This is a genomic window from Serratia sp. DFXYC6 (genome assembly GCF_057196085.1).
Genome location: NZ_JBXUNV010000005.1, coordinates 57043 through 172385 on the forward strand (window position 1 = coordinate 57043; position 115343 = coordinate 172385).

The following is a 115343-nucleotide window of genomic DNA, read 5'->3' on the forward strand; positions in this document are numbered from 1 at the left end:
TGCTGAGAAAGCAGCACGCTGCGCTCCAGCGGCGTGACCCGCACCTGAGGGCGCAGTTGCTGATGAGCGGAAACAATGGCATCGAAGAGGGTGTTCATACCGGCTCCAGAAGATTTAATTGGACTTAAAAATCCAGTTTGTACTTTTTTGTATTGATTGTAAACCCTACCCACAACCGTCGGTCAAAACCGGTCATGGCATTGTGTGATCGCGCTTACGGCTAAAAATAATCGTTAAATTATAGTTTAACGGCACGATTTTTTATTTATTTGCGTTAAGGAAGTCGCAGTCTCTCATTTATTTTTAATTAGGGAACGATAATGAAAAAAATATTGCTCGCTTCATTAACCTATGCCGCGCTGACGCCGTTTTGTTTCGCCGCCAAGGATGTGACCACCCAGCCAGAGGTTTATTTTCTGCAAGAATCGCAGTCGATAGATAGCCTGGCGTTATTACCGCCGCCGCCCGCGATGGACAGCATCGATTTTATGAATGACAAGGCACAATATGATGCAGGAAAATTATTGCGTAATACTGAACGAGGCAAACAGGCTTATAACGACGCTCAGGTTACCGGAGATGGCGTTGCCGCCGCTTTTTCCGGCGCATTCGGTACGGAAATTGCGCAGGATAAAACGCCGGAGCTGTTCAAGCTGGTGATGAAAATGCGTGAAGATGCAGGCGATCTGGCTACCCGCAGCGCCAAGAATCACTATATGCGCATTCGGCCATTCGCTTTCTACCAGGAACCTACCTGTCGCCCGGATGATGAAGGCACGTTATCGAAGAACGGCTCCTATCCTTCAGGGCATACCACCATCGGCTGGGCGACCGCTTTGGTGCTGGCGGAGATCAATCCCGCCAATCAGGGGGCGATACTGCAGCGTGGTTATGAGATGGGACAAAGCCGAGTGATCTGCGGCTATCACTGGCAGAGCGACGTGACCGCCGCGCGCTTGGTCGCTTCGGCCATCGTTGCTCGGCTGCATGCGGAGCCCACTTTCGCTGCGCAGTTGCAACGGGCCAAAACGGAGTTCAACGCCCTGAAAAAGTAACCTTGCCTGCAAACGGCGGCGGCGATATGAAACGCTGCCGCCGATCCGGTAAGATGACGGCTCAGTGCCAGCAGGTGCAGGAGAGCCGCCATGAGCCATCGGGAAAAACAACTGACTTTCGACCCTCGTGGGCATCAGTTAACCAATATCAACGTCTGGACGCCGGACAGTCAATGGCTGGCTTATGACGTGCGCCCGCGCGGCGCCTCTTTCACCGGCCTCAGCATCGAGCGTGTCAATGTCGCCAGCGGCGCGGTGGAGGTGATTTATCGCGCCCAGCACGGCGCCCACGTTGGCGTGGTCACGGTCAGCCCCGATGCGCCGGCGCGCTATGCCTTTATTCACGGACCTGAGCACCCGGACAGCGCCTGGCAGTATGATTTTCACCACCGCCGCGGGGTGATCGTCAGCGAACCGGATCGCGAGTTGGCCATCACCCTCGACGCGCTGGATATCACCGCGCCCTATACCCCCGGCGCGCTGCGCGGCGGCAGCCACGTGCACGTTTTCAGTCCGGACGGCAGCCGCCTCAGCTTTACCTACAACGATCACGTGATGCATGAACGCGATCCGGCGCGCGATCTGCGCAACGTCGGCGTGGCCGTGCCGCTGCACGGGGTTAATCCGCCAAAACAGCACCCGCGCGAGTACGACGGCAGCCACTATTGCGTGTTGGTCAGCGAGACGGTGCCGCAGCCACAGCCGGGTAGCGATCAGATCAATCGCGCTTACGAAGAAGGCTGGATCGGCCGCGAAGGCTACCGTAAGGCCGACGGCAGCCGGCAGCGCTGGGCGCTGGCATTTATCGGCGATACGTTGTCCGCCGCCGGAGAGAAGCTGTCTGAGGTGTTTATCGTCGATCTGCCGGAGAACGACGTCGACTACGCCCGGGCGGGCGCTCTGCCGCTGCAGGGGACGGAAAGCGAGCTGCCGGCGCCGCCGCTTGGCGTCAGGCAGCGGCGGGTAACCTTTACCGGGGATCGCCGTTTTCCTAGCGTGGCTGGTGCGCCGCGCCACTGGTTGCGCAGTTCGCCGGACGGCAGCCAGATAGCTTTTCTGATGAAGGACGACGGCGGCGTGGTGCAGCTGTGGACGGTGTCGCCTAACGGTGGCGAGCCGCACCAGGTGAGCCGCAGCGAGCATGACATCCAGTCGGCGTTCAGCTGGCACCCGCAGGGCGGGACGATAGCCTTGGTGTGCGACAACAGCGTGATGCTGTGCGAGGTGGCCAGCGGTCGCCTGCAGCGTTTGACGCCGCGCAGCGTGCAGCCGCCGTCGGGGGATGCCGTGGTGTTCTCGCCGGATGGCAAGAAAGTGGCGTTTATGCGCGAGATAGCGGGGTTCAACCAGATCTTCGTGGTTGAGGCGTAAGGCGGGCCTGATGACCCGCTGCTTGCGCGATTAGTGCGTGGCGGTGCTGTCGTCGCCCTGGCCGGGATTGCCGGTCGCCGCCAAATTCTGCTGCTCGCTGCGCAGGATACGCGCTTTTGGCGAGTCTGCGGTGGCGTCGTTGCCGGAGCGCAGATAGTCGTAAGGCAGCAGCACGGTATCCATCACCGCGGAGAACGGCAGATCCAGCGCCACCAGCGGCATCATCGCCCAGCTGGTGTTGTCGTCCTTCAGCATGTCCACGCTGGCGCGGGTGCCGGGATAGTAACCCTGATTCGGGCCGGTATGGCTCATCACGCTGGAGCAACCGCTGGTCGCCAACAACATGCAGCCCGTCGCTATCGCTTTCATCATCGTCATTAATCCATCCTGCAGGGTTGCTGTGCCCCTAAATTAAGCTGATTTATAACATCCTGTTGCTGCTTTAAAAGAAGCAAAATCCCGCTCTGTGGCGGCTCTCTCACTTTAGTGTAAGTGGTAAAAAAAACTTTTACCTTATTGGTGCAAATTTTTTTGATCCTCGCCTGTTGAATTGATGAAAGCAACCCCCATTTTATCATCAGAGCCGAATTGAGAATTCGCCGTAAGGGAATTCTGGCTTAATTAGCCTGTCCAGAGTGGAAGGCGTATTTATTTCAACCTCGCTGAAGTGCCTTAGGAGGCTGTTTTATGCGTAATTTTGATCTTTCCCCGCTATACCGTTCCGCCATTGGTTTCGATCGCCTGTTCAACGCGCTGGAGGCTGGCCAGAGTCAGGGCAACGGCGGTTATCCCCCTTATAATGTCGAGCTGGTGGATGAAAATCATTATCGGATCGCCATCGCGGTAGCCGGGTTTGCCGAGCAGGAGCTGGAGATCACCACGCAGGACAATCTGCTGATCGTGCGCGGGGCGCACAACAATGAACCGGCAGAAAAAACCTATTTATACCAGGGCATCGCCGAGCGTAATTTCGAGCGTAAATTCCAGCTGGCCGAACATATTCAAATTAAAGGCGCCAAACTGGAGAATGGCCTGTTGTATATCGACATGCAACGCATCGTTCCGGAAACATTAAAACCGCGCCGCATCGAAATTAAATAAATTTCCGTTTCGCCGGCAGGTACGCTGCCGGTAAATATGAAGTCATGATTAGCCTGCCGTCAGGGGGCTGAATAAACACATCTCGCTTAATGAAAGGAGTTGTTCCTATGCGTAATTACGATTTATCCCCGCTTCTGCGTCAGTGGATTGGTTTTGATAAATTGGCCAGTTCAATGGGCGGCCAGGAACCCCAGGGGTTCCCGCCGTATAACATCGAGAAAAGTGACGACAATCACTACCGCATTTCTCTGGCGCTGGCCGGTTTCCGGCAGAGCGAACTGAATATTGAAGTGGAAGGGCCGCGGCTGACCGTCAGCGGTAAACCCACGCCGCCGGAAAAACAGGTCGAGTACCTGCATCAGGGGCTGGTGTGCAAAGAGTTCCAGTTGACCTTCACCCTGGCGGAACACCTGCAGGTGTCCGAGGCCAAATTTGAAAATGGCCTGTTGCACATCGATCTGGTGCGTCAGGTGCCGGAAGCCTTGCAGCCTCAGCGCATCGCCATCGGCGCGACGCCGGAGCTGGAAGCGAAATAACCGGCTGAAAAACGGTCATCATCATGCGGGGGAGATCCAAACGGATCTCCCCCGTTGCGTTATGTGGCGCACGCCACAGTCCCCCCGTCTGCCCGATGCCATAATCCTTGTTAATTGTGTGTCTTTGGCCGCAAATCCCATGTTCAACTTTGGCAAGGATGTGACCTATGAGCGATATCGCCCTGACCGTCAGCATGTTGGCGTTGGCGGCCGTCATTGGGCTGTGGATGGGGAACTGGAAGCTGTATGGCGTCGGGTTGGGCATTGGCGGCGTGCTGTTCGGCGGTATCCTGGTCGGCCACTTTGCCCAGAGCGGGCAAATCAGCCTGAATGGGGACATGCTGCACTTTATCCAGGAGTTTGGCCTGATCCTGTTCGTCTACACCATCGGCATCCAGGTCGGCCCCGGTTTCTTCTCTTCGCTGCGCGTCTCCGGTCTGCGGCTCAACGCCTTCGCGGTGCTGCTGGTGCTGACCGGCGGCATCGTGGCGGCGGCGGTACACAAGCTGTTCGACGTGCCGCTGCCGATCATCCTCGGCGTGTTCTCCGGCGCGGTCACCAACACCCCGGCGCTGGGCGCCGGTCAGCAAATCCTGACCGATCTCGGTTCCGATCCGGCGCTGGTGGACGGCATGGGGATGGGTTACGCCATGGCCTATCCGTTCGGCATATGCGGCATCCTGCTGGTGATGTGGCTGATCCGGCTGATTTTCCGCATCAACATCGAGCGTGAGGCTCAGGCGTTTGAAAGCAGTCTGGGCAATCAGCGCGAGTTGCTGCACGCCATCAACGTGGCGGTGCGCAACCCCAATCTGCAGGGCATGGCGATCAAAAGCGTGCCGCTGCTCAACGGTGAAGCGATCGTCTGTTCGCGCCTCAAGCGCGGGGAGCTGTTGATGGTGCCGGCGCCGCACGAGCGGCTGGAGCTTGGCGACTACCTGCATCTGGTGGGCAAACGCGAAGATCTGGAGAACGCCCGGTTGGTGATCGGCGAAGAGGTGGATGCCTCGCTGTCGACGCGCGGCACTGCGCTGCAGGTGGTGAGGGCGGTGGTGACCAACGAGCAGGTGCTGGGCAAGAAAATCCGCGATCTGAATCTGAAGCAAAAGTATGACGTGGTGATTTCACGCCTCAACCGCGCTGGCGTGGAGCTGGTGGCCGGCAGCAACGTGACGCTGCAGTTTGGCGACATTCTCAACCTGGTCGGCCGGCCGGAGGCCATCGACGCGGTGACGGCGATTGTCGGCAACGCCCAACAAAAACTGCAGCAGGTGCAGATGCTGCCGGTCTTTATCGGTATCGGCCTCGGGGTATTGCTCGGTTCCATTCCGCTGTTCGTGCCCGGCTTCCCGGCGGCATTGCGGCTGGGGCTGGCCGGCGGGCCGCTGGTGGCGGCGCTGATCCTGGGGCGCATCGGCAGCATCGGCAAGCTGTACTGGTTTATGCCGCCGAGCGCCAACCTGGCGCTGCGCGAACTGGGCATCGTGCTGTTTCTGGCGGTGGTTGGTTTGAAATCGGGCGGTAACTTCATCGATACGTTGCTGCACGGCGAGGGGCTGACGTGGGTCGGGTACGGCGCCTTGATCACCGCGATTCCGCTGCTGAGCGTCGGTATTCTGGCGCGCACGGTGGGCAAGATGAACTACCTGACGCTGTCCGGCATGCTGGCGGGATCGATGACCGATCCGCCGGCGCTGGCGTTCGCCAACGGTCTGCATCCCACCAGCGGCGCCGCGGCGCTGTCTTACGCCACCGTTTATCCGCTGGCGATGTTCCTGCGCATCATGTCGCCGCAGCTGCTGGCGGTGCTGTTCTGGACGCTGTAATCCAAAAAAAGGCGCCGTAGCGGCGCCCTGATGGATTGCGCTTAGTTCGCTTCCTGATGCGCACGCTCGATCTCTTCTGCCAGGATCGCCACGCCGCGCTCGATTTTCTCCGGGTCGGGCACGTAGTTCATGCGCATGCACTGGTGGGTGTGCGGCCAGTCGTGCTCCAGCCCCGGGAAGAAGTAGTGGCCCGGCACCATCAGCACGCCGCGCTTTTTCAGGCGCTGATACAGCACCTCGGTGGTGATCGGCAGATCCTTGAACCACAGCCAGAGGAAGATGGCCCCTTCCGGTTTGTGGATCAGGCAGCGCTCCGGCGACAGGTAGCGGCGGATAATCTCGATGGTGTGTTCGACGCGCTGTTTGTAAAACGGGCGAATCACCTCGTTCGACAGGCGCAGCAGATCGCCGCGCGCGATCATTTCCGTCGCCATCGCCGGCCCCATGCTGCCCGGCGACAGGCTGATGATGCCGTTCATGTTGGTCAGCGCGGTGATCACCTTCTCGTCGGCGATCACGATGCCGCAGCGCGAGCCCGGCAGGCCGAGTTTGGACAGGCTCATGCACAGGATGGTGTTCGGGTTCCACAGCGGCGTGGCGTCGCTGAAGATAATGCCGGGGAACGGCACGCCGTAGGCGTTGTCGATCACCAGCGGAATATCGCGCTGCTGCGCCAGCAGGTCGAGCTTTATCAGCTCTTCGTCGGTGATCACGTTGCCGGTCGGGTTGGTCGGCCGTGAAACGCAGATCATGCCGATGTCGTCGCCGATGGTGAGGTGTTCGAAATCAACGTGATATTTGAACTGGCCGTCCGGCAGCAGCTCGATGTTCGGTTTGGCGGAGACGAACAGCCCTTCGTCCAGCCCGGCATCGGCATAGCCGATATATTCCGGCGCCAATGGGAACAGCACGCGGCGGCGCGAACCGTCGGCGTAGCGGCCGGCGAACAGGTTGAACAAGTAGAAAAACGCGCTTTGGCTGCCGTTCGTCAGTGCAATATTCTGTGGCGAAATCTCCCAGCCGAGCTCGTCGCGCAGCAGATTGGCCAGCGCTTTCAGCAGCGCGTCCTTGCCTTGCGGGCCGTCGTAGTTGCACAACGCTTCGGTCAGTTTGCCCTGGTCGAGCATCTCCTGGCACAGCTGTTTGAAGTAGGCTTCCATCTCTGGGATCTGCGCCGGGTTGCCGCCGCCGAGCATGATGGCACCGGGGGTGCGCAGGCCTTCGTTCAGGTCGTCCATCAAACGGGTAATGCCCGCATAACGGGTAAATTTTTCGCCGAAAAGTGAGAAAGTCATAGGTGCAGCAGTACTGTTTTTTAGCAGGTAATCCCCCACCATACCGCCAGACAAATTCCTCTGCAATGCGGCCGACAAATCGACCAATGGGCAAAAGCTTCGCTCATTAGCCGATTGTCAGCATATTACGCTGGATTATTGTGACCGTTCGCCGGCCCATACCACCATCACCTTATCGTCGCCGAGTCGACGGCTGAAGGCATAGTAGGCGGCGCGCGGCTGCGGGGTTTGCACGCCGCCACCGATCGCCGGGTGGCGAGCGCGGAACTGCCCCAACCGTTGCCAGTGGGCCAGCAGCGAGGCTTTTTCCCCCTGCAACTCAGGCCAGTTCATGTCGGAGCGGGTGCCCTGCAGCGGATCGGAACCGGTTGGGCCGAGCGGGCGGCCGCTTTCATCGCCGTAGTAAATCTGCACCGCCCCCGGCGCCAGCAACAGCAGGTTCGCCGCCCGCTGTTGGCGCACCTGCGAGCCTTTGGCGTCGCTGGCGAAGAACAGCCGGGTGTCATGTGAAGAGAGGTAGCTCAACACGTTGAAATCCTGCAGCCGCTCGGCCATCTGCCGGTAGGTGGCATCGATGTCGGCAAAGCAGCCCAGCGCCTGCGACGCCTGGTCCTGGAAATCGAAGTTGATCATCGCGTCGAAGCCGTTTTGGTAATAGTCGCTTTTCATCACCCCGTGGCCCCAGGCCTCGCCGGTCATCCAAAACGGCGCGTCATCCAGCGCCTGCTGTGGATGCTCCGCTTTCCACGCCGCCAATGCCGCCGTGGCGCGCTGCTTCAACAGCGCCAGCGTCGGTTTTTCCACGTGCTTGGCGGTGTCGACGCGAAAACCGTCGATGCCGTAATCGCGCACCCACTGGCTGAGCCAGACGGTCAGGTAATCGCGGGTGGTGGCGCCGGGCATGTCGCGAGCGGCGGTGTCGGGTTTGTGGCGATAGAACAGCGGCAGGCCGCTGGCGCCGGGCGCTTCGGTTTTGATGTCCGGCAGGAAGGCCAGCGACATCGTCAGGTCGTCATAGCCCGGCGCGTCATAGTCGCCGATGTCGGTGCGGATCCAGTTTTTCCCCCACCATGGGCGCCAGCCCGCCTTGTCGCTGAAATTGATGTAATCGTTGAAGCTGTGCCAGTTTTGCCCTGGCCCGGGGCGCCAGTCGTTCCAGTTTTTCCCCAGGGTTTTCTCCACCTCTGCACCCTGCAGATACAGCGAGCCGAAGTGGAACGTTTGCATATCCGCCAGCGTGGCGTAGCCGACATGGTTCACCACCACGTCGAACAGAATGCGAATGCCGCGCTGATGGGCCTGCTCGACCAGCGTGCGCAGCTCCTGTTCGGTGCCCATGTTGGCGTCGAGGCGCGTCCAGTCCAGCGCGTAATAGCCGTGATAGGCGTAATGCGGGAAATCGCCTTGGGTGCCGCCGCCGACCCAGCCGTGGATCTGCTCCAGCGGTGAGCTGATCCACAAGGCGTTGACGCCGAGCTGCTGCAGATAATCCAGCTTCTGCGTCAGGCCGGCCAGATCGCCGCCGTGAAAGGTGCCTATTTCCTGCAGGCCGTCGCTGCGGCGCCCGTAGCTGTGGTCATTGGCCGGATTGCCGTTCTCAAAGCGATCGGTCAGCACGAAGTAGACCGTGGCGTTATGCCAACTGAACGCCGCCGGTTTCGCCGTGGCGGCGGATTCCAGCAGCAACAGGCCGCCGCTGGCGGCGGCGGGCTGCAGCGTGATTTTCCCCTGGCTCACCTGCGCCGTTTGGCCGGAATAGAAATCGCGCAGCGTTTCGCCTTCGGTGAAGGTGGAGGCGACGTCGACCGTGACCGGCTTGCCGTCCCAGCGCGGGCAGCTGCGCACGGCAACGGCGGCGCTTTCCGGCGCGCTGCTCAGGCTGAGCTGCAGCGTCGGCGTGCCGCTGCGGGTGTCGATGCGCACCTGATAATCGCCGGCGCGGAACTGCCGCCAGCTGGCCGGCGGATGGGCGCCGCAGGGCTGCAGCGACAGCGTTTGGTTAAGCTTCACCGCCTCGGCGGGCTGCCAGCAGTGGTTATCCTGATACAGCCGCAGCGGCAGTTGGCCTTTGGGCAGCGCGGCCTGGCTGGCGAACAGCCCGGCGGCAGTTTCGTCGAAGGCCGGGAAACCCGCCAACGTCCAGCCGGCCAGTGCCGAAGGCGACAGCAGTATCAACAAGGGCAGGGGTAACAGTTTCATGGCTCTCCTTACGCGTGGCAGGAAGCGTTTTTTCCGCTGGGTAGCGCCAGTGTGGCAAACGGCGGAAAAATGGCCTCCTCCCTGCGAGGGTTTTTCGGGGAGGAGGAGAAGGGCGGAGCGTTTTCGGATTGATTCGGCTTGGCTTTGCGCGCGCGCTGCGGCAGATTAAACGATGAACATCAAAGGAGGTTAGCGATGACGGACAAAAACTGGCGAGAAGAGATCGTTCGGGCAATTCAGGATGCCGAATTGCAGCACTTCGCCGAAGAACATCAGCTGCAGGCGCTGTTCGCGCCGCAGCAGGAAGAGCAACACGGCCGGTTATCCGCAGACCACCGGCCGCGCTGAGTTATTTCCGCAACAGCTGCGGATTGACGCAGTTTTCTTTCACCGTGCCGGTCAATGCCGCGATCAAGTTATCCACCGCGCAGGCGGCCATGCCGTAGCGGGTTTCATGGGTGGCGGAGCCGATGTGCGGCAACGCCACCACGTTCGGCATGCTGAGCAGCGGCGAATTGGCCGGCAGCGGCTCTTTCTCGAACACGTCCAACCCGGCGGCGTGGATCACGCCGTTTTGCAGCGCTTCGATCAACGCCTGCTCATCCACCACCGGCCCGCGGCCGGCGTTGATCAGAATGCCGCTTTTCTTCATTTTCGCCAGCTGATCGCGGCCGATCAGATGGAAAGTTTGTTCGGTCAGCGGCAACGTGATGCAAACGAAATCCGATTCGGCCAGCAGGGTATCCAGATCGCAGCGACGGGCGTTGAAGCGTTGCTCCGCCTCTTCGTGCGTGCGGCGGGCGTTGTACAGCACCGGCATGCCGAAGCCGAAGTGCGCGCGCTGCGCCAGCGCCAGGCCGATGCGCCCCATGCCGAGGATGCCGATGGTTTTGTGGTGCACGTCGACGCCGAACCAGTCCGGCCCGATGCTGCCGCGCCATTCGCCGGCCTTCACCCGCTCCGCCACTTCCACCACCCGGCGCGCGGTCGCCAGCACCAGGCTCATGATGGTGTCGGCGACGGTTTCGGTCAGCACCGTCGGGGTATGCATCAGCAGCACGTTATGGGCGTTGAGCGCCTCGACGTCGAAGTTGTCGTAGCCGACGGAAACGGTCGAGGCCGCGCGCAGTTTGGGCGCCTGCTGCAGGAAAGCTTCGTCAATTTTACCGCCGGAACCGATGATCCCTTCGGCCTGCTGCAGCGCCTGGCGCAGTTCGTCGCGGTTCTCCGGCTGCAGGCCGTTGAAGGCGTGCACGGTGAAGTGCTGTTCCAGACGTTCACGCAGATCGGCGGGCAGGCTTTTGTACAATACGATAGAAGGCTTCATCACGAACTCCAGCTGGGCCAAAGGGGGCATGGCGCCCCCCCGGTTGGGTTAACAGAGAAAAAGTATAACCGGATCAAGCCAATTGTGGCTGGATCTCGTTGCGGGCGGGCTTGACGATCAGCGTCAGCACCACCGCCACCACCAGTGCGATGGCCATAAACATGTAAGAGGCCGCCGGGCTGCCGGTGGCGCCATTCAGATAGCCGACGAACCACGAACCGAAGAACGAACCCAGCGCGCCCATGCTGTTGATCAGCGCCATGGCGCCCCCGGCGACGTTTTTCGGCAGCATTTCCGGAATGATGGCGAAGAACGGCCCATAAGGGGCGTACATCGCGGCGCCGGCGACCACCAGCAGGCCGTAGGAGATCCAGAAGTGGTTGGTGCCGACGGCGTAAGAGCCGAAGAACGCCAGCGCGCCGATCAGCAGCAGCGGCCAGACGAACAGCTTGCGGTTTTGCATTTTGTCCGACGCCCAGGAGACGACGATCATGGCGATGGTTGCCGCCAGGTAAGGCACCGCCGACAGCCAGCCGGCTTCCACCATGCCCATCTGCATGCCGCTGCGCAGGATGGAAGGCAGCCACAGCACGAAGCCGTACACGCCGATGCTCCAGGCGAAGTACTGCACGCACAACAGGATCACGTTGCGTGAGCGGAAGGCTTCGCCGTAGTTGCGCACGGCCTTGATGCCTTTCTGTTCTTCGTCCAACTGCTGTTGCAGCGCCTGTTTCTCATCGGCGCTCAACCAGCCGGCCTGCGCCGGTTTGTCTTTCGCCAGCACCCACCAGCAGAACGCCCAGATAACCGCCGGAATGCCCTCGATGATGAACATTTCGCGCCAGCCGAAGGCGTGGATCAGGTAGCCTGACACCACAGACATCCACAGCACCGTCACCGGGTTGCCGAGGATCAGGAAGGTATTGGCGCGTGACCGCTCCGATTTGGTGAACCAGTTGCTGATGTAGATCAGCATCGCCGGCATCACCGCCGCTTCCACCACGCCGAGGATAAAGCGGATGGCGGCCAACATCGGGATATTGCTCACCACGCCGGTCAGCGAGGCGCAACCGCCCCACAGGATCAGGCACCAGAAGATCAATTTTTTGACGCTGCGGCGTTCGGCGTAGATGGCGCCGGGAATTTGGAAGAAGAAATAACCGAGGAAAAACAGCGCGCCCAGCAGCGAGGCCATGCCCTTGGTGATGCCGAGATCCTCATTGATGCCGGCGGCGGAGGCGAAGCTGAAGTTGGCGCGATCGAGATAGGCCAGGCTGTAGGTGATAAACACGATGGGCATGATGTACCACCAGCGTTTGGCCGCGACAGTCGCTTTGTTCATGTTCAGTATCCTTCAGTGGTGTTGCATCCCCTTCGCCCGGCATGCCAGAAGAAGGGGCAGATGCTCTCCCGACGCGTCCCGGTTGTAGGGCCAGAGGCTGACGTCATGCGGAGAAGTCGTTTTTTTATTGTTATTCGGCCAGCGCCGCGCGGGTCGGCAGGCCTTCGCTGTCGCCGATGGCCTGGATCGCCAGCGAACCGATTTTGTTGCCGCGCTGCACCGCCTGTACCAGCGTTTTGCCTTCCAGCAGGGCGCTGAGGGTGCCGACGGCAAAGCCATCACCCGCCCCCACGGTATCCACCACGTTGTCGACCTTGACTGCGGCCACCGCCGCCTTATCGCCGGCGGCGGTTTTAAACCAGGCGCCGTCCGGGCCGGTTTTGATGATCACCGCCTGCACGCCGCGTTCCAGATAGAAATCGGCGATGCCTTCCGGCGTCGATTGGCCGGTGAGGATCTGCCCCTCTTTCAGCCCCGGCAGCACCCAGTCGGCGGCGAACGCCAGCTGGTTCAGCTGCTCGATCATCACCTCGCGGCTGGGCCACAGCACCGGGCGCAGATTGGGGTCGAACGAAATGGTTTTGCCCATGGCGCGCATCTCGCGCGCCGCATGGTGGCACAGCGCCAGCGATTCGCCGGACAGCGCCGCCGCCACGCCGCTCAGGTGCAGGTGGCGCGCGGAACCGAAATACTCGCGGTTAAAATCGGCAATCGACAGGTGGCTGGCCGCCGAGCCCTTGCGGAAGTACTCCACGCTGGGATCGGTACCATCGGTGGTTTTGGATTTCACCTGAAAACCGGTCGGATAGTGGCCATCGACCGTCACCTGCCGGTAGTTGATGCCTTCTTTTTTCAGCTGCTGCAGGGCGAAGCGGCCGAACGAGTCATTGCCGACGCGGCTGACCCAGCCGACGTTCATGCCCAGACGCGCCAGGCCGATCGCCACGTTCAGTTCGGCGCCGGCGATGCGTTTGGTGAAGGTTTCCACCTCCGCCAGGTCGCCGGTTTGCGCCGCCACGAACATCGCCATGGCTTCGCCCAGCGTGACCACATCCAGGGGCGTCTGCTGCGCCGTCGTTGCCGTTAACGTTGTCATCATGGGGTTACTCCGCACGCAAAATATTGACGTAATGACGGGTGACGGCCTCCAGGTCATCGCCCTGCAACGGGAATTCGATACCGCGCGGCGCATCGTGCGGCAGGCGGGCCAGCAGATCGCGCCAGCTGCCGTCGGTATCGTCCAGCGCGACGGCGCGCCAGCCGCGCGGGCCTTGGGTGGCGGCTTTGACGTGCACGTAACCGACGTGGCGGGCCAGGCGCTCGGCGGCGGCGAAGGCGTCTTGCCCCACCCACAGCCAGTTGGCCATATCGAAGGTCATGCTGACCGGCAGATGGCTATCTTCCGCGGCGTGGAAAAAGGCGTTCAGCATCGACAAAATGCCGCAGTCCGGCGTTTGGTCGTTCTCGACCACCAGCTTGACCGGGTGTTGCTCCAGCGCCACTTTCAGCTCGGTAAAATCGAAGCCGGGGCGGAAATGACCGAGGGACAGCTTCAGCTGGCGCGCGTTCAGCGCCTGCGCTTCCGCCAGCAGCGCCGGCAGGTTGGGGTTCAGCGTATGTTGCGGGGTGAACAGCGCCTCAGGGGCGGAGTAGACGGCGAACAGCTGCTGGCGATCGATCTCTTGCGCCAGCGCCGGCAGGCTGTCCAGCTCGCCGGCGGCGAACAGTTCGCGGCGGATCTCCACCCCGTCGGCGCCAGCGCCGGCGATGAGGGGCAACAGCGCGCGCTGGCCGCCGTGTTGTTTGACGGTATCGGTGCCGTAGGCGCCGGTGACCACGATGATTTCTGTTTTCATTTTGACTCCTGAGGCGGCATTGTCGCCGCCGCTGCTGTTACCGGTACGTTAAATGGAACCGGTTCCAACGAAAAGCGGCAGAGTGTAAAAATATGATCGCAATCACGAAGCTGAGCAAAAAACAGCCGGTGAGGACGGGACGGTTAACGCCCCGGAAAAGGCGGGTTAGCGGGTGGTGGAGCCGCGGACGATCAGCTCGCCGGAGAACATCTGCTCGCCGCTGGGGGCGGCCAGGCCCTGAATGCGATGCACCAGCCGTTCCAGCGCCGCGTGCCCCATTTGGTAGGTGGGCTGTTTCAGCGTGGTGATGCCGACGCCCGCCAGTTCCGCCCACTCCAGTTCGTCAAAGCCCAGCAGGCCGATGTCGTTGCCCCACTGGATGCCGAGCCGACGCATGGCGCGCGCCACCTGCAGCGTCAGGGCGCCGTTGGCGGAGATCACCGCCTTGCGCATGCCGCGGTGGCGGCCGCTGAAATCGCTCAGCACCTGCTCCAGTTTCTGCCGATCGTTGAGCGGCGTTTCGGCCTGCTCCGCCAACAGCGCGGGGTGCTGCGCCATGGTATGCCTGAAGGCGTGCAGGCGTTCCAGGCGGGTATTGACCGTACCGAGCGGCTCGCTGAGGAACAGGATCGCTTCGAAACCTTGTTGCAACAGGTGTTCGGTGGCGACGGTGGCCGCTTCGCGGTTGTTCAGGCCCACCACGTCGCAGGCGAAATCGGGGATTTTGCGGTCGATCAACACCATCGGCAGCATCGACTGTTGCAGCGTGGATAACGCTTCCTCGCGCATGCCGACCGCGTTGACCACAATGCCTTCCACCCGGTAACTGCTGAGCAGCTGCAGGTAGTGCTGCTCCTGATTGACTTCGTTGTTGGTGTTACACACCAGCAGGGTAAAGCCGTGCTGGCGGCAGGCGGCCTCGATGCCGCGCATCACGTCCACCGAGTAGGGGTTGGTGATATCGGCGAGGATCAGGCCGATCAGACGGGTCTGGCCGCCCTTCAGGCTGCGCGCCATCTGGCTTGGCCGGTAGTCGAGCTGCTGGATCGCCTGTTCGATGCGCTGTTTGAGATCGTCGGAAAGCAGGTGTTGTTCACCATTCAGATAGCGCGACACGCTGGTCTTGCCGGTTTTGGCGATGCTGGCCACATCGCTGATGGTGGCGCGTCCCGATGCGCGCGTTGCCTTGACAGTGCTCACAGCCGATCCCTCCTGCGGTTAATTGCCAAGGAGACTACCATACCCGATGTGCGGGCGGGAATGTTGAAGGGTAAGGAGAAAATCGCAGGGAGGCGGCGGGGCGCAGGTGGCGCCCCGCACGGGATTACTGCAGCGGGCTGAGCGTGATCTCGACGCGGCGGTTTTGCGCCTTGCCTTCCGCGGTGCTGTTGGAGGCGATCGGGTTGTCCGGGCCGGCGCCGGTGGTGCGGATACGGTTCGCCGCCACGCCCTGGGTGATCAGCGCGCTGGCTACGCCGTCGGCGCGCTGCTGCGACAGGTTCATGTTGAGCGAGCGGGAACCGGTGCTGTCGGTGTAGCCGACCACGTTGACCGCGGTTTTCGGATACTCTTTCAGCACCATGGCGACGCCGGTCAGGGTGTTGGCGCCCGCCGGTTTCAGCGTGGCGCTGCTGCTGTCGAAGGTCACGTTGTTCGGCATGTTCAGCACGATGTTGTCGCCCTGACGGGTGACGCTGACGCCGGTGCCTTTCATCTTGTCGCGCAGTTTGGCTTCCTGCACGTCCATGTAATAGCCTACGCCGCCGCCGAGGGCTGCACCGGCCGCTGCGCCGATCAGCGCACCCTTGCCGCGATCTTTCTTGGAAGAGGACAGCACGCCGACGCCGGCGCCCAGTGCGGCGCCGAGGCCTGCGCCGATGCCGGATTTGCCGGCTTCGGATTCACCGGTGTAAGGGTTGGTGGTACAGGCCGACAGCGCGAGCGTAAGGCTCACGGCGCCGGCAATAATTGCAATGCGTTTTTTCATGTTCTTGTCCTTAATGGCATCAGAATCTGTACGCGCCGGCCCAAAACGGGGACGCAAAAAAGTGGGTGACGCAGGGAGCCCGCATCGCCGCGCTACCTATGACGCGCGCTTTCGCCGGCAGTTCCGGAGAAAAACGTGACAAATGATGAGCGCGGGTAAGTGCTGGGGGAGTTATGCGGCAAAACGCCGGGCGGCGCCATGCAGCGGATTCCTAATTGTGCGCATCCGGGGTGCGGATGCGCCTTTTTTAAGCGTAACCGGTTGAGTTTTCGACTGCCGGCCAGTTCATGATCAGCGTATAGGCCTGGGTTTCATCATTGAACAGGCGCTGCGTTATCTGAAAGCCGTGCTTGTGGTAGAACGCGCAGGCGCGCAGGTTCTGTTGGTACACCTCCAGACTGAGTCGGCGGTAGCGCTGCTGCACGTGCGTCATCAGCGCCTGGGCGACGCCGCGGCCGTGAAACGCCCGATCGACAAACAGCGCGCCGATGAACTGCTCGTCCAGCACGCTGATAAAGCCGACGATCTCGCCTTCGTGCCAGCAGGCCCAGCTTTGCGCGCGCGGCAGGTAGTTTTCCCGCACCAGCGCGGCGCTCTCACGCCAGTATTTTTCCGCCACGAACGGATGGGCGGCGATGGTGCTGGGCAGCCACAGCGCCATCAGCCGTTCGATATCCTCCGGGCCACAGGGGCGGATCACCGTGGCTTTGGGTAACACATGCACCCCGTAAGATGATCGTTCACCAGCCCGCTGGCCTGCATGAAGGCGTAACAGATGGTGGAGCCGATAAACTTGAAGCCGCGCTTTTTCAGCGCCTTGGACATGGCGTCGGACTGCTCGGTTTTGGCCGGCACCTGGTTCAGCGCTTGCCAGCGGTTGAGCTGCGGCCGGCCGCCGACGAAGTCCCAAATGAAGGTAACGAAATTCTCTCCGGCCGCCTCCATCGCCAGATAGGCCTTGGCGTTGGTGATGATGGCTTCTATCTTGCCGCGATGGCGGATGATGCCGCTGTCCTGCAGCAGGTTTTCCACGTCTTGTTCGGTCATGGCGGCGACCCGCTGCGGATCGAAACCGTGGAAAGCGCGGCGGTAGTTCTCGCGCTTTTTCAGGACGGTGATCCAGGAAAGGCCGGCTTGCTGCCCCTCGAGGCACAACATTTCAAACAGCTCGCGCGCGTCGGTGGTGGGCGCGCCCCATTCCTTGTCGTGATATTCGAGATACAACGGATCGGCCGTCACCCAACCGCAACGTTCGTCTGCCATCCTGAATGTCCTTATGCTGTGTTTATGAACAGTAATCATCGCTCGAAGCGCCGAACTTGGCAAGTCTCTGATTGTTTTGTCATCAGCCCGCTTGACGTGACGAAAAAGCCGACAATAGTTACTACATGGCCGGTGGAAAACTGACCAACGATAAAAACGACATGGCCTTCATTTGCAGGCTCTCAGGAGTCGATTCATGCCTCTAAAAATAACGTGCATGCCCCGCCCGGCGGCGCTTGCAGTGGCGTTACTTTGCAGTGTGACCCTTCCGGCTCAGGCGTACGATCAACTCTACGTCTTTGGCGACAGTCTGAGCGATACCGGCAACAACGGCCGGTTCACCTATGACGGCAGCCAGCACCTGCTGTACGACGAAGCGTTGGCGCAACGCATCGGGGCGGCGCTGGTGGCTTCGGACAACGGCGGTGAGAACTACGCCGCCGGCGGCGCCGTGGCGGTGCCGGGCCTGAACCCGGCCGACAACACCCAGGAGCAGGTGCAGCGCTATCTGAACCGGGTCAATGGCCAGGCCGACGGCGACGGTTTGTATATTCATTGGATCGGCGGCAACGATCTGGCGGCGGCGGCGCTGAATGCCGCTACCGCGCCCGGCGTGGCCTATAACAGCGCCGCCGCGGCGGCCGCGCAGGTGCATTCGCTGCTGAACGCCGGCGCCGGCACGGTGATCGTGCCGACGGTGCCGAACATCGGCTCCACGCCGCAGCTGATGGAATTGATCATTCAACAGGCGCTGTCTCCGGTGCAGGGGGCGGCGATCCAGGCGGCCTACGCCACGCTTAATTCGGTGGCGACGCCGGACAACGCTTCACGCACGCAGGCGATCCACGCAGCGTTGGCCGCTGCGGCGAAGCAGGGCAGCGCCATTCCTCAGGTGCAGCAGGCGATCGCCGCGCAGCTTATCGCGGCGTATGACGGCCTGAGCGCGCAGGCCGCTCAGCTGACCGATTTCTATAATCAAAGCGAAGACCGTTTGCTGGCGCAGGGGAGCGGCAATATCGTGCGGGTGGACGTCAACAAGCTGTTCGCCGAAGCGATCGCCAATCCGGCGCAGTTCGGCTTCGCCAACACCGCCGGCATGGCTTGCCCGCCGGGCGTTTCCTCGGCGGTATGCCGTTCCGACATGCCCGGCTTCGACGCCGGCCAGTCCTATCTGTTCTCCGACCATTTCCACCCCAGCCCACAGGCGCACCTGCTGATTGCGGATTATATCCAGGCGGTGTTGGATGGCCCGGCGCAGGTGGTGGCGCTGAATCAGGCGACGGCGGCGATGGCGCGTGACAGCCGCGCCACGCTCGACAGCCGCTTCCAGCAGTTGCGCAACGGCGACAACCCGCAGGGTTCGCTGGGCGTGTTCGGCGGTTACGCCGGCCAGCACTACGACTATGCCGATAACCGGGCCGCGGGGGACGGCAACGCTACCACCCACAACCTGACCGTCGGCGTGGACTATCAGCTGACCGACAGCTGGTTGATCGGTGCGTTGATCGCCGGTTCCAACGACGATCAGCATCCTTCCAGCCGCTTTGATTACAAGGCGCGCGGGCTGCTGCTCTCGGCTTTCAGTTCGCTGGCCATATTCGAGCAGGGATGGGTCAATGCCGATCTGCACTATGCGACGATGGATTATGACGACATCCGCCGCAGCATGCGGTTGGGGCCGCTGACGCGCACCGAAACCGGTTCGACCTCCGGCAAGCAGTGGGGGGCGCGCGTGACCGCCGGCTATGACTTCCCGATCGCTTCTTACCTGACCACCGGGCCGGTGGCGCAGTTCGCCTGGGATTACAGCCGCGTTTCCGGTTACAGCGAAGACGGCGATGACAGCACCGCCATGCGCTTCAACGATCAAACCTACCACTCGCAGATCGGTGCGTTGGGTTGGCGGCTGGATACGCAATTCGGCGTGTTTAACCCTTATGCGGAAGTGAGTTATCAGCATCAGTTCGGCGATGACGTCTACCGCGCCGGCGGCGGCCTGAAATCGACGCAAACCTCATTTACTCGCGACAGTGCGGGCCAGGACAAAAACTGGGTGGATGTCACGCTCGGGGCCAACATGCCGTTGACGGACAGGGTGTCGGCCTTCGCCACCGTCTCGCAAACCGGCGGCCTGAGCAGCGGCGAGCAGTTTATGTATAACGTCGGCGTCAGCGCGCGTTTTTGAATGGGGTGCCTGCAGAGCGCGTTTGCCAAAGGCGCGCTAAATGGCATTGCGTAAGCGATACGTTCTTATAAGGGAAGCTAATTAAGAGGAAGCGGACGGGAATTAATTATGCGGGCCGTCATGATGCTGACGGAAATACAAAAAAAAACTGATCCTATGAAAGGATCAGGTAGCCACTTGGCCAACACCAGGGAAAATTTTAATTATTATTGTATAACCAAAGATTAACTGTCAATGGGTTTATGTGGCTCATTGTTGGCGTATTACATATCCGCTTGTTTCTCCTCGAGTCGCTGCCGCGGCCCATCGCGTGATCTCTCCTTATTTTTCACGATATAAGAAATAATTTGGCGGTTAGTCACATTATCTGCCGGTGAGGCGAGTTTTTTAGTTGATAAAATTAACAAAAATAACATTGGCGTAACTTTGCCCTGTGGCAAATATAAGCATGTGTGCATTTCAATCTGCGTAAATAGGGTTGGTGAGAACAGGAGCTGCGGGCGAATAAGTGACGATTTAAGCAACGATTAGTCTCGTTTTTTGTTAAGTTATTCTAATGTTTTTGGCGGGTCGTATTTTCGCCCCGTTCGTCGCCGGTGAAATTAGCCGGCTAACCGGCGCCCTGTCCTGCGCGCGCCGCGCGCGAAAATCCAGCGTTTCTCGCCCCGATTCGCACTTGTTGCCGGATTCTGGCTGTATATCTTACGGTCAACGGGTATACTGGCTCATTCCATCTAAATCCACTTGTATCGCGTGCGAATTCAACATGCAAAAGTTTGATACCAAGACCTTCCAGGGCCTGATCCTGACACTGCAGGATTATTGGGCGCGCCAGGGCTGCACCATCGTTCAACCATTGGACATGGAAGTCGGCGCGGGAACCTCACACCCGATGACGTGCCTGCGCGCACTGGGGCCGGAGCCGATGGCCGCCGCCTATGTGCAGCCATCTCGCCGCCCGACCGACGGCCGCTACGGCGAAAACCCGAACCGTCTGCAGCACTACTACCAGTTCCAGGTGGTGATTAAGCCATCGCCGGACAACATTCAGGAACTCTACCTGGGCTCGTTGAAAGAGCTGGGTCTGGATCCGACCATCCACGACATTCGCTTCGTGGAAGACAACTGGGAAAACCCGACGCTCGGCGCCTGGGGCCTGGGTTGGGAAGTGTGGCTGAACGGCATGGAAGTGACGCAGTTCACTTACTTCCAGCAGGTCGGCGGCCTGGAGTGCAAGCCGGTGACCGGCGAGATCACCTACGGTCTGGAGCGTCTGGCGATGTACATCCAGGGCGTGGACAGCGTGTACGATCTGGTGTGGAGCAACGGCCCGCTGGGCGTCACCACCTACGGCGACGTGTTCCATCAGAATGAAGTGGAGCAGTCCACCTACAACTTCGAATACGCCGACGTCGACTTCCTGTTCTCCTGCTTCGAGCAGTACGAGAAAGAAGCCCAATCGCTGCTGGCGCTGGAAAAACCGCTGCCGCTGCCGGCCTACGAACGCATCCTGAAGGCGGGCCATACCTTCAACCTGCTGGACGCGCGCAAAGCGATTTCGGTGACCGAGCGCCAACGCTACATTCTGCGCATCCGCACGCTGACCAAAGCCGTTGCCGAAGCCTACTACGCTTCCCGCGAAGCGCTGGGCTTCCCGATGTGCAACAAGAAGAACGAGAACTAAGAGGCAGCCATGACTCAACAGACTTTCCTGGTGGAAATCGGCACGGAAGAGCTGCCGCCGAAGGCTCTTCGTTCCCTGGCGGAATCTTTCGCCGCCAACTTCACCGCCGAGCTGGACAACGCCGGCCTGGAACACGGTGAAGTGAGCTGGTTCGCCGCACCGCGCCGCCTGGCGCTGAAAGTGGCTAACCTGAGCGCGGCGCAGGCCGATCGCGAAATTGAAAAACGCGGCCCGGCGATCGCCCAGGCGTTCGACGCCGAAGGCAAACCGAGCAAAGCGGCCGAAGGCTGGGCGCGCGGCTGCGGCATCACCGTCGATCAGGCTGAACGCCTGGTGACTGACAAGGGCGAGTGGTTGATGTACCGTGCCCACGTCAAAGGCCAGTCGGCGCAGCAACTGCTGGCCGGCATGGTCAGCACCGCGCTGGCTAAACTGCCGATCCCGAAACTGATGCGTTGGGGCGACTCCGACGTGCAGTTCGTGCGTCCGGTGCACACCGTTACGATGCTGCTGGGCGCCGATCTGATCCCGGGCACCGTGCTGGGCATCGAATCCGCGCGCACCGTGCGTGGCCACCGCTTCATGGGCGAAGCCGAGTTCACCCTCGATAACGCCGACCAATACCCGCAGATCCTGCTGGAGCGCGGCAAAGTGGTCGCCGACTACGAAGCGCGTAAAGCCCTCATCAAACGCGACGCCGAACTGGCGGCGCAGAAGATTGGCGGCAAAGCCGATCTGAGCGACAGCCTGCTGGAAGAAGTGGCCTCGCTGGTGGAATGGCCGGTGGTGCTGACCGCCAAATTCGAAGAGAAATTCCTGGCGGTGCCGGCGGAAGCGCTGGTGTACACCATGAAGGGCGACCAGAAGTATTTCCCGGTGTACGACGCCGCGGGCAAACTGCTGCCGAACTTTATCTTTGTGGCCAATATCGAGTCGAAAGACCCGCAGCAGATCATTTCCGGTAACGAGAAGGTGGTGCGTCCGCGCCTGGCCGATGCCGAGTTCTTCTTCAACACCGATCGCAAGAAACGTCTGGAAGACAACCTGCCGCGCCTGGAAACCGTGCTGTTCCAACAGCAGCTGGGCACCCTGCGCGACAAGACCGATCGCATTCAGGCGCTGGCGGGCTGGGTTGCCGGCCAGATCGGCGCCGACGTCAACCACGCCACCCGCGCGGGCCTGCTGTCGAAGTGCGACCTGATGACCAACATGGTGTTCGAATTTACCGACACCCAGGGCGTGATGGGCATGCACTACGCGCGCCACGACGGTGAGGCGGAAGACGTCGCCGTTGCGCTGAACGAGCAGTATCAGCCGCGCTACGCCGGCGATGCGCTGCCGCAGTCACTGGTGGCCTGTTCCCTGGCGATCGCCGACAAGATGGACACCCTGGCCGGCATTTTCGGCATCGGGCAGCATCCGAAAGGCGATAAAGACCCGTTCGCGCTGCGCCGCGCCGCGCTGGGCGTGCTGCGCATCATCGTCGAGAAAAACCTGCCGCTGGATCTGCAGACCCTGACCGAAGAGGCCGTGCGCTTGTACGGCAGCAAGCTGACCAACGCCAAAGTGGTCGATGAGGTGGTGGAATTCATGCTGGGCCGCTTCCGCGCCTGGTATCAGGAAGAAGGCCACGCGGTCGATACCATTCAGGCGGTGCTGGCGCGCCGTCCGACCAAGCCGGCCGACTTTGACGCACGCGTCAAGGCGGTATCCCACTTCCGCACGCTGGACGAAGCGGCGGCGTTGGCTGCGGCCAACAAACGCGTCTCCAATATCCTGGCCAAATCTACCGAAACGCTGAACGACAGCGTGCGCGCCTCGGTGCTGAAGGACGCGGCGGAGATCCAGTTGGCGACCCACCTGGTGGTGCTGCGCGACAAGCTGCAGCCGTACTTCGCGGCGGGCAATTACCAGGAAGCGCTGGTGGAACTGGCTGCGCTGCGTGAACCGGTGGATGCGTTCTTCGACAACGTGATGGTAATGGCGGACGATGCGGAAGTGCGCGTGAATCGTCTGACGCTGCTGAGCAAACTGCGTGAACTGTTCCTGCAGGTGGCGGATATCTCCGTACTGCAGTAAAACGGCTCTGTGCTGTGAAAAGGCGCCTGCGGGCGCCTTTTTTATTTCCGTTTCCTGGGTGCGAAGGCAAGGTCGCCTGGCGACTTGGGGGGCGACTTGGGGGGCGACTTGGGGGGCGACTTGGGGGGCGACTTGGGGAAATTGAAGCATCCGGTCGCTGACGGCAATGAACCTCAGTGCGTTTTGCGCACGATGTTCAACCGCCTCCGGCCGAGACAATGTTCACCGCAAACGGAATCGCGTATCGGAACGCCGCCAGTTGATCTATTCTTATAGGCGCACGGAGTGCGGAAAAAGGGGCGGAGTCCAATGAAAAAGCAGGTTTATAACAGGAGTTATGTCACATGGCGGTAGGGATCCAGAGCAGAGGTTTCGCGCGTTGGTTGGCACCGGTATTGGCATTGTTGGTGGTCATGCAATTGACCGCCTGCGGCGATAAAGAGCCGGAACAGCGCAAAGCATTCATTGATTACTTACAGAATACCGTGATGCGCAGCGGGGCGAACATCCCCACGCTGAGCGAAGACCAAAAGCAGAAGTTCGGCAACTATGCCGGCGATTACGCGATTTTGGTCGGCTTTTCACAGCAGCTGTCCAAGTCGGTCGGCGCCAGCCTGACGCCAGCGCTGGATCAGATTAACCAGATCCGCACCGCGCAGGACTATCTGAACAAACGCGATGCGCTGCAGCAATCGGTCGGGGCGTTAAACCTGCTGGGCCAGCAGATCCAGTCCGCCAAGTCGCAGGCGGATACCGCCCGCACGGCGCTGAAACAGCCCGACGATCTGAAGGCGGTGTATAACCAGGCCTATGACAAAATCGTCACCGCGCCGGCCAACGCCCTGATGCCGGCAATCCCGACCACCGCCAGCTTTGTGCAGGATCTGGTGCAGGTTGGCGATTTCCTGCAGAGCCAGGGCAATCAGGTCAGCTTCAACAACAACGGCGTGCAGTTCCGCACCGCGCAGCAGGTGGCGCAGTACAACACCATGATGTCGAATCTGGTGGCCAAACAGCAGAACCTGGTGAATGCGCAGAAAGCCATTCAAAGCGTGACGCAATAACGCGCCTACGACGATCTACAGGCCGGCATTGCCGGCCTGTTTTATTTCCCCTCAGCGTTTCCAATAGCTTGCTGGTTTATTACGCAGGCTTCTGTACTACACTTCAATTAATCCATTCATTCGGCAATGTAGTTTTCTTTCATTCATCACTTCGCTAGTTCCCGGCGGGATGAGTGCTCACAGGGAAGATCAAACAGAGCGTCGCGTTCGGGCGCTGCAGCGAAAAATAAATTGTGATGTTTATCACAATTTAAAAACAAACAACCAAGTTAAAAATGTGACATTAATCACTTTATTGTCGGTTTTTGGGCGGTTTTTTTCTCACTGTGCTTTTTTTACACGCCATAAATGTGATCTTTATCACCATAAATGAGGGGTTGTTGGGGTGTTGTGTGTGACCTGCATCACAAAAAATTCGTGAAGTTCGCGTGACAAAAACAGCGTGATAGAGTCCGTTTCGCATACAGCGGCAACACGGCTGGATCGTCACAACAATAATCACGCGCTCTATTGTCAGCGCGTAACAATAGGGGTGTGTTTTATGTTTTCACCAGACATCAAGGTTAAAGTGCAAAACTTTGGCCGCTTCCTGAGCAACATGGTGATGCCCAACATCGGCGCCTTTATCGCCTGGGGGATTATCACCGCGCTATTCATTCCAACCGGCTGGCTGCCGAATGAGACCTTAGCCAAGCTGGTCGGCCCGATGATCACCTACCTGCTGCCGCTGCTGATCGGTTATACCGGCGGGCGGCTGGTGGGCGGCGATCGCGGCGGCGTGGTCGGCGCCATCACCACCATGGGCGTCATCGTCGGCGCCGACATGCCGATGTTCCTCGGCGCGATGATCGCCGGTCCGCTGGGCGGCTGGGCCATCAAGCACTTCGACCGCTGGGTGGACGGCAAGATCAAAAGCGGCTTTGAAATGCTGGTGAACAACTTCTCCGCCGGCATCATCGGCATGCTGTTGGCGATCCTGGCCTTCCTGGGCATCGGGCCGCTGGTGGAGGTGCTTTCCAAGCTGCTGGCGGCGGGCGTGCACGTGATGGTGACGAACAACCTGCTGCCATTGGCGTCCATCTTCGTTGAACCGGCGAAAATCCTGTTCCTGAACAACGCCATCAACCACGGCATCTTCTCGCCGCTGGGCATCCAGCAGGCGACGGAAGCCGGCAAATCGGTGTTCTTCCTGATCGAAGCCAACCCAGGCCCGGGCATGGGCGTGCTGATGGCCTACATGTTCTTCGGCCGCGGCAGCGCCAAGCAATCCGCCGGCGGTGCGGCGATCATTCACTTCCTGGGCGGCATCCACGAAATCTACTTCCCTTACGTGCTGATGAATCCACGTCTGCTGCTGGCGGTGATCCTGGGCGGCATGACCGGCGTGTTCACCCTGACGATGCTGAACGGCGGCCTGGTGTCTCCGGCTTCCCCGGGGTCGATTTTGGCGGTGCTGGCGATGACCCCGAAAGGCGCCTACTTCGCCAACATTGCGGCGGTGTGCGCAGCCTTTGCCGTCTCCTTCGTGGTGTCCGCTTTCCTGCTGAAAACCTCCAAGGTGAAAGAGGAGGACGATCTGGAGGCCGCGACCCGTCGCGTGCAAGAGATGAAATCGCAGTCCAAGGGCGGCGCGGCCGCGCCGGCGGCGGTCGATGGCGATCTGAGCACCGTGCGCAAAATCATCGTCGCCTGCGATGCGGGCATGGGCTCCAGCGCCATGGGCGCCGGGGTACTGCGCAAGAAAGTGGCCGACGCCGGGCTGAAGAACATCTCGGTGACCAACAGCGCTATCAACAGCCTGCCGGACGATGTGGATCTGGTGATCACGCACCGCGATCTGACCGAGCGCGCGATGCGCCATGCGCCGCAGGCCCAGCACATTTCGCTGACTAACTTCCTCGACAGCAAGCTGTATGGCGATCTGGTCGAGCGTTTGCTGGCGGTGAACACCGCTGCCGCAGCGGCCCCGCAGAGCGGCGCGCACGCGGCTGCAGAGGCCGGCGAACCGGGGCTGTTCAAGCTAAGCGAGAGCAACGTGTTCCTCAACCTGCAGGCCAGCGACAAAGAGCAGGCGATCCGCTTCGCCGGCGAGCAACTGGTGAAGGGCGGCTACGTTGAGCCGGAATACGTGCCGGCGATGCTGGAGCGCGAAAAGCTCACCTCCACCTACCTGGGCGAATCGATCGCCGTGCCGCACGGCACCATCGAGGCCAAAGACCGGGTGCTGCGTACCGGCGTGGTGTTCTGCCAATACCCGCAGGGCGTGCGCTTCGGCGATGAAGAGGATGAAGTGGCCCGTCTGGTGATCGGCATCGCCGCGCGCAACAACGAGCATATCCAGGTGATCACCAGCCTGACCAACGCGCTGGATGACGAGAGCGTGATCGAGCGGCTGGCGAATACCACCAGCGTTCAGGAAGTGCTGGACCTGCTCGGCGGCAAAAAAGCCGGATAACAGAATCATTTTCAAGGGTGCAGCGTGCTGCACCCTTCGACATTAAGAAGGTAGAGTTATGAAAGCATTACATTTTGGCGCAGGGAACATCGGCCGCGGTTTTATCGGCAAGCTGCTGGCGGACGCCGGGGTTGAGCTGACCTTCGCCGACGTCAATCAAACGGTGCTGGATCTGCTGAACAGCCGTAAAAGCTACCAGGTGCACGTGGTGGGCGAGCAAGAGCGCGTAGAGAGCGTCAACAACGTCAGCGCCGTCAACAGCGGCAGCGAAGCCGCGGTGGCGCTGATCGCCGAGGCGGATCTGGTGACCACCGCCGTTGGCCCGCAAATTCTCGCCAAAATCGCCGGCACGATCGCCAAAGGGCTGGTGCTGCGCCATCAGCAGGGCAATGTGCAGCCGCTGAACATCATCGCCTGTGAGAACATGGTGCGCGGCACCAGCCAGCTGAAGCAGCACGTGTTTGCCGCGCTGCCGCAGGACGAGCAGGCATGGGTTGAGCAGCACGTCGGCTTCGTCGATTCGGCGGTCGATCGCATCGTGCCGCCGGCGGACAGCAGCGATCCGCTGGAAGTGACGGTGGAAACCTTCAGCGAATGGATCGTCGATCAGACGCAGTTTAAAGGCCAGCCTCCGGCGATCGCCGGCATGGAGCTGACCGATAACCTGATGGCCTTCGTCGAGCGCAAGCTGTTCACCCTCAACACCGGCCACGCGATCACCGCCTACCTCGGCCAACGGGCCGGGCTGCAAACCATTCGCGACGCCATTCTCGACCCGGCGATCCGCCGCGTGGTGAAAGGGGCGATGGAAGAGAGCGGCGCGGTGCTGATCAAGCGTTACGGCTTCGACGCCGACAAGCACGCCGCCTACATCAACAAAATTCTCGGCCGCTTCGAAAACCCGTATCTGCACGATGACGTCGAGCGCGTAGGGCGCCAGCCGCTGCGCAAGCTGAGCGCCGGCGATCGCCTGATCAAACCGCTGCTGGGCACGCTGGAATACGGCCTGCCGCATGCCAACCTGATCCAGGGCATCGCCGCCGCCATGAGTTACCGCAGCGAACAGGATCCGCAGGCGCTGGAGTTGGCGGAATTGCTGAACACGCTCGGGCCGAAAGCCGCGCTGGCGCAAATTTCCGGCCTGCCGGCGGAAAGCGAGGTTGTAGAAGAGGCCGTTGCTGTGTATAACGCCATGCACAAGTAGAATCGTGATGATGAACACCCGAGCGCAGCTTGCTGCGCTCCTGGAACCCGAGTTCGGCATCGACGGCCCTCCCCACGCCTTTCGAAAAGCGACGATGGAAGAAGCACAGGCATTTGAAAACCAGGTTCTGGAAAAGCTGAACGCGGGCAAAACGGTGCGCAGCTTCCTGATCGCGGCGGTAGAGCTGCTGGCGGAAGCGCTCAACGTGCTGGTGGTGCAGGTATTCCGCAAGGACGACTATGCGGTGAAATATGCCGTCGAACCGCTATTGTCCGGCAGCGGCCCGCTGGGGGAGCTGTCGGTGCGCCTGAAGCTGATGTACGGGCTGGGGGTGATTTCCCGCCACGAATATGAAGACGCCGAGCTGCTGATGGCGATGCGCGAAGAGCTGAACCACGACGGTTCGGAATACCGCTTCGTCGACGACGAAATCCTCGGGCCGTTCGGCGAGCTGCACTGCGTGGCCGCGTTGCCGCCGGTGCCGACCTTCCTGCAGCCGGGCGAGGCGGATGAAGCGCTGATCGCCATGCAGCGTCAGCGCTATCAGCAGATGGTGCGCTCCACCATGGTGCTGTCCATTACCGACCTGATCGCCGGCATCGGTGCCAAACAACCTTCCCGACTCTCTCCTCTCGGCCGCGGCTAAGCGAAGGCCGCGCGCCATTCGTCGAACAGCAACCACAGCGCGGTGGCGGCCATCAGCCCGGACATCACGCCGTTGAAGGCGCGCAGTTTCCAGGTGACCCGCAGCGCGTTGCGCAACCGGTCACCCAACACCGCCCACAGCAGCACGCACGGCAAGTTCAGCAACGCGAAACCGGCGATGATAGACAGCGTATGGACAAAGGTGGCGCCTTCGCGCGGGGTGAACAGGATCGCCACGTTGATCACCATCAGCCAGGCCTTGGGGTTGACCGCCTGAAACAGCGCGCCGCTCAGCAGGCTCATCGGCTGCGCCTGCTCTTTGGCGTCCGGCGAGGCCGCCTGAAACAGTTTCCACGACAGCCACAGCAGGTAGGCGCAGCCGATCACCGCCAGCGGGAAGCGGATGACGCCGGCCCAGCTCAGCGCCAGCGCCAGCAGCGGGATAATGATCGCCAGCTGTACTGCACAACCGACGCAGATGCCGAACAGCATCGGCAGGGTGCGGCGCAGGCCGAAGTTGACGCCCGACGAGGCCAGCAGCAGGTTGTTGGGGCCGGGGGTGATCGACATGACGGTGACGTAGCTGACAAAGGCGGAGTCCAGCATGGCAGGTTCCTTGAAAATGACGGTGATAACGAGAGGATCAGCATAATCGCTGCGATGGGATGGTGACAGAGCCACAAATCGGATATTGTCATGGTTACAGTTGTGTGAAATGTAAACTGTACCCATTGCCTGGAGAGAAACTGTGACCTTGCTCGATGAAACCCCGGATACCCGTTACCTGCAGCTGGCGGATACGCTGGCCGAAGCCATTCGCCGCGGCACGCTGCAGCCCGGCGACCGCTTGCCTTCGGTGCGGCGCTGTGCGCAAACCCATCGCGTCAGCATCAATACCGTGGTGTCGGCTTACCGCACGCTGGAGGATCGCGGGCTGATCGAAGCGCGGCCGCAGTCGGGGTTTTATGTCCGCAGCACGCTGCCGGCGCTGAAGATGGCCTCGGCGCCCAGCGGGCGCATCGAACCGCCGGCGGACGACGTGCTGGCGTTGATCGATACGGTGTTCGCCGCCCAGCAGAACCCGGCCTTCACCAACATTGCGCTGGCCTGCCCGCAGACCAGCGATTTCTATCCCGGCGGCAAACTGGGGCGCATGCTGTCTTCCCAACTGCGCCGCCAGCCGGGTCTGATCGGACAATATCCGTTGCCGCCCGGCAGCCTGCGGCTGCGTCAGCAGATCGCCCGCCGCTCAATGACGCTCGGCATGCTGTTGGAGCCGGGCGACGTGGTGTTGACCCACGGCTGCATGGAGGCGCTGCAGCTGGCGCTGCGCGTTACCACCCAACCGGGCGACTGCGTCGGGCTGGAGTCGCCGACCTACTTTTATCTGCTGCCGCTGCTGGCCAGCCTGGGGCTGAAAGCGCTGGAAATCCCTACCGATCCGCAGCTGGGGCTGTCGTTGGACGCGCTGGAGCTGCTGCTGAACGAGAAGCGGCTGAATGCGGTGATCGCCATGCCGACGGTGCAAAACCCGCTGGGTTGCACTATGCCGCTGGCGGCGAAAAAGCGGCTGGCGCGGCTGATGAACGATCATCAGGTGCCGTTGATTGAAGACGGGCTGTATGCCGAGATCCAGTTCGGCGGGGCGCTGTCGCCGGCGGTGAAGGCGTTCGATCGCGACGGCTGGGTGCTGTTTTGCTCCAGCTTCACCAAAACGCTGGCGCCGGATTTTCGCGTCGGCTGGATCTGCGGCGGCCGTTTTCACGAGGCGTTGCGCAAGCTGAAGGCGGTGTCGTCGATGTCCGAGTCGCAGCTGCTGTCGGAAACGCTGGCGACCTTCCTGGAGAGCGGCGGCTACGATCACCATTTGCGCAACCTGCGCAAGCGCTATGCGGCGCAGGTCGACGAGGCGAGGGCGCTGATCGCCCGGCATTTCCCGCGCGGCACGCTGGCCACGCAGCCGGCGGGCGGCTTCGTGTTCTGGGTCGAATTCCCCCCCGGCGTGGACAGCGTGGCGCTGTTCCATCAGCTGCTTGAGGAGCAGATCTGTTTGACGCCGGGCACCCTGTATTCCCCGAGCGGGCGCTACCGCAACGCGCTGCGGCTCTCCTGCTGCTACCCGTTCAACGCGCGCTACACCCAGGCGCTGGCTCGGCTCGGCGCCAGGGCCTGCGAGATGAGCGGCCTGCCGCCCGGCATTGCGCAGGACGGGTAACGGCGCGCGCCTTTTGCTACAATGCCGGTATCATTGATTAGCGTGCCATTTTGGGCACAATGGGCCAGAGACCATGAAAGAGAAAGAAAAGGCAGAGATCAAGCGTCTGAGCGACCTGCTGGACGCCTTGAACCACAAAGACGCCACCGTGATCCAACAGGGCAACCCTGAGTTGATCGCGCAGCACACCAAAGAGAAAGAGAAGCTGGCGACGGAGATCGAGCGCCTGAAAAACGTGCGCGGCGAGAAGCTGAGCGCCGAAGCGCAGAAGCTGAGCCAGCTGCCGTTCAGCCGCGAGATCACCAAGAAAGAGCAGGCCGATATGGGCGCGCTGAAGAAAAGCGCGCGCGGGCTGATCGTAGTGCACCCGATGACCGCGCTGGGCCGCGAGATGGGCCTGAAAGCGGTCACCGGCTACGCCAAGAAAGCGTTCTGAATCCCGGGCGTCAGACCTTGGTGGTGAAATACGCCTTGGTCTGATAGGGCACGGTGACCGTGTCCTGGCCCCGCAGTTCCTCTTCTTCCGCCACCAGTTGGCGCAACCGATCGATAACCTGCTCCTGTTGCGCCTGCGGCAGCGCGGCGATAAAGCTGGTTGAACGTACCCGGTTGTAGATCACGTCCTCCACCGCCCCCCGGTGGCCGAGCATAAACACCTGCTCCTGCAGCGGTTCAAAGCCTTTGAACGGGAAGAATTTGCGCCATTCGCCGGTATAGAAACGCGGCGCATCGCCTTCATGGCTATCGACGATCTGATTCAGTTTACGCACCCAACCGACGCGCGCATCGCGCATGTTCCACACCAGGCCGAGTTTGCCGCCGGGCTTGAGAATGCGCTGGATTTCCGCCAGCGCCTGCGGCGTGGCGAACCAATGGAAGGACTGGGCGCACACCACGGCATCCACCGACTCGTCCGGTAGCGGGATCGCGTCGGCGGTGCCCGCCAGCGTTTTCACCTGCGGCAGCGCCGCCGACAGTTTTTCCAGCATTTGCGGCACCGGTTCGACGGCGATCACCTGCGCGCCGGTTTCCAGCAGGCGCGGGGTGAACTTGCCGGTACCGGCGCCGAGATCGATGACCGTCATGCCGGCGTGCAGGCCGATGACGTCACGCAGCCAGACGGCGATTTCCGGCGGGTAATCCGGCCGGCCTTTCACATAGCGATCGGCATTGGCCTGATAGCCTTCGGCGGCGGCGTGATGAATCGAATGGGTCGGGGTGGTCATATACCTGGCTCCTGGCTGAAAAAACGTGCGGCTACAGTATAGGCGGAAGAAAAGGGTTAACACGGCATTCGGCGCACGTTTTTCATTTTCCGCTCGCGCTTTCAACGGCCGAGCAGGCGGCGGTTGAAATCCTCAAGGCGCCCTTCGGCGAGCCGCGTGAGCATGGTCTTGCTCCAGCTGGCGGAGAGGCCGGCCACCGCCAACAGACGGCGATACTGTTCCGCATCGAACGGCATGTGCCAGGCGATGGCGATGGCTTCGGCCACCGACACATCGCTGTTGCGCGCCGCCAGCGCCAGCGGACGATCGCCGCTGACCGCGCCCGGCGACACCACCCGATACAGCCAGCCGCAGCGGCCGCTTTGCTGCATCAGCACCGAAATGTCCTCGATGGCGAAGTGATAATTGAGCTTGAAGCACGGCGAGCGCGGCTGGGTGACCTGGATCAGCGCCTCGCCCCAGCGGAAGATGTCGCCCATAAACACATTGTGTTCGGTCAGCCCTTCGGTGGAGATATTCTCGCCGAAGGCCGGGGCGCAAAATTGCTCGGCCTGCGCCGGAAACTGCTCGCGCCAGTGGGCATAATGCTCGCGCGGGTAGTGACACAGCGCGCGGTCCGGCCCGCCGTGGTAGCTTTTTTCGGCCTGTTCGTCGCCTTCCAGCCCGAGCGGCGTGAGCCGGATGGCGCCATCCACCTGGCGTTTGGCGATGGCGCTGGGGCGCCCGCCTTCATAGGGTTGGATGCTGCCGATGTAAACGTCTGGGTGATGCATGTGCGCCTCCGTGTCTCGCGTCGAGGGCTCAGCATAGCCTGAGTTGTTCCCGTACACTACCCGGCGTTTACCTGTACGGAAGGATGTGTTTTTCCTGTCTATATTTAGGCTTTTATCGTCGAGAAAAAACCATGCGTTTCATTGTATTGAGGCATGCGGAGTCAGAATGGAACCGCTCGGGGATTATTCAGGGGCGAAGTGACAGTCCGCTGACAGAAGAGGGGCGACGTCAAATCGCTGGGCTTGGCGCTCGCTTGCAAATGTTATCGGTCACTTTGTTGATCAGTTCACCGGCTGGCCGGGCTTTTACGACAGCGGAGACGTTGGCTGAGAGATGTGGCTGCACTGTGCAAATGGATAAGCGTTTGCAGGAGCAAGATTTTGGCCGACTGGAAGGATTATCTTATGCGCAGGCCATGCGCGATTATCCTGAAGCGACGCAGTGCCTCTTTGCCGGTAAGGCAGAGGCGTCGGCTCCGGGAGGGGAGAATGCTTATGAGGTTGCCTGGCGCCTGATGGCTTGTCTGTCCGATCTGGCTGTCGATGGACAAAATCAAACGCTTGGTGTGGTTACGCACGGCCATGCTCTGCAGGCACTGATTTGGTGGCTTAAAGGGGCTGACCCGCAGGAGGACCTCCGCAGATACGGTCATCGCAATTGCGGCTACGCAATGCTTGATGCGACCGCCTCTGGTTTTAACTTGTTGAATTGGGGAGTTGCGACCCACCTGTTGCCACAAAGATAGGGCGAGGAACGGATATTCCTCGCCTGATGGCGTCAGAAGGTGGTCCAGTTCTCTTCCGCTGCGGCGTTGGCGGCCGCGGGTTTTACGGCCGGCGCTTTCGGCGCGGCGGCTTTCACGGCGGCGGGTTCGGTCTGCTCCGCCAAACGGAACACCGAAACGCTCTGCAACAGCATGTCGGCCTGCTCTTCCAGCGAATCGGCGGCGGCGGCGGACTCTTCCACCAGCGCGGCGTTCTGCTGAGTGGTATGGTCCATTTCGACGATCGCCTGGCCAATCTGGGCGATGCCGCGCGTCTGTTCATCGGAGGCGGCGGCGATCTCGGCCATGATGTCGCGCACGTGGGTGACCGAGCGGACGATCTGCTCCATGGTATTGCCGGTGCTTTCCACCAGTTCGGTGCCGGTTTTCACCCGGCTGACCGATTCGGCGATCAGCCCTTCGATCTCCTTCGCCGCTTGGGCGCTGCGGCTCGCCAGGCTGCGCACTTCGCTGGCGACCACCGAGAAGCCGCGTCCCTGTTCGCCGGCGCGCGCTGCTTCCACCGCGGCGTTGAGCGCCAGGATGTTGGTCTGGAAGGCAATGCCGTTGATCAGGGTAGTAATTTCGGCGATACGCTGCGAACTGCTGGAAATATCGCGCATGGTGCTGACCACGTTCTCCACCAGCTTGCCGCCCTGTTGCGCGGTCTGCGAGGCGTCGGTGGCCAGCTGATTGGCATGATGGGCGTTGTCGGCGTTCTGTTTCACCGTGGCGGTCAGCTGTTCCATGCTGGCGGCGGTTTCCTCGACCGCCGCCGCCTGCTGCTCGGTGCGGGAAGAGAGATCGGTGTTGCCGGCGGCGATTTCCGCGGAGGCGGTGGAGACCTGGCTGACCCCCATCTGGATCTTCTCAATCATGGTGCGCAGATTTTGGCTCATCGCCGCCACCGCGTTCAGCAACTGCCCCAACTCATCGCGGCGGGTGCTGGTCTGCGCCTGGCGCAGATCACCGCCGGCGATGCGTTCCGCCATCGCCAGCGTACTTTGCAGCGGACGGGTGATCTGCAGCGTGATGCGCCAGGCGATAAGCACTCCGGCGATAATCGCGATCAGGGTGGTGATGCTCATCTGCAGCTGCGCCAGGTTGATGTTGCTGCGCGTCTGCGCCAGTTCGTCCTGCATAAAGGCGTTCACCAGCGTGCCGATCTCATGCGCGCGTTCGCCGAGCTGCCGGCTGATTTGCTGCTCGTGCTCATAGGCCGGCAGGTAGGCCGCAATGCGGTTTTTGTAATCGTCCAGGGCGGCCAGCAGCGGTTGCAGCTGCGGGCGCTGCGCGTCGCTGACCCGGCGGCTCAGGGCGTTGGCCGCGTCGCGCGCGTCATCGATGGCCGCCATCAGCGGCGCTTCGGTTTCCTTGTTCAGGCTCAGCAGCAGGCCGCGCGCGCCGTAGCGCACCTGGGTCAGCTTCTGGTTCAGTTGGATGAAGGCCAGTTGCAGATCGCCGTTGGTCAGCTGGCGCTCCACCTGGCTCAGGCTGGCCTGCACTTCCGACATGTTCCAGCTCTGGCGCACGGCGTCTTTCGCCGAGACCGCTTGCTCAAAGACTTTTTGCTGCTGCTGATATTCCCCGATCAGCGTCACCAGACGCTGCAGATCCTTGCGGCTTTGGGCGTCCCAGTCCAGCGCCTGCCCCTGATCTATCAGTTTGACGGCGTTATCGATATTGGCGCGGTTGTTCTGCAGATACTCCGGCTGGTAGGTCTGGCCGTACATGGCGCGGTTGTATTTGGCCTGGTTGATCTCCTCGTTCAGCCGGTTGCTGAAGTCGATGCGATCGGCGCGGGATTCGATGATGTGCAGGTATTGCGCCCCGGTGCCGGCGATGACGACCGCCAACAGTAGCAACAGCGCGAAGCCGAGACCGAGCTTTTTACCTACGGTGAGATGGGTGAACTTTCCTGCCAATGCTTGCAATGCCGCCATAGCGTTTTTCCTTCTCCGGGCGAACGTCAATTGAACAAACCATCGGCAGGAAGTGGTCAAACTTTAGCGGATTTCAGGCAAAAAAATACCCGCCGGCGGCGGGCATCTTCATCAACGGGAGCGAATTACTTCTTCGCGGCGAAGCGCGCGGCGGCTTCATCCCAGTTGACCACGTTCCAGAACGCCTTGATGTAGTCAGGGCGTTTGTTCTGATATTTCAGGTAGTAAGCGTGTTCCCACACGTCCAGGCCGATGATTGGGAAACCGGAAGCGCCGGCGACGGCTTCGCCCATCAGCGGGCTGTCCTGGTTGGCGGTAGACACTACGGCCAGCTTGCCGTCTTTCAGCACCAGCCAGGCCCAACCGGAACCGAAGCGGGTGGCTGCGGCTTTCTCGAACTCTTCCTGGAATTTCTCAACGCTGCCGAAATCGCGCTCGATGGCCGCTTTCAGATCGCCGCCCAGCGTGGTGCCGGTTTTCAGGTTTTTCCAGAAGAAGCTGTGGTTGGCGTGGCCGCCGGCGTTGTTGCGCATGAAGGTGCGTTTGTCGGCAGGCACTTTATCCAGATCCTGGATCAGCTCTTCAACGCTGTATTTGGCCAGCTCAGGGTAGGCTTCCAGCACGGTGTTGGCGTTGTTGACGTAGGTCTGGTGGTGTTTGGTGTGATGGATTTCCATCGTCTGCTTGTCGAAATGCGGTTCCAGTGCGTCGTAAGCGTAAGGCAGGGATGGCAGTGAATAACTCATAATCATCATCTCCAGTGGTGTATGGGCGGCGCAAAGGGCGAGCACCGCGTAAGCAGTCGGATCATTATAGTTAATTAAATGATATTGAAAATGATTATCAATGCCCTGTGAACTGTGTGGTTAATGAACAAATCGTTGCGTTAACATGCTGATAGAAGAGGGCGCTGGGGTGCCGCGTCGAACCGCCGCCCCGGCGCGTTGGTTACTCTCTATACTGTAGGGAGCGCCAACGCCGAAATGTATCGAAATGTGCCAATGCGTTCACTGAATGAGCACGAGTGTGTAACAACCACAAGCACGCTGTGGTAATATGGCCGGCGTTCGTAGCAAGCATAACAACAGTGACATTCGCGTTTGCCGCGCTAGCGGGCAGGCGCATTTGAACAATGTGACAATCGAGAGTAAAGGAGACCCCCATGCAGGTCAGCAGAAGGCAGTTCTTTAAGATCTGCGCTGGCGGTATGGCAGGAACGACGGTGGCCGCGCTGGGCTTTGCCCCCGAAGTGGCGTTGGCGGAAACCCGGCAGTACAAACTGCTGCGCGCCCGCGAGACCCGTAATACCTGTACGTATTGTTCCGTCGGCTGTGGGCTGTTGATGTACAGCCTTGGTGATGGCGCCAAAAACGCCAAAGAAAGCATTTTCCATATCGAAGGGGATCCGGATCACCCGGTAAACCGCGGCGCGCTTTGCCCGAAAGGCGCCGGCCTGGTTGACTTCATCCACAGCGAAAGCCGCCTCAAGTACCCGGAATACCGGGCGCCAGGGTCGGACAAATGGCAGCGCATCAGCTGGGACGACGCCTTTACCCGCATCGCCAAGCTGGTGAAGGAAGACCGTGACGCCAACTTCATCAAAACCAACGACCAGGGCGTTACCGTCAACCGCTGGCTGACCACCGGCATGCTGTGCGCCTCGGCCGCCAGCAACGAAACCGGTTTTCTGTCGCAAAAATTTAGTCGCGCTCTCGGCATGCTTGCCGTAGACAACCAGGCGCGTGTCTGACACGGACCAACGGTAGCAAGTCTTGCTCCAACATTTGGTCGCGGTGCGATGACCAACCACTGGGTTGATATCAAGAACGCGAATTTGATTATCGTCATGGGCGGTAATGCGGCGGAAGCGCATCCGGTGGGGTTCCGCTGGGCGATGGAAGCCAAAATACACAACAATGCCAAGCTGATCGTGATCGATCCGCGCTTTACCCGAACCGCATCGGTGGCGGACTTCTACACGCCGATCCGCTCCGGGACCGACATCGCTTTCCTGTCGGGCGTGTTGCTGTATCTGATGACTAACAACAAATTTAACCGCGAATACGTCGAGGCCTACACCAACGCCAGCCTGCTGGTGCGGGAAGACTTTGCCTTCGAAGACGGCTTGTTCAGCGGCTACGACGCGGAAAACCGCAAGTACGACAAAACCACCTGGAACTACCAGTTCGACGAGAACGGCTTCGCCAAGCGCGACGTCACGCTGCAGGATCCGCGCTGCGTGTGGAACCTGCTGAAGCAGCACGTGAGCCGCTACACGCCTGACGTGGTGAGCAACATCTGCGGCACGCCGAAGGACGATTTCCTCAAGGTGTGCGAATACATCGCCGAAACCTGCGTGGCGGATAAGACCGCGTCGTTCCTGTACGCCCTGGGCTGGACTCAGCACTCGGTCGGCGCACAGAACATCCGCACCATGGCGATGATCCAGCTGCTGCTCGGCAACATGGGCATGGCGGGCGGCGGCGTCAACGCGCTGCGCGGCCACTCCAACATCCAGGGGCTGACCGATCTCGGCCTGCTGTCGCAGAGCTTGCCGGGCTACCTGACGCTGCCGTCGGAGAAACAGACCGATCTCGAGACCTACCTGAAGGCTAACACGCCGAAGGCGCTGCTGCCGGGCCAGGTGAACTACTGGGGCAACTACCCGAAATTCTTCGTCAGCATGATGAAGACCTTCTACGGCGACAAGGCGCAGAAGGACAACAGCTGGGGCTTTGACTGGTTGCCGAAGTGGGACAAAGGCTACGACGTGCTGCAGTACTTCGAGATGATGGCGCAGGGCAAGGTCAACGGCTACTTCTGCCAGGGCTTTAACCCGGTAGCGTCGTTCCCGAACAAAAACAAGGTGGTGGCTTCACTGTCCAAGCTGAAGTTCCTGGTGACCATCGATCCGTTGAACACCGAGACCTCCAACTTCTGGCAGAACCACGGCGAGTTCAACGAAGTGGATCCGTCGCAGATCCAGACCGAAGTGTTCCGCCTGCCGTCTACCTGCTTCGCCGAAGAGAACGGCTCGATCGTCAACTCCGGCCGCTGGCTGCAGTGGCACTGGAAAGGCGCGGACGCCCCGGGTGAAGCGCTGAACGACGGCGAGATCCTGGCGGGCATCTTCAGCCGCCTGCGCGAGATGTATGCGCGCGACGGTGGCGCGGTGCCTGAGCAGGTGCTGAACATGACCTGGGACTACCTGACGCCGGACAACCCGGCGCCGGAAGAGGTGGCGCAGGAGAACAACGGCAAGGCGCTGGCGGATCTGCTGGATGCCGACGGCAAAGTGCTGGTGAAAAAAGGCGAACTGCTCAGCTCGTTCGCGCAATTGCGCGACGACGGCACCACCGCCAGCGGCTGCTGGATCTTCGCCGGCAGCTGGACGCCGGCCGGCAACCAGATGGCGCGGCGCGACAACGCCGATCCGTCCGGCCTCGGCAATACGCTGGGCTGGGCCTGGGCATGGCCGCTCAACCGCCGCATTCTGTACAACCGCGCCTCGGCGGATCCGCAGGGTAAACCGTGGGATCCGAAACGCCAGCTGTTGGAGTGGGACGGCGCCAAGTGGGTCGGGGCCGATATCCCGGACTACAGCACCGCCGCGCCGGGCAGCGACGTCGGGCCGTTCATCATGCAGCCGGAAGGCATGGGCCGCCTGTTCGCCACCGACAAGATGGCGGAAGGGCCGTTCCCTGAACACTACGAGCCGTTCGAAACGCCGCTCGGCACCAACCCGCTGCACCCGAACGTGGTGTCCAACCCGGCGGCGCGCGTGTTCAAGGACGATCTGGCGGCGATGGGCAAATCCGACAAGTTCCCTTACGTCGGCACCACCTATCGTCTGACCGAGCACTTCCACTACTGGACCAAGCACGCGCGACTGAACGCCATCGCCCAGCCGGAACAGTTCGTGGAAATCGGCGAAAAGCTGGCGGAGAAGAAGGGCATCAAGCAGGGCGATACCGTGAAAGTCAGCTCCAACCGTGGCTACATCAAGGCCAAGGCGGTGGTGACCAAGCGTATTCGCACGCTGCAGGTGCACGGCCAGGAAGTCGACACCATCGGCATCCCGATCCACTGGGGTTACGAAGGGGTGGCGAAGAAAGGCTTTATCGCCAACACGCTGACGCCGTTCGTCGGCGACGCCAATACGCAAACGCCGGAGTTCAAGGCGTTCCTGGTCAACGTGGAAAAGGTGTAACGGAGACGAATTATGGCCATGCAATCTCAAGACATCATTCGTAAATCCGCCACCAATGGTTTCACGCCGGCGCCGCGCGCCCGTGACCACCAGGAAGAAGTGGCCAAACTGATCGATGTCACCACCTGTATCGGCTGCAAGGCCTGTCAGGTGGCCTGTTCCGAATGGAACGACATCCGCGACGAAGTGGGACACAACGTCGGGGTGTACGATAACCCCGCCGATCTGACCGCCAAGTCGTGGACGGTGATGCGCTTCTCCGAGGTGGAGGAAAACGGCAAGCTGGAATGGCTGATCCGCAAGGACGGCTGCATGCACTGCGCCGATCCGGGCTGCCTGAAGGCCTGCCCGTCGGAAGGCGCGATCATTCAGTACGCCAACGGCATCGTCGACTTCCAGTCCGAGCACTGCATCGGCTGCGGCTACTGCATCGCCGGCTGCCCGTTCGACGTGCCGCGCATGAACAAGGACGACAACCGGGTGTACAAGTGCACCCTGTGCGTCGACCGCGTGGACGTCGGCCAGGAACCGGCCTGCGTGAAAACCTGCCCGACCGGCGCGATTCACTTCGGCACCAAGGAAGCGATGAAGCAGGTGGCGGCGGATCGCGTCAGCGAGCTGAATACCCGCGGTTACCAGAACGCCGGTCTGTACGATCCGGCGGGGGTGGGCGGCACGCACGTGATGTACGTGTTGCACCACGCCGACAAACCGCAGCTGTACCACGGTTTGCCGGACAACCCGAGCATCAGCCCGGCGGTGACCTTCTGGAAGGGCGTGTGGAAACCCCTGGCGGCCATCGGCTTTGCCGCCACCTTCGCGGCCAGCGTGTTCCACTATGTCGGCGTCGGGCCTAACCGCGTCGAAGATGAGGACGAGCACGACGAGTCGCACGACGAGGAGACGCGCAAATGAGAAAGGAAAAGCCCATTCAGCGTTACAGCGCGCCGGAGCGCATCAACCACTGGATCGTGGCGTTCTGCTTCGTGTTCGCCGCCATCAGCGGGCTGGGGTTCTTCTTCCCCTCCTTCAACTGGCTGATGAACATCTTCGGGACGCCGCAGCTGGCGCGCATTCTGCACCCGTTTGTCGGGGTGATCATGTTCGCCGCGTTCCTGCTGATGTTCCTGCGCTACTGGAAGCACAACCTGATCAACCGGGAAGATATCGTCTGGGCCAAGAACATCCACAAAATCGCCATGAACGAGGAAGTGGGTGATACCGGGCGCTATAATTTCGGCCAGAAGTGCGTGTTCTGGGCGGCGATTATCAGCCTGGTGCTGCTGCTGGCCAGCGGCGTGGTGATCTGGCGGCCGTATTTTGCGCCGTCGTTCTCCATTCCGCTGATCCGCATCGCGCTGCTGGTACATTCGCTGGCCGCGGTCGGCCTTATCATCGTGATTATGGTGCACATTTACGCCGCATTGTGGGTAAAAGGCACCATTACCGCGATGGTGGAAGGCTGGGTGCCGGCGGCCTGGGCCAAGAAACATCATCCGCGCTGGTACCGTGAGGTCCGCGAGAAACGACAGGAAGATAAACCCTGATGAGTATCCGCATCGTTCCTAAAGAGCAGTTAGGGGCACAGCGTGAGAAGTCCACAACGGCGGAGAACATCCCGCCGTTACTTTTCGCCAACCTGAAAAGCCTGTACAGCCGCCGCGCCGAACGTCTGCGTCAGCTGGCGGTCGACAACCCGCTGGGTGACTACCTGAACTTTGCCGCCGAGCTGGCGCAGGCGCAGCAGCATGCGCTGCACGATAACCCGCTGGCGCTCGATCTTAGCGAAGCGTTGGCGCAGGGCGCCGCCAGCGGCAAACCGCCGCTCGATCTGAGCGTGTTCCCGCGCAGCGAGCACTGGCGCAAGCTGTTGACATCGCTGATCGCCGAGCTGCGCCCGCAGGCGCCGGAGCACATTCTGGCGGTGCTGGACAACCTGGAGAAGGCCTCAGCGCACGAGCTGGAGCTGATGGCCGACGCCTTGCTCAACCGCGAGTTTGGCAAGGTGGGCAGCGAGAAGGCGCCGTTCCTCTGGGCCGCGCTGTCGCTCTATTGGGCGCAGATGGCCAGCCTGATCCCCGGCAAGGCGCGCGCCGAATACGGCGAGCAGCGCCAGTTCTGCCCGGTGTGCGGCAGCATCCCGGTCTCCAGCATGGTGCACATCGGCACCGTCAACGGCCTGCGCTACCTGCACTGCAACCTGTGCGAAAGCGAATGGCACGTGGTGCGGGTGAAGTGCAGCAACTGCGAGCAGACTCGCGATCTCAACTACTGGTCGCTGGACAGCGAGCAGGCGGCGGTGAAGGCGGAGAGCTGCGGCGACTGCGGCACTTACCTGAAGATCCTCTATCAGGAAAAAGACCCGCAGGTCGAAGCGGTGGCCGACGATCTGGCTTCGCTGGTGCTGGATGCCCGTATGGAAGAAGAAGGCTTCGGCCGCAGCAGCATCAATCCGTTCCTGTTCCCGGCGGAGTAACCGCCCGGCCCCGTTCGCGCGGGGCCGGATGAGCAATTTCAGAACGGGCTTCTGGCAATCGCCCGGGCGAGTTGCTACGTTTAGGCCATAACGCGCCAAGCGAAAGGAACCACGATGTTAAACACCCTGGCAAAACTGACCGCGGTCGCCGTGTTGGCGGTTGGACTGGCGGCCTGCGACAACAAAGACGACACCAAACCGGCGGTGCCGCCGCCGGACACCAAGCCGACCGTGACGCAGCCCGCGCCACCGCCGCCGCCTGCGCCGGTAGAAACCCCGCCCGCGCCGCCGGGGCTGAACGTGTCGCTGCAGAAGGGCAAGATCACCTTCGAGCTGCCGCCGGGCTTTAGCGATCAAACGCTGAACAGCGGCATCATCAACGACAGCACCTCCACCATTCAGCGCTTCCTTGACGGCAAGTCGCGCCAGAGCGCGGTCTCGTCCGAAGTGATCCCGCCGGACGGCATGAAGCTCAACACCAGCGACAAAATGCTGAAAGAGCTGACGCAGAGCGCCATCACGGTGCTGGCCGAGCGCTATCAGAATATCCAGACCACCAAAGAAGAGAACTTCAGCGTCGGCAAACAGAAGTTTCGCCGGGTGGATACCGAACAGACCGTCAACGGGCAAAAGGTGGTCTCCACCCTGGTGTTGACGGTGTTCAACAAGCGGGTGGTGACGTTGCAAATGCTGTCGCCGGCCAAAACGCCGGAAGTGCATCAGGCGCTGGTGCAGCGGATTATCGATACCCTGGCGGTGAAGTAAGGACGCCGCAGCCAGGACGAAGCGGAGGAGACCGGATGAAGCTTATCGGTAGTTACACCAGCCCCTTTGTGCGCAAGATTTCCGTGATGCTGCTGGAGAAGGGGATTGCGTTCGAGTTCGTCAACGATCCGCCGTATGAGCCCGGCAGCCGGGTGAAGGAGTTGAACCCGCTCGCCAAGGTGCCGGTGCTGATCGCCGATGACGGCGAGGTGTTTTACGACTCGCCGGTGGTGGCCGAATACCTCGAGCTGCTGGCGGTGGAGCCGGCGTTTTTGCCGGCCGAACGCTCCGCCGCGTTGCGCGTCCGGCAGGTGGCGGCGTTGGCGGACGGCGTGACCGAAGCGGCGGCGACGCTGTTCCGTGAAAGCCGGCGCGCGCCGGAAAAACAGGACGAAAGCTGGATGCTGCGTCAGCGCGACAAGCTGACGCAGGGCCTGGACGCCCTGGAGGCGCTGGCGCGGGAAAAAACGTGGCTCAATGCCGAGCGGCTGACGCTGGCGGATATCGCCACCGGCTGCGCGCTGGGCTACCTCAATTTCCGCCGCATCCTGCCCAACTGGTGCGTCGAGCGCCCGGCGCTGGTCAAACTGGCCGAACGCCTGTTCGCCCGCGAAAGCTTCGCCCGCACGGCGCCGCCCTGAGTTTTTTCTCCCCGCCGCGGCGGGGTTTTGCTATGCCGATACGTTTAAACTGAAAACCGAGCGACCATGAGCACTGAATCCCACCTTCTTTACAGCCAACTGCCCGCCATCGACCGCCTGCTGCGTGAACCCGCGATTGAACCGCTGGTGGCGCAGCATGGCCAGACGCTGATCGGCGAACTGCTGCGCCGGCTGCAGGCCCAGGCGCGCGACGCGATCAAACAACGGCAACGCTTGCCGGCCTGGTGCGGCGACTGGCCGCAGGCGCTACGGGACGAGCTGGCCCGGCAGCAACGCCCGGCTTTGTTGCCGGTGTTCAACCTCAGCGGCACCGTGCTGCACACCAACCTCGGGCGCGCCCTGCTGGCGCAGCCGGTGAAGGATGCGGTGAACGCGGTGATGGGGGAGGCGGTGACGCTGGAGTACGATCTGGACGGCGCCGGGCGTGGCCATCGCGATCGGGCGGTGGCGAGTCTGCTGTGTCGGCTGACCGGCGCGGAAGACGCCTGCATCGTCAATAACAACGCGGCGGCGGTGCTGCTGATGCTGGCGGCGATCGCCCCCGGCAAAGAGGTGGTGGTGTCGCGCGGCGAGCTGGTGGAAATCGGCGGCGCGTTCCGCATTCCCGACGTGATGCGCCAGGCCGGCTGTCAATTGGTCGAGGTCGGCACCACCAACCGCACCCATCTGAAGGATTACCGCCAGGCCATCAACGAGCAGACTGGCTTGTTAATGAAAGTGCACACCAGCAACTACAGCATTCAGGGCTTTACCGCGGCGGTCGACGAGGCCGAACTGGCGCAGCTCGGGGCCGAACAGGGCGTGCCGACCGCCACCGATCTGGGCAGCGGCTCGCTGATCGATATGGCGCAGTACGGCCTGCCCGCCGAACCGATGCCGCAGCGGCTGCTGGCCGCCGGCGTCGATCTGGTGACGTTCTCCGGCGATAAGCTGCTGGGCGGCCCGCAGGCTGGCATCATCGTCGGCAAAAAGGCGCTGATCGCGCGTTTGCAGCAGCACCCGCTCAAACGCGCGCTGCGCGTCGGCAAGCTGACGCTGGCGGCTCTGGAGGCCACGCTGCGGCTCTATCTGCAGCCGGAAAAACTGGCTGAGCAGCTGCCGACGCTGCGGCTGCTGACCCGCCCGCAGCAGGAGATGCAACAGACGGCCGAGCGGCTGCTGACGGCGCTGACGCCACGGTTCACCGCCGATTTCGAGCTGCGCGCCGAACCATGCTGGTCACAGATTGGCAGCGGTTCGCTGCCGGTGGATCGCCTGCCCAGCTATGCCCTGACCTTCACGCCGCGCGACGGCCGCGGTGCCACGCTGGAAGCGCTGGCCGAACGCTGGCGCCGTCTGCCGCAGCCGGTGATCGGCCGCCTCGGCGACGGCCGGCTGTGGCTGGATCTGCGCTGTCTGGAACAGGAAGGGGCGCTGATCGCAGCGCTGAGCGCATCATGATCATCGCCACCGCCGGCCATGTCGATCATGGCAAAACCACCCTGCTGCAGGCGATCTCCGGGATCAACGCGGATCGCCTGCCGGAAGAAAAGCGCCGCGGCATGACCATCGATCTGGGTTACGCCTACTGGCCGCAGCCGGACGGCCGGGTGCTGGGCTTTATCGACGTGCCCGGCCACGAGAAATTCCTCGCCAACATGCTGGCGGGCGTCGGCGGCATCGATCATGCGTTGCTGGTGGTGGCCTGCGACGACGGCGTGATGGCGCAAACCCGCGAGCATCTGGCGATCCTGCGCCTGAGCGGGCGCCCGGCGCTGACGGTGGCGCTGACCAAGGCCGACCGGGTGGACGCGGCGCGTATCGATGAGGTGCGCGGTCAGGTGCGCGACGAGCTGGCGGGCCAGGGCTGGCCCGATGCGCCGCTGTTCGTGACCGCGGCGGTGGCGGGTGAGGGCATCGAGGCGCTGCGCGCGCATTTGCTGGCGTTGTCGCCCGCTGAACATGCGCTGACGCGCCGTTTTCGCCTGGCGGTAGACCGCGCGTTCAGCGTCAAAGGGGCGGGGCTGGTGGTGACCGGCACCGCGCTCGGCGGCCGGGTGAAGGTGGGGGATACGCTGTGGCTGACCGGCGCCGACGCGCCGGTGCGGGTGCGCGGCCTGCATGCCCAGAATCAGACCGTGGAGCAGGCGCAGGCCGGGCAGCGCATTGCGCTTAACATCAGCGGCGATGTCGATAAAGAGCGGGTCGCGCGCGGCGATTGGCTGCTGGCGCAGCGTCCGCACGAAGCGGCGGAACGCATTCTGGTGGCGCTGGAGACGGATCGGCCGATCCGCCATTGGCAGCCGCTGCATCTGCACCATGCCGCCAGCCACATCACCGGGCGCATTTCGTTGCTGAACGACGGGCTGGCGGAACTGATCCTCGATCGTCCGCTGTGGTTGGCGCAGAACGATCGGCTGGTGCTGCGCGATATCGGCGCGCGGCAAACGCTGGGCGCGGCTCGGGTGCTCAGGCTGAATGCGCCCAAGCGCGGCAAGCGTCAGCCGGACTATCTGGCATGGCTGCAGGCCCTGGCGCTGGCGCAGGACGATGCGCAGGCGCTGGCGCTTGAATTGCCGCACGGCGCGCTGTCACTGGCAGCGTTCGCCTGGGCGCGTCAATTGACGGACGATGGCCTGGACGAGCTGCTGGCGAACCGCGATCTGCTGATCGTCGGTGACCGGGCGCTGGCGCAGGATCAGGTGCAACAGGCGGAAAGCCGCCTGCTGCAGGTGCTGGCGGAGTACCACCAACAGCACGCCGATCAGCTGGGCTTAGGGCGCGCCCGCCTGCGGCGCATGGCCCTGCCTCAGCAGCCGGAAACGCTGGTGTTTATGATGATCGATCGGCTGCAGCGGGCCGGCGCGCTGCGCAATACGCGCGGCTGGCTGCACCTGCCGGAACATGGCCTGGCGTTCAGCGCCGAAGAGGCGCCGCTGTGGGCGCGCATCGAACCGCTGTTCGGCGACGAGCCGTGGTGGGTGCGCGATCTGGCGAGCGAGCTGGGCGAAGAGGAGAGCCGGGTGCGCGCGCTGCTGCGCAAGGCGGCCCAGCTGGGCCATGTGACGGCGGTGGTGGTGGATCGCTACTACCTCAGCCGACGCATCGATCAGTTCGCGGCGCTGATCCGCGAGCTGGATGCGGAGCGCGGGGGCGCCAACGCCGCCGATTTCCGCGATCGGCTCGGCGTCGGGCGCAAGCTGGCGATCCAGGTGTTGGAGTTCTTCGATCGCAGCGGCTTTACCCGCCGCAAGGGCAACGAGCATCTGCTGCGCGACGGCGGGTTGTTCGGTAGCGAGTCCCCTACCCGATAAACCTGACGGCGGCCCGGCTGACGTCGGGCGTTTGGGCGGTGAGAAACGCCTGTAAACGTTCGATCAGCGGCCGTTTTGCCGATTCTTCCGGCCATACCAGATAGTAACCGTCGCCGGTGCGCACGGCGACGTCACAAGGCAGCACCAATAATCCCTCCTCAATCGTCCGCAGGCTCAGCGCCAGATCGCCGATCGAGACGCCGTGCCCGGCAATGGCCGCCGCGTTGCCCTGTTCCAGCGAATCAAATACCTGGCCGCGCATGAGATCGATCGGGGCCGCGATGCCGCTTTTCTGCAGCCAGCGCCGCCAGTCGCGCCGATCGGGCGACGGGTGGATCAGCGGGCAGGCGGCGAGATCCCGCTGCCCGTCGGCGAGCAGCGCGGGGGCGCAAATCGGGATCAGCCATTCGTCGAACAGCTTGGCGGCGGCGGTATTGGCGCCAAAATGGCCGTTGCCGAGCAGGATGGCGCAGTCGTAGGGTTCGCTGAAAAAATCCACGCTGTCGATGTCCATCCAGACGCTGGCTGCCTGCACCTCGAACGCCTGCGCCGTTTGCCGGAACCGGCTCAGGCAGTCCAGCAGCCAGCGCAGGGTCAGGGTGGAGGGCGCCTTCAGCCGCAGCAGATCGCGGTGGCTTCTGAACAGCTCGCAGGCTTGCTCGATGCGGCCAAACCCTTGCTGCAGCTCGGCGGCGAAGATTTTCCCCTGCGGCGTGACCTCGATACGCGGGCCGTTGCGCTGGAACAGCCGGCAGCCGAAGTGCTGCTCCAGCGTTTTGATGTGCTTGCTGACCGCGCTCGGGGTGAGATGCAGCTCCTCGGCGGCCAGCGTGAACGAGCCGGTGCGGGCGGCGCTTTCGAAGGCGCGCAGGGCGTAAAGCGGCGGAAGGGAACTGGCCATCGCGGCGTCTCTAATAATGAGTCTGATTCACAGTAAACGACAGGATTACTCCTTTTTCAAGGCGGGGGCGGCGGCATGATAATGGCGCGACGCCAACTGACTGAATGTGAGTGAAATAAAGATGAACCTGTCGTTGCTGGCGGCGTATTTCGCCGCCATTTTGTTGCTGATCGCCACGCCGGGGCCGGTGGTGGTGATGGTGGCCAACACCGCGGCGCGCTTTGGCGCCCGGCGTGCGCTGTTGACCGCGCTGGGCAGCAACGGAGCCTCCTTGTTGCTGATCGGCGTCGCCGCGCTGATTATCACCGGGCTGTTCGCCGTGGATATGCGCTTGCTGCAGTGGATAGGCCTGCTGGGTTGCCTGTTTATTGGCCGTATGGCGATCGTCTCGCTGTATGAGGATTTATCCGCGCGAGCCCCCGATGCGCAGCCCGTTGCGCCGCCGCAAAAACGCTCGGCGATCCTGAACGGTTTTCTGGTGGGCATCGCCAACCCCAAAGACATTATCTTCTTCGTCGCCTTTTTCCCGCAGTTCATCGCCGTCACCCCCTCGATCGGCGCCAGCCTGACGCTGCTGACCGCGCTGTGGGTGCTGGCGGACTTCGCCATTTTGCTGACCTATATCACCCTGCTGTCGGGAACGGCGCTGCAGCGCGCGCGGCGGGCGATCTCTGTCCTGTCGGCGTTGCTGTTGTTGGCGGTGGCGGTGGTGGGAACGGGGTATGCACTGTGGGGGTTGCTCGGCTGAAGCCGCATAAAAAACGCCGGTCGGGAAACCGGACCGGCGTTTTATCGTCGCGTTTACGCCGCGCCGTTCGGCTGCGGCGTGGGGTCGCCGTTGCGGCGTTTGCCGAGGAACAGCGCCACCAGCGTCAGCCAGCACAGGCCGCTGATGAGGTTGAACAGGTTGAACAGCCCGCTGCCGCCCCAGACGTAGGCGACCTTGGCCAGCTCGATGCCGACGGTGAATACCATCATGCTCAGCATGCCCATAGTGGCCGACACTGTGCCCTTGCTGACGTTGCTGGAGAACAGCGTCAGGCGGTACAGCCCGGCGTTGGCCAGGCCAATGCCGAAGGCGTACAGACTCAGGCCGGCGGTCATCCACAGGTAGGCGTGGCTGGAGAACTGGGTCGCCAGCGCGGCGATCAGCAGCCCTAGCAGCATCGGGCCCGCGCCCAGCTTGATCAGGCGCTCCACGCTGTTCTTGCCGGTCAGGCGCGCCAGCGTCAGGTTGCCGAGGATCAGCGCGCCGAACACCGGGATCTGCAGCAGGCCGTAGTCCAACGTCGACAGCGACTCGCCGCTGATCAGGATCACCGGCGACTGGGCGATCCAGGCCAGCAGCGGCAGGCTGGCGAAACCGATCGCCAGGGCGCCGCACAGGAAGCGGCGGTTGCCCAGCACCTGGCGGTAGTCGCGCCACAGGTTGGCGGCGGAAAACGCCTCGCCCTGCAGCGTGGCGGTTTCCGGCATCGCTTTCCACAGGCCGTAGAAGGCGATGGCCGCCAGCGCCGCAAACAGCACAAACATGCTCTGCCACGGCGCGACGTGGATCAACGCCGCACCGGCCAGCGGCCCGAGCAGCGGGGCGATCAGCGCCACGTTAGCCATCAGGGCGGTGATTTTGATGCACACCGCCTCCTCGAACGACTCCTGGATGGTGGCGTAGCCGACCGCGCCGATAAAGCACAGGCCGATGCCCTGCAGGAAACGCATGGCGATAAACTGCTCGATGGTGGTGACCAGCAGGATCGCCAGGCAGGAGACGATGAAGAACGCCACCCCGGCCAGCATCACCGGGCGACGGCCGCGACGATCCGACAGCGGCCCGAGCAGCCACTGCAGGAAAATGCCGCCGGCCAGATAGGCGGTCATTGAGGTGGGCACCCACTCTTCGCCGGCGTTGAAATCCGCCACGACGGCCAGCATGCCCGGCTGAATCATATCGTTGCCGATATAGGTGGCGAACTCGAACAGCACCAGACAAAGAGGGAATAAAAGCGCCTGCCGGCCCAAACGTGCCGCAGGTGGTAATGTCGTTTTCATATTATTGTACTGATAGTAAAAGAGAAAAAGGAACTGCCAGGGCGGGAAGCGCAAACTGAGCGAGTTGTGGCGGCTATTTTGCCGCCAATTGTTCACCTTCGCAATCATAAGGTGTTGTTTAAGTGCATTCTGATATTTCGCTTTTGGGTTGTCGCCGAACGCCGTGCCCGATAACCTCTTCTTAACATATCAATATGACATAAGATCGGGCGAGCGTTTGAGCGAGAAAATCGGCTGGATAGACAACCTGCGGGCGATGGCGTGCATGATGGTGGTGATGATCCACGCCACCACCTATTACGTCACCAATGGCGCGGCGATAGGGTTGCACAACTGGGACATCGCCAACGTACTGAACTCACTGTCGCGCGTGTCGGTGCCGCTGTTCTTTATGATTTCCGGCTACCTGTTCTTCGGCGAAAAGAGCGCCGGCCGGCGGCATTTCACCCGCATCATCTGCTGCATTCTGTTCTACAGCGCCATCGCGCTGATCTATATCGCGGCCTTCACCAAGATCGGTTTCTGGCCGTCGCTGCGCGGCATCCTGCAAAAGCCGGTGTTTTACCACCTGTGGTTTTTCTACGCCATCGCGGTGATTTACCTGCTGTCGCCGCTGATCAGCGTTAAACCGGTGTCGCGTCGCTACCTGGCCGCCGCGTTGGTGGTGTTGGCGGCGATCGCCAACCCGAATACCGACAAGCTGGCCTTCGGCAACGCGCACCTGCTGCCGGTTAACCTGTATATCTACGGCGATACCTTCTACTACCTACTGTATGCGTTGGCCGGGCGGGCGATTGGCATGATGGAGGCGCGCGGGCGCGCCGTGGGCTGGTTGGCGGCGTTTGGATTTGCGCTGTGCGTGGCGCTGATAGCGCGCGGCACCAAGCATCAGCTGTTCATCAACGGCAACTTCGCCGATACCTACTACATCTACAGCGGCCCGCTGGTGTTTATGGCGGCGGTGGCGCTGTTGGTGTGGGTGAAACACTGTTTGCCGCAGCCGATCGGCTGGCTGAGCGTATTTTCCCGCCATTCGCTGGCGATTTACGGTTTTCACGCCCTGATCGTTAACGTGATGCGCAGCCGGCACCTGGATTTCACCGGCCACCCGCTGCTGGATATCTTCTGGGTGTTCGGCGTGGCGCTGGGGGGCAGCCTGCTGCTGTCTGTCGGCCTGCAGCGGCTGGATACCCGCCGGCTGGTGTCATAGCGGCGAGCGCTGGCGCTGCTGGGCGCGGCGCAGCTGCCGCCCGGAAGAAAAACCGGCCGCCAGCGCGGCCTTCTCCAACCCATACCCTTGCTGCAGGCGCTGTTGCGCCACCGCCAACCGCAGCTGTTCATGATATTCCCGCACGCTGATGCCGACGTGGCTGCGAAACAGCCGCGCCAGATGGCGGCTGCTGACGTGCGCCTTCTCCGCCACCTGCGGTACCGACCAGTCGGCTTCCGGCTCGGCGGCCATCACGTCCTGCGCGCGGTGCACCGCCGGGTGCAGGTGGTTGCGGTAGCGCAGCCAGGGCGACAGCTGCGGATCGTCGCCGGCGCGGCGGAAATAAACCACCATGTCGCGTGCGACGTCGCGCGCCCGGCCGGAGCCGCAGTGGCGGTGAACCAGATGCAGCGCCAAATCGATGCCGGTGGTGATGCCCGCGCTGGTATAGACGCCGCGGTCTTCGACGAAGATGCGGTTCTCTTTCACCTGCGCCGCCGGCGCCTGCAGGCGGATGCGTTCGATGACGTCGTGGTGGGTGGTGCACTGATAGCCGTCGAGCAGCCCGGCCTGCGCCGCCAGCAGCGCGCCGGAACAGATGCACACCAGGGTGATGCGCTGCTGCTGCAGATCGGGCCGCAGCGTCGCCAGCCAGCGGCGGGCCTGCTCGGCCTCTTCACCGGCGAAATAGCGCTGCGAATCGCCGACGCCCGGCAGCACCAGAATGGCGCCGTCTTCCAGGCGTTCGGGCAACGGCTGCAGGCCGCTCAGCGTCATGCCGATGGAGCAGACGACCTGCGGCGCCGGGCTGAGGTAACGCAGGCTGAACGACCCGGCGAGGCGCAGGGTTTCCGCCGGGCCGCTGACGTCGAGCGACAGCACGTTGGGCAACAGCAGAAAATAGACGGCCTGCGGCATGGTTACTCCTGTGCGAGTTGCGCCAGCGCCTCATCCACGCTGGCGATGCGGGCGAAACGATCGACCAGTACGGTTTCAGTATGCCGCTTCAGCTGCGCGGGGGTAAAGACTTCACCGTCGGGATGGCGCATCGGGAAGGTCAGCGTCGCCTCGGTGACGAAGGTCACCCGATAACCGAGATCGGACGCCACCCGGGTGGTGGTTTCACAGCACTGTTCGGTGCGGATGCCGGAGATGATCAGGTGGTTGATATCCCGCTCGCGCAGCCAGGCGTCGAGGCCGGATTCGGTCAGCGCATTGTGTACATGCTTATGCACGGTGATATCCGCCTGGTGGGTGAGGAACGGCAGGCGCTGCACGTGGCCTGAAGCCAGCGAGAACGGCCCCTGCGGCGAGACGTGCAGCACGTCGACCAGCGCCGCGCCGCGTTGCTGACAGCCCGCGATCAGACGGGTCAGCGCCTGTTGAAACGCCGGCAGATCGTCCTCCTGCCAGAATGGACGGTGCTGGAATGATTGCTGGACATCGATGATCAATAACGCGCTCTGTGACATTTTCGGCCCTCCGCCAGTGTGTGTAGCGACCATATTGCGCCGCTCATTACTCTGGCAGAAGGCCAAAAACGGCCATCATGATGACAACAGCGGACCGACCTTAGGCTTTGCTCACCTGGCCAGCCACCAGGCGCCCCTGATGGAAGGTGGCGCTGCGCGCCGGCAGGCGGGCGACCGCCTCGGCGGAACAGCTGGCGTTGACCAGCACGAACTCGGCGGCATCGCCAGCTTTCGGCCAGGCGCGCTGGCCCTTCTCGTCCAGCGGCAGCACGCCGCCGGTGGCGATGGCCATGGCGCGTGACAGGTGATACTCGTCGGAACCGCGGTACAGCTGGGCGTACAGATTGGCCTTCTCCAGGATGTCGCCGGTGCCGAACGGCGACCAGTGGTCGATCACGCTGTCGGTGCCGGTCATCACGAACACCCCTTTCTCACTGAGCTGCGGCAGAGGCATCATCAGGCCGCCGATCGGCACCGTGGAGGCGATGGTGATCTGCTGCGCCGCCAGCCGGGTGGCGGTTTCCGCCAGTTCGCCCGGCGTCAGCGTGGTCAGGGCGAAAGCGTGGCTGATGGTGACCTTGCCGCGCAGCGCCGGGTTTTTCTCCACGGTGGCGATCATGTAGTTGATGGCGGCGACCCCGGCCGGGCTGGTTTCATGCAGGTGGATATCCACGCCTTTGCCGGTATCGAGGGCGATCTGGAACATGGCGTCCAGCGATTTCTCCATCGCGCCGTCGACGTTGGTCGGATCGAGCCCGCCGACGTACTGCACGCCCATCTGCATCGCTTCGCGCATCAGCGCATCGACTTTGGAGTGCAGCAGGCCGTGCTGCGGGAAGGCGACGATTTCACAGCTGAAGTCCGCCCGGTGGTTTTCCAGCGCGCGCTGCAGGTGCTCCAGGCTTTTCAGGCCGCTGACCGGATCGATATTGCAGTGGCTGCGCGCCACGGTGCTGCCTTTGGACTGCAGCAGGGCGATCAGATTTTCCGCCCGCTGCTGCGAGGTGGGCAGCAGTTTCGGGATCAGCGTCTGCTCCAGCGCGATCATGTCCATGATGGTTTTGCCCTGGCGCGGGCGCGGCGCCTGCCACGGGCCGCTGTAGAAGGTTTTATCCAGGTGGATGTGCATATCGCGAAACGCCGGCAGCAGCAGCCGGCCCTGCGCCTGATAGCGGGGCACGCCGGCGGGCAACGCGGCGTTGGCGGCGTGAATGGCGGCGATCTTGCCGTCTTTGATCTCAAGCGTGTACAGCGCGGTGCGGGTGCCGATCACCGTGTCGCCGTCGTATTCAAAGCCGTTTTCCAGCCGCACCTCGCTCAGGCAGTAGTGGCGATCGGTCAGGGTCATCGGCGTTGGCGCACACTGCTCGCCGCCAGGAGACGCGGCCTGTGCCACGCCACCGGTCAGGCCGATCACCGCGCAGGCGGTGGTGAGTTTGCCGGTTTGGCTGAGGAAGGCTCTGCGGCCCGGTTGTTGAGGGTTTTCCACGTTCGGTTCCTTAATCCAGAGGTGAGGGAGTGAAAACATCCCCCAATTTAGGAGAGGAAGCGGCCGGTTGGCAGCGACATTTGCCACTGGTGACTATTCGATTTGGTAATGGCCGGCGTCCACCGGCGTTTATATCAACCCGCAAAACGCCGTCAGCCGCTGGGCCAGCGCCAGCGTGGCGGCGGGGGCGCCGTCGCGGTAGTAGAGCGCCAGTTCGAAGCTGTCTATCGGCGGCAATCCTTCGGCTTCGCCCAGCACCCGATGCGCGGGCAGACGGCAGCCGGCCGGCAGCAGGGTGACGCCCAGCCCGGCAGCGGAAGCGGCGGTTAACGCCGCCAGGCTGGCGCTGCTGTAGCCGATGCGCCAGCGTTTGCCGAGGTTGTCGAGCGCCTGGCACAGCTCGTCGCGGTACAGGCCGCTGAGCGGAAACACCGCCAGCGGCACCGGCGATTGCTCGATGGCCGGGAAGGCCAGGCTGTCCAGCCACAGCAGCGGTTCCGGCCGCGCGGCGCGCGGCGGTTGCTGACGGCGCTGCTTCACCAGGATCAGATCCAGCTCTTCACGCGCGTAGGCGCTGTGCAGATCGGCGCTCAGGCCGCTGGCGACGTCCAGCCGCAGGTGCGGGTGCTCGCGGCTGAATTCCGCCAGCAGCTCGGTGGTGGGCACGGCGAAATCTTCCGGCATGCCGATCCGCAGCACGCCGTCGCGCCAGATGCCGGTCAGCGCGTCATGGGCTTCTTCATTCAGCGCGATAATGCGGCGCGCGTAGCTCAACAGCTTGACGCCTTCTTCGGTCAGCAGCACCTGATGCGAGGAGCGCTCAAACAGCGGCTTGCCCAGCATCTCCTCCAGCCGGCGCACCTGCTGGCTGACGGTGGACTGCGACAAAAACACCCGCTCTGCGGCGCGGGTGAAGCTGTTGCTGTCGCACACGGCGACGAAGCTGAGCAGCAGCTGCGGATTGAACATCGGGTAGCGATTCATTTTCCCACTGTTGGCTATTTTATTATTTAATTTCCCAATACTAGCGGCGTTGCCTACAGTAACGCAACGCTGCGGCGATCGCACTGTGACGCCACACTCTTCATTTTGCAGTACCAGGAATATACCTTGTTAAATCATTCTGTTAATTCACCTTCTCCACGTCGCTGGTTCAACCCCCTGCTGCTGGCGCTGGTGTTGATCGGCCTGAACATGCGGCCGCTGTTGACCTCGATCGGCCCGTTGCTGCCGACGCTGCGCCAGGCCACCGGGCTGAGCTTTGGCGGCGCGGCGCTGCTGACCACGCTGCCGGTGCTGATGATGGGCCTGATGGCGTTGGCGGGTGGCGCCATCAACCGACTGTTCAGCGAACGCAGCGCCGTGGCGTTAAGTTTGTTGGCGATCGGGCTGGGCGCGCTCTGGCGCGAACTGGCCCCCGGCAGCGTGCAGCTGCTGATGAGTGCGGTGCTGGGCGGGCTCGGCATCGGGGTGATCCAGGCGGTGATGCCCGGCATCATCAAGCATCACTTCCTTAAAAGCATGGCGCTGGTGGCCGGGCTGTGGTCGGCGGCGCTGATGGGCGGCGGCGGGCTGGGTGCGGCGATCACCCCGTGGCTGATGAGTGCGGGGCACGACTGGCACAGCGCGCTGGCCTGGTGGGCGTTGCCGGCCCTGGTGGCGCTGCTGGCCTGGTGGCCGGTCAGCCGCGGGTTGTCTCGCCTGGGCGCGGCGGGTGAAAACCGCGGGCCAAGCCTGCTGCGCAACCGGCGCGCCTGGCTGCTCGGCGCCTATTTCGGCCTGATCAACGGCGGCTATACCAGCCTGATCGCCTGGCTGCCGCCGTATTACATGCAGCTCGGTTGGCAGCCGCAGGCCAGCGGTTCGCTGCTGGCGTTGATGACCTTCGGCCAGGTCGTGGGCGCGCTGCTGCTGCCGGCGCTGGCGCGCAATCATGACCGGCGGCCGCTGCTGCTGCTGGCGTTGATGATGCAACTGATCGGCTTTATCGGCTTGATTTACCTGCCGCAGACGCTGCCGTGGCTGTGGGTGCTGCTCTCCGGGCTGGGGCTGGGCGGCGCGTTCCCGCTGTGCCTGGTGCTGGCGCTCGATCACCTGCATCAGCCGGCGGCGGCCGGGCGACTGGTGGCCTTTATGCAGGGCGTCGGCTTCCTGCTGGCGGGCGTGACGCCCTACCTTTCCGGCCTGCTGCGCGACTACAGCGGCGGCTTCGTGCTGGACTGGCAGATCCACGCGCTGCTGGTGGTGGTGCTGATCGCCATTACCTGGCGCTTCCACCCGCACAGCTACCGGCGGGCGTTCGCCGAATAATATTTCTGTCATTGCCGCTCCCTATAGTGACGTTGCTTTTACTTCTGGGCGATAACAACGAAAAGGGACAATGACATGCACAACACCAAAACCCGGCTGGCGCTGCTGGTCGGCTGCATGGCGCTGAGCGCCAACCTGTGGGCCGACGCGCAGCCGGTGCAAGCGACGTTGGCTGGGCATGCGCTGCTGCCGGTGAAATCCGCCGTTTCCACACCGAAGGACGCGCCGAGCGATCTGCAGCAGAGCGGCAAGTACACCAGCGGCAAACGCGTCACCGAGCTGGGCAGCGTGGCGGGCAAATCCGCCGATCGCCTGACCGGCCTCGGCCTGCCGATCGACGGTCAGCCGCTGCAGGGCCACTCCGGCATCAAACACATGCCCGACGGCACCTACTGGGTGCTGACCGACAACGGCTTCGGCAGTAAGGCCAATTCGCCGGACGCCATGCTGTACCTCAATCACTACAAGATCGATTTTAAAGACGGCACGGTCGCGCCGCTGAAGACGGTGTTCCTGCACGATCCGGATAAAAAGGTGCCGTTCCATATCATCAACGAGAGCACCGAGAAGCGTTATCTGACCGGCAGCGATTTCGATCCGGAAAGCTTCCAGTTTGCCGACGATGCCTTATGGATCGGCGAAGAGTTTGGGCCTTACCTGATCAAGGCCGACCTGAACGGCAAAGTGCTGGCGGTGTTCGACACCCTGGTGGACGGCAAAGTCGTGAAATCGCCGGACAACCCGACGCTGACCCTGCCGGGCGCGCCGGATGGCAAGCAGAACTTCCAGGTGGCGCGCTCCAAAGGCTTTGAAGGTATGGCCGCCTCGCCGGACGGCAGCAAGCTGTACCCGCTGCTGGAAGGGGCGCTGTGGGACGGCGAGCAGTTCGAGAACGTCGGCGGCAAACGCTACCTGCGGGTGCTGGAGTTCGACGTGAAACAGCAGGCCTGGACCGGCCGCAGCTGGCAGTACGTGCTGGAAGACAACCAGAACGCCATCGGCGACTTCAACATGATCGACGCCACCCACGGGCTGGTGATCGAGCGCGACAACGGCGAAGGCACGCCGGATAAAGCCTGCGCCGCCGGCGCGCCGACCGACAACTGCTTCAGCCAGGTGGCCAAGTTTAAGCGGGTATATAAAATCGCCTTCTCGGACGCCAACGTCGGCAAACCGGTCGAGAAACTGGGTTATATCGACCTGATGAACATTCAGGACCCGAACAAGCTGGCGCGCAAGCCGCTGAACGACGGCGTGCTGACCTTCCCGTTCTTCACCATCGAGAACGTGGACGTGGTGGACGCCAACCATATCATCGTCGGCAACGACAACAACTTCCCGTTCTCCTCCAGCCGCCAGCCCAATATGGCGGATGACAACGAGTTCATCCTGCTGGACGTGAAGGATTTCCTGAAGTAGCTCCCCCCGGCCGCCGAATCGCCGGCGGCCGCCATTTCCCGCTTAGCGCAGCGAACAAACTGCGCTATAATCAGCGCCTTGCTTCTTATCTTCTCCAAGGAAGATCCTCGTCCCCGGTGGGGCGGCCGGACTTCAAATCCGGTTGGGGCCGCCAGCGGTCCTGGGCAGGTTCGACTCCTGTGATCTTCCGCCAAAGCTTGTCCGGGTAGTTCCTGTAACGTCCATTAAAATTCATTAAATCAATTGATTATGTTATTTTATTGTCCGCTGGTGTCCGTGCGTTACCGCCTGAATCCGAGAAAAATGTGTATAATGGTGCGTATAATTTTTTTATACACAGAATCCACTTATACACATGCTCCTAACTGACATACAAATTCGACGTTCCAAGCCGCAGGAAAAGCCCTACACCCTCAACGATGGCCAAGGCCTGTCTCTCCTTATCAACACTGACGGGAGTAAAGGTTGGCGTTTTCGCTATCGCTATGCCGGAAAAGCCAAGTTGATGTCCTTTGGCACCTACCCCTTGGTAACGCTGGCTGAGGCGCGAGAAAAGCGCGGTGAGGCTCGCAAGCAGGTTGCGAATGGCATTGACCCAGTAGCTGAGAAAAAGGCGCAAAAGCTTGTTCAGAAGCTTTCCGTTGAGAACTCGTTTGAAGCCATTAGCCGCGAGTGGCACACGAACAAAGCTGACCGGTGGACTCTTGCCTATAGGGAAGAAATCATGCGTACCTTTGAGCAGGATGTGTTTCCGTATATTGGTCAACGCCCCATTACCGAGATTAAGCCTTTGGAGCTGCTGGAAGTGCTGCGGCGGATTGAGAAGCGTGGGGCATTGGAGAAGACCCGTAAGGTTCGCCAGCGTTGTGGGGAGGTCTTCCGTTACGCCATTATCACCGGTAGGGCGGAGTATAACCCAGCCCCAGATCTCGCCAGCGCGCTAGCCGTTCCCAAACAAAAGCACCATCCGTTCCTTTCAGCCGAGGAACTGCCTTACTTCGTGAAGGATTTGGAAGGGTATACCGGTAGCATCATCACTAAGAATGCCGCGAAGATCGTTATGCTGACCGGCGTGCGCACGCAAGAAATGCGCTTTGCCACGTGGGAAGAGATCGATTTTGAGCGTGCAATCTGGGAGATCCCTGCCGAACGTATGAAAATGCGCCGCCCGCACATTGTGCCACTCTCTACTCAGGCGGTTGAATTGCTTAAACAGCTACAACCGATCACCGGCCACTATCCTTACATTTTCATTGGACGAAACAACCGCAGAAAGCCTATAAGTAAGGAAAGTGTGAATCAGGTAATAGAGCTGCTGGGATATAAGGGTCGAGCCACCGGTCACGGTTTCAGGCATACGATGTCTACTATCCTACATGAGCAAGGGTTTGATTCTGCATGGATTGAGATGCAACTTGCGCATGTTGACAAGAATGGTATTCGGGGAACATACAACCATGCTCAGTATTTAGAAAATAGAAGGTCTATGTTGCAATGGTATGCTGAAAATATACAGGGTTTCTAAATGAATAGTACTAAGTTTATTAATAAAGGTAAGGGTTCAAACGACTCTGAAAAGTATTTGGCACATTTATGTGAAAAAACTTTTCTAAGTTTATGGAGCTATCCTAATGTTTATACAGATGAAGGGAAGAAGAGCGAGTTAGGTGATGGCAAAGAACTTTGTGACCTTCTAGTTGTTTTTGGTAATCATGTAATTATATTCTCAGATAAAGATATTTCTTTTAAGGATACTGGTGATATTAATGTTGATTGGGGTCGGTGGGTAAAGAAAGCCGTCATAAAATCTGCAGTACAGTTATATGGTGCTGAGTCATCGCTGAAAGAAAGACCTGAAAGAATTTTTTTAGATGCTAAGTGCCATGTTCCTTTTCCTATGAAAATACCCGAGGGGGAAAATTTAAAAATACATAGAGTTGCGGTGGCAAAAAATGCATCTAAAAGGTTTGTGGAATACTCGGGTGGTTCTGGAAGTCTAATTATATGCCCTAGTATATCGGGCAATGAGCATCTAAAGAATCCATTTATGGTTGGGATGCCAGTTGCTGGAAAACCATTTGTTCATGTTTTTGATGATGTAGCTCTTGATGTAATCCTCTCGGAACTAGACACAATTTCTGACCTAATAGACTACCTAGATAAAAAAGAGCAATTCATAAACTCTGGGGGGTTGTTAACAGCGGCAGGGGAGGAAGATCTACTTGCATGGTACTATTTCAGTAGTAAAGACAATAAGGACCCAGGATTTTATATAGAGGAAGGTGTTTCAGCAACAATTATGGAGGGGGCATATAAATCACTTGTTAGTCTACCTCAGTATAGAAGAGGGAAGGAGTTAAATAGAGTTTCTTACTTCTGGGATTCTTGTATTGAGAACTTTTCGCATCATGTTATCTCCGGGTCACTTATATATGATGAAAAACATTCAATAGATGATATTACGCTTGGTCTAAGGATTATGGCATCTGAAAGGCGGGTGTCCCGAAGAATAATTTCAGAAAGTGTGCTTCAAAAAGTTACCATGACCCCTAAAGATAGGCGAGCTGTTAGAGTATTAATATCGCCAACTAATAGAACTATTGGATATGTTTGGCTGGTTGAGCCGATTCCTAAACTTGCATCGTCTTACGATGACTATAGGAAATACAGGCAGGAATTGCTTTATATATACTGTACTTCAGCAAAGTTACTTTATCCAGATATGAAGTATATAGTCGGAATAGTCACTGAGCCACAAGGGGGAGGTGGTGGTGAGGATATGGTTTATATAGATACTACTGATTGGTCTGATGCTGATTACAAGCGAGCGGAAAGAGACAGAGATGAGTTTAAAATATTATCCCCAGATAATGTGAAAATATTTGAAGGGAGAGATTATCAATTTCCTGTGCTTCCTGGAGATTATCCGGAAAAGATACCTTCTAAAAAATTGGAAATTGAAAACCGGAAGAAAAAAATAAAAAAAGCACAACGATTAGCAAGACGGAAAACGAGATCGCGAAAATGAATAATCTCGCCTGCGTACAATGCTATCTCTACCTCGTCCACCAGTTTGATGTGCCGTTTTCCATGTAGTTGAATTACTGGTGTGGTAGGGCGGGAGGTGCATTTTCTTGCATGTGGTGTCTTGCATTTTATGCATGGGTATTTTTTTGAAAGTGGCTAGGCGATTTTGGCTAACAATCATCACACGGCGCAACCACTTAGCCTTGCCACACTCCCCATTCATGCATCAAAAAGAAACGCATGCAGCAGCCTTTCGCGGGGCTATCGTACAAGCACCCTGCTGAGTTAAATCTCAATAAATAGACGTTTAGCGACGCGCTGACGCATTAAACGTAAAGTCGCTCAAACCTCTGCGCGCGCAATACTTCCCCCGCCTCGCCTGCGCACTTCATGTGTCGCTTTTCATGCAGTTGCATGAACGGCCGCAGGCCGCGCCAGTACTGGTGCGGCAGGGGATGAAAAGTGCATTTTCTTGCATGCAAAATCATGCACCCTATGCATGCACGCGCAATTTGAGGCTGGCTAGCCAGGAAAAAGGCTGTTTTGGGCGAGGTGGGAGAGGGAATGCCCCGCGATGCTGTCGAGAGCGGCGGGGCGGAGTGTGATTAGTGCAGGGTAGGAGTGCTGCTGTAACGGCGATAGCGGTTCAACGTCCGTTTCTCGGGCGGTGGCAGGGCGTTCTCATCGACCGGTTGCGCCTGTATCGGCTGGCACAGGATTTTATCGACGCTTTCCACCGTCTTGAATGTGCAAGAACAGGTCAGGCTCTGACATTGGTAATACGCCTCTTTCGTCCGCTCCGTGATATAGCGACTGGTGCGAGTATAGGACGCATGAGTGCACAGCGGGCAGCGCATCATGATTTGGCCCCCTTCTGCTGCAAGCGTTGACGTTTTTCCTTCAGTTCTGAGATAGCCCGCATGCGCTTGGCAGGACTGCTTTGCAGTTCCGGCAATGCGCCGGTTTCTTGCGGTATCGTCAGGCCAATCTCATCAAGCACCGGGTGGTCGATATTCTGTGTAGCCATGGTAGCGCGAATACGGCCTTGTAGCGTGCCCAGTACCTGTTGCTCAATCATTTTCATCGGATTGTCCGCATAGACGCCGTAAGCCCGTGAAGCCAGTGCACACGCCTTGATAACGTCAGGGCTGATAAGCGCCTTGCTCAGCGCATCCACCGCCTGATGCATCGCGTGAGCTGCAAAGGTCGTGAGGGCGTCTTTGTGCGCGCTCACCACCTTCGGGGCTGTGCCGCCGCAGTTGAGGTGAAGCTGCATTTTGTCCAGCTCCATCTCCTCAATCAGGCCGTCGAACTCTTTCGCCAGCTCCCGCTTGGAAATCCGGCTGTGGTGTTGCGCTTGCAGTTCCGGCGTCATTTCTCCGCGCAGTTTGCGAAACAGGGTGCGCCACTGGCTTTCTGCCTCCTGGCTCTGCACTTCGGTGTCTTTCTTCTGTTGGTGGCAGCGAGCTATGCCGGTTACGACGTCGGTCAATGCCTGATAGTTTTTATCGTGGGCGGCACGAGCGTCACGCAGGGCTTGCAGTTTATCGGTGATGTATTTCGGTAAGGTGGTGGTGCTCATGGTCGTGTCCCCGGTGTCAGTTAATGTGAAGCTATTCTGCTGACCGCCATACAACATCGCCATTCATCCCGGTTGGAGTGTCCCCAGGACAACAGCCTTGAGCACTGATGAGAAAACCATCAAGCCATTTTTAGTTTTACCTAAAACTATTCACTACTGTTCACTCAAATAAAAAATATATATAAATCAGCAAATAAGAGGGTGAATAGTTTTCTATAAACTCTTCACCCGGTGTTCAGCACTATTCACCCGGTCCAAAACGATCTTTTCCCTGGCTAGCCGTGGTTAGTCTGTTTATACCTATTTATTAGTAATGAATTCATTGTTGAAAACTATGGGGTAATGTTGAGGAAGGGTGAGGAGTGGTGAGGATTGCTGAGCTATTATAATTTGTTGTTTTTATGACCATTTCTTAATGGGCCACACAACAACGCCTTGTTGCCACCCCGGTAAATATTCACATAATAGGGCGCTACCGAAGTTCACACAGTCCCGGCCAGCGTTGGCCGGACACAAAGAGGTAGCGTTTTATGTTGACCGTTTCCACCCCCACCCCATCCACCCCGTCGCCGGTTATTCCTGGCAGTTACACCCCGCGCGAACGCTTTATCCGCCTGCCGGAAGTGCTCTACACCACTGGCCTGTCCCGCTCCACTGTGTACGAGATGATGAGCCGTAAGCAGTTTCCGGTTCAGGTCTCCCTCGGCGGTAAAAACGTCGCCTGGCTGGCCTCCGAGGTCGAGCAGTGGATGGACGAACGCATCGCCAATCGCCATCAGGGGAACGCTTCGTGATGCAGTTAACCCTCGGTCGACATAGTTTTACCCTGAGTGACAACGACGCGCTGTTTGTGGCGGAAGCTATCCTGTTGCAGCGTAAAGAGCCTGGCGTCGTCTTGCCGGATCACCGCAGCGAAAAACACGGCGTTATTCGTCTGGCGAGTCGCCAGGCTGAGCCGCGCCTGTTCCGTGCCGGGCCGGTGCCGCTGACCTGCGCGGCTGCCGATACCCGCAACGACCCGCTTACCGACTGTTGATCACTATGCGATCGATTGAACGTCCGGGGGCGTCTTACGGCTTGCCCCCACGTCCGGCCCTGCGCTATAGTCCTCCCGCTGTCGCAAAATCGGCAGCCGGGCGTGGAAACCCGAGTAACTCTAAGGCGACACAACACGCGCCAGGCGTGTTTTTTTATGTCGCAGCCTTTGCTCGCTCATTTTTTGCGCGGTGGATGTTATGCTATCGCAGCAGTCAATCAATGGTGGCTCAGGCGGGGCTGACTTCGGTCAGGCCGGTATTCTTAGAGGCCGGTATTTCCACCCCCGTCTGGGCTACCACCCATAAGCGTGGAAACTTCGGTGGTAGCAATAACCTTTACTCTAAGGAGGCTGCCACCATGGCTACGACCCTCACCCCGACTCACCCGACATTCTGCTTTTTGTTTGCGGCCGTGCGCCGTTCTGCGCTGACGGCTTCACCGCGTATTGTACGCACCGTGGCAGATACCGAACGCAACGCCCGCCGCCTGCTGGCCCGTGATTACGTGTTGTCCTTTGCCGGTCGTCTGCCGGTTAAGGCGGTGGCATGGACACCCTGGCCGACCGCTACTACCGCGACACCCATTACCCTATCCCGCACGCCGATTTTCTGCGTCTCCAGCATGCGCACGCCACCGGCGTGCTGTTCCTCGACCTGCTGGACACCCTTGACCTCAGCGGGCAGCGCCCCGATGCCGTGCAACAGGCATCGTTTGCTTCGGTCATTGCCTTGCTGACCGACCAGCTCGGCCACGTCGTCAACACCTGTGAAACCCAAATTCTTGCCCGCATGGAGGCCTCCGCCGCATGAACACTGCATCCTGTTTACCGATTGAAGTCCGTACCGCCGTTTTCCGCCGCGCCGTGGCGCAAGCCTATCTGGACACCTGCGCCTTTTACCGGGTGAGCCTCGGGTACACGCTGGACGAGCTGCAGATGACGATTGCGTTGCGTTTGGAGGGGCACTTTGTGCGTCAGTACGGTGCGGAGGACGGCATGGATATGGCGTGCACCCTGCTGAGTGACATGGTGCAGCCGGACGTTCTGGTAGCTGCGCCGCGCCTGACCACGCTGGGGCAAAAGATGATGGACGAGCTGTGCTGTGAGCGCCTGTCGGCATCGCAGAATGCCACCGTACACTGAGGAGAGAAAGGATGAGCGCCCAGTTCGTTTCCCAGACCGTACGCACCGCCACCGGCCACTGGCCGGTGATACTCCCGGCGCTCGGCATCGCCTTGCAGCCGAACGGCAAGCCGCAGCCGTGCCCGACCTGTGGCGGTAAAGACCGCTTCCGCTTCGACAACCAGGACGGGCGCGGCACCTGGTTCTGCAATCAGTGCGGGGCCGGTGACGGCCTCAACCTGGTGGAAAAAGCCCTGTCACTGTCTGCCAGGGCTGCCGCCGAACAGGTGGCTGCCGTGATGGGGGATAATGCCAGCACTTTGCCACTGGCCGCTGAGGCCGGTCATTCACCACAAGACAAGGCCGAGGCTCAGCGCAAGGCTGCCAGGCAGGCACTGGCTCTGGTGGCTGCCGCGCAGTCCCAGACCGGCAACGCCTACCTGAGCGCCAAAGGCTGGCCGGAGGCAGAAACCCTGACCTTGCACGGCCAGCCGCTGCGCGTTGGCGGTATCACCTACCAGCCCGGCGACCTGCTGCTGCCGCTGCACAATGCCGGGGGCGAGGTGGTCAACGTGCAGCTGATTAACGCCCACGGTGATAAACGCATGCTGGCGGGCGGGCAGGTGAAAGCCGCTTGTCACACCCTGGGCGGCCCGGACAACGCGGTTATCTGGCTCACCGAAGGCTACGCCACCGGCCTCACCGTGCATCGCCTGACCGGCGAAACGGTGTGCGTGGCGCTGAGCGCCAATAACCTGACGGCCGTGGCGCAGCGGCTGCGCAGCCACTACCCGGATGCACGGTTGCTGCTGGCGGCCGATAATGACCGCAGCGGCACCGGGCAGACCCGCGCCGCCGAGGCGGCCACGCGCACCGGCGGCACTCCGGCACTGCCACCCACGGAAGGCGACTGGAACGACGTCTACTGTCAGCAGCGCGCTGAGGCCACGCGCGCGCAGCTCCGGGCGTTCAGCCAGCCGTCGCAGCCCAGCCCGTTCGACACGCTGAGCGATGCCGATTTAAAAGCCATGAGCGCCAGCGAGAAGGCCGAGCTGCTGGCCGAGCATTACGGCAACACCCTGGCGGTGCCGCCGGTGGGAGAGGAGCTGTGCCGCTACGCGCGCGGCGCCTGGCAGGTGCTGCCGCACCGGCAACTGAGCCGGGAGATTGCCGCGCTGTTCCAGAAGGTACGTGCGCCGTTCTCCGCCGCCGGTATCAACAGCATTTTGGACACCCTCAAACTGATGGTGCCGCAGATGGGCGACCCGGTTCGCCGGTTGATTGGTTTTCGTAACGGCGTCTTTGATACCGTGAGCGGCCAGTTCAGCGCCCACCGGCAAGAACACTGGCTGCGCACCGTCAACAGCGTGGACTACACGCCGCCGCGCGCCGGGGAGAACCTGGCCGACCATGCGCCGCACTTCTGGCGGTGGCTGACGCGAGCCGCCGGGGGCAAGCACGACAAGCAGGAGCGTATTCTCGCGGCACTCTTTATGGTGCTGGCCAACCGCTACGACTGGCAACTGTTCCTCGAAGTGACCGGCCCCGGCGGCAGCGGCAAGAGCGTGATGGCCGCCATCGCCCGGCTGCTGGCCGGAGCCGATAACACCACCTCCGCCACCATCGACAACCTGGAGTCGGCGCGCGAACGGGCTTCGGTGGTCGGCTTCTCGCTGATACTCCTGCCCGACCAGGAGAAGTGGAGCGGTGACGGCGCGGGCATCAAGGCCATCACCGGCGGCGATGCGGTCGCCATCGACCCGAAATACCGCGACGCCTACGCCGCCTACATCCCGGCGGTGATACTGGCGGTCAACAACAACCCGATGCAGTTCAGTGACCGCAGCGGTGGCATCTCGCGCCGCCGCGTTATTCTGCCGTTCCCGGAGGCTATCGCCCCCGAAGAGCGTGATCCGCAGTTGCTGGCGAAGATCACCGAAGAGCTGGCCGTGATTGTGCGTCACCTGATGCAGCGCTTTGCCAACCCGAATGATGCTCGCGCACTGCTCCAGGCACAGCAGAGTTCGGAGGAAGCTCTGGAAATTAAACGGCATGCCGATCCGCTGGTCGATTTTTGTGGCTATCTGACGGTGCTGGGCACCCCGGAAGGGATGATGATCGGCAACGCCAACATCACCCCGCCGAATCCTCGCCGCTACCTCTACCACGCCTACCTGTCGTTTATGGTCGCACGGGGGTATCAGCACGTGATGAACCTGACGGCGTTCGGCCAGGCGGTGCCGCAGACGCTGAAAGAGTATGAGCATACGCTGCTGAAACGCCGCACTAAGCAGGGAATACAAACCAATCTGATATTGAGTGAAGAGTGCGAAGCGGACTGGTTGCCTAAGTGCGGGGCGGTGTGACGATGAGCGGGTCGATCGGCCGGGCCGATCAATAGGCCATTATTGATCTGCCGAACCCATTGGACGCTCAATCGCAGCGCCACCTATAGTGGCAGTGACCCGAATATATGCAGCAACACCAGGGCATCCTATCTGCCGCTGAACGGCCAATATCATAACGACAAGCGTTCCCCAAACCGGCTCAGGCCGGTTTTTTTGTGTCTGCGATTCAGACTGTTCACTCAGTAGGTGGATAGTGGTGCGTACTGAAATGGGAACAGCACACCTATCAATGCATTGAAAGAAAAGGAGAGAACTAAAAGGTGTATAAGGTGAACAATGCTTCTATCCCTTCTCAAACCCAGTAAAATCATAATGTAATTAAGAGAGCTGAAGCTAAAATTGGAGCTAAGCGAATATGAGTGCGTATGAATTTCTTTTCGCTGGGGATTTTATGCACGTATGCGTCAATGATGGATATACGTTGTGCCGAGCCATCGATGCGCGTTTGATATAAAACCAGGGTATAGCCCCTATCATACGCCGTATGGCGAACGATAGAAGAACGTCGTTGATTGTATAATTATGGGGAATTTATTCGTTGAAAAATAAAGGGTGTTGTCTTACTGAGCGGTTTTGGCTAATGAATTAGCTAAAATAACAATAGGCCATTGAATTTCTCATCACAAACATGCGCTGATTAATCACATCCTGTTTGTCTTCATCGCTGACAACATGTTGTAACTTCGTTACGCCCTCAATCTTATTTCCCATTGTTTGTAAATTTTACAAGCACTGTTTTAGCCGATATCCAAACGTCCTCACGTGGCTTATTCATTTTGCGAAACATCGTAGGGGAAACGCCATAGTGGTTTTTAAAGATGCGACAGAAAGCCTGCTGTTCCAGATAACCATATTCAAGTGCAATATCTATGATCTTCCTGTCTGTAGATAAAATCATTTTCGCCGCCTCTGTCATTTTCCTTGATCTGATGTAAGACTTCATCGATATACCGGCCAAAGCGCAGAACTTACGTTGAACATACCATCTAGAATATCCAGTTTTATCAATCAGGTTGATGATGTTTACCGGTTGTTTGAGATGCATTTCCAACAGATTGATAACGCTATTAATAAATATTCTAGACTGTTCAATTTTGCTCATTTCCATTGCATCGACTCCCGATATCTTCACCTGTTGGCGTTATTGAAATCTCGATTATTGCTTAACTTTGTCAAGATGTTATCAATTTCTGTTTTTTTATTTTCAGGTTAATGCTACTCCGTAGGTAACTATTTGAATTTAAATGTTATTGCCTCGCTTTTTTGTCGAGCTGATTTTGAATGAAGTCATGCTGACTTTATTTTTAATCGCCCGATATGTACTATCGTCGTTTTTTGTTTATTCTTTAAATAAAAAAGTGCTAAACTTTATTATATTGTTTTTACTTGGTTAGCGTGACTGAATAGCAGGTTAATATATGGAAGAAAAAAGAATTTTAATCATCGAGGACGATATGCATGCTGCAGAAGTCCTGGAAGCTTATCTAAAAAGAGAGTGCTTTGCCGTTGCTAAGGTAGGGGATGGTGTTAAAGGGCTTGAGATGGTTTTTTCCTGGCAACCTGATTTGGTTTTATTAGACGTCATGCTGCCGGGAATAAATGGCAATGAAATATTGGCACGTGTGCGTAGAAAGAGTGATGTGCCTGTCATCATGGTGACGGCAATCGGCGAGATTCAGGATAAGATCTCCTCGTTGAGGCACGGCGTTGATGATTACATCGTGAAACCTTACAACCCGGGCGAGGTCGTTGCTCGGGTTCATGCCGTGCTGAGAAGAGCGACTGCATTAAATATAAAATCCGAGCTTATTATTTGTGGCCCGGTACAACTTGATGAAGAGGCGATGTTGGTTCACGTTTGCCCCGCCGAAAACATTAAAATTGCAGTTGATCTCACACCGACTGAGTTCTTACTGTTATCTGTGCTAATGCGTGCGCCTAAAAGAGCGTTTTCCCGCCAAACATTGTTAAATATGTGTTTGCCGGAAAGTGATGCATTTGAGCGGGTTGTCGATACGCATATTTATAATTTGCGCAAAAAGCTCAACTCGGTAGGGGTAGATGATGTACTGCTTACCGTTAGAGCGATGGGCTACAGGTATTGGAATAAATGAATAAGAAAAGCAAAAGAGTTTCGCTTTGGAAGTGGATTTGCGTGAGGGTAATTTCTCAATCTGTCGGGGTGATTGTTATTATTGCACTCTGTATGTGGTTGCGCTATGCCATTTATAGCACCTGGGTTTTATATCATGAAATGCCGGCGGATGTCCGAAAGGAATTCCTGCACTTGCTTAATAATCCCAATGAAGATTTGTACAGGTTTTATAGCCTTTTTCACTATTGGTATGGCATTGACTTTGCTAATCCGTCGATCACGTCGGGGGATTGGATTATGCTGGCTATTTTGGTGGTTGTCGCTATACCTCTCATGGTCTTACTGGGGCTCTATATGTCTCGGCCATTGGCGAAGCAATTTTCCTATTTGGTCACTGCCGCGAGAAAAGTCGCCGAGGGGGATTTCTCTGTGCAAGCAAAATTAGAAGAGAAAGCGCCGGAAGAACTTCTTACTCTAACACACGATTTCAATGAGATGACCAAAAAACTGACTTATTATGAAGGGGAGTTGCGTGCTTCTCATATCGCTATGGCGCATGAATTACGCTCGCCGTTAACGGCTTCAATTGCACGCCTTCAGGGCATTATGGATGGGGTTTTTGAGCCGGACAAGAATCAGTTAGATCTGGTTATGCAGCCCTTGAATAGCCTAAATCGCCTTATTGATGATCTTCAAACGTTGTCATTGTCGCAAGCCGGGGCATTATCATTAGAAAAATACCATGTGAATCTGTGCGATTTGATTCAGGAGCGTTTGCAATGGTTAAAGGCTGAAGCTTCTCAGGGAAACTTCACGATTGAATTTGAATGTCCTGCTCCTGTATTCGTCTACGCCGATCCGTTCCGAATTGGGCAAGTTGTTACGATTCTCATAAAAAATGCAATGCGCTACGCGCATTCCGGCAAGAAACTGACAATCACCGTTAATCATTTTAATAATGAGGCTATCGTCGGTTTTCGCGATTATGGGCCGGGTGTCAGTGAAGCCTTTTTGCCCTTGATGTTCGAACGTTTTTCCCGGGAGGAGAGCTCGCGGTCGAGAAATCTGGGGGGAAGTGGGCTAGGTCTTTCTATCGCCATGGCGATAAGCCGCGAACACGACGGCAGTCTCAGTGCTCAGAATCATCCTGACGGTGGGATGCTATTTCAACTAATTCTTCCAATGAAAATAGAGTCTTGATGATTCCTTGAAAAAACATGGACTAAATCTACACATAAAAAAGGTTTAATTCTTCGACAGACTATCAGGAGAATGTCTTATGTCAGTAGGTTTGTTCAGGTTAATAAGTACGGTCAAGAGTGTGTTTCTATTTCAATATTGGAAACTGTTTATTATTCCCCTGTTCGTTTTTTTGGCGGGATGTGATGATAAAGCAAAGACACAGGAGGTGCCTACACGTTCCGTACGAACGCTTGTCGTCGATAATCCGGTTGGCGGAGTTTTGATAAAGCATACCGGAGAAATTCGCCCCCATGAGGAATCTCAGCTCTCGTTTCGCATTGACGGCCGGATCCTCAGCCGGCCGGTCGATGTGGGGGACAAATTAAAGGCGGGGCAAACGATCGCGACTTTGGAGCCCAGAAATAACGAGAATCAGGTGCGCAGTGCGCAGGCTGAACTGGCCGGTGCCGTTTCTTCAGAGCGCTTGGCTGCGCTCAATTTCAGGAGGCTGCAATCATTGATCAAAACCGGTGCTATCGCGCAGGCTCAGGTTGATGAAGCGAGGGTCAATCTTGAAGTCGCAGCGGCAAAACGCGTCTCTGCTCAATCGAATTTGAAAATCGCTCAGGAGCAGTTGGGTTACACCCGTCTGGTTGCGCCTGCAGATGGCGTATTGACTTCGGTTAAGCTGAATCCTGGACAAACTGTCAGCGCAGGGCAGGGGGTCGTTACGCTCTCACTCAATCAGGGAGTAGATGCCGTATTTGACGTTCCAGAAGCAATTTTGTACAGCAATCTTTCCGATAATAAAGTCAAGATTGCGCTGCTTTCCGATCCTTCCGTCGTGACTGAGGGCGTGATCCGAGATGTGAATCCACAGGCGGATAAGCAGACGCGGACCTGGCGAGTCAGAGTCTCGCTGCCGAACCCTCCAGAGAAAATGGCTTTGGGTGCGACGGTGCAGGGAAGTATCGTGATCCCGGGGCAGGCTGCGTTTGTTCTGCCGGCGTCTGCGATGACCCGTGATGGCGCGGATCCTGCTGTTTTAATCGTTCAACCGGATACATTAACCTTGGCATTGCGCAAAGTTAACGTTATTCGCTATAGCTCCGAGGACGTGTTTATTGCTGATGGCCTAAAACCTGGTGACAAGGTGGTGATCGCCGGCGTGAGTAAGTTACGGCCTGGGGAGAAAGTGAGTTTGGAGGATAAATTCTGATGAATGCCTCTGAACCCGAGAAGTTTAACCTGTCTGCCTGGGCGCTTGCCAATCAGCAACTGGTTGCCTTTTTTATGTTGGTTCTCACCATTGCCGGGGTGATGAGCTATTACAACTTGCCGCGTAATGAAGACCCGGCGTTTACCATTAAAACGGCGGTGGTTTCCGCGAGTTGGCCTGGGGCTTCTGTGGAGGATACCGTCAATTTCGTGACCGATCCGTTGGAGAAGAAACTTCAGGAAGTTCCTTATCTTGATTATTTGGAGAGTTACAGCCGGCCCGGCGAGTCGGTTATTTTTATCTATCTGCGTGATAATACGCCGCCGGAGAAAGTGAAAGAACTGTGGTATACGGTCAGGAAAAAAATAAAGGACGTTTCCCCTCAGCTTCCTGCCGGCGTCAGTTCACCTGCCGTCAACGATGAATTTGATGATACCTACGGCACCATCTATGGCTTTACGCGTGAAGGATTCAGCGAGCGCGAACTGCGCGATCTGGTTGATAAAGTTCGCACGGACGTCTTAACGCTGCCAGACGTCGGGAAAGTGAACCTGCTGGGCGTTAAAGAAGAGCAGGTCATCTTATCATTCTCACCGCAGAAAATTGCGGGCATGGGGCTGACGCTCGACCAAATCAAGAACGCCATCAGCGCGCAAAACGCCGTGACTCCGGCGGGAGAAATCAGAACCGACAAAGATAAAGTCATGTTGAGAGTCAGCGGCGCTTTCGCATCGGAAGAAAGCCTCAAACAGCTGACACTGCATATTCAGGATAAATTCGTTCCTCTGACGGATATTGCGACTATCTCTCGCGAGGCGGTCGATCCGCCGACGCCGGCCTTCAGAGTTAACGGGGAGTCGGCGATTGGCCTGGCCATCTCCATGGCCCCGACAGGCAATATGCTGGATTTCGGCAAAGCGCTTAACGAAAAGATGGATGATATCTCCAGCCGCTTGCCTGCGGGTATCAACGTGCTGAAAGTGGCCGATCAGTCGACGGTGGTGCATGACGCGGTGGGGAGCTTTATGAAAGTGCTCCTTGAGGCGGTCGTCATTGTTCTGGCGGTGTCTTTCTTGTCATTAGGCACTCGTGCCGGGTTAGTGGTTGCAGCATCCATTCCGCTGGTGTTGGCCATGACGTTTATCGGCATGGAAATTGCTGGTATAGGCATACAGCGCATCTCACTCGGCGCATTAATTATTGCGCTGGGGTTGCTGGTCGATGATGCCATGATCACTGTAGAGATCATGATGTCGCGCCTGGAGAAAGGAGACCCTGTCAAAAAGGCGGCGACAAAAGCCTGGACGACGACGGCTTTCCCGATGCTGACCGGCACATTGGTCATGATCGCCGGTTTTATCCCGGTCGGTTTCGCCACGTCGAGCGCGGGGGAGTACTGTTATTCTCTGTTCATGGTGGTGCTGATTTCACTTATCAACTCCTGGATTGTTGCCGTACTTTTTTCACCGCTGATAGGCGTGTGGCTTTTACCTAAGGTGATGAAGGAACACACCCACGGTAAAGGTAAAGTCATGCAAAAGTACGAAAGTACATTGCGATATATCCTTAAGCGCCGAGGGATGACCGGCATAGTGGCGGTTCTGTTGCTGGCCATTGCTTTTATCGGATCCTCGCACATGGAAGAGGAGTTCTTTCCCGCTTCTGACAGGCCGGAGTTACTCGTCAGTCTGACTCTGCCGAGAAATGCCGTGCAGGAAGATACGGCGAGGGAAGCCATTCGCTTGGAGGAAATCCTCAAGAAGGATCCCGATATTGATCATTTTACGACATACGTTGGATCGGGGGCCGTGCGGTTTTATTTGCCGATGGACCTGTTGCTTGATAACGAAAATATCGCTCAATTGGTCGTGGTCACCAAGGGACTTGAAGAGCGTGACGCGGTGAAGTCCAGGCTTGAAAAAATTCTGCAAAAAGATTTCGGCCATCTTGTTACGCGTGCTTCGCCGTTGGAGCTGGGGCCCCCGGTAGGTTGGCCGTTGAAATATCGCGTTTCCGGCCCGGATCTGACCAAAATCCGTGAGATATCCATGGAGTTGGCGGGTAAATTGGGTGACAACCCGCAGACAAGAGAGGTCAACCTTACTGCGGGAGAACCGCAACGAGAACTCTATATAACGCTTAATCAGACGGAAGCGAGGGCCTTGGGATTAAGCTCTCAGGATGTCGCAAGCGCTCTTGCTGAAATGTATTCGGGGTCCGCTGTAACGACGATCAGAGACAGAAATCGTCAGGTTAACGTGGTGCTGCGGGCTTCGGAAAATACGCGGAGAGACATTGAAACCGTCGCGGATTTGCAATTAACGACGGCCGATGGGCGCGTTGTGCCATTAAAGCAGATCGCAACGATAGGCTATACGTTGGCCGAACCTATTCAGTGGCGGCGGCAACGAGAGCCTTTCATTACGGTGCAAACGGATATTGCGCCAGGGCTGAATGCGTCCGGCGTATCCAAGAGTTTGGCGCCTGTTGTCGATGAATTACGCAAAAGTCTGCCACCGGGATATCACATTACCGAGGGGGGAAGCGTCATTGAAGCCATGAAAGGCAACCGTTCAGTATTCGCCGTTCTACCTGTGACCTTATTGGTGATGCTGATCTTGCTGATGGTGCAGTTGCGTAGTTTCTCACGCATGATGCTGGCGCTGTTGATTGCCCCCTTCGGTTTGATTGGCGTTGTCGCTGCCATGTTACCCACCGGAACACCGATGGGGTTTGTCGCGATTCTTGGCGTGATTGCGTTGGCGGGGATGATTATCCGCAATGCCGTGATCCTTATTGAAGAAGTGGAAATAAACAGAGCACAAGGCGCAGATAATACTGAGGCGATCGTCGAGGCGTCACTGCATCGTTCCAGACCGATACTCTTGACGGCTTGTGCAGCAATATTAGGGATGATACCTATCGCGCATCAGGTATTTTGGGGGCCTATGGCCTATGCCATTATTGGTGGGCTATTCGTTGCCACCCTATTTACCCTGACGGTATTGCCGGCTGCTATCAGCGCCGTTCTTCAATGGGAGAAGTCTCGATAGAACTTACCCCCGGAGACAACTCCGGGGGACTCTTTAAAAGGAGGTGGAAAGATGTTTGAGTTATTTAAACTTATTGGGCTAGGGTTGGTTTTATTACTGCCGCTGGTAAACCCATTGACTACTGTAGCCCTTTTTCTTGGGCTGTCAGGCGACATGTCTGAACAAGAAAAAAAGAAGCAGTCAGCTATGGCGGCTTTCTATGTCTTTGTGATTATGATGGTTGCATGGTATGCCGGTAAGGCTGTTATTAATACCTTTGGCATATCCATTCCGGGATTACGAATTGCCGGTGGAATGATCGTTGCCTTTATTGGGTTTAACATGCTGTTTCCGCAGGATGTGAATAAGCCTCAAAGTGGCGAGAAGGGAAAAACCAAAAATATAGCATTTATCCCCTTGGCAATGCCCAGTACGGCAGGCCCGGGTACCATTGCTATGTTGATCAGTGCCGCGTCGACATTCAGCGCTGAAACATCGCATCTGGATTTGTGGGTCGCCTATACAGCGCCCCCCCTGATTGCGATAGCCATTTCTCTGATTTTATGGGTGTCTCTGCGGGCGTCACTGGGTGTTATGAAGCTTGTAGGAACATCGGGAATCGATGCTATTTCCCGAGTGATGGGATTCCTGCTGGTCTGTATGGGGGTTCAGTTTGTTATAAATGGCGTCGTTGAACTCGTTACAATGCAATAAACGTGAACGCTTCAGTGTCTGATATGCATGAGGTTGCGTATATCAGACGAGGATAATATCTAAAACCTTATATCTATATCAGTTCTGATAATGCTTTGATGCTCTTGGCTGCCATAAAAACTTTTTTTGCATGGACAACGCTGTGAGCGCCGGCGGCAATGGCTGTCGTCATATTGTTGTTTTTTTTATAAAAAAGCTCCCAAGTAAGGTGGGAGCTTTTTTACTTTTTCTTTTATTCTGGTACGTCGTCGACAGGCCTAATCCCGAATCTGATCCCATCACCATAAGCCGCCATCGGTGCATTATGGCTGTTGATTGCCATTTCAGGGGGACAGCACTTTGGCGATAGCCTGGGCTTCCTGCTGCCACCCCTGCGCCAGCGTGCGCACCAGGGCATCATAGCCGTCTTCACCCTGTTTCAGCTCCAGGTTGAAAGGCCTTTTGATCAAACGCCCCTGGCGGTTCAGCACCCACTCGCCGCGAATGATCGCTTTCCCGTCAAAGCGGCCGTGGAAGCCGCTGATGGTCACGTTCAGCACATCCTGATCGCTGCTCATCGGCTGCGAAGAGACCACCCAGCCCGGCAGCGCGCTGCTCAGGTTGGTGACCAGCGTTTGCTGCAGCTGCTGATCGAGCGGGCTGGCCCACAGGTTGTTCTGGGCTATCACATACTGTACGTCGTTGGCCTGATACACCACGCCGCTCTGCGCCAGATAATCCGCCACGCTCACGTGCTCCAGCCACAGCTGGCGCGTGGAGGCGCCGCTGCTGCCGGCCACGGCCGGCGCGCCCAGCGCCGGCAACTGATAGTAAGTCTTCTGTGGCGAACTGCTGCAGGCGCTGAGCAACAGCGCCAGGGCTACCGGGATCCATTTCATCATTTCGTGGCCTTCTTCGGCTGAGGGTCATTGCTGCCGGCGGCTTCAAACACCAGCGCGTTGCTCTTCTCATTCAGGGTGCGCAACACCGGTTGCAGCTCACGCAACACCTGGTCGAGGCGCTGCATGTCGCCCACCATCTTATTGTAAGCCGGTGAACCAGGCTGGAACCCTTTCATGCTGCGGTTCAGCTCCAGCAGCGTTTTCTGCATGTCCTGCGGCAGCGCCTGCATCTCTTTGCTGGCGATGATGTCGTTCAGCGACTTCATGGTCTGCTGCGTCGACTTCATGGTTTTCTGGCTTTCCGCCAGCGTCTTGGTCGCTTCGCTGATCATCGGATTGATCGGCATCGAATTAATCTTATCCAACGTCTGCATCAGTTTCTGCTGGATCTGCGCCAGACCGCCGCTGGTGGTTGGCATCAGCGGATAACCGAACAGCTCGCGCGGCCCTTTCCACGGTTTCTCCTGCGGATAGAAGTCGAGATCGATATACAGCGAACCGGTCAGCAGGTTGGCGGACTTCATCGAGGCGCGTAAGCCACGAGACTCCGCGTCTTTCAGGTGCCCTTCAATATCGACATTGTCCCCCAGCTGTTTATGAAGCCGATCCGGCTCAATGCGGATCAGCACCGGAATGCGGTAATCGTTATCCAGACGCTGCGCCATGCCCTCTTTATAGAACGGCACCTGCGCCACCGTACCCAGACGGATGCCGCGGAACTCGACCGGCGCGCCCGGCTGCAGGCCGCGTACCGAATCGGAGAAGAACAGCAGGTAATCCTTATGCACGGTATACAGCGAATCCTGCGTGCTGCGCTGGTTGTCGAACAGCTGGTACTCCGCCTTCTCTTTAGCCTGTTCGCCACGATCCCAACCGTCCGGTACGTCGAAACTGACGCCGCCGCTGAACAGCGTTGTCAACGAGCCCATCTCCACCCGCATGCCCTGCGCCGACATGTCAAACGCCACGCCGCTGTCTTTCCAGAAGCGCACGTTGGTAGTGACCAACTGATCGTAAGGCGCGGTGATGAACAGCTGATAGCGCATGGCGCGCGCTTTCGGATCGAAGTAGCTGGTTTCCACCGACCCGACGCGGTAGCCGCGGAACAGCACCGGATCGCCTGCGTTGAGCTGGCCCGATTTTTCGCTGTCCAGCACGATGCGCAGCCCTTTGGCGTCCGGGGAGGCCAGCGGCGGCGCATCGAGCAGCTGATAGTGGTCTTTGCCGTCTTTGCCCTTGTTGCCCGGCTGCAGTTCGATATAGGCGCCGGAGAGCAACGTGCCCAGCCCGGAGACGCCTTCACGGCCGATCTGCGGCTTCACCACCCAGAAAGCGGAATCCTGGCGCAGCAATTTTTCCATGCCGGAATTGAGGCGAGCCTGCACCATCACCTTGCTCAGGTCATCGCTCAACGTGACGGTTTCCACCACGCCGACGTCAACGCTGCGGCTTTTGATTTTGGTTTTACCCGCTTCCAGCCCTTCCGCCGTCGTGGTCACCAGCGTCACCACCGGCCCCTGATGGCTGAAGTGGTAAAACAGGATCCAGGCGCCGATCAGCGCGGTCACGATGGGAATGATCCACACCGGCGACCAGCGTTTGATCTTCTCGACGTCCGCGACGCTATGATTATTTTCCGTCACCTTGCGGCTCCTTGTTGATTGTTTCACTTGCGCGATCCCAGGTCAGCCGGGGATCAAATGTCATGGCGGCGAACATGGTGAGGATCACCACCAGTGCGAACAGCACGGCGCCCGTCGCGGGATAAATGCTCATCAACTGCCCCATTCGCACCAACGCCGACAACACGGCGATCACAAACACGTCGATCATTGACCAACGACCAACGAATTCGACCACTTCATAAATCAGATGCATGCGCTCGCTGTCGGCACGCGGTTTCTTCCTGCCGTTTGCATCCCAGCACAGCCAACCGATCGCCAGCATTTTCAGCGACGGCACCATGATGCTGGCGATGAAAATCACCATCGCCACCGGGTAAGAGCCACTTCCCCACAGCAGGATCACCCCCGCCATGATGGTGGAGTTCATCTTGTTGCCCAGCGCCTCGGTCACCATGATCGGCATTAGGTTGGCCGGTATATACAGCATGACAGAGGTCACCAGCAGCGCCAGCGTCCACTGCAGGCTGTGGCGGCGGCGCACATAGCCGGGGGTGTGGCAACGTGGGCAGCGCACCTGGTTGGCCGGCAGGATCGCCGTGCAGCACGCGCAAGAGCGCACGCCCTGGCGCATGCCGGTACGCCCCGCCGTCAGCGGGCGGTCGAGGCGCGGCGCCGGTTCGATGTCCTGCCACAGCCAACGCCTGTCCACGCACTGGAAAGCGCGCACCTGCAGCAGGCAGAACAGGCAATAGGGCACGAAGCTGCTGCCGATGCCGATGTCGCCGTAGGCCATCAGCTTGACGAAGCTGACCAGCACACCGGCGAGGAAAATCTCCACCATGCACCAGGTCTTGAACTGGAATAGCACCCGGGCCATCCACGCTTTGAGCCCCAGCGGCAAGCGCACTTTGGCGCACAGCAGAACGATCGCCACCATGCAGAACGCCGGGATCAGCTGCACGAACACCATAAACAGCGTGGCCATGCTGGCGTAGTCTTCCGCCACCATGACTTCCGGGATTTGGATCAGCCGGATTTCGTTGCCGAGGCCGGCAACGCGCATGTTGATAAACGGGAAAATGTTGGCCAGCACCAGCATGAACAAGGCGCTGAGCGCGTAACCGATCGGCCGCTTGCGCGGCTCGTCCCAGCGGGTCGTGAGCGTGGTTTTGCAGCGCGGGCATACCGCTTTGCTGCCATAGGCCAGCGGCGGCAGCGCCACCAGCATGTCGCACTGCGGGCAGAGCGTCTTATTCTGTGACGACGCGTCGATGTGCAGTAGTGCTGGCCGACTGAAGGATGGCAACTGGTTTTCCCTGTAATTGGGGGGCAACGTACGGGGTATTTGACTCAAAAAACTGTCCCAAGAATGTTCATGATAGTTTTATTATGCAATTTTCGCGCAGAGGTTAGTCGTATTAAGCGTGCGAACTTGCTCTGCAATATCATCTATGATTTGAAAACGTCGGCGATACTCCGCGCGTTTTTTGCTGGGAATATGCTCCAAAGATTTTCTTTCAAACGTCAAGGGCAGTTGCCAGCGCCAGGCATTTTGTTTTATCCCGCCTATCAATGACCAGAAATCGTCGTAACTTGCATGTAAATGCCGGCCTTTGCTCAGTCGATAGCGTAATGAGCGAAAAACGTGTCCATTATCACTGACGCCATAAATGGCGCTCACCGCAGTGAGTTCAGCGAAGCGGCTGATAAACTCCATCAAAACACGTTTGGGGAAAATACCCGACAGAGCACGCGTAGCTTCTTTGATGGTCTCGTGCGGTACGTGCCGTCCAGGGCCTTGCAGACCACCAATGATGAAATGCCATTCAGCCCCTTCGGACACGGCCGAAAAGGTCACGCTGGCGAGTAACACATTATTGTCACCACGCAGCCATAGCGTTGACTCACCTTCTCGTTCTGCCTTGTGCGCACAAGAGGCAGAAATGGTAAAACGTGCCTCTTCTCTGCCGGTGAATTCCGCCAAAATCGTTTCTTCTTGTGATATCAGCGCATTGGACAGCATTTTGTTGTTGAGGGAAGACACATATCGGTAATGGCTGACAATAGCCGATGCGCGTTGTTTGGCATTAAGGTTGCGCATCAGGTATTGCCTGTGCGTTTTACAAGGGAATGTGTTTTGATGATATAATATCGATTTTAAATCACTCTGTTGAGTTAAAATGGATAGTGCCTTTTTAGTCGGTGAATAGTATAAAATAAGTCGAAGTAAAAACTTTGCACGGAAGCTCTTCTTCCTCCAGACAGGACCTGGGACGATCTGTCCCGAGAGTAATTCGTAGATAATGTTTTTTTTCAAGATTCATATCCTGCAAGCACTATTCTTTGACTTTTGCATGTTTATTGACTGGCGGTTTTTATGCCATTCTAATAGATGATTGTTAATTTATTGTCTGCTATTTATCAAGGTTTGATGGAGAAGGTATTTTTAACGCTAATGGCATGTAATTGTTGTGCATTTTATAATAAGTCGATGTTTTTTTCTTCATATGGCGTCATAAGTATGGCTATTGATGTTTGCTCTTTGAAATACAGTGCTCTGAACATTGTTGACATAATTAACCACGGGGGGTAACTTTCTCACTCAGAATATTATTAAAATCAGAATATAATAATGCGTTTTAGAGTGAAGTAGAGGCTGTTGGGATATGTTTTTTCAGGGTGGTAACGATTTTATCGTTAAACTGCCTAATGAATTAACTAGGCTCGATTGCGGAAAGCGGCGCCGTTGACTGATTATTATAGTGAAGGGTGCTAGTAATATCCCGGGTTGTTAGTAATGGAATCGAACTTTAATTATTAAGTGAAAATAAAGAGATTGGCAAGATGATTTTATAAGTAAGTGTGGCGATATAGAATCTATCTTGGATAGGTCGCTGTTTTATATGAGGGATAGTTCTGAAACAGGGGTGAAATGATATGTATTGTGATTATTAAATTAAACCTTTTTTATTCTAATGTGTGTAGAGTGCGCTGTTTCTATGCAAATGTTTTCGTACGCTAGAGATGTTTGTAAAACAAGAGGGGCATCTATTTTTATTCAGTGTCTTCTTGGTTTTTTACGAAGAATATGAGTTGGCGTAATTTTTTAAAATTCAATTGCTTATTTTCATGCTGTCTAGGGGACGAATTATAAAGGGCGAGCATTGATGCCTTAACTGACGAAAATGTGCTCATCATAGAGCTGAAATATCGGGCCGCCTACGTGGATCCATATCCCGTCGGTGATACTGGCGGTTAATAAAAACCTGATGTAATTCAGTGACCGGTAGTATATCGCATTGCAACCTGTACCACGCCTACCTGTCGTTTACGGCTGCAAGGGGGTATCAGCAAGTGATGAACCTGACGGCGTTCGGCTAGGCGGTGCCGCAGACGCTGAAAGAGTACGAACACACGTTGCTGAAACGCCGCACCAAGCACGGAATACAAACCAACCTGATATTGAGTGAGGAATGTGAGGCGGACTGGCTGCCGAAGTGTGGTGCAGTGTGACAATGAGCGAGTCGATCGGCCCGGCCGATCAATAGGCCGTTATTGATCTGCCGAACCCATTGGACGCTCAATCGCAGCGCCGCCTATAGTGGCAGTGACTCTAATACATGCAGCAACACCAGGGCATCCTATCGGCCGCTTGAATGGCCAATATCATAACGACAAGCGTTCCCCAAACCGGCTCAGGCCGGTTTTTTTGTGCCTGCGATTCAGACTGTTCACCCTGTAGGTGAACAGGGGTGTACACCGAGAAGGTAGCCATACACCATTCAATGCATTGAAATAAAAGGGTAAAATCAAAAGGTGTATAGGGTGAACAGTTTTGCGATAAATCTTTTTTGTAAGTGGAGTAAGCGCCGGTATTGGCTGTAATTTAAACAACTCTGAATGTAGCGGTAACAAGTATGTATATATGTGTGTATAATATGAAATGGTGATTCATAATTATTTTATTTAAAACAGTATGTTGTGTTGATTTTGATACTCCTGTGATCTTCCGCCAATCAATATCTCCCAACCTCCTCTGTGATTGTCGGCTCCGGTAGAGTGAGTTTGCTTCTTTCGCTTTGTGTTAGTGCAGCTTGCGTGGGTAGAAGAAACGTTCATGAAGAAGGACTATGAGGCAGTAAGCCGTTGACGTAAAAACCGCTTACGCGGCCTTTTTATTTCTGAGAAACAGGGCAAGCAGATACAGGGCGCCCAGCGGCAGGGCCATGACATAACAGAATGCATAATACAGGATCAGCACGCCATTTTTGCCTATGGTATCGGCGAACAGTCCGCGGTGCCAAAATTCTTCACTCGTGAACTGCAGGGCGGCCGTTTCAGTGCCTTTTTTAGCACAGGGATACAGTAAAAAGCTCAGGATGGAGAGGATCAACGAAAGTGCGATATTCACCATGTCCTGGAAAGAATAGATGTAATAAAGCGCGATAAAAAAGTAAGTCACGCCCCACGCCTGACTTTTCCAATAATACACTTTGGTCATTTTCGCCTCCCTGCGCATGAGTTCCTTTCTGTTTCGTGCTTGGCGAAATGGAACATCGATGCCATTGCCCGCGCCGCTCGGTTTACCCAAGACGTCTGAGTATGCGCAGGGCTTCGGCAAAATGCCATATTACCGGCTTATCTGGCAGGCGTATTTGGGTTCTGCCGCGAGCGTCTCTTCTCCCCAACCCCTAACCCCCTCACTCCCTCTGCAAAAAGAACTGCTTGATGGTCTGCCGCAGCCAGCGATGCGCCGGATCGCGATCCAGGCGCGGGTGCCAGGCCTGCACGATAAACACCGATTCCAGCTCGAGCGGTAGCTCGATCTCCGCCAACGGCAGGTGGATGTTGCTCACCCCCTGCAGTACGTGGCGCGGCAGCGGCAGGATAAAGTCCGATTTCATGGTCAGCATCATCGCCGAATGGAAGCCCGGCAGGGTCAGGGCGACGTTGCGCTGCAGGCCGAGATCGCGCAGCGCGTCGTCGATCGGCCCCTGCGTGCGCCCACGGCGGGAGACGCTGATATGCGGGTAATGAGTCAGGGTTTCGGGCGTTACCCGGCCGATGATTGGGTGCCCAGGGCGCACCAGCGCCTGAAAGGTGCTGGTGAACAGGCTCTGCGTCTTGATTTCCGGGTGCCAGTCGCGCGAGGAACCGATCACCAGATCCACCTTGCCGCTGCGCAGCGCGTCATCCTCGCCGTCGCTTTCAGCGATAAACTTCAGGCCGCTTAACGGCGCCATGTCCCGCAGCGTCTCCAGCAAGCCGCCCGCCAGCGCGCCGATAAAAATGTCGTTGGCGCGAATGGTGAAGGTTCGGGTCAGCTTGCCGGGTTCGAACGCATCATTCGGTGCGATCAGCGCGGCGGCCTGCTCGATGATCTCGCCGAGCTGGCGTTTCAACTCCAGCGCGCGCGGCGTCGGCACCAGATGCTTGCCGGCCCTGACCATGATCGGATCGTCGAACTGCCGGCGGATGCGCCCCAGAATGCGGCTCATCGCCGGCGCGCTCAGATTCATCTTCTCGGCGGCGCCGCTCACGCTCCCTTCTTCCAGCAGCAGATTCAGCGCATAGATCAGGTTGAAATCAATTTTTTGCGGCATGGCCTCTCCGGTGGTGGTGCGTTCAATGGATTGCGTTTTGTGCAATTAGTTAATTACATCATTTCATTTTAAACAATCGAAATAAGTCCGGATACTGCCCACGACAACAAAGATTGAGGCTGAAACAGCAGGAGTGGGGAATGGTTGAGGTGTCTGTTACGCCGCACCACAAAAATCGGTGGCTCGCCAGCGCCGGCGAAATCAACGGCCGCACCTGGCTGGGATTGTTCGGCGTGTTTTTGGCGGTGATGGCCAGCGGCGTGGGGGAAAACGCCAGCAAGTTCGCGCTGGCGGATATACAGGGCGGCATGCTGCTGAGTTTCGATGCCGGCAGTTGGCTGACCACCTGTTACGTTACCGGCTTTGTGATCGGTTCCGGGTTCACCCCCTGTTTTTGGCCGACCTTTTCGTTGCGCCGGGTGGCGTTGACGATGTGCGGCATTTACCTGGCCGGCGGGCTGCTGACGCCCTGGTTGGGAGAACAGTATGGCGTGTTGCTGGCGGTGCGCAGCCTGCAGGGCTTCGCCGGCGGCGCGTTGCCGCCGATGCTGATGACGGTGGTGCTGCGTTTTATGCCGCCGCTGATCAAGGTGTTGGGGCTGGGCGCCTACGGCTGGGTCTCGGCCTGGAGCGCTACGCTGGGCGCCACCGCCGCCGCTTTCGCCTTTCACTGGGGTTGGAGTGGGTACTTCTACTGGAACCTGCCGCTGATGGCGATTGCCGCTGTGTGTATCGGCTACGGTCTGCCGCAGGATCCTCTGCGGCTGGAGCGCCTGCGGCAGTTCAACTGGCGCGGCCTGCTGCTCGGCGGCATGGCGCTCGGCATGCTGACGGTGGGCATTTCACAGGGGGAGCGGCTCGACTGGCTGAACTCGCCGCTGATCTACGTTTTATTATTGGGCGGCGGCGGATTATTGGCGTTATTTCTGATTAACGAATGGTATCACCCGCTGCCTTTTTTTAATTTGCAGCTATTAAGCAAAAGGAATTTGTCTTTCTCCTTAATTACGCTGGGTGGCGTGCTGTTAATTATGGTGTCGCTGGTCAATATTACGTCGGGATATTTATCCGCGATTCAGGGCTATCGTCAGGAACAAACTTCCGACTTAATGCTGTGGGTGGCGTTGCCGCAATTAATTACGCTGCCGATTGTCGCCATTATTTGCAATACGCCGCGGGTGGATTGCCGCTGGGTACTGGCGATCAGCCTGCTGTTGATGGCCACCGCCTGCGTGCTGGCCGCCCAGCTGACGCCGGAATGGAACGGCGAGACGTTTCGCGTTATCGCGCTGTTGCAGGCGGTCGCGCAACCGATGGCGATCATCCCCCTGCTGATGCAGGCGACCGGTGGGCTGTTGCCGACCGACGGGCCGTTTGCGGCGGCCTGGTTTAACGCGGTGAAGGGCTTCGCCGCCACCGCGGCCGGCGGCGCCATCGCGCTGCTCAGCCGACAGCGAGGGGACTATCACGCCGGCACGATCGCCGACGGTTTTGGCTCGGCCTACAGCAGCGCATCGGGGTCGGCGGAGCAGCTGGCGCAGCTTGCCGCCCGGCAGGGCCACGTGCTGGCCAGCGCCGATCTTTATCTGTTGGTTGCCGGCCTGGCGTTATTACTGACCGCGCTGATTTTAGTTATGCCGACCCGTATTTATCCGCCGCGTTCGGTCGCCGCCTGACATTTTATCATCAGAAATAAATATTAAGTGGAGTCACTTTTATGGCTAACAAAAAAGTCGCCGTCGCCGTATTGGCGGTTACCGTCATTACGCTGGGGTTATTAATGAATAAGTTTTTTATTAAAGAGACACAGCAGAATACCAACGACGCCTATATTCGCGCCGATATCTCGCGTATTTCTCCGCAGATTGCCGGTGAAATTGCGCAGGTATTGGTCAGGGACAACCAGTGGGTTAAACAGGGGGAGTTGCTGGCGGTGATCGATCCGCGTGAATTCAACGTTGCCCTTGCGCAGGCGACGGCGCAGGAGCAATCCGCCCGCGCCCGGCAGGACGACGCCAGGGCCAACCTCACCCGGCAGAGCGCGCTGATCGCCGCCGCGCTGGCGGAGCGGCAGGCGGCGCAGGCGGAGCTGGCGTTTGCGCGTCAGGAGCAGAACCGCTACCAGAGAATGGCCAGCAGCGGCGCGGGGTCGCAGCAGGCGGCGCAGCAGGCGACAACGCGGGTGCACACGCTTTCCGCCAATGTGGCGCAGGCGGAGGCGACGCTCAAAGCGGCGCGAAACATGGAGCAGGTGCTGCAGGCCAAGCTGGCGGACAGCGATGCCGAGCTGATGCTGGCGCAGGCCAAGAAAGCGATGGCCGAACTGAACCTGTCTTACACCCGCATCACCGCGCCGATCGGCGGCGTGATCGGCAAGAAAAGTCTGCGGGTCGGGGAGTTCGTCAAACCGGGCGATGCGCTGCTGGCCATCGTGCCGCAGGACAAGCTGTACATCATCGCCAACTACCAGGAAACCCAGTTGGAAAACATTGCGCACGGGCAGTCGGTAGACATCCATATCGATACCTTTCCCGGCCAAACGCTGAAAGGGCAGGTGGACAGCATCGCACCGGCTTCCGGCGTCAGCTTCGCGGCCGTGGCGCCGGAGAACGCCACCGGCAACTTCACCAAGATCGTGCAGCGCATCCCGGTGAAAATTGTATTTGATATCAACAAAGAGCATGCCGCCTTGTTGAGCGCCCTGCGCGTCGGCATGTCTGCGGACGTCAGCATCAATACGCTGGACGGAGGCCTGCAATGAACAGAGCCGTGATCCCGCTGCTGTTGATGGCGCTGAGCGGCTGCCGGGCGGTAGGGCCGGACTACGCTCGGCCGCAGAGTGCGCTGCCCGAGAGCTGGGGTGAGCAGGCCGGCGGCGGGGCATTGCCGGTGGTCTGGTGGTCGATATTCAACGATGCGCCGCTGTCGCAGCTGGTGCAGCGCGTGGCGGCCGGTAACCTGGATCTGCAGCTCGCCACGGCGCGCCTGCAACAGAGCCGCGCCCTGCTGGGGGGGACGGAGGCGGCGCTGATGCCGGATCTGAGCCTGGATGGCGCCTATCAGCGCCAGCGAGCTACCTCGGTGGGCAGCATGGATCCGTCCGGCAACGGCGGAGAGGCGGATTACAACCTCTGGCGCGGCGGCTTCAGCGCCGCCTGGGAGCTGGACATGTGGGGCAAGCTGCGCCGCGCCTCGGAAAGCGCGCGCGCCGGCTTCGCCGCTTCGCAGGAGAATCGGCGCGCGCTGCTGACGTCGGTGACGGCGGAGGTGGCGAGCGACTATCTGCGCCTGCGCGCCACGCAGCAGCAGCTGGCGGTGGCGCAGGAAAACCGTGCTACGGCGCTGCGTACGCTGCAGCTGACGCAAAGCCGCTATCAAAGCGGCGCGGGCAACGAACTGGATATCGATCAGGCGCAGGTGCAATTGGCGCAGGTGGATGCCCTGCTGCCGACGTTGGCCGACCGGCAAGAACGGCTGATTAACGCCATCGGCCTGTTGTTGGGCGAGCGGCCGGGCGCGCTGCACGCGATGCTGTCGCCGCCGGGGCCGCTGCCGACGCTGGCGCGCGCGGTGCCGATGGGGGTGCCGTCGGATCTGGCGCTGCGCAGGCCGGATATTCGCGAAGCGGCGGAGCGTTTGCATCAGGCGACCGCCGAGATCGGCGTCGCCACCGCCGACTACTACCCGCGCATCACGCTGACCGGCAACGCGGGCTACCAGGCATTGGCCTTGTCGGATATGGGCAGTTGGTCCACGCATACCTTCGCCATCGGCCCCGTTTTGTATCTGCCGTTGTTCGACGGAGGGAAAATCACCCAGCGGGTGCGCCTGAGCGAATATCGCCAGCAGGAAATGGCCATCGCCTACCAGCAAACGGTGCTGCGCGCCTGGCACGAGATCGACGACGCGCTTTCCGGCTATCGCGCCCAACAGCGCCGCCAGACGCACCTGGCCGAGGCGCTGGCCGCCAACCGGCACGCGTTTGCGCTGGCGCGCGACAGCTATCTGAACGGCGCCAGCGATTTTATCCACGTTCTGAGCACGCAGCGCGCGCTGCTGGATCTGCAGTCCGCGCAAATTGTTTCAGAGGAGGAGACGGCGATCGCCGTGGTGAATATCTATCGAGCGCTGGGCGGCGGCTGGGAACTCACCTACCCGTCTGCGGCGCCACAGGAGAAGGCTGATGCACAACACGCTGAATAAGATTGTCGACGAGATGCTGGAAAGGGACACCCGCCGCAAACGGGAGGCCCGGGTGAGCGCCGTGCGGCAAGTCACCGCTCGGATCAGGCGCATCACGTTGAGCGGCGACGATGTGGATAAGTTTATCGCCGATCCGCGCGCGCAGGAGCCGGCCAGCTGGGTCAAGGTGTTCTTCCCGTGGCGCGATACGCTGGCCGGGCGGGCCTACACCCTGAGCGGCATCGACAAACTCGCTCGCACCTTCGATATCGACATGGTGCTGCACGGCGAAGGTCCGGCGTCGAACTGGGCGCGCGACGCGATGCCGGGCGACAAGCTGGGGTTCGCCGGCCCTTGCTCCGGCGGCTTTCGGCTGTTGCCGCAAACTCGCTGGCTGCTGTTGCTGGGTGATGAGACCGCGCTGCCCGCCATGCGCACCATTCTCGCCTCGCTCTCCGCCCCGTTGCCGGTGCTGTGGTTCGCCGAGGTGGGCGATGCGCAGGAGATCCAGGACGTCGATTGCTCCTTTTTGCAGGTGAACAGCTGGCAAATCCGCACCCGACATTTCGACAGCGTGATGAACAGCCCGCTGGTGCAGGCCGTCAGCCATTGCGAGCTGCCGGCCGGCGAAGGGCAGGTGTGGTTGGCCTGCGAGCACCAGGTCGCCGCCTATCTGAAGGCGCGTTTTATCAACGAAATGGGCATTTCCCGCGCCGCCTTGTTTGCCAAAGGTTATTGGAAAAAGGGCGAAGCCAATTTCAAGGGCGCGATTTAACTCGGGCGAGTGAGGATGGTTATGATTGAGAGAGTGTTATTGGCGGTGGACTGCTTTGAACACAGCGGCAACGCCCTGGAATTTATGGCGCGCCTGCAAGGCAGCATCGGCGGCGTGATTGTGCTGACGGTGGTGGACAATGCCTTCACGCTCAGCCGCAGCGGCCTGCGTTTCGACAGCGATGAGCGCGAGGAGTATCCCGCCGCCCAACGGGAAGAAGCGCTGGCGGAAAAGCAGGTCGGGCAGGTGACGCGGGCGCTGAAACAGCAGGGCTTCAATGCCCAGGGCTTGCTGGCCGCGGGCTCGCCCATCGAGGTGATCCCGGAACAGATGGCGCTGTTCAACTGCGATCTGTTGATCATCTCGCACCGCCACCTGTCTTCGTTGGGGCGCTGGCTGAACGCTTCCGTCACGCGTGGCCTGCTGGATGAGATCGGTCAACCGGTATTGGTGATCCCGCGCTAAGCTATGGGTAAGGGCAGCCGCATGCGGCTGCGCGCGTTCGGCGACGAAGGCCGCACATACCGGAGGTCAACATGCGAAGTCTGGAAGATCACCTTGCCGCTTATGCCGCCTATCACCGCGATGCGCGCAATATCGCCACGCATTTTATCGGTATCCCCCTGATCGTCATCAGCCTGCTGGCGCTGCTCTCCCGGCCGGCGTGGGGCGCGGAAGGGCTGCCGTTTTCGCCGGCCTGCGCGGCGGTTATCGTCTCGGCGCTCTATTACCTGCGGCTGCACCTGCGCCTTGGCATCATGATGCTGGCGTTGCTGCTGCTGTGCCTCGTGTTCGGCGCCTGGGTGGCGTCGCTGTCGACGGCGGCGTGGTTGAGCGTCGGCATCGGCGGCTTCGTCATCGGCTGGCTGTTTCAGTTTGTCGGGCATTTCTGGGAGGGGCGAAAACCGGCGTTTATGGACGACGTGACGGGCCTTATCATCGGCCCGCTGTTCGTGCTGGCGGAAGCCTGCTTCCTGGCCGGCGGGCTGCGCGAACTGCAGCGGAACATCGAACTGCGCGCGGGCAAAGTGCGCAGCGGGAGGGGATGAGGTGGCGTTGATTCCCACGGTGACGGCATTTCCGCTGCAGCAGGCTTTTATCCCGCTGCTGGAGGCGCTGACGGCGGGGCTGCCGCGCCAATTCCCGGCGCTCATCCACAGCATTTACCTCTACGGCAGCGTCGCGCGCGGCGAAGCTCTTCCCGGCGTGTCCGATCTGGACATCACGCTGTTGCTCATCAAGCCGGCCGATAGCGGGGCGTTGCAGCGCCTTGAAGCGTGGCGGCAAGCCTTTCAGCTGGAGCAGCGGATCGTGAGCAAGGTCGACTTTGACATCGGCAGCGTTGATGAAGCGTTGGCGCCGGAGCATCACGATTCCTGGGGATTTTGGCTGAAGCATCACTGCCGATGCCTGTGGGGCGAAGACGTGTCCGCCGCTTTTTCGCTGTTTCGTCCCGATCGGCGCATCGCGCTGGCGGTCAATGCTGATTTACGGCCCGCGTTGGCGCGTTATCGGGAGCAACTGCTGCAGGCAAGGACGGTATCGGATGAGAGGCGCTTAAAGCGCGAAGCGGCCAGAAAGCTGATCCGCGCCACCAATATGTTGCGCGCCGAGGGGAGCCCGTTCTGGCCGATAACGCTAACCGACTATGCCGATCAGCTGTTGGCGCTTTATGCAGAGCAGCGCGATGAAATGGACTATTGGTTAGCGCACGCGGCAGGGGAGGCGAATGACGCGGATTTTAGCGACAGAATGATGCAATTTCTTGACTGGATCGAAGCACAGAAAAAAATAACGCCGGCTTGAGCCGGCGTTGTCGGCGAGCGTTACCCGATCGCCGGGTAATCGGTGTAGCCTTCCCGGCTGCCGCCGAAAAATTTCTCTTTAATGGGCGCATTCAGCGCCAGCCCGTGTTGCAGGCGGTGAGGCAGATCCGGGTTGGCGATGAACGGGCGGCCGAAGCCGATCAGATCCGCCCAGCCTTTGGCCAGCGCTTCTTCAGCGCGTTCACGCGTGTATTTGCCCGAGTAAATCAGCGTGCCGCGGAAAATCAGGCGCAGTGATTCTTTGAACGCCGCCGGCATCACCGGGGCGTCATCCCAGTCCGCTTCGGCGATGTGAATGTAAGCGGCGCCGATATCGTTCAGCACGCTGGCCGCCGCCAGATAGGTGGCTTCCGGGGTATCGTCCTGCGAGCCCATCAGGGTGGTCAGCGGCGCCAGGCGCACGCCCAGTTTCTCTTTGCCGATGGCGTCCGCTACCGCCTGCGCCACTTCCCGCAGGAAACGCAGGCGATTTTGCAGTGAACCGCCGTATTCGTCGTCGCGCTGGTTTTCCCGCGAGTCGATAAACTGATTGATCAGATAGCCATTCGCGCCGTGCAGCTCTACGCCATCGAAACCGGCGGCGATGGCGTTGCGGGCCGCCTGAGCGTAGTCATTGACGATCGCCGGAATTTCTTCCCGCGTTAAGGCGCGCGGTGCGGAGTGTTGCACCATTTCACCCACGCCATGTTCCGGCCCGCGGCCTTCGACATCCACAAATACCTTGACCCCATCGGCCTGGATAGCGGAGGAGGAGACCGGCGCGGCGTGGCCAGGCTGTAGAATGGTATGCGACACGCGGCCGACGTGCCAAAGCTGCGCGAAGATCTTGCCGCCGGCCTGATGTACGGCGTCGGTGACTTTTTTCCAACCGGCGATGTGTTCCGGGGTGTAAATGCCGGGCGTCCAGGCATAACCCTGGCCTTGCTGGCTAATCTGCGTGCCTTCGCTGACGATCAGCCCGGCGCTGGCGCGCTGGGCATAATATTCAGCCATCATGTCGGTGGCGACGTCGCCGGCGCCGGCCCGAGAGCGGGTCATGGGCGGCATGACGATGCGATTGTTCAGCGATAAACCGTTTAAAGAATACGAGTCAAAAAGCATGGCGCTTCCCTCTGTGTGAATGGGGCCGTAGGGCATTGATGTTTTACTGAGGCCATTATATTTCGTCGTTTAATTCTAAAAACGCGCACAATAACAAAACACTTTTGCTCTGTGTTCAATAGTTGCGGTGGCCGCCGGCTTGCCGCAGGTGGCGGGAATGAACCCGATGTGCGCTCGGGCGACGGCGGCTATTGCCTGTCGGCGCGTGGTTGGGATAGAGTCGGCTGCTGTTTTTCCCCACGATTTTTAACAAAATCGCAAAAGTCTTTTAGCCTCCCGCCTGCTTATCTTTGGTGTGATCAATGTCATACTTTTGGCATCTTAACTTTCCCGCGCTTCGGCAGCGGTTAACCGGAGTTGTTGAATGAAAATTAACTTTCCCTTATTAGCCCTGGCGGTGGGGGCGTTCGGCATCGGCACGACCGAGTTTTCCCCGATGGGGTTGCTGCCGACCATCGCCAAAGGGGTGGACGTCTCCATCCCGATGGCCGGCATGTTGATCAGCGCCTACGCCGTCGGCGTGATGGTCGGCGCACCGCTGATGACGTTGCTGCTTTCTCACCGGGCACGCAGAAGCGCGCTGATCTTCCTGATGGCGATCTTTACTCTGGGTAACGTGCTGTCGGCCGTTGCGCCTGACTACACCACCCTGATGCTGTCGCGCATCATCACCAGCCTGAACCACGGCGCGTTCTTTGGCCTCGGATCGGTGGTGGCCGCCAGCGTGGTGCCGAAGGAGAAACAGGCCAGCGCCGTGGCGACCATGTTTATGGGCCTGACCATCGCCAATATCGGCGGGGTGCCCGCCGCGACCTGGCTGGGTGAAACCATCGGCTGGCGCATGTCGTTCCTGGCGACGGCCGGGCTGGGCGTGATCGCCATGCTGGGGCTGTGGTTCTCGTTGCCGCAAGGCAGCGCCGGCGCGCGTCCGGATGTGAAACGCGAGCTGTCGGTATTGGTGCGCCCTCAGGTGCTGTCCGCCTTGCTGACGACCGTGCTGGGCGCGGGCGCGATGTTCACGCTCTATACCTATATCTCGCCGGTGTTGCAGCACATCACCGATGCGACACCGCTGTTCGTGACGTCCATGCTGGTGTTGATCGGCGTCGGTTTCTCCATCGGCAACTACCTCGGCGGCAAGTTCGCCGACCGCTCCGAAAGCGCGACGCTGAAAGGCTTCCTGTTGCTGCTGGTGGTCATTATGCTGGTGATCCCGTTCCTGGCGCGCAGTGAAATCGGCGCTGCAGTCAGCATGGTGATTTGGGGCGCGGCGACCTTTGCCGTGGTGCCGCCGCTGCAGATGCGCGTGATGCGTGTCGCCAGTGAAGCGCCGGGGCTGTCGTCTTCGGTCAATATCGGTGCCTTTAACCTGGGCAATGCGCTGGGCGCCGCCGCCGGTGGCGCGGTAGTCTCCGCCGGGCTGGGATACAGCTTCGTGCCGGTGATGGGGGCGATTATTGCCGGATTGGCGCTGCTGCTGGTGCTGTTCACCCACCGTCAGGCCGAAAAAGTGGCCTACGCCAACGGTTAAAACGACAGCGTGCGGCGGGGTTCCCCGCCGCGCTCACTCAAAGCCGAGCAGGCTGAACGCATCGTCCTGCGGGGCGTAGCCGAGCAGGCGACGGGTCTCTTCCAGCGATAAACGCGTGTAGCGGTTATTGGAAACCCCGTGCACCACCGCATATTGCACCCCGTCGACACGAATGCAGCGCTCCAGCAGATCGGCGGCATCGCGATGGCTGAGAAACGCGCTCATGTCGCGGGCGCTGAGCCGATCGCCCGGGCTGAGGGTGGTGAAGTTGGCGATGCGCACCGACAGGGCGGAAAGCCCTTCCTGATGGGCGAAGTAGGCGGCGATGCCTTCGCCGAACGCCTTGCTGGCGCCGTACAGGTTTTTCGGTTTCGGCGCGTCATCCGGGCGGATTTGGTAATCGAGCGGATAGCCTTCCACCGCCTGTGCGCTGCTGGCGAACACCACCCGGCGGCAGCCGGCGTCTTTCGCCGCGCGGAAAATATTGAAGGTGCCGAGAATGTTGTTGTCCATCAACGAACCGCAAAAGTCGGCATCGGGGGAGGGATCGGCGGCCAGGTGCAACACGGTGTCGATATTGGCGCAGGCCGCGCGGCAGGCGTCGAGATCGGCGATGTTGAAGCTGATGACTTCGTCGCCGGGCTGCAGATCGTGCAGCAGGCTGACATCCCTTTCCGCCAGCCGCAGCGCGTAGCGATCGCCCATCGCCTGGCGAAACGCCGTGGCTACCCGGCCGCCGGCGCCGGTGATCAGAATCCGTCCCAACTCAGTCCGCAACGTCATGGTCGCTGTCATCCTTACAATCGATTACGCGTTGACCAGTAATAATCGCCCGCGTGACTTTTGTCCAGTCGTTTTAATTAGTCATTCTGATGTTTCTTTCACCATTATCAATTGCACATGGTGATTTTTGCGCAGGTGAATATCGTGGAATGTTAACGATGCGCAATCAAGTTTGGCGATCTATTTGCCTTATGGATTGCCGATTTCGACCAAAAAAGCGGGGATTGACAGTGGATGGACGAGCGCTTTGCTTTCGCCTGACCGTGAATTATTAGGTTAGTTAATCTTATGTTTTTGCCTGAGGCGGGCGATATTCCGCCCCCTCTCTATTCCGCCTGCGCGATATATCACTGCTGTGCTGAAGCCGATAGAGGGCGACAGGCCTTATTTGATACCTCAGGTCGGTTTTGCCCGCCCGATCACAGTTCGGCAATTTGCCGACGCAAAGGCTTGCCCCGGCAAAATCCGCGGTGTTAACGTCATAACTCAACCGATTTAGGGTTGTTACTGCTACGGCAGGCAAAACCTAAACCTCGCGTTTCTGTTCCCCGATGGGGCAGAGGCCGCGAGGTTTAGGTTTTTTTTTGCGCCGAATTTTGCCTCAGCGCCAGGCCAGCGTGGGGCGGGGAGCGGCAGAACGCGAAGTCTAAGGATAACTGTATGAAATATGACACATTAGCCAGTGAGATTTTGGCCGGCGTCGGTGGCCGCGACAATGTGAAAAGCCTGGTGCATTGCGCTACCCGCCTGCGTTTCAAGCTGCGCGACGACAATCGCGCCAACGCGGCAGCACTGAAGAAAAACCCCGGCGTCATCATGGTGGTGGAGAGCGGCGGCCAGTTCCAGGTGGTGGTGGGCAACCATGTGGCGGAAGTGTTCGACGCGGTTAACCGCGTTGGCGGATTGGCCGAAGGCGCGCCGAGCGACGACGCGGGCGGCAAAAAAGACAACTTGCTCAGCCGCTTTATCGATCTGGTGTCCGGCATTTTTACCCCGCTGCTTGGGGTGATGGCCGCTTCGGGGATCCTGAAAGGCTTCCTGGCGCTGAGCCTGGCCTGTGGCTGGCTGCTGGAGAGCGGCGGCACCTTCAAAATGCTGTTCGCCGCCAGCGACGCGCTGTTCTACTTCTTCCCGATCATGCTCGGCTACACCGCCGGGAAAAAATTCGGCGGCAACCCCTTCGTCACCATGGCGATCGGCGGCGCGTTGACGCATCCGCTGATGATGGCGGCCTTCGAAGCGGCGCAGCAGCCGGGCGCGGTGCGCGAGTATTTCTTCGGCATTCCGCTGACCTTCATCAACTACAGCTCGTCGGTGATCCCGATCATCTTTGCGGCCTGGGTGTCCTGCCGCCTGGAGCCGCTGTTTAACCGGGTGATCCACAGTGCGCTGCGCAATTTCATCACGCCGCTGCTGTGCCTGGCGATCACCGTGCCGTTGACCTTCCTGCTGATCGGCCCGGCGGCAACCTGGCTCAGCCACCTGCTGGCCAACGGCTATCAGAGCATTTACGCCTTTAACCCGATCATCGCCGGCGCCTTTATGGGGGCGATGTGGCAGGTGTGCGTGATCTTCGGCCTGCATTGGGGATTGGTGCCGTTGATGATCAACAACCTGAGCGTGCTGGGGCGCGACACCATGGTGCCGCTGCTGTTGCCGGCGGTGATGGGGCAGGTCGGCGCCACGCTGGGCGTGATGCTGCGCACTCGCGACGCCAAACTGCGGGCGCTGTCCGCTTCGGCCATCGGCGCCGGGATTTTCGGCATCACCGAGCCGGCGGTGTATGGCGTCACGCTGCCGAACAAACGCCCATTCATCTTCGGCTGCATCGGCGGCGCGCTGGGCGGCGCGGTGATCGGCTACTTCCATACTTCGGTTTACTCGTTCGGCCTGGTGAGCGTGTTCACCTTCGCGCAGATCATCCCCGGCGGCGGCATCGACGCCACGGTATGGGGCGCGATCGGCGGCACCCTGCTGTCGTTCGTGTTCGCCGCGCTGGCCAGCTATCTGTTCGGCGTCGCGCCGGCGGAAGAGGCCGCCGCACAGCCTGAAGCCGCCGCGCCGCTCAACCGCAAACAGGCGATTCTCAGCCCGATCGCCGGCGACATCGTGCCGCTGGATCAGGTGAACGACGCGACTTTCGCCAGTGGCCTGCTGGGGAAAGGCGTGGCGATCGCGCCGCAGCAGGGGCGCGTGGTGGCGCCGGTGAGCGGCAGCGTGGCGTCGCTGTTCAAAACGAAACACGCCATCGGCATCGAATCGGACGACGGCGCGGAGATTCTTATTCACGTCGGCATCGATACCGTGAAGCTGGACGGGGCGCATTTCACCGCCCACGTGCGGGAAGGCGAGCGGGTCGCCCCGGGCGATCTGCTGATCGAGTTCGACCAGGCGGCGATCCATGCCGCCGGCTATGACACCACCACGCCGATCATCATCAGCAACAGCGATGATTACGTGGACGTGTTGACCAGCGGCCTGTCTCCGGTGCAGGAACAGGCGCCGCTGCTGACTTTATTACGCTAATTGAGGAGCAAGCGATGAACGGCAAGTTTCCGCAACATTTTCTGTGGGGCGGCGCGGTAGCGGCGAACCAGGTTGAAGGCGCGTATCAGGCCGACGGCAAGGGGCTGTCGACTTCCGATCTGCAGCCGCAGGGCATCTTCGGCGCCATCACGCCGCGCGCGGCGGGCGACAGCGGCATCAAGGACGTGGCGATCGATTTCTATCATCGCTATCCGGAAGACATCGCGCTGTTCGCCGAGATGGGCTTCAAATGCCTGCGCACCTCGATCGCCTGGACGCGCATTTTCCCGCAGGGCGATGAAGAGACCCCGAACGAAGCCGGGCTGGCGTTTTACGATCGGCTGTTCGATGAGATGGCGAAATACAGCATTCAGCCGCTGATCACGCTGTCGCACTATGAGATGCCTTACGGCCTGGTGAAACGCTACGGCGGCTGGGGCGATCGGCGCACCATCGACTTCTTCGAGCGCTACGCGCGCACGGTGTTCGAACGTTACAAGCACAAGGTCAAACACTGGCTGACCTTCAACGAGATCAACATGTCGCTGCACGCGCCTTTCACCGGCGTCGGTCTGCCGCCGGAGAGCGACAAGAGCGCCATCTATCAGGCGATCCACCATCAGCTGGTGGCCAGCGCCAAAGCGGTGAAGGCCTGTCACGAGATCGTGCCGGAGGGCAAAATCGGCAACATGCTGTTGGGCGGCATTCTGTATCCGCTGAGCTGCAAGCCGGAAGATCTGCTGGAAACCCAGCGGCAAAACCGCGACTGGCTGTTCTTCGGCGACGTGCAGGCACGCGGCTATTACCCGGCCTATATGCAGCGCTTCTTCCGTGAAAACGGCATTCAGGTGGCGATCACCGAGGAAGATCGGCGAACGCTGCGTGAAACCATCGATTTCATCTCGTTCAGCTACTACATGAGCGGCTGCGTCACCGCCGACCCGGAGCAGTATGAGACGGCGCGCGGCAACATTCTCGATATGGTGCCGAACCCGCATCTGGCCAGCTCGGAGTGGGGATGGCAAATCGACCCGATCGGGCTGCGCTACCTGCTCAACGTGCTGTACGACCGCTATCAGAAACCGCTGTTCATCGTCGAAAATGGGCTGGGCGCCAAAGACCGCGTCGAGGCCGACGGCAGCATCAACGACGACTACCGCATCAACTACCTCAATGATCATCTGGTGCAGGTGGCGGAAGCGATCGACGACGGCGTCGAGGTGATGGGCTACACCAGCTGGGGACCGATCGATCTGGTCAGCGCTTCGAAGGCCGAAATGTCGAAGCGCTACGGCTTCATTCACGTCGACAGGGACGATGCCGGCAACGGTAGCCTCGAGCGCCGCCGTAAGAAGAGTTTCTACTGGTACCGCGATGTGATCCACAGCAACGGCGCCAGCCTGAAAGACCGACGCTAACCCTTCAGCCCGGCGGCAAGCGCCGGGCGTTAACCTAACGTTATTCGCTGCTGTTCATGATGGGAAATTCTCTCCCAGGGAATGCTGTTGCCCGCAGTCAGCCGTTATGCGGAGAAATATAATAATGATGAAAAGCTTATTACCTCGTTCCATGACCCTGGCGGCGCTGGCGCTGCTTTGTAGCCAGGCGCAGGCGGAAACGCTGCAAACCGGCAAGGACGTCGAAGCCCCCACCGCCAAATGGGAAGGAGTGGCGCTCGGCTTTGAGCCGCCGCAGCCCGGGCTGTTGGGGGATATGCTGGGGATCAGGCCGATCCTGGAGGATCACGGCTTCCACTATAATCTCGGCTACCTCAGCCAGCTGTCGTATAACGCCGGTGGCGGTTACAACCACGATAAACAGGCGTCGTATATCGACCAGTTTTCGCTGACCTTCAGCCAGGATTTGCAGGCGCTGACCGGCATTCCGGACGCGGCGATCGAAGGCAATATCGTCAACCGCAACCATGACAACAACCTGACCCGCGATCGCCTGCAGGATCCGCGCGTCGGCCTGACCGATCTGTCGCAGGAGAGCTTTGGCGGGCAGTCGATTACCCGGCTGGGTTGGTTGACCTTTAGCCGCTCCTTCCTCGATCGCCGGCTGCAGTGGCGCATCGGCATGATGAACAAGGTGCAGGATTTCGATCAGATCATTCCCTGCGATTTTCAGACGCTGACGCTGTGCGGCGGCAAGTCCGCCAACTCGTTGACCTGGTACAACTGGAACGTGCATTACTGGGGCACGACGCTGCAATACAAACTGACCGACGGCCTGACGCTCAAGGGCGGCGTGATGGAACAGAACCCGAGCGCCCCCAGCCGCAGCCACGCCTGGAGCTGGTCCACCAAGGGCAGCAAAGGCTTCCTGTTGCCGATGGAGCTGGAGCTGAAAACCCACGCCGTCAACCAGCTGCCGGGGGTGTATAACCTGGGCGTGCTGTTCACCAACGCGCGCCAGAGCGATCTTTATGAAGGGGTGTCCGGCGGGCCGGGCGCCAGCGATCCACAGGGCTATCGCAGCCACGATCGCACCTGGTTCCTGTATACCGGTTTCAACCAGCAGGTGACGCGCCATGCGGACGACGTCAACCGCGGTCTGAGCGTGTTTTACAGCCTGGGGCTGGGAGATCAGCGCAGCAACTACCTGCATTGGTCCACCTCGACCGGCATCCGCTATCGCGGGCTGTTCGATGCGCGGCCGGACGACTGGCTGGGGCTCGGCGTCTCGGTGGTGAAGCTGAGCGACCGCTACAAAGACAATCAGCGTTATCTCAACCAGATGAGCGGCATCAGCGATTATCACGATCCGAACTATCGGCCGGTGCCGGGCCACTCGGTGACGGCGGAGCTCTATTATCGCGTTAACGTCACGCCGTGGCTGCAGCTGCAGCCGGGCCTGCAATACTGGCATCACCCGGCGGGCGTCAGCGAGACGCAGGACGCCTGGGTGACGGCGTTGAAAACGGTGGTGACCTTCTGATCAGGCCGCGTCGCTCTCGCGGTAGCGCCGGCGGGCGTGCTCAAACCAGCTGGCCGGCACGTTGTGCGGCGGCTGCTGCAATCTGAGCAGCCCCTGTTCGACGATATGGCTGGCCTGGCGCCACAGCGTCGGGTCGCCTTCGGTCAGCACTTCCAGCAGGCGCTGTTTCTCAATCAGATAGGTTTGGGCGAAGTGGCTGTCGTAGTCCAGCAGCGAGCGGGTGTTGTCGATCAGATCCGCCAGCTTGATGGTTTTGGCCTGCGGTGACGCGCCGGCGCTGTGGCGCCGATCGCGGTTTTTACGCTCGAAGCGGTTGCCGTCCTCGGCGCGGCTGACGTTGGTCAACATTCGCACCAGTTCCGCCACTTTTGGCCCAAAGTGGCTTTCGATATCGCCGAGGGTGGTGGGCGTATCTTCCACCGTGTCATGCAGCCAGGCGGCCGCCAGCATCTCTTCGGTGTGCGGCACGCTGCGCACCAGCTCCATCACCGCCTGTGGGTGGACGATGTACGGATCGTCGGTGTATTTGCGGCGCTGATCGATGGCCGCATGCGCCTTGGTGGCGTAGCGGCGCGCGCGTTCTGCAAGCGTATTCGTCATTTCCTTTCCCTCCGAGCATCCTCTGCATGAAAAAAAGGTAGCATACCTCACAAGAAATAGCTTGCGATTACATCGTGCACTATCTATATTCACAAACATGAAAAGCACCGATACCGCACAACCCAACGCGAAGAACCTGCTGCAGCTCGATCAGCAGCTCTGTTTCGCACTGTACTCCGCCAACCTGGCGCTGCACAAAGTCTACCGCAAGCTGTTGAATCAGCTCGAACTCACCTACCCGCAATACCTGGTGATGATGGTGCTGTGGGAGCGCGATCGGGTGACGGTATCGGATATCGGCGAGCGGCTGTTCCTCGATTCCGCCACGCTGACGCCGCTGCTGAAGCGGCTGGAAACCGCCGGTTTGCTGGTGCGCTATCGCGCCACCACCGACGAGCGGCAGGTGATCATTGCCCTCACCGAAGCCGGCCGCGCGCTGCGTGAGCGGGCGCAATCGGTGCCCGAGGCGGTGATGTGCGCCACCGACTGCAGCCTGGACGAGATCGTCTCGCTCAAACAGCAGTTGGAAAAGCTGCGCGGCAGCCTGATCGATCAGATTTGATCCTCCAGCGCCGGACGCAAGAACGGCAGGGGTGGTCTACACTGGTTAATAAGTGTCAAAAATAAGTAGTGCGCGATTTAATCGCAAAAGATAAATATGTGACCGGCTTTACCTCGTGGAAGCCGTAGTCATCTCGCCAACCAGCAAGAAGGAATGAACGATGTCTATTGAGAAAGTGGTTTACCGCGCTCACGCCACCGCAACCGGCGGCCGCGACGGCCGTGCGACCTCCTCCGACGGCGTGTTGGACGTGAAACTGGGCGTGCCGAAAGAGATGGGCGGCGCCGGCGGCGAAGTCACCAACCCCGAACAGCTGTTCGCCGCCGGTTACTCGGCCTGCTTCCTCGGCGCGTTGAAGTTTGTCGCGGCGAAAGAAAAGGTCAAAATTCCGGCCGAAGCCAAGATCGACGGCACCGTCGGCATCGGTGAAATCCCGAATGGCTTCGGCATCGAAGTGCAGTTGGATATCTCGCTGCCGGGCATCGAGCGCAGCGTGGCGGAAGATCTGGTGAAAAAGGCGCATGTGGTGTGCCCATACTCCAACGCCACCCGTGGAAATATCGATGTAACTCTGAACGTTAAGTAAGATTTTTGCCGATATCTGGAAAAAATGGAGGGTTTATCCCTCCATTTTCTTGCGTGCCCTGTCTGAAAACCGCTCAAAAAAACGGTAAATTTTGTCCGTTTTGTGAGAATTCTCTTGATTATTACCCGCAAAATAACGCTTATTGCCGGTTGGCTGAACCAGAAGCCGCAATCAGTGTCTGACTGAGTCAGAACCGCTACACCGTCCCCGGAGCCACCGCGTTACATGAACAAAGTTAAATCGCTATCACAGCAGAATTTATCGTTATTGTTAGCGATCTATATCGGCATCTTTCTAAACCTGTCCGTTTTCTATCGCCGTTTTGATTCGCTGGCGCACGGCATTCAGGGAATTAAGCTTATTTCGGCGGTGACGGAAGTCATCGCTATCGTCCTGTTTACGTTCTTCATTATGCGGCTGGTATCGCTCGGCGGCCGGCTGTTTTATCGCATCGTCGCCTCGCTGCTGGTGTTGATTTCGGTTGCCGCCAGCTACTACATGACGTTTTTCAATGTGGTGATCGGCTACGGCATCGTGGTGTCGGTGATGACCACCGATATCGATCTGTCGAAAGAGGTGGTTGGCCTGCACTTCGTGCTGTGGATGGTGGCGCTCAGCGCCTTGCCGCTGCTGTTGATCTGGAAAAACAACCTGCGCTATACCCTGATAGAACAGCTGAAAACCCCTGGTCATCGCATCAAGCCGCTGCTGGTATTGCTGGCGGTGGTGGCGCTGGTCTGGCTGCCGCTGCGCATGCTGGACGACGAGCAGAGCGTGCAAGAGAAGCTTTCCAACGTCGATTTGCCGAGCTACGGCGGCGTGGTGGCGCACTCGTATCTGCCGTCCAACTGGCTGTCGGCGCTGGGGCTGTTTGCCTACACCCGCTATGACGAAAGCCAGGATCAGAGCACGATGTTCGATCCGGGCAAACACTTCACCTACGTACCGCCGGCGGACATCGACGACACCTACGTGGTGTTCATCATCGGCGAGACCACGCGCTGGGATCACATGGGCATGCTGGGCTACGAGCGCGATACCACGCCGCGGCTGTCTAAAGAGAAGAATCTGGTGGCGTTCCGCGGCGAGTCGTGCGATACCGCCACCAAGCTGTCGCTGCGCTGCATGTTCGTGCGTGAAGGCGGCACCGAAGACAATCCGCAGCGCACGCTGAAAGAGCAGAACGTGTTCGCGGTGCTGAAGGATCTGGGCTTCTCTTCCGAGCTGTTCGCCATGCAGAGCGAGGTGTGGTTCTACAACAACACCGAGGTGAACAACTATTCGTTCCGCGAGATGATCGCGTCCGAGAAGCGCAACGACGGCAAGGCGGTCGACGATATGCTGCTGGTGGACGAAATGAAGGAGTCGCTGGCGCGCTATCCGAAGGGCAAGCACCTGGTGATCCTGCATACCAAAGGCTCGCACTACCTGTACTCGCAGCGTTATCCGCGCAGCTATGCGCGTTATCAGCCGGAGTGCATGGGGGTGGACGATTCCTGCACCAAGGCGCAGCTGATCAATGCGTTCGACAATACGGTGCTGTATACCGACAGCTTTATCAGTAATGTGATCGACCAGGTGCGGGACAAGAAGGCCATCGTGTTCTATGCCGCCGATCACGGCGAATCGATCGGCGAGAATACGCACCTGCACGGCACGCCGCGCGAAATGGCGCCGCCGGAGCAATTCCGCGTGCCGATGATCGTGTGGGCGTCGGACAAGTTCCTCGAAAACCCGCAGCACCTCAGCGCTTTTGAGCAGCTGCAGGCGCAGCAGCGCATCGGCAAAACGCATCGCCACGTCGAGCTGTTTGACACTATCCTTGGCTGCCTCGGCTACACCTCTCCTGATGGGGGCATCGTGGATAAAAACAACTGGTGCCATCTGCCGCAGGATAAAACGGCGCCTGCCCGCCTGTGATCCCTCCCGCCGGGTGCCTGCCTTGCGCACCCGGTAATTTCACCCAATACATTCTCTTCATCAATTATTCCGGTGTGCGCATACGGTATACTTGCGCACTTCCCCTGCTAACCGGAGATTTCCATGACCCTGCGCGTGGCGTTTATCGACGATCATGACATTGTGCGTTCGGGCTTTGTGCAACTGCTGTCGCTGGAGGCCGATATTCAGGTGGTGGGCGAGTTCAGCAGCGCAGCGCAGGCGCGCGCCGGCCTGCCGGGGCTGGAGGCGGAAATCTGCATTTGCGACATTTCGATGCCGGACGGCAGCGGGCTGGATCTGCTGGCGGACATTCCCTCCGGCATCCGCGTGGTGATGCTGTCGATGCACGATAACCCGGCGCTGGTGGAAATGGCGCTGGAACGCGGCGCCAGCGGCTTTCTCTCCAAGCGCTGCAAGCCGGAAGATCTGATCACCGCGGTGCGCACCGTCGCCGGCGGCGGCGTCTACCTGATGCCGGAAATCGCGCAGCAGCTGGCGCGGGTGAGGGTCGATCCGTTGACCCGCCGCGAGCGCGAGATCGCGCTATTGCTGGCGCAGGGCCAGGAGGTGCGTGAGATCGCCGCCGCCTTGGGGCTGTCGCCGAAAACGGTGCATGTGCACCGCGCCAACCTGTTCGCCAAGCTGGGCATCAACAACAACGTCGAACTGGCCAGACGGATGCTGAACCTGTGACGCAGCGCTTGATCACCCAGCTGGCGCTGTTTTTCATCTACGCCGCCAGCGCGTTTTGCCTGTGGGGCATCGGCACCGCGTTGATCGACCCCCCCTGGCAGGCGCTGCTGCTGTTTCCGTTCGGCCTGCGCATGGGCATTTTGCTGCAGACCCCGTACCGTTTCTGGCCGGGGATCCTGCTGGCTGACCTGCTGCTGATGGCGTTGCTGGCGGATCAGTTCGGCTACGGCCCGGCGCTGTGGGCGTCGGTGGCGGTGCTGGTGTTGACGGTGCTGCTCAGCCTGCTGGCTTCGCCGTGGCTGTTGCGCCATCAGCAGAGCGACAGCGAATGGCGCTGGCCGCTGTTGCAGGGCGCGGTGGTCGCCATCGCCGCCTTGCTGCAGGCGTTGGTCTGGCAGCTGGTGAGCGGCGAAGGCGCCCGCGCGCTGCTGCTCGGCCTGACCGGCGGTTTCACCATCGCGCCAACCTGCCTGCTGTTGTGGCACTATCTGGCGCGCCAAATCTGGGTGCCGCTGGAGCCGGGGCTGATCCACAAGCCGGTGGAGCTGCGTCTGGGCCACCTGGCCAGCTATCTGTTGCTGTTTGCGTTCAGCATCTGGCTGCAGCAGCAGGTTAACGCCGCCGAGCTGCGCCGTTTCGCACCGTTCTGCCTGGCGATCCCCATCGTGTTCATGTCTTATCGCTATGGCTGGCAGGGCGCGCTGTTGGCGACGCTGCTCAACGGCGTGGCGCTGATGGTCAACGAGCCGCCGCAGCCGGAGTCGCACCGCGATCTGCTGCTGTCGCTGCTGGCCCAAAGCCTGACCGGGCTGCTGCTGGGCGCCGGCATTCAGCGCCAGCGCGAACTGAATCAGCAACTGCGGCTGCGGCTGGCGGAGAATCGGCAGCTGGCGCGGGCGCTGGTGACGGCGGAGGAGCAAACCCGGCGCGAGGTGGCGCGCGAGCTGCACGATGAAGTGGGGCAGACCATCACCGTGATCCGCACTCAGGCCAGCATCGTCAAGCGTCTGGCGCCGGAACCGGCGGTGATCGGCTGCGCCGACACCATCGATGCGCTGGCGCTGCGGGTCTACGACGGGGTGCACGATGTGCTGACCCAGCTGTGGCCGGCGGCGCTGAACAACCTGCCGCTGTCGGCGGCGGTGGCGGCGATGCTGCGGGAGTCGCTGCCGCAGGACGCGTCGCTGGTGAGCAGCATGCAGTGGCAGGTGCCCGACGAGCTGCTGGATGAAACGCTGAAAATCACGCTGTATCGGGTGTGTCAGGAAGGGGTGACCAATGTGTGCCGCCACGCCGGCGCCAGTCGCCTGGAGCTGGATGCGCGCCTGCAGCCGCGCAAAGGCGCCGCGCCGCAGATCGCCCTGACCATCCGCGACAACGGCGTGGGCTTCGATGCGGAAAACCATCAGCCGGGGTACGGCCTGCGCGGCATGCAGGAGCGCATCAGCGCCCTCGGCGGCAGCCTGCGGTTCACCGCTGAGCGGGGCGCCTGTTTGAGTGTGATCTTGCCCACAGTTTCACCGGCGCAAACGCAAAACTAGGAAAAACTCCTAACCGCCTCGAGAATCCGGCGTAAGCCCCCTGCGCGCGCGAGGAGCATCATAGCGGCACTTTAATTCAATCCTCTGAGGTTCCACATGTGGTCTTTCCTTAAAAGCCGCCCGGATGCGCCGCAGGTCACCGATCAACGGCAGATCGACGCCAGCTACAAATACTGGCGCATTCAGCTGATGTGCACCATGTACATCGGTTATGCTGCGTTTTATTTCACGCGCAAAAGCTTCAACTTCATCATGCCGGCGATGTTGAGCGATCTGGGCCTGACGATGTCCGACGTCGGCATCCTCGGTACGCTGTTCTACATCACCTACGGCTGCTCGAAATTCATTTCCGGCATGATCAGCGATCGCTCCAACCCGCGTTACTTTATGGGGCTGGGCCTGATCATGACCGGGGTGCTGAATATCTTCTTCGGTCTCAGCTCGTCGTTGATGATGCTGGGCACGCTGTGGATCCTCAACGCCTTCTTCCAGGGCTGGGGTTGGCCGCCGTGCTCCAAAATCCTCACCAGCTGGTATTCGCGCTCTGAGCGCGGCAGCTGGTGGGCGATCTGGAACACCTCGCACAACGTCGGCGGCGCGCTGATCCCGCTGTTGGTCGGCTTTATCTCGCTGCACTTCAGCTGGCGTTACGGCATGATCATTCCCGGCATCATCGGCGTGGTGCTCGGCCTGCTGATGTGCTGGCGCCTGCGTGACAAGCCATCCACCCTGGGGCTGCCGAGCGTCGGCAAATGGCGCAACGACGCCATGGAGCTGGTGCAGGAATCGGAAGGCCAGGGGCTGAGCAACCGCGAGATCATCAAGCGCTACGTGCTGACCAACAAGTACATCTGGCTGCTGGCGGTCTCTTACGTGCTGGTGTATATCGTGCGTACCGCGATCAACGACTGGGGCAATCTCTACCTGACGCAGGAAAAGGGCTATTCGCTGATGACCGCCAACTCGGCTATCTCGCTGTTTGAAGTGGGTGGCTTTATCGGTTCGCTGGTGGCCGGTTGGGGTTCCGACAAGCTGTTCCGCGGCAACCGCGGCCCGATGAACCTGATCTTCGCTATCGGTATCTTTCTGTCGGTGGCGGCGCTGTGGCTGATGCCGGGCGTGACTTACCTGCTGCAGGCCTGCTGTTTCTTCGCCATCGGCTTCTTTATCTTCGGTCCGCAGATGCTGATCGGCATGGCGGCGGCGGAGTGCTCGCACAAGGATGCGGCGGGCGCCGCGACCGGTTTCGTCGGCCTGTTCGCCTACCTGGGCGCGGCGCTGTCCGGCTACCCGATCGCGCGGGTGATGGAGATCTGGCACTGGAACGGCTTCTTCGTGGTGATTTCCATCGCCGCCTGCCTGTCGGCGCTGTTCCTGCTGCCATTCCTGCGCGCGCAGACGCCGGCGCTGAAACCGGCCAACGCCTGAGTAAAATACGCTGCGCAGCCCCCGGCGCAGCGTATTATGGCGCTTTTATCACCACTTGAAATGCAGGGGCAAAAAAGTGATTGACGCCTATAACCGCCAGCAGTAAGATGCGCCCCGCATCGGCGAGTAGCGCAGCTTGGTAGCGCAACTGGTTTGGGACCAGTGGGTCGGAGGTTCGAATCCTCTCTCGCCGACCACCATTCGAAAAACCTGCTTTTAAAGCAGGTTTTTTTTCGCCTGCAGTTTATGAGGATGAGTACCTCCGCAGGAGGTTCGAGCCTCGCGAAGCGAGACAACGTTGCTTTAGCAACGGCCCGCAGGGCGCGCATCAACGATGCGCGTAATCCTCTCTCGCCGACCACCATTCGAAAAACCTGCTTTTAAAGCAGGTTTTTTTTCGTCTGCAGTTTATGAGGATGAGCACCTCCTCCGATACGGTCGGCTTCGCTTTATGGCGTGCGTCAATCCACCGTCCTCGTGAAATATATTTATCCTTTACGCTTAATTAATTCACACTCCTTATTCCCATTGGGCTCTTTTTCTCATATTTAAATAAATTCATGCTTGCCGAATAAAACCCGGTTTATAGCGCTCTTGTTTTCACATTTTTTTTACCTATAGTCTGAATGGACAACGCGGGATATGTTATTCCCGCTGCGTGGAAAATATCGTGATTATTTATTAACGCTAATCTTCGTGGATTATTGCGGGATTTTTTCGCTTCGGCAATGCATCGCGACGATTAACTCTTTTATGTTTATCCTCTCGGAATAAAGGAATCAGTTATGCGCAAATTTAATAAACCGCTGTTGGCGCTGTTGATCGGCAGCACGCTGTGTTCCGCGGCGCAGGCCGCCGCGCCGGGCAAGCCGACCATCGCCTGGGGCAACACCAAGTTCGCCATCGTTGAAGTTGACCAGGCGGCTACCGCTTATAATAGTTTGGTGAAGGTAAAAAATGCCGCCGATGTTGCGGTCTCCTGGAATTTATGGAATGGCGACACCGGTACGACGGCAAAAGTTTTATTAAATGGCAAAGAGGCGTGGAGCGGCCCGTCAACCGGTTCTTCCGGTACGGCGAATTTTAAAGTCAATAAAGGCGGCCGTTATCAAATGCAGGTGGCATTGTGCAATGCCGACGGCTGCAGCGCCAGCGACGCCACCGAAATTGTGGTGGCCGACACCGACGGCAGCCATTTGGCGCCGTTGAAAGAGCCGCTGCTGGAAAAGAATAAACCGTATAAACAGAACTCCGGCAAAGTCGTCGGTTCTTATTTCGTCGAGTGGGGCGTTTACGGGCGCAATTTCACCGTCGACAAGATCCCGGCGCAGAACCTGACCCACCTGCTGTACGGCTTTATCCCGATCTGCGGCGGCAACGGCATCAACGACAGCCTGAAAGAGATCGAAGGCAGCTTCCAGGCGCTGCAGCGCTCCTGCCAGGGCCGCGAGGACTTCAAAGTCTCGATCCACGATCCGTTCGCCGCGTTGCAAAAAGCGCAGAAGGGCGTTACCGCCTGGGATGACCCCTACAAGGGCAACTTCGGCCAGCTGATGGCGCTGAAACAGGCGCATCCTGACCTGAAAATTCTGCCGTCGATCGGCGGTTGGACGCTGTCCGACCCGTTCTTCTTCATGGGCGATAAGGTGAAGCGCGATCGCTTCGTCGGTTCGGTGAAAGAGTTCCTGCAGACCTGGAAGTTCTTCGATGGCGTGGATATCGACTGGGAGTTCCCGGGCGGCAAAGGCGCCAACCCGAACCTGGGCAGCCCGCAGGACGGGGAAACCTATGTGCTGCTGATGAAGGAGCTGCGGGCGATGCTGGATCAGCTGTCGGCGGAAACCGGCCGCAAATATGAACTGACCTCCGCCATCAGCGCCGGCAAGGACAAGATCGACAAGGTGGCTTACAACGTCGCGCAGAACTCGATGGATCACATTTTCCTGATGAGCTACGACTTCTATGGCGCCTTCGATCTGAAGAACCTGGGGCATCAGACCGCGCTGAATGCGCCGGCCTGGAAGCCGGACACCGCTTACACCACGGTGAACGGCGTCAATGCGCTGCTGGCGCAGGGCGTCAATGCGCTGCTGGCGCAGGGCGTCAAGCCGGGCAAAATCGTGGTCGGCACCGCCATGTATGGCCGCGGCTGGACCGGGGTGAACGGCTACCAGAACAACATTCCGTTCACCGGTACCGCCACCGGGCCGGTTAAAGGCACCTGGGAGAACGGCATCGTGGACTACCGCCAAATCGCCGGCCAGTTCATGAGCGGCGAGTGGCAGTACACCTACGACGCCACGGCAGAAGCGCCATACGTGTTCAAGCCTTCCACCGGCGATCTGATCACCTTCGACGATGCCCGCTCGGTGCAGGCCAAAGGCAAGTACGTGCTGGATAAGCAGCTGGGCGGCCTGTTCTCTTGGGAGATCGACGCGGACAACGGCGATATTCTCAACAGCATGAACGCCAGCCTGGGCAACAGCGCCGGCGTTCAATAATCGGTTGTAGTGCGTTGCCGGGGGATATCCTTTCGCCCCCGGCTTTTTCGCCGCCGAAAGTTTTTTTACGCCGCACAGATTGTGGGCCTGCCCGGTGCAAAACGCGCTCATCGGACTCACCCTTTTGGGTAATCCTTCAGCATTTCCTCCTGTCTTTAACGGCGATCACAAAAATAACCGTTCAGATATTCATCATTCAGCAACAAAGTTTTGGCGTTTTTTAACGGAGTTAAAAACCAGTAAGTTTGTGAGGGTCAGACCAATGCGCTAAAAATGGCCGCTTAGCATAAATTTTCATGCTGGAACTGTTAACAAAAGGTTTTTTTTATGTTTGTTTGCTGTTTCTCACAGTCTGCGTAAATCCCCACTGGTTATATTGACGACACCCCAAACAGTTGGCAACTTGATAGCCTCAGGGGTAAGAGCGAGAGTTGTTTGAGTGAATTCCACGCGCTCAGACGTCCCCGCCGCGATGCGTTCCATCCGGCATTCTCTCCTCGTACGCCTTCTGCCTTCGGGCGCCGATCGCACAGGCCACGCAATAAAAAATACAGGTCTGGCGGCAATTACACACATCACATCACACAATGGAGCACTAACGATGACACGTTCCTTGGGTAAATCGGGGATTCTGAAATTCGGTATTGGGCTGATCGCGCTGACCGTGGCGGCCAGCGTACAGGCCAAGACGTTGGTTTACTGTTCTGAAGGTTCCCCGGAAGGGTTCAACCCGCAGCTGTTTACCTCCGGCACCACCTATGACGCCAGCTCGGTACCAATCTACAACCGGCTGGTCGAATTCAAGACCGGCACCACCGAGCTGCAGCCGGGGCTGGCTGAGAAGTGGGACGTCAGCGAAGACGGCAAAACCTACACCTTCCACCTGCGCAAAGGCGTGAAGTGGCAGAGCAGCAAGGACTTCAAACCGACGCGCGATTTCAACGCCGACGACGTGGTGTTCTCCTTTGAACGCCAGTTGGATGCGAACAACGCCTATCACAAAGTGTCCGGCGGCAGTTACGAATACTTTGAAGGCATGGACATGCCAAAGCTGATCGCCAAGATCGAAAAAGTGGACGACAACACCGTGCGCTTCGTGCTGAACCGCCCGGAGGCGCCGTTCCTGGCTGACCTGGGCATGGACTTCGCATCCATTCTGTCCGCCGAATACGCTGACGTGATGATGAAAGCCGGCACGCCGGAGAAAGTCGATCTGAACCCGATCGGCACCGGCCCATTCCAGCTGCTGCAATACCAGAAAGACTCCAAGATCCTGTACAAGGCGTTCGACGGTTTCTGGGGCACCAAGCCGAAGATCGATCGCCTGGTGTTTTCCATCACGCCTGACGCCTCCGTGCGCTACGCCAAACTGCAGAAAAACGAATGCCAGGTGATGCCGTATCCGAACCCGGCCGATATCGCCCGCATGAAGCAGGACAAGTCCATCAACCTGATGGAACAGCCGGGCCTGAATGTGGGCTATCTGTCGTTCAACGTCGAGAAAAAGCCGCTGGATAACCTGAAGGTGCGTCAGGCGTTGACCATGGCGGTCAACAAGCAGGCGATCATCGACGCGGTCTATCAGGGCGCGGGCCAGGCGGCCAAGAACCTGATCCCGCCGACCATGTGGGGCTATAACGACGCGGTGCAGGATTACGCTTACGATCCGGCCAAGGCGAAAGAGCTGCTGAAAGAAGCGGGCATGGCCGACGGTTTCAGCATCGATCTGTGGGCGATGCCGGTACAGCGTCCTTACAACCCGAACGCGCGCCGCATGGCGGAAATGATCCAGGCCGACTGGGCCAAGATCGGCGTGAAAGCCAAAATCGTGACCTATGAGTGGGGTGAATACCTCAAGCGCGCCAAAGCGGGCGAGCACCAGACGGTGATGATGGGCTGGACCGGCGACAACGGGGATCCGGACAACTTCTTCGCCACGCTGTTCAGCTGCGCGGCGGCGAAAGACGGCTCCAACTACTCCCGCTGGTGCTACAAGCCGTTTGAAGATCTGATTCAACCGGCGCGCGCCGAATCCAACCACGACAAGCGTATCGAACTGTACAAACAGGCGCAGGTGGTGATGCACGATCAGGCTCCCGCGCTGATTGTCGCACACTCCACCGTGTATGAGCCTGTGCGTAAGGAAGTAAAAGGCTACGTCGTGGATCCGCTCGGTAAGCATCACTTCGAGAATGTCTCTGTAGACTGATTTCGACCGCTTTACCGGAGACGCACGAATGGACTTGCAGGGGCGCAACAGGTTTGCGCCTCTGCTGACCAGTCTCCGGCGTATGGCCGTCGAATCGTTCAAAGGCATGTGAGCGTTAATAAGCCTGGCGGACGATGAGCTGCCGGGCATTGATACAGAGAGTTCGGGATATGTTGCAGTTCATACTCCGACGTTTGGGGTTAGTTATCCCAACGTTTATCGGCATTACGTTGCTGACTTTTGCATTCGTCCATATGATCCCCGGCGACCCGGTGACCATCATGGCCGGGGAACGCGGTATCTCCGCCGAGCGCCACGCGCAGCTGATGGCGGAAATGGGGCTGGACAAGCCGCTCTATCAACAATATTTCTCCTACGTGTCCAACGTGCTGCACGGCGATCTGGGCACCTCACTCAAAAGCCGCATCTCCGTCTGGAGCGAGTTCGTTCCGCGCTTCCAGGCCACGCTGGAGCTGGGTTTCTGCGCGATGCTGTTCGCGGTGCTGGTGGGCATCCCGGTCGGGGTGCTGGCGGCGGTCAAACGCGGTTCGGTCTTCGATCACACCGCGGTGGGCATCTCGCTGACCGGCTATTCGATGCCGATTTTCTGGTGGGGCATGATGCTGATCATGCTGGTGTCGGTGCAGCTTAACCTGACGCCGGTGTCGGGGCGCATCAGCGACACGGTATTCCTCGACGACAGCCAGCCGCTGACCGGCTTCATGCTGATAGACACCCTGATCTGGGGCGAGCCTGGCGACTTCGTCGACGCGGTGATGCACATGATCCTGCCGGCCATCGTACTGGGCACCATCCCGCTGGCGGTGATCGTGCGCATGACCCGTTCCTCGATGCTGGAAGTGTTGGGCGAAGACTATATCCGCACCGCGCGCGCCAAGGGCGTGAGCCGCATGCGAGTGATCGTCGTCCACGCGCTGCGCAACGCGCTGCTGCCGGTGGTGACGGTGATCGGGCTGCAGGTTGGCACCATGCTGGCCGGCGCTATTCTGACGGAAACCATCTTCTCTTGGCCGGGGCTGGGCCGCTGGCTGATCGACGCGCTGCAGCGCCGCGATTACCCGGTGGTGCAGGGCGGGGTATTGCTGGTCGCCTGTATGATCATTCTGGTTAACCTGCTGGTAGACGTGCTCTACGGCGTGGTCAACCCGCGTATTCGCCACAAGAAATAAGGGGCGCTCTCATGTCTCAAATCACTGAGTCTGCAGTTAAAGGTGCGCCGAAGCCGATGACCCCGTTTCAGGAGTTTTGGCACTATTTCAAGCGCAATAAAGGGGCCGTGGTCGGCCTGGTGTACATCGTTCTGATGCTGGTGATCGCGCTCGGCGCCGGCGTGCTGGCGCCGCATGCGCCGGCGGACCAGTTCCGCGACGCGCTGCTCAAGCCGCCGGTGTGGCAAGAAGGCGGCAGCTGGCAATATATCCTCGGCACCGACGACGTGGGCCGCGACGTGCTGTCGCGCCTGATGTACGGCGCACGGCTGTCGCTGTTGGTCGGCTGTCTGGTGGTGGTGCTGTCGCTGATCATGGGCGTGATATTCGGCCTGCTGGCCGGTTACTTCGGCGGCGTGGTGGACGCGATTATCATGCGCATCGTCGACATCATGCTGGCTCTGCCGAGCCTGTTGCTGGCGCTGGTGCTGGTGGCGGTATTCGGGCCGTCGATCGTCAACGCCTCGCTGGCGCTGACCTTCGTCGCCCTGCCGCACTATGTACGTCTGACGCGCGCGGCGGTGCTGGTGGAGGTCAACCGCGACTACGTCACCGCTTCGCGGGTGGCGGGCGCCGGCGCGCTGCGCCAGATGTTCGTCAATATTCTGCCTAACTGCCTGGCGCCTTTGATCGTGCAGGCTTCTCTCGGTTTCTCGAACGCCATTCTGGACATGGCCGCTCTCGGCTTTCTGGGCATGGGCGCGCAGCCTCCGACGCCGGAGTGGGGCACCATGCTCTCCGACGTGCTGCAGTTCGCGCAAAGCGCCTGGTGGGTGGTGACCTTCCCCGGCCTGGCGATCCTGCTGACGGTGCTGGCATTTAACCTGATGGGGGACGGTTTGCGTGACGCTCTCGACCCCAAACTCAAGCAGTAACAGAGGACGAGAGAGATGGCGTTATTGAATGTAGACAAGCTTTCGGTGCACTTCGGTGACGAAGGCACCCCGTTCCGCGCGGTAGACCGCATCAGTTACAGCGTGGAGCAAGGTCAGGTGGTCGGCATCGTCGGTGAATCCGGCTCCGGAAAATCCGTCAGCTCGCTGGCGATCATGGGCCTGATCGATTTCCCCGGCAAGGTGATGGCCGACAAGCTGGAGTTCAACGGCCAGGATCTGCGCAAGATCTCCGAAAAAGAGCGCCGCCAGCTGGTGGGCTCCGAAGTGGCGATGATCTTCCAGGATCCGATGACCAGCCTGAACCCGTGCTATACCGTCGGTTACCAGATCATGGAGGCGCTGAAGGTGCATCAGGGCGGCAACCGCCGCACCCGCCGTCAGCGCGCTATCGACCTGCTGACGCAGGTGGGCATTCCCGATCCGGCTTCGCGGCTGGACGTATACCCGCACCAGCTTTCCGGCGGCATGAGCCAGCGCGTGATGATCGCCATGGCCATCGCCTGTCGGCCGAAGCTGCTGATCGCCGACGAGCCGACGACCGCGCTCGATGTGACTATCCAGGCGCAGATCATCGAACTGCTGCTGGATCTGCAACAGCGCGAAAACATGGCGCTGTTGCTGATCACTCACGATCTGGCGCTGGTGGCGGAAGCGGCGCATCACATCATCGTGATGTACGCCGGCCAGGTGGTGGAATCCGGCAAGGCGGCGGAGATTTTCCGCGCGCCGCGCCACCCGTACACCCAGGCGCTGCTGCGCGCGCTGCCGGAGTTCGCCGCCGACAAGGCGCGGCTGGCTTCGCTGCCGGGCGTGGTGCCGGGCAAATACGATCGCCCGACCGGTTGCCTGCTCAACCCGCGTTGTCCGTACGCCAACGAACGCTGCCGTAACGAGGAGCCGGAACTGCGCAGCATTCCCGGCCGTCAGGTTAAATGTCACACACCGCTGGATGATGCGGGGAGGCCGACCGTATGAGCCAGAATCAACCTTTACTGCAGGCGATTGACCTGAAGAAGCATTACCCGGTAAAAAAGGGCCTGTTCGCGCCGGAGCGGCTGGTCAAGGCGCTCGACGGCGTGTCCTTCACCCTGGAGCGCGGCAAAACGCTGGCGGTGGTCGGTGAGTCGGGCTGCGGCAAATCAACGCTCGGCCGCCTGCTGACGATGATTGAAGTGCCGACCGGCGGCGAGCTGTATTACCAGGGGCAGGATCTGCTGAAGCCGGACGTCTCGGCCGAGAAACTGCGGCGCCAGAAGATCCAAATCGTGTTCCAGAATCCTTACGGATCGCTCAACCCGCGCAAGAAGGTCGGGCAGATCCTCGAGGAGCCGTTGTTGATCAACACGTCGCTCAGCGCCGCCGAACGGCGGGAAAAAGCGCTGGAGATGATGGCGAAGGTCGGCCTGAAGACCGAGCATTATGACCGCTACCCGCACATGTTCTCCGGCGGCCAGCGCCAGCGTATCGCTATCGCCCGCGGGCTGATGTTGAATCCGGACGTGGTGATCGCCGATGAACCGGTGTCGGCATTGGACGTGTCGGTGCGCGCGCAGGTGCTGAATCTGATGATGGATCTGCAGCAGGAGCTGGGGCTGTCCTATGTGTTCATCTCGCACGATCTGTCGGTGGTGGAACACATCGCCGACGAGGTGATGGTGATGTACCTCGGCCGCTGCGTGGAAAAGGGCAGCAAAGAGGCGATCTTCCACAACCCGCGCCATCCGTACACCCAGGCGCTGCTGTCGGCGACGCCACGGTTGAACCCGGATATGCGCCGCGAGCGCATCAAGCTGACCGGCGAACTGCCCAGCCCGATGAATCCGCCGCCGGGCTGTGCGTTCAATGCCCGCTGCCGCCGCGCTTTCGGCACCTGCGTGCAGCTGCAGCCGCAGCTAAAACAGTACGGTGAGCAGATGGTGGCCTGCTTTGCGGTCGATCAGGACGAACATCCGGGGGCGTAAAGCGTCGAACGTCATCGCTTAAATTCACGCCGGCATCACGCCGGCGTTTTTTATTACTCAATCAAAGGGTTAATAAGTAGAAAACTACCACAGTCCGCCATTTTAATTACCTCCCTAATTAAATTCTGATAAGAGTTATTTTTCTAAGAATCTTCGCATGAGAATAATAATCGAATTATGGAATTCAACGGGTTGTTGTTAATAACATTATATCGGCCTATCGGCTTCACCATTTTTATTATAAAAGCCCAAAAAAACGCGCCGTCGGCGCGCTTTAGGTTGATGAGGCCGCGCTTATTGCGGATAAGGCACCCAGTCGCCGCCGTTCAGGCGAATGTAAGGTTTCCCCTGATAT

Annotated in this window: 99 protein-coding genes, 2 tRNA genes, 1 other RNA gene and 2 pseudogenes (2 of these 104 only partly in view); 68 read left to right on the forward strand and 36 right to left on the reverse strand. The window is 59.4% G+C overall.

The genetic code is table 11. From position 1 onward, the window contains the following. A protein-coding gene (locus tag AC2CGQ_RS21325) for a threonine/serine dehydratase (protein ID WP_021504163.1) crosses the window boundary here: on the reverse strand, positions 1-98 show its start. The gene continues 871 nt to the left of window position 1, outside the view; the window shows 98 of its 969 coding nt (coding positions 1-98); it begins with the start codon at positions 96-98; its stop codon lies off the left edge, out of view. A gap of 222 nt (positions 99-320) precedes the next feature. On the opposite strand from AC2CGQ_RS21325, the gene AC2CGQ_RS21330 reads away from it, so the two are divergent. Continuing rightward, complete coding sequence (locus AC2CGQ_RS21330; protein WP_015376151.1) at positions 321-1055, forward strand: acid phosphatase; 735 nt, start codon at positions 321-323, stop codon at positions 1053-1055. A 90-nt stretch (positions 1056-1145) separates the two neighbouring features. Continuing rightward, on the forward strand, positions 1146-2426 hold the full coding sequence (locus tag AC2CGQ_RS21335; RefSeq protein ID WP_484593872.1) for a YidR family protein: 1281 nt from the start codon (positions 1146-1148) through the stop codon (positions 2424-2426). 30 nt (positions 2427-2456) lie between these two features. Here AC2CGQ_RS21335 and AC2CGQ_RS21340 read toward each other — a convergent pair whose 3' ends face one another. Beyond that, on the reverse strand, positions 2457-2804 hold the full coding sequence (locus AC2CGQ_RS21340; protein WP_004933911.1) for a YceK/YidQ family lipoprotein: 348 nt from the start codon (positions 2802-2804) through the stop codon (positions 2457-2459). Positions 2805-3113: 309 nt separating this feature from the next. On the opposite strand from AC2CGQ_RS21340, the gene ibpA reads away from it, so the two are divergent. The 3 genes from ibpA to AC2CGQ_RS21355 all read left to right on the forward strand — a co-directional run bounded on the left by ibpA (position 3114) and on the right by AC2CGQ_RS21355 (position 5889). Beyond that, a complete protein-coding gene (gene ibpA, locus AC2CGQ_RS21345; RefSeq protein ID WP_004933919.1) occupies positions 3114-3527 on the forward strand; it encodes a small heat shock chaperone IbpA in 414 nt (137 codons plus the stop codon). 107 nt (positions 3528-3634) lie between these two features. After that, a complete protein-coding gene (ibpB, locus tag AC2CGQ_RS21350) occupies positions 3635-4063 on the forward strand; it encodes a small heat shock chaperone IbpB (RefSeq protein WP_004933922.1) in 429 nt (142 codons plus the stop codon). A gap of 167 nt (positions 4064-4230) precedes the next feature. Further along, complete coding sequence (locus tag AC2CGQ_RS21355; protein WP_015376152.1) at positions 4231-5889, forward strand: putative transporter; 1659 nt, start codon at positions 4231-4233, stop codon at positions 5887-5889. A gap of 41 nt (positions 5890-5930) precedes the next feature. On the opposite strand, the gene AC2CGQ_RS21360 is transcribed toward AC2CGQ_RS21355, so the two are convergent. After that, complete coding sequence (locus tag AC2CGQ_RS21360) at positions 5931-7184, reverse strand: valine--pyruvate transaminase (protein ID WP_484593873.1); 1254 nt, start codon at positions 7182-7184, stop codon at positions 5931-5933. A gap of 135 nt (positions 7185-7319) precedes the next feature. After that, the gene (locus AC2CGQ_RS21365) at positions 7320-9383 is read right to left on the reverse strand and encodes an alpha-amylase (protein ID WP_484593874.1); all 2064 of its coding nucleotides are present in this window, start codon (positions 9381-9383) and stop codon (positions 7320-7322) included. 195 nt (positions 9384-9578) lie between these two features. Between AC2CGQ_RS21365 and AC2CGQ_RS21370 the strand changes: the two genes are divergently transcribed. After that, positions 9579-9731, forward strand: coding sequence for a hypothetical protein (locus AC2CGQ_RS21370; RefSeq protein ID WP_015376155.1), 153 nt, complete (start codon positions 9579-9581; stop codon positions 9729-9731). 1 nt (position 9732) lies between these two features. Here AC2CGQ_RS21370 and ghrB read toward each other — a convergent pair whose 3' ends face one another. The 8 genes from ghrB to AC2CGQ_RS21410 all read right to left on the reverse strand — a co-directional run bounded on the left by ghrB (position 9733) and on the right by AC2CGQ_RS21410 (position 17158). Further along, positions 9733-10710, reverse strand: coding sequence for a glyoxylate/hydroxypyruvate reductase GhrB (ghrB, locus tag AC2CGQ_RS21375; protein WP_033631399.1), 978 nt, complete (start codon positions 10708-10710; stop codon positions 9733-9735). Between the two features lie 73 nt (positions 10711-10783). Further along, entirely contained in the window at positions 10784-12052 is a 1269-nt protein-coding gene (locus tag AC2CGQ_RS21380) for an MFS transporter (protein WP_004933942.1), read from the reverse strand. 130 nt (positions 12053-12182) lie between these two features. Further along, positions 12183-13148 carry a sugar kinase gene (locus tag AC2CGQ_RS21385; protein ID WP_033645233.1) on the reverse strand — a complete coding sequence of 322 codons (966 nt, stop codon included), beginning with the start codon at positions 13146-13148 and terminating at the stop codon, positions 12183-12185. Between the two features lie 7 nt (positions 13149-13155). Next, positions 13156-13908, reverse strand: a complete 753-nt coding sequence (locus tag AC2CGQ_RS21390) for a sugar phosphate isomerase/epimerase family protein (protein WP_021504157.1) — start codon at positions 13906-13908, stop codon at positions 13156-13158. Positions 13909-14073: 165 nt separating this feature from the next. Further along, positions 14074-15108: a LacI family DNA-binding transcriptional regulator gene (locus tag AC2CGQ_RS21395; RefSeq protein ID WP_015376159.1), complete on the reverse strand. Its 1035-nt coding sequence runs from the start codon at positions 15106-15108 to the stop codon at positions 14074-14076. A 124-nt stretch (positions 15109-15232) separates the two neighbouring features. Further along, positions 15233-15895, reverse strand: a complete 663-nt coding sequence (locus tag AC2CGQ_RS21400) for an OmpA family lipoprotein (protein WP_004933954.1) — start codon at positions 15893-15895, stop codon at positions 15233-15235. A 247-nt stretch (positions 15896-16142) separates the two neighbouring features. Continuing rightward, positions 16143-16595 (reverse strand): N-acetyltransferase, encoded by a 453-nt coding sequence (locus AC2CGQ_RS21405; RefSeq protein ID WP_015376160.1) that lies wholly within the window; start codon positions 16593-16595, stop codon positions 16143-16145. Next, positions 16592-17158 carry a DNA-3-methyladenine glycosylase I gene (locus AC2CGQ_RS21410; RefSeq protein ID WP_004933960.1) on the reverse strand — a complete coding sequence of 189 codons (567 nt, stop codon included), beginning with the start codon at positions 17156-17158 and terminating at the stop codon, positions 16592-16594. Before AC2CGQ_RS21410 ends, AC2CGQ_RS21405 begins: the two co-directional genes overlap by 4 nt. 196 nt (positions 17159-17354) lie before the next feature. On the opposite strand from AC2CGQ_RS21410, the gene AC2CGQ_RS21415 reads away from it, so the two are divergent. The 7 genes from AC2CGQ_RS21415 (at position 17355) to AC2CGQ_RS21445 (ending at position 28475) form a co-directional block, all read left to right on the forward strand. Beyond that, a complete protein-coding gene (locus tag AC2CGQ_RS21415; RefSeq protein WP_031299773.1) occupies positions 17355-19343 on the forward strand; it encodes an autotransporter domain-containing esterase in 1989 nt (662 codons plus the stop codon). A 766-nt stretch (positions 19344-20109) separates the two neighbouring features. Continuing rightward, positions 20110-21027, forward strand: coding sequence for a glycine--tRNA ligase subunit alpha (gene glyQ / locus AC2CGQ_RS21420; protein WP_004933966.1), 918 nt, complete (start codon positions 20110-20112; stop codon positions 21025-21027). Between the two features lie 9 nt (positions 21028-21036). Then, on the forward strand, positions 21037-23106 hold the full coding sequence (glyS, locus tag AC2CGQ_RS21425; protein WP_004933969.1) for a glycine--tRNA ligase subunit beta: 2070 nt from the start codon (positions 21037-21039) through the stop codon (positions 23104-23106). Between the two features lie 344 nt (positions 23107-23450). After that, the gene (locus tag AC2CGQ_RS21430) at positions 23451-24170 is read left to right on the forward strand and encodes a DUF3053 domain-containing protein (RefSeq protein ID WP_015376162.1); all 720 of its coding nucleotides are present in this window, start codon (positions 23451-23453) and stop codon (positions 24168-24170) included. 541 nt (positions 24171-24711) lie between these two features. After that, positions 24712-26625 carry a PTS mannitol transporter subunit IICBA gene (locus tag AC2CGQ_RS21435; RefSeq protein ID WP_099981854.1) on the forward strand — a complete coding sequence of 638 codons (1914 nt, stop codon included), beginning with the start codon at positions 24712-24714 and terminating at the stop codon, positions 26623-26625. Positions 26626-26683: 58 nt separating this feature from the next. Beyond that, positions 26684-27829, forward strand: a complete 1146-nt coding sequence (locus AC2CGQ_RS21440; protein WP_021504154.1) for a mannitol-1-phosphate 5-dehydrogenase — start codon at positions 26684-26686, stop codon at positions 27827-27829. A 94-nt stretch (positions 27830-27923) separates the two neighbouring features. Further along, on the forward strand, positions 27924-28475 hold the full coding sequence (locus AC2CGQ_RS21445) for an MltR family transcriptional regulator (protein ID WP_016929575.1): 552 nt from the start codon (positions 27924-27926) through the stop codon (positions 28473-28475). Here the strand turns inward: AC2CGQ_RS21445 and AC2CGQ_RS21450 are convergent. After that, entirely contained in the window at positions 28472-29080 is a 609-nt protein-coding gene (locus AC2CGQ_RS21450; RefSeq protein WP_103086121.1) for a LysE family translocator, read from the reverse strand. The genes AC2CGQ_RS21445 and AC2CGQ_RS21450 overlap by 4 nt on opposite strands. A gap of 142 nt (positions 29081-29222) precedes the next feature. Here AC2CGQ_RS21450 and AC2CGQ_RS21455 point away from each other — a divergent pair, with 142 nt between their 5' ends. Both AC2CGQ_RS21455 and AC2CGQ_RS21460 read left to right on the forward strand, forming a co-directional pair. Further along, positions 29223-30689 (forward strand): aminotransferase-like domain-containing protein, encoded by a 1467-nt coding sequence (locus AC2CGQ_RS21455; protein ID WP_015376166.1) that lies wholly within the window; start codon positions 29223-29225, stop codon positions 30687-30689. A 73-nt stretch (positions 30690-30762) separates the two neighbouring features. Continuing rightward, entirely contained in the window at positions 30763-31125 is a 363-nt protein-coding gene (locus AC2CGQ_RS21460; RefSeq protein ID WP_021504152.1) for a YibL family ribosome-associated protein, read from the forward strand. A 10-nt stretch (positions 31126-31135) separates the two neighbouring features. On the opposite strand, the gene AC2CGQ_RS21465 is transcribed toward AC2CGQ_RS21460, so the two are convergent. Both AC2CGQ_RS21465 and yiiM read right to left on the reverse strand, forming a co-directional pair. Next, entirely contained in the window at positions 31136-31915 is a 780-nt protein-coding gene (locus AC2CGQ_RS21465; RefSeq protein ID WP_021504151.1) for a class I SAM-dependent methyltransferase, read from the reverse strand. Positions 31916-32016: 101 nt separating this feature from the next. After that, positions 32017-32688 carry a 6-hydroxyaminopurine reductase gene (yiiM, locus tag AC2CGQ_RS21470; protein ID WP_015376169.1) on the reverse strand — a complete coding sequence of 224 codons (672 nt, stop codon included), beginning with the start codon at positions 32686-32688 and terminating at the stop codon, positions 32017-32019. A gap of 131 nt (positions 32689-32819) precedes the next feature. On the opposite strand from yiiM, the gene AC2CGQ_RS21475 reads away from it, so the two are divergent. Continuing rightward, positions 32820-33434: a histidine phosphatase family protein gene (locus AC2CGQ_RS21475; RefSeq protein ID WP_015376170.1), complete on the forward strand. Its 615-nt coding sequence runs from the start codon at positions 32820-32822 to the stop codon at positions 33432-33434. 32 nt (positions 33435-33466) lie between these two features. Here AC2CGQ_RS21475 and AC2CGQ_RS21480 read toward each other — a convergent pair whose 3' ends face one another. Together AC2CGQ_RS21480 and sodA are read right to left on the reverse strand one after the other, a co-directional pair. Then, positions 33467-35395 carry a methyl-accepting chemotaxis protein gene (locus AC2CGQ_RS21480; protein WP_166444717.1) on the reverse strand — a complete coding sequence of 643 codons (1929 nt, stop codon included), beginning with the start codon at positions 35393-35395 and terminating at the stop codon, positions 33467-33469. A gap of 125 nt (positions 35396-35520) precedes the next feature. Next, the gene (gene sodA, locus AC2CGQ_RS21485) at positions 35521-36141 is read right to left on the reverse strand and encodes a superoxide dismutase [Mn] (protein ID WP_004934003.1); all 621 of its coding nucleotides are present in this window, start codon (positions 36139-36141) and stop codon (positions 35521-35523) included. A gap of 416 nt (positions 36142-36557) precedes the next feature. On the opposite strand from sodA, the gene fdnG reads away from it, so the two are divergent. The 8 genes from fdnG to selB all read left to right on the forward strand — a co-directional run bounded on the left by fdnG (position 36558) and on the right by selB (position 46801). After that, positions 36558-39605 carry a formate dehydrogenase-N subunit alpha gene (gene fdnG / locus AC2CGQ_RS21490; protein ID WP_103086119.1) on the forward strand — a complete coding sequence of 1016 codons (3048 nt, stop codon included), beginning with the start codon at positions 36558-36560 and terminating at the stop codon, positions 39603-39605. 12 nt (positions 39606-39617) lie between these two features. Next, positions 39618-40520 (forward strand): formate dehydrogenase subunit beta, encoded by a 903-nt coding sequence (gene fdxH / locus AC2CGQ_RS21495; protein ID WP_004934014.1) that lies wholly within the window; start codon positions 39618-39620, stop codon positions 40518-40520. Further along, positions 40517-41152 carry a formate dehydrogenase cytochrome b556 subunit gene (gene fdoI / locus AC2CGQ_RS21500; protein WP_004934017.1) on the forward strand — a complete coding sequence of 212 codons (636 nt, stop codon included), beginning with the start codon at positions 40517-40519 and terminating at the stop codon, positions 41150-41152. Before fdxH ends, fdoI begins: the two co-directional genes overlap by 4 nt. After that, positions 41152-42081 carry a formate dehydrogenase accessory protein FdhE gene (gene fdhE, locus AC2CGQ_RS21505; RefSeq protein ID WP_004934019.1) on the forward strand — a complete coding sequence of 310 codons (930 nt, stop codon included), beginning with the start codon at positions 41152-41154 and terminating at the stop codon, positions 42079-42081. Before fdoI ends, fdhE begins: the two co-directional genes overlap by 1 nt. A gap of 114 nt (positions 42082-42195) precedes the next feature. Further along, positions 42196-42846, forward strand: coding sequence for a DcrB/PsbP domain-containing protein (locus tag AC2CGQ_RS21510; RefSeq protein ID WP_004934023.1), 651 nt, complete (start codon positions 42196-42198; stop codon positions 42844-42846). Positions 42847-42881: 35 nt separating this feature from the next. Next, a complete protein-coding gene (locus AC2CGQ_RS21515) occupies positions 42882-43487 on the forward strand; it encodes a glutathione S-transferase (protein WP_088381114.1) in 606 nt (201 codons plus the stop codon). A 66-nt stretch (positions 43488-43553) separates the two neighbouring features. Next, a complete protein-coding gene (gene selA, locus AC2CGQ_RS21520; protein ID WP_076741168.1) occupies positions 43554-44948 on the forward strand; it encodes an L-seryl-tRNA(Sec) selenium transferase in 1395 nt (464 codons plus the stop codon). After that, positions 44945-46801, forward strand: coding sequence for a selenocysteine-specific translation elongation factor (gene selB / locus AC2CGQ_RS21525; RefSeq protein ID WP_160125834.1), 1857 nt, complete (start codon positions 44945-44947; stop codon positions 46799-46801). Before selA ends, selB begins: the two co-directional genes overlap by 4 nt. Here the strand turns inward: selB and AC2CGQ_RS21530 are convergent. After that, positions 46791-47702: a LysR family transcriptional regulator gene (locus tag AC2CGQ_RS21530; protein ID WP_015376176.1), complete on the reverse strand. Its 912-nt coding sequence runs from the start codon at positions 47700-47702 to the stop codon at positions 46791-46793. The genes selB and AC2CGQ_RS21530 overlap by 11 nt on opposite strands. Positions 47703-47823: 121 nt before the next feature. Here AC2CGQ_RS21530 and AC2CGQ_RS21535 point away from each other — a divergent pair, with 121 nt between their 5' ends. Then, the gene (locus tag AC2CGQ_RS21535; RefSeq protein ID WP_015376177.1) at positions 47824-48450 is read left to right on the forward strand and encodes a LysE family translocator; all 627 of its coding nucleotides are present in this window, start codon (positions 47824-47826) and stop codon (positions 48448-48450) included. Between the two features lie 53 nt (positions 48451-48503). On the opposite strand, the gene AC2CGQ_RS21540 is transcribed toward AC2CGQ_RS21535, so the two are convergent. Next, on the reverse strand, positions 48504-49751 hold the full coding sequence (locus tag AC2CGQ_RS21540) for an MFS transporter (protein WP_004934040.1): 1248 nt from the start codon (positions 49749-49751) through the stop codon (positions 48504-48506). A gap of 217 nt (positions 49752-49968) precedes the next feature. Here AC2CGQ_RS21540 and AC2CGQ_RS21545 point away from each other — a divergent pair, with 217 nt between their 5' ends. After that, complete coding sequence (locus AC2CGQ_RS21545) at positions 49969-50961, forward strand: acyltransferase (protein ID WP_041922166.1); 993 nt, start codon at positions 49969-49971, stop codon at positions 50959-50961. On the opposite strand, the gene AC2CGQ_RS21550 is transcribed toward AC2CGQ_RS21545, so the two are convergent. From AC2CGQ_RS21550 to AC2CGQ_RS21565, 4 genes are all read right to left on the reverse strand, one after another. After that, entirely contained in the window at positions 50956-51879 is a 924-nt protein-coding gene (locus AC2CGQ_RS21550; protein ID WP_021504143.1) for a GlxA family transcriptional regulator, read from the reverse strand. The two genes, AC2CGQ_RS21545 and AC2CGQ_RS21550, sit on opposite strands and share 6 nt — an antisense overlap. 2 nt (positions 51880-51881) lie before the next feature. Further along, positions 51882-52433 carry an isochorismatase family protein gene (locus tag AC2CGQ_RS21555; RefSeq protein ID WP_004934049.1) on the reverse strand — a complete coding sequence of 184 codons (552 nt, stop codon included), beginning with the start codon at positions 52431-52433 and terminating at the stop codon, positions 51882-51884. Between the two features lie 100 nt (positions 52434-52533). After that, a complete protein-coding gene (locus AC2CGQ_RS21560; protein WP_164123482.1) occupies positions 52534-53922 on the reverse strand; it encodes an amidohydrolase in 1389 nt (462 codons plus the stop codon). Positions 53923-54051: 129 nt separating this feature from the next. After that, complete coding sequence (locus tag AC2CGQ_RS21565; protein WP_484593875.1) at positions 54052-54906, reverse strand: LysR family transcriptional regulator; 855 nt, start codon at positions 54904-54906, stop codon at positions 54052-54054. Between the two features lie 126 nt (positions 54907-55032). On the opposite strand from AC2CGQ_RS21565, the gene AC2CGQ_RS21570 reads away from it, so the two are divergent. From AC2CGQ_RS21570 to AC2CGQ_RS21590, 5 genes are all read left to right on the forward strand, one after another. Further along, positions 55033-56232 (forward strand): cyanate transporter, encoded by a 1200-nt coding sequence (locus tag AC2CGQ_RS21570; protein WP_076741164.1) that lies wholly within the window; start codon positions 55033-55035, stop codon positions 56230-56232. Between the two features lie 75 nt (positions 56233-56307). After that, a complete protein-coding gene (locus AC2CGQ_RS21575; protein ID WP_049274344.1) occupies positions 56308-57651 on the forward strand; it encodes an esterase-like activity of phytase family protein in 1344 nt (447 codons plus the stop codon). A 98-nt stretch (positions 57652-57749) separates the two neighbouring features. Beyond that, positions 57750-57844, forward strand: a tRNA-Sec gene (locus tag AC2CGQ_RS21580). Positions 57845-58006: 162 nt separating this feature from the next. Beyond that, positions 58007-59176, forward strand: coding sequence for a tyrosine-type recombinase/integrase (locus AC2CGQ_RS21585; protein ID WP_223085385.1), 1170 nt, complete (start codon positions 58007-58009; stop codon positions 59174-59176). Continuing rightward, positions 59177-60679, forward strand: a complete 1503-nt coding sequence (locus tag AC2CGQ_RS21590; protein ID WP_223085386.1) for a hypothetical protein — start codon at positions 59177-59179, stop codon at positions 60677-60679. It begins immediately after the preceding gene. A 604-nt stretch (positions 60680-61283) separates the two neighbouring features. On the opposite strand, the gene AC2CGQ_RS21595 is transcribed toward AC2CGQ_RS21590, so the two are convergent. Continuing rightward, positions 61284-61538, reverse strand: a complete 255-nt coding sequence (locus tag AC2CGQ_RS21595; RefSeq protein ID WP_048326857.1) for an ogr/Delta-like zinc finger family protein — start codon at positions 61536-61538, stop codon at positions 61284-61286. Beyond that, entirely contained in the window at positions 61535-62260 is a 726-nt protein-coding gene (locus AC2CGQ_RS21600; protein ID WP_223085387.1) for an NAD-dependent aldehyde dehydrogenase, read from the reverse strand. Before AC2CGQ_RS21600 ends, AC2CGQ_RS21595 begins: the two co-directional genes overlap by 4 nt. 530 nt (positions 62261-62790) lie before the next feature. Here AC2CGQ_RS21600 and AC2CGQ_RS21605 point away from each other — a divergent pair. The 6 genes and pseudogenes from AC2CGQ_RS21605 to AC2CGQ_RS21630 all read left to right on the forward strand — a co-directional run bounded on the left by AC2CGQ_RS21605 (position 62791) and on the right by AC2CGQ_RS21630 (position 66784). After that, positions 62791-63054 carry a helix-turn-helix transcriptional regulator gene (locus AC2CGQ_RS21605; RefSeq protein WP_048326858.1) on the forward strand — a complete coding sequence of 88 codons (264 nt, stop codon included), beginning with the start codon at positions 62791-62793 and terminating at the stop codon, positions 63052-63054. Further along, positions 63054-63296 carry a hypothetical protein gene (locus tag AC2CGQ_RS21610; protein ID WP_255612429.1) on the forward strand — a complete coding sequence of 81 codons (243 nt, stop codon included), beginning with the start codon at positions 63054-63056 and terminating at the stop codon, positions 63294-63296. Before AC2CGQ_RS21605 ends, AC2CGQ_RS21610 begins: the two co-directional genes overlap by 1 nt. 5 nt (positions 63297-63301) lie before the next feature. Continuing rightward, positions 63302-63820 (forward strand): annotated as a pseudogene (locus AC2CGQ_RS21615) (host cell division inhibitor Icd-like protein); the annotation flags it as partial. A 23-nt stretch (positions 63821-63843) separates the two neighbouring features. Continuing rightward, complete coding sequence (locus AC2CGQ_RS21620) at positions 63844-64107, forward strand: hypothetical protein (protein ID WP_223085390.1); 264 nt, start codon at positions 63844-63846, stop codon at positions 64105-64107. Then, positions 64104-64439, forward strand: coding sequence for a DUF5375 family protein (locus AC2CGQ_RS21625; protein ID WP_223085391.1), 336 nt, complete (start codon positions 64104-64106; stop codon positions 64437-64439). The genes AC2CGQ_RS21620 and AC2CGQ_RS21625 overlap by 4 nt, the downstream gene beginning before the upstream one ends. An 11-nt stretch (positions 64440-64450) precedes the next feature. Next, positions 64451-66784: a primase-helicase zinc-binding domain-containing protein gene (locus tag AC2CGQ_RS21630; RefSeq protein ID WP_103687386.1), complete on the forward strand. Its 2334-nt coding sequence runs from the start codon at positions 64451-64453 to the stop codon at positions 66782-66784. A gap of 742 nt (positions 66785-67526) precedes the next feature. On the opposite strand, the gene AC2CGQ_RS21635 is transcribed toward AC2CGQ_RS21630, so the two are convergent. Beyond that, on the reverse strand, positions 67527-67934 hold the full coding sequence (locus AC2CGQ_RS21635) for a helix-turn-helix domain-containing protein (RefSeq protein WP_121976876.1): 408 nt from the start codon (positions 67932-67934) through the stop codon (positions 67527-67529). 310 nt (positions 67935-68244) lie between these two features. Here AC2CGQ_RS21635 and AC2CGQ_RS21640 point away from each other — a divergent pair, with 310 nt between their 5' ends. From AC2CGQ_RS21640 to AC2CGQ_RS21660, 5 genes are all read left to right on the forward strand, one after another. Continuing rightward, positions 68245-68940 carry a response regulator transcription factor gene (locus AC2CGQ_RS21640; RefSeq protein ID WP_033645090.1) on the forward strand — a complete coding sequence of 232 codons (696 nt, stop codon included), beginning with the start codon at positions 68245-68247 and terminating at the stop codon, positions 68938-68940. Continuing rightward, the gene (locus AC2CGQ_RS21645) at positions 68937-70121 is read left to right on the forward strand and encodes a sensor histidine kinase (protein ID WP_033645089.1); all 1185 of its coding nucleotides are present in this window, start codon (positions 68937-68939) and stop codon (positions 70119-70121) included. Before AC2CGQ_RS21640 ends, AC2CGQ_RS21645 begins: the two co-directional genes overlap by 4 nt. Positions 70122-70200: 79 nt before the next feature. Beyond that, positions 70201-71322, forward strand: a complete 1122-nt coding sequence (locus AC2CGQ_RS21650) for an efflux RND transporter periplasmic adaptor subunit (RefSeq protein WP_484593876.1) — start codon at positions 70201-70203, stop codon at positions 71320-71322. Continuing rightward, the gene (locus tag AC2CGQ_RS21655; protein WP_033645086.1) at positions 71322-74375 is read left to right on the forward strand and encodes an efflux RND transporter permease subunit; all 3054 of its coding nucleotides are present in this window, start codon (positions 71322-71324) and stop codon (positions 74373-74375) included. Before AC2CGQ_RS21650 ends, AC2CGQ_RS21655 begins: the two co-directional genes overlap by 1 nt. Positions 74376-74426: 51 nt before the next feature. Next, complete coding sequence (locus tag AC2CGQ_RS21660) at positions 74427-75068, forward strand: MarC family NAAT transporter (RefSeq protein ID WP_048322281.1); 642 nt, start codon at positions 74427-74429, stop codon at positions 75066-75068. A 323-nt stretch (positions 75069-75391) separates the two neighbouring features. On the opposite strand, the gene pqiC is transcribed toward AC2CGQ_RS21660, so the two are convergent. The 4 genes from pqiC to AC2CGQ_RS21680 form a co-directional block, all read right to left on the reverse strand. Next, positions 75392-75949 (reverse strand): membrane integrity-associated transporter subunit PqiC, encoded by a 558-nt coding sequence (pqiC, locus tag AC2CGQ_RS21665; protein WP_048322282.1) that lies wholly within the window; start codon positions 75947-75949, stop codon positions 75392-75394. Next, positions 75946-77592 carry an intermembrane transport protein PqiB gene (gene pqiB / locus AC2CGQ_RS21670; RefSeq protein WP_484593877.1) on the reverse strand — a complete coding sequence of 549 codons (1647 nt, stop codon included), beginning with the start codon at positions 77590-77592 and terminating at the stop codon, positions 75946-75948. Before pqiB ends, pqiC begins: the two co-directional genes overlap by 4 nt. Continuing rightward, positions 77579-78880, reverse strand: coding sequence for a membrane integrity-associated transporter subunit PqiA (gene pqiA / locus AC2CGQ_RS21675; protein WP_072062292.1), 1302 nt, complete (start codon positions 78878-78880; stop codon positions 77579-77581). The genes pqiB and pqiA overlap by 14 nt, the downstream gene beginning before the upstream one ends. A gap of 81 nt (positions 78881-78961) precedes the next feature. Continuing rightward, the gene (locus AC2CGQ_RS21680; protein WP_048322285.1) at positions 78962-79891 is read right to left on the reverse strand and encodes a VirK/YbjX family protein; all 930 of its coding nucleotides are present in this window, start codon (positions 79889-79891) and stop codon (positions 78962-78964) included. A 989-nt stretch (positions 79892-80880) separates the two neighbouring features. Between AC2CGQ_RS21680 and AC2CGQ_RS21685 the strand changes: the two are divergent. Continuing rightward, positions 80881-81087, forward strand: a pseudogene (locus AC2CGQ_RS21685) (winged helix-turn-helix domain-containing protein); the annotation flags it as partial. A gap of 649 nt (positions 81088-81736) precedes the next feature. Here AC2CGQ_RS21685 and AC2CGQ_RS21690 read toward each other — a convergent pair. Beyond that, positions 81737-82075 carry a colicin E1 family microcin immunity protein gene (locus AC2CGQ_RS21690; protein ID WP_004934067.1) on the reverse strand — a complete coding sequence of 113 codons (339 nt, stop codon included), beginning with the start codon at positions 82073-82075 and terminating at the stop codon, positions 81737-81739. 199 nt (positions 82076-82274) lie between these two features. Further along, entirely contained in the window at positions 82275-83177 is a 903-nt protein-coding gene (locus AC2CGQ_RS21695; RefSeq protein WP_031299766.1) for a LysR family transcriptional regulator, read from the reverse strand. Positions 83178-83317: 140 nt separating this feature from the next. Here AC2CGQ_RS21695 and AC2CGQ_RS21700 point away from each other — a divergent pair, with 140 nt between their 5' ends. The 7 genes from AC2CGQ_RS21700 to AC2CGQ_RS21730 all read left to right on the forward strand — a co-directional run bounded on the left by AC2CGQ_RS21700 (position 83318) and on the right by AC2CGQ_RS21730 (position 89940). Further along, positions 83318-84853: an MFS transporter gene (locus AC2CGQ_RS21700; RefSeq protein ID WP_004934074.1), complete on the forward strand. Its 1536-nt coding sequence runs from the start codon at positions 83318-83320 to the stop codon at positions 84851-84853. Positions 84854-84894: 41 nt separating this feature from the next. Beyond that, positions 84895-85938 carry an HlyD family secretion protein gene (locus AC2CGQ_RS21705; protein ID WP_004934076.1) on the forward strand — a complete coding sequence of 348 codons (1044 nt, stop codon included), beginning with the start codon at positions 84895-84897 and terminating at the stop codon, positions 85936-85938. Beyond that, positions 85935-87380, forward strand: coding sequence for an efflux transporter outer membrane subunit (locus AC2CGQ_RS21710; RefSeq protein ID WP_484593878.1), 1446 nt, complete (start codon positions 85935-85937; stop codon positions 87378-87380). The genes AC2CGQ_RS21705 and AC2CGQ_RS21710 overlap by 4 nt, the downstream gene beginning before the upstream one ends. Further along, positions 87361-88134, forward strand: a complete 774-nt coding sequence (locus AC2CGQ_RS21715; RefSeq protein WP_004934080.1) for a siderophore-interacting protein — start codon at positions 87361-87363, stop codon at positions 88132-88134. The genes AC2CGQ_RS21710 and AC2CGQ_RS21715 overlap by 20 nt, the downstream gene beginning before the upstream one ends. A gap of 21 nt (positions 88135-88155) precedes the next feature. Beyond that, a complete protein-coding gene (locus AC2CGQ_RS21720; RefSeq protein ID WP_015376224.1) occupies positions 88156-88599 on the forward strand; it encodes a universal stress protein in 444 nt (147 codons plus the stop codon). Positions 88600-88670: 71 nt separating this feature from the next. Next, positions 88671-89183, forward strand: coding sequence for an Mpo1 family 2-hydroxy fatty acid dioxygenase (locus tag AC2CGQ_RS21725; RefSeq protein WP_484593879.1), 513 nt, complete (start codon positions 88671-88673; stop codon positions 89181-89183). 1 nt (position 89184) lies between these two features. Beyond that, positions 89185-89940, forward strand: coding sequence for a nucleotidyltransferase domain-containing protein (locus AC2CGQ_RS21730; protein WP_166444727.1), 756 nt, complete (start codon positions 89185-89187; stop codon positions 89938-89940). Positions 89941-89960: 20 nt separating this feature from the next. Here the strand turns inward: AC2CGQ_RS21730 and AC2CGQ_RS21735 are convergent, their stop codons facing one another. Continuing rightward, a complete protein-coding gene (locus tag AC2CGQ_RS21735) occupies positions 89961-91061 on the reverse strand; it encodes an alkene reductase (protein WP_004934091.1) in 1101 nt (366 codons plus the stop codon). A 364-nt stretch (positions 91062-91425) separates the two neighbouring features. On the opposite strand from AC2CGQ_RS21735, the gene AC2CGQ_RS21740 reads away from it, so the two are divergent. Further along, on the forward strand, positions 91426-92592 hold the full coding sequence (locus AC2CGQ_RS21740; protein ID WP_004934092.1) for an MFS transporter: 1167 nt from the start codon (positions 91426-91428) through the stop codon (positions 92590-92592). Positions 92593-92625: 33 nt separating this feature from the next. Here the strand turns inward: AC2CGQ_RS21740 and AC2CGQ_RS21745 are convergent, their stop codons facing one another. Beyond that, positions 92626-93375, reverse strand: a complete 750-nt coding sequence (locus tag AC2CGQ_RS21745; protein ID WP_015376227.1) for an NAD-dependent epimerase/dehydratase family protein — start codon at positions 93373-93375, stop codon at positions 92626-92628. A gap of 660 nt (positions 93376-94035) precedes the next feature. On the opposite strand from AC2CGQ_RS21745, the gene bglF reads away from it, so the two are divergent. The 3 genes from bglF (at position 94036) to AC2CGQ_RS21760 (ending at position 98841) form a co-directional block, all read left to right on the forward strand. After that, complete coding sequence (gene bglF, locus AC2CGQ_RS21750) at positions 94036-95901, forward strand: PTS beta-glucoside transporter subunit IIABC (protein WP_103086105.1); 1866 nt, start codon at positions 94036-94038, stop codon at positions 95899-95901. A gap of 14 nt (positions 95902-95915) precedes the next feature. Then, positions 95916-97319: a glycoside hydrolase family 1 protein gene (locus AC2CGQ_RS21755; protein WP_015376229.1), complete on the forward strand. Its 1404-nt coding sequence runs from the start codon at positions 95916-95918 to the stop codon at positions 97317-97319. A gap of 151 nt (positions 97320-97470) precedes the next feature. Further along, positions 97471-98841 (forward strand): carbohydrate porin, encoded by a 1371-nt coding sequence (locus AC2CGQ_RS21760; RefSeq protein ID WP_369803993.1) that lies wholly within the window; start codon positions 97471-97473, stop codon positions 98839-98841. On the opposite strand, the gene AC2CGQ_RS21765 is transcribed toward AC2CGQ_RS21760, so the two are convergent. Beyond that, positions 98842-99441, reverse strand: coding sequence for an HD domain-containing protein (locus tag AC2CGQ_RS21765; protein WP_015376230.1), 600 nt, complete (start codon positions 99439-99441; stop codon positions 98842-98844). A 97-nt stretch (positions 99442-99538) separates the two neighbouring features. Between AC2CGQ_RS21765 and AC2CGQ_RS21770 the strand changes: the two genes are divergently transcribed. The 14 genes from AC2CGQ_RS21770 (at position 99539) to dppF (ending at position 114988) form a co-directional block, all read left to right on the forward strand. Continuing rightward, positions 99539-100003 carry a MarR family winged helix-turn-helix transcriptional regulator gene (locus AC2CGQ_RS21770; RefSeq protein WP_004934111.1) on the forward strand — a complete coding sequence of 155 codons (465 nt, stop codon included), beginning with the start codon at positions 99539-99541 and terminating at the stop codon, positions 100001-100003. A gap of 160 nt (positions 100004-100163) precedes the next feature. After that, positions 100164-100589, forward strand: a complete 426-nt coding sequence (locus tag AC2CGQ_RS21775) for an organic hydroperoxide resistance protein (protein WP_004934114.1) — start codon at positions 100164-100166, stop codon at positions 100587-100589. Between the two features lie 225 nt (positions 100590-100814). After that, positions 100815-102509, forward strand: coding sequence for a kdo(2)-lipid A phosphoethanolamine 7''-transferase (gene eptB / locus AC2CGQ_RS21780; RefSeq protein ID WP_015376231.1), 1695 nt, complete (start codon positions 100815-100817; stop codon positions 102507-102509). A 123-nt stretch (positions 102510-102632) separates the two neighbouring features. Beyond that, positions 102633-103223, forward strand: a complete 591-nt coding sequence (gene uhpA / locus AC2CGQ_RS21785; RefSeq protein WP_004934117.1) for a response regulator transcription factor UhpA — start codon at positions 102633-102635, stop codon at positions 103221-103223. Next, complete coding sequence (uhpB, locus tag AC2CGQ_RS21790; protein ID WP_484593880.1) at positions 103220-104764, forward strand: signal transduction histidine-protein kinase/phosphatase UhpB; 1545 nt, start codon at positions 103220-103222, stop codon at positions 104762-104764. The genes uhpA and uhpB overlap by 4 nt, the downstream gene beginning before the upstream one ends. Before the next feature lie 96 nt (positions 104765-104860). Next, positions 104861-106192, forward strand: a complete 1332-nt coding sequence (gene uhpC / locus AC2CGQ_RS21795) for an MFS transporter (RefSeq protein ID WP_015376232.1) — start codon at positions 104861-104863, stop codon at positions 106190-106192. A 120-nt stretch (positions 106193-106312) separates the two neighbouring features. Continuing rightward, positions 106313-106389 (forward strand) — tRNA-Pro (locus tag AC2CGQ_RS21800). Between the two features lie 35 nt (positions 106390-106424). Continuing rightward, positions 106425-106553, forward strand: a non-coding RNA gene (locus tag AC2CGQ_RS21805) — RtT sRNA. Positions 106554-106977: 424 nt separating this feature from the next. Continuing rightward, positions 106978-108693, forward strand: coding sequence for a chitinase ChiA (chiA, locus tag AC2CGQ_RS21810; protein ID WP_484593881.1), 1716 nt, complete (start codon positions 106978-106980; stop codon positions 108691-108693). 601 nt (positions 108694-109294) lie between these two features. Further along, the gene (gene dppA / locus AC2CGQ_RS21815; protein ID WP_004934126.1) at positions 109295-110902 is read left to right on the forward strand and encodes a dipeptide ABC transporter periplasmic-binding protein DppA; all 1608 of its coding nucleotides are present in this window, start codon (positions 109295-109297) and stop codon (positions 110900-110902) included. A 170-nt stretch (positions 110903-111072) separates the two neighbouring features. After that, positions 111073-112092, forward strand: coding sequence for a dipeptide ABC transporter permease DppB (gene dppB, locus AC2CGQ_RS21820; RefSeq protein ID WP_004934128.1), 1020 nt, complete (start codon positions 111073-111075; stop codon positions 112090-112092). An 11-nt stretch (positions 112093-112103) separates the two neighbouring features. After that, entirely contained in the window at positions 112104-113006 is a 903-nt protein-coding gene (gene dppC, locus AC2CGQ_RS21825) for a dipeptide ABC transporter permease DppC (RefSeq protein ID WP_004934130.1), read from the forward strand. A gap of 15 nt (positions 113007-113021) precedes the next feature. Then, a complete protein-coding gene (gene dppD / locus AC2CGQ_RS21830) occupies positions 113022-114002 on the forward strand; it encodes a dipeptide ABC transporter ATP-binding protein (protein ID WP_004934132.1) in 981 nt (326 codons plus the stop codon). After that, positions 113999-114988, forward strand: a complete 990-nt coding sequence (gene dppF, locus AC2CGQ_RS21835; protein ID WP_484593882.1) for a dipeptide ABC transporter ATP-binding subunit DppF — start codon at positions 113999-114001, stop codon at positions 114986-114988. The genes dppD and dppF overlap by 4 nt, the downstream gene beginning before the upstream one ends. Before the next feature lie 294 nt (positions 114989-115282). On the opposite strand, the gene bcsG is transcribed toward dppF, so the two are convergent. Beyond that, positions 115283-115343, reverse strand: partial view of a cellulose biosynthesis protein BcsG gene (bcsG, locus tag AC2CGQ_RS21840; protein WP_021504109.1) — the end only. 1595 nt of this gene lie beyond the right edge of the window; the window shows 61 of its 1656 coding nt (coding positions 1596-1656); its start codon lies beyond the right edge, outside the window; it ends in the stop codon at positions 115283-115285.

Coding starts and splice junctions, on each gene's coding strand:
- yiiM (WP_015376169.1), bottom strand. CDS start 32,688: ATGCATCACCCAGACGTTTACATCGGCAGCATCCAACCCTATGAAGGC.
- AC2CGQ_RS21700 (WP_004934074.1), top strand. CDS start 83,318: ATGGTTGAGGTGTCTGTTACGCCGCACCACAAAAATCGGTGGCTCGCC.
- eptB (WP_015376231.1), top strand. CDS start 100,815: ATGAACAAAGTTAAATCGCTATCACAGCAGAATTTATCGTTATTGTTA.
- AC2CGQ_RS21755 (WP_015376229.1), top strand. CDS start 95,916: ATGAACGGCAAGTTTCCGCAACATTTTCTGTGGGGCGGCGCGGTAGCG.
- AC2CGQ_RS21775 (WP_004934114.1), top strand. CDS start 100,164: ATGTCTATTGAGAAAGTGGTTTACCGCGCTCACGCCACCGCAACCGGC.
- AC2CGQ_RS21340 (WP_004933911.1), bottom strand. CDS start 2,804: ATGACGATGATGAAAGCGATAGCGACGGGCTGCATGTTGTTGGCGACC.
- AC2CGQ_RS21460 (WP_021504152.1), top strand. CDS start 30,763: ATGAAAGAGAAAGAAAAGGCAGAGATCAAGCGTCTGAGCGACCTGCTG.
- AC2CGQ_RS21480 (WP_166444717.1), bottom strand. CDS start 35,395: ATGGCGGCATTGCAAGCATTGGCAGGAAAGTTCACCCATCTCACCGTA.
- AC2CGQ_RS21565 (WP_484593875.1), bottom strand. CDS start 54,906: ATGAATCGCTACCCGATGTTCAATCCGCAGCTGCTGCTCAGCTTCGTC.
- AC2CGQ_RS21630 (WP_103687386.1), top strand. CDS start 64,451: ATGAGCGCCCAGTTCGTTTCCCAGACCGTACGCACCGCCACCGGCCAC.
- AC2CGQ_RS21695 (WP_031299766.1), bottom strand. CDS start 83,177: ATGCCGCAAAAAATTGATTTCAACCTGATCTATGCGCTGAATCTGCTG.
- AC2CGQ_RS21380 (WP_004933942.1), bottom strand. CDS start 12,052: ATGAACAAAGCGACTGTCGCGGCCAAACGCTGGTGGTACATCATGCCC.
- fdhE (WP_004934019.1), top strand. CDS start 41,152: ATGAGTATCCGCATCGTTCCTAAAGAGCAGTTAGGGGCACAGCGTGAG.
- ibpA (WP_004933919.1), top strand. CDS start 3,114: ATGCGTAATTTTGATCTTTCCCCGCTATACCGTTCCGCCATTGGTTTC.
- selB (WP_160125834.1), top strand. CDS start 44,945: ATGATCATCGCCACCGCCGGCCATGTCGATCATGGCAAAACCACCCTG.
- ibpB (WP_004933922.1), top strand. CDS start 3,635: ATGCGTAATTACGATTTATCCCCGCTTCTGCGTCAGTGGATTGGTTTT.
- AC2CGQ_RS21355 (WP_015376152.1), top strand. CDS start 4,231: ATGAGCGATATCGCCCTGACCGTCAGCATGTTGGCGTTGGCGGCCGTC.
- AC2CGQ_RS21360 (WP_484593873.1), bottom strand. CDS start 7,184: ATGACTTTCTCACTTTTCGGCGAAAAATTTACCCGTTATGCGGGCATT.
- AC2CGQ_RS21330 (WP_015376151.1), top strand. CDS start 321: ATGAAAAAAATATTGCTCGCTTCATTAACCTATGCCGCGCTGACGCCG.
- AC2CGQ_RS21530 (WP_015376176.1), bottom strand. CDS start 47,702: ATGGCCAGTTCCCTTCCGCCGCTTTACGCCCTGCGCGCCTTCGAAAGC.
- AC2CGQ_RS21625 (WP_223085391.1), top strand. CDS start 64,104: ATGAACACTGCATCCTGTTTACCGATTGAAGTCCGTACCGCCGTTTTC.
- pqiC (WP_048322282.1), bottom strand. CDS start 75,949: ATGATGAAATGGATCCCGGTAGCCCTGGCGCTGTTGCTCAGCGCCTGC.
- AC2CGQ_RS21640 (WP_033645090.1), top strand. CDS start 68,245: ATGGAAGAAAAAAGAATTTTAATCATCGAGGACGATATGCATGCTGCA.
- AC2CGQ_RS21400 (WP_004933954.1), bottom strand. CDS start 15,895: ATGAAAAAACGCATTGCAATTATTGCCGGCGCCGTGAGCCTTACGCTC.
- AC2CGQ_RS21720 (WP_015376224.1), top strand. CDS start 88,156: ATGATTGAGAGAGTGTTATTGGCGGTGGACTGCTTTGAACACAGCGGC.
- AC2CGQ_RS21590 (WP_223085386.1), top strand. CDS start 59,177: ATGAATAGTACTAAGTTTATTAATAAAGGTAAGGGTTCAAACGACTCT.
- AC2CGQ_RS21555 (WP_004934049.1), bottom strand. CDS start 52,433: ATGTCACAGAGCGCGTTATTGATCATCGATGTCCAGCAATCATTCCAG.
- AC2CGQ_RS21440 (WP_021504154.1), top strand. CDS start 26,684: ATGAAAGCATTACATTTTGGCGCAGGGAACATCGGCCGCGGTTTTATC.
- ghrB (WP_033631399.1), bottom strand. CDS start 10,710: ATGAAGCCTTCTATCGTATTGTACAAAAGCCTGCCCGCCGATCTGCGT.
- AC2CGQ_RS21445 (WP_016929575.1), top strand. CDS start 27,924: ATGGAAGAAGCACAGGCATTTGAAAACCAGGTTCTGGAAAAGCTGAAC.
- AC2CGQ_RS21765 (WP_015376230.1), bottom strand. CDS start 99,441: ATGACGAATACGCTTGCAGAACGCGCGCGCCGCTACGCCACCAAGGCG.
- AC2CGQ_RS21770 (WP_004934111.1), top strand. CDS start 99,539: ATGAAAAGCACCGATACCGCACAACCCAACGCGAAGAACCTGCTGCAG.
- sodA (WP_004934003.1), bottom strand. CDS start 36,141: ATGAGTTATTCACTGCCATCCCTGCCTTACGCTTACGACGCACTGGAA.
- AC2CGQ_RS21465 (WP_021504151.1), bottom strand. CDS start 31,915: ATGACCACCCCGACCCATTCGATTCATCACGCCGCCGCCGAAGGCTAT.
- fdxH (WP_004934014.1), top strand. CDS start 39,618: ATGGCCATGCAATCTCAAGACATCATTCGTAAATCCGCCACCAATGGT.
- AC2CGQ_RS21610 (WP_255612429.1), top strand. CDS start 63,054: ATGCAGTTAACCCTCGGTCGACATAGTTTTACCCTGAGTGACAACGAC.
- dppF (WP_484593882.1), top strand. CDS start 113,999: ATGAGCCAGAATCAACCTTTACTGCAGGCGATTGACCTGAAGAAGCAT.
- AC2CGQ_RS21710 (WP_484593878.1), top strand. CDS start 85,935: ATGAACAGAGCCGTGATCCCGCTGCTGTTGATGGCGCTGAGCGGCTGC.
- glyQ (WP_004933966.1), top strand. CDS start 20,110: ATGCAAAAGTTTGATACCAAGACCTTCCAGGGCCTGATCCTGACACTG.
- AC2CGQ_RS21725 (WP_484593879.1), top strand. CDS start 88,671: ATGCGAAGTCTGGAAGATCACCTTGCCGCTTATGCCGCCTATCACCGC.
- uhpA (WP_004934117.1), top strand. CDS start 102,633: ATGACCCTGCGCGTGGCGTTTATCGACGATCATGACATTGTGCGTTCG.
- uhpC (WP_015376232.1), top strand. CDS start 104,861: ATGTGGTCTTTCCTTAAAAGCCGCCCGGATGCGCCGCAGGTCACCGAT.
- AC2CGQ_RS21540 (WP_004934040.1), bottom strand. CDS start 49,751: ATGAAAACGACATTACCACCTGCGGCACGTTTGGGCCGGCAGGCGCTT.
- AC2CGQ_RS21510 (WP_004934023.1), top strand. CDS start 42,196: ATGTTAAACACCCTGGCAAAACTGACCGCGGTCGCCGTGTTGGCGGTT.
- AC2CGQ_RS21740 (WP_004934092.1), top strand. CDS start 91,426: ATGAAAATTAACTTTCCCTTATTAGCCCTGGCGGTGGGGGCGTTCGGC.
- selA (WP_076741168.1), top strand. CDS start 43,554: ATGAGCACTGAATCCCACCTTCTTTACAGCCAACTGCCCGCCATCGAC.
- AC2CGQ_RS21385 (WP_033645233.1), bottom strand. CDS start 13,148: ATGACAACGTTAACGGCAACGACGGCGCAGCAGACGCCCCTGGATGTG.
- AC2CGQ_RS21450 (WP_103086121.1), bottom strand. CDS start 29,080: ATGCTGGACTCCGCCTTTGTCAGCTACGTCACCGTCATGTCGATCACC.
- AC2CGQ_RS21650 (WP_484593876.1), top strand. CDS start 70,201: ATGTCAGTAGGTTTGTTCAGGTTAATAAGTACGGTCAAGAGTGTGTTT.
- AC2CGQ_RS21370 (WP_015376155.1), top strand. CDS start 9,579: ATGACGGACAAAAACTGGCGAGAAGAGATCGTTCGGGCAATTCAGGAT.
- bglF (WP_103086105.1), top strand. CDS start 94,036: ATGAAATATGACACATTAGCCAGTGAGATTTTGGCCGGCGTCGGTGGC.
- AC2CGQ_RS21715 (WP_004934080.1), top strand. CDS start 87,361: ATGCACAACACGCTGAATAAGATTGTCGACGAGATGCTGGAAAGGGAC.
- AC2CGQ_RS21335 (WP_484593872.1), top strand. CDS start 1,146: ATGAGCCATCGGGAAAAACAACTGACTTTCGACCCTCGTGGGCATCAG.
- dppB (WP_004934128.1), top strand. CDS start 111,073: ATGTTGCAGTTCATACTCCGACGTTTGGGGTTAGTTATCCCAACGTTT.
- AC2CGQ_RS21410 (WP_004933960.1), bottom strand. CDS start 17,158: ATGGCAGACGAACGTTGCGGTTGGGTGACGGCCGATCCGTTGTATCTC.
- dppA (WP_004934126.1), top strand. CDS start 109,295: ATGACACGTTCCTTGGGTAAATCGGGGATTCTGAAATTCGGTATTGGG.
- AC2CGQ_RS21605 (WP_048326858.1), top strand. CDS start 62,791: ATGTTGACCGTTTCCACCCCCACCCCATCCACCCCGTCGCCGGTTATT.
- AC2CGQ_RS21655 (WP_033645086.1), top strand. CDS start 71,322: ATGAATGCCTCTGAACCCGAGAAGTTTAACCTGTCTGCCTGGGCGCTT.
- AC2CGQ_RS21600 (WP_223085387.1), bottom strand. CDS start 62,260: ATGAGCACCACCACCTTACCGAAATACATCACCGATAAACTGCAAGCC.
- AC2CGQ_RS21430 (WP_015376162.1), top strand. CDS start 23,451: ATGGCGGTAGGGATCCAGAGCAGAGGTTTCGCGCGTTGGTTGGCACCG.
- AC2CGQ_RS21735 (WP_004934091.1), bottom strand. CDS start 91,061: ATGCTTTTTGACTCGTATTCTTTAAACGGTTTATCGCTGAACAATCGC.
- dppD (WP_004934132.1), top strand. CDS start 113,022: ATGGCGTTATTGAATGTAGACAAGCTTTCGGTGCACTTCGGTGACGAA.
- AC2CGQ_RS21690 (WP_004934067.1), bottom strand. CDS start 82,075: ATGACCAAAGTGTATTATTGGAAAAGTCAGGCGTGGGGCGTGACTTAC.
- AC2CGQ_RS21390 (WP_021504157.1), bottom strand. CDS start 13,908: ATGAAAACAGAAATCATCGTGGTCACCGGCGCCTACGGCACCGATACC.
- AC2CGQ_RS21535 (WP_015376177.1), top strand. CDS start 47,824: ATGAACCTGTCGTTGCTGGCGGCGTATTTCGCCGCCATTTTGTTGCTG.
- AC2CGQ_RS21575 (WP_049274344.1), top strand. CDS start 56,308: ATGCACAACACCAAAACCCGGCTGGCGCTGCTGGTCGGCTGCATGGCG.
- AC2CGQ_RS21550 (WP_021504143.1), bottom strand. CDS start 51,879: ATGCCGCAGGCCGTCTATTTTCTGCTGTTGCCCAACGTGCTGTCGCTC.
- AC2CGQ_RS21745 (WP_015376227.1), bottom strand. CDS start 93,375: ATGACGTTGCGGACTGAGTTGGGACGGATTCTGATCACCGGCGCCGGC.
- AC2CGQ_RS21415 (WP_031299773.1), top strand. CDS start 17,355: ATGCCTCTAAAAATAACGTGCATGCCCCGCCCGGCGGCGCTTGCAGTG.
- AC2CGQ_RS21760 (WP_369803993.1), top strand. CDS start 97,471: ATGACCCTGGCGGCGCTGGCGCTGCTTTGTAGCCAGGCGCAGGCGGAA.
- AC2CGQ_RS21620 (WP_223085390.1), top strand. CDS start 63,844: ATGGACACCCTGGCCGACCGCTACTACCGCGACACCCATTACCCTATC.
- AC2CGQ_RS21705 (WP_004934076.1), top strand. CDS start 84,895: ATGGCTAACAAAAAAGTCGCCGTCGCCGTATTGGCGGTTACCGTCATT.
- AC2CGQ_RS21475 (WP_015376170.1), top strand. CDS start 32,820: ATGCGTTTCATTGTATTGAGGCATGCGGAGTCAGAATGGAACCGCTCG.
- AC2CGQ_RS21585 (WP_223085385.1), top strand. CDS start 58,007: ATGCTCCTAACTGACATACAAATTCGACGTTCCAAGCCGCAGGAAAAG.
- fdoI (WP_004934017.1), top strand. CDS start 40,517: ATGAGAAAGGAAAAGCCCATTCAGCGTTACAGCGCGCCGGAGCGCATC.
- AC2CGQ_RS21365 (WP_484593874.1), bottom strand. CDS start 9,383: ATGAAACTGTTACCCCTGCCCTTGTTGATACTGCTGTCGCCTTCGGCA.
- glyS (WP_004933969.1), top strand. CDS start 21,037: ATGACTCAACAGACTTTCCTGGTGGAAATCGGCACGGAAGAGCTGCCG.
- AC2CGQ_RS21660 (WP_048322281.1), top strand. CDS start 74,427: ATGTTTGAGTTATTTAAACTTATTGGGCTAGGGTTGGTTTTATTACTG.
- chiA (WP_484593881.1), top strand. CDS start 106,978: ATGCGCAAATTTAATAAACCGCTGTTGGCGCTGTTGATCGGCAGCACG.
- AC2CGQ_RS21595 (WP_048326857.1), bottom strand. CDS start 61,538: ATGATGCGCTGCCCGCTGTGCACTCATGCGTCCTATACTCGCACCAGT.
- AC2CGQ_RS21635 (WP_121976876.1), bottom strand. CDS start 67,934: ATGGAAATGAGCAAAATTGAACAGTCTAGAATATTTATTAATAGCGTT.
- dppC (WP_004934130.1), top strand. CDS start 112,104: ATGTCTCAAATCACTGAGTCTGCAGTTAAAGGTGCGCCGAAGCCGATG.
- AC2CGQ_RS21515 (WP_088381114.1), top strand. CDS start 42,882: ATGAAGCTTATCGGTAGTTACACCAGCCCCTTTGTGCGCAAGATTTCC.
- AC2CGQ_RS21645 (WP_033645089.1), top strand. CDS start 68,937: ATGAATAAGAAAAGCAAAAGAGTTTCGCTTTGGAAGTGGATTTGCGTG.
- AC2CGQ_RS21435 (WP_099981854.1), top strand. CDS start 24,712: ATGTTTTCACCAGACATCAAGGTTAAAGTGCAAAACTTTGGCCGCTTC.